Raw genomic sequence first — 115,343 nt, 5'->3', positions numbered from 1 at the left:
GTGCCGACGTGCCCATGCTCGACTCGTGCCGCGACCCCGCGATGATCACCGAGATCACCATGCAGCCGGTGCGCCGCTTCCGGCCGGATGCGGCGATCTTCTTCTCCGACATCGTCGTGCCGCTGGTGGCGATCGGTCTGGACATCGACATCGTCGCCGGGGTGGGGCCGGTCGTCGCGGAGCCGGTGCGCGACGCCGCCGGGCTCGCGGCGCTGCGGGCGCTGGAAGCGGACGACGTCCCCTACGTCACGCAGGCGGTCCGCGGCCTGCTCGGCGAGCTCGGCGGCACCCCGCTGATCGGGTTCGCGGGCGCGCCGTTCACTCTGGCCAGCTACCTCGTCGAGGGCGGCCCGAGTCGCAACCACCTGCGCACCAAGGCGATGATGTACGGCGAGCCGAAGCTCTGGCACGACCTGCTCGACCGGCTGGCCACCATCACCACGGCCTTCCTGCGGGTCCAGATCGACGCCGGCGTCGACGCGGTGCAGCTTTTCGACTCCTGGGCCGGTGCGCTCAGCGAGGACGACTACCGGCGCTACGTCGCGCCGCACAGCGCGCGGGTGCTGGACGCCTTCGCCGGCGAGGTGCCGCGCATCCACTTCGGCGTCAACACCGGCGAACTGCTCGCCGCCATGGGCCAGGCGGGCGCGGACGTCGTCGGGGTCGACTGGCGGGTTCCCCTCGACGAGGCCGTGGGCAGGGTCGGGCCGGGCCGGGCCGTGCAGGGCAACCTCGACCCGGCGGCGGTGTTCGCGCCCGAGCCCGTGCTCGCCGCCAAGGTCGGCGACGTCCTCGCCCGCGGCGCGAAGGCGGAGGGACACGTGTTCAACCTCGGCCACGGCGTCCTGCCGGAGACCGACCCGGGAGTGCTCGCGCACATCGTCGACCTCGTCCACGCCGGTTGAACCGGCCGGCGACCGGCGGCCGGTTACCGATCCACCATCATCGGGGCCCGGTCCACCACCACAGCGTGATCCGCCGCCGGGGCGCGGCCCACCTCCGGGCGGGCGCGACGCGATGGTGAATCCTGGTTGGACGGCACCACTCATCGTGAAGGGCGGCAGGAACGTGCGGGTTGTCATCGTCGGTGGGGGAGTCGCGGGGCTCGCCGCGGCCCATGCCCTGTCCGGCCACGCCGAGGTGACCGTCCTGGACGCGGGGGAGCGCGTCGGCGGCAAGCTGCGCACCACCCCGATCGAGGGGATGGACGTCGAGGAGGGCGCCGAGTCGTTCCTCGCCCGCGTCCCCGACGGTCTGCGTCTGGCCAGGCAGATCGGCCTCGGCCACGACATCGTGCATCCGGCGACGACCTCGGCGTCGCTGTGGATCCGGGGTCGGCTTCGGCCGATCCCGCCGAACACCATGCTCGGGGTGCCGACCGACGCGTTCGGCCTGGTCCGCTCCGGGGTGCTGTCCCCCTGGGGGCTGCTGCGGGCCGCCGCCGATCTGGCCCTGCCGCGCACCCGCTTCCCCGACGACCCGACCGTGGGTGGCTTCGTCGGCGCCCGGGTCGGGCGCGAGGTCGTCGACCTGCTGGTCGACCCGCTGCTCGGCGGGGTGTACGCCGGACGGGCCGACGCGCTGTCCCTGCGGGCCACCGTGCCGCAGCTCGTCCCGATCCTGACCGAGGACCGGTCGCTGCTGCTCGGCGCCCACCGGGTGCGGGCCCGCACCGCCCCGGCCGCCTCCGCGTCGACGACGCCGCTGTTCGCCAGCCTGCGCGGCGGCCTGGGGTCGTTCGCGACGCGGCTGGCCGAGCGGTCCGGCGCGACCGTGCGCACCGGCGTGCTGGTGCGCGCCGTGGAACGCGCCGCCGGCGGCTGGCGGATCGTCTGCGACCGGGTCGGCGGGGGGGAGACGCCCGAGCCGCTGACGGCCGACGCAGTGATTCTCGCCGTGCCCGCCGGGGCGGCGCGGACGCTGCTGAGCCCGCTGGCCCCGCACGCGGCGGCACCGCTCGCCGGCGTCCCCTATGCCTCGGTCGGCCTGGTCACACTGATCTACCAGGACGTCACCCCGCCGCCGGGCAGTGGCTTCCTGGTGCCGGCGCGGGCGGGTACGTCGGTGAAGGCGGCCACCTTCCTGACCACGAAATGGCCGCACGTCCGCGCCGGCCGGTTCACGGTGGTCCGGGCCAGCATCGGCCGCGCCGGCGCCGAGCACGACCTGCAGCGCGGCGACACCGAGCTCGCCGGCGTGGCTGCCGCGGAGATCGCCCAGATCACGGGGCTGACGGCGCGCCCCATCGCGACCAGGGTGAGTCGGTGGGGCGGCGGACTGCCGCAGTACCTCCCGGGCCATCTGAACCGGATTGCCAGCGTTCGCCGGGCGCTGCCCGCGGGCCTCGCGCTCGCCGGCGCCGGCTACGACGGCGTCGGCATCCCGGCCTGCATCCGCTCCGGGGAGGCCGCCGCCGCCGCGGTGCTGCGCGCCGCCCGGACGGCCCAGGGCAGTCCGGCCGATCCGGTGGGGCCGGCCGATCCGGTAGGGCCGGTGGGTCCGCTGGGTCCGGGAGTCTGAGGAACGACCCGGCCGGCCGGTCCGGTCGGCCGGGGTGATGGAGGAGACGGGTATGCCGGAGTCCACGAAGTCCGTTCAGGAGCTCAACGCCGAGCTTCTCTACACCGGGTGGTCGGTCTTCGCCGCCGACCGCCCGCTGCCCGCCGATCGGACACCCCTGATCGACGAGGCCGACGCCCTGCTCGAGGGCGCCCTGGCGAAGGACGTCTACACCCGCGGAACGTACGAGATCTCGGGCTACCGGGCCGACGCGGACCTGATGGTCTGGTGGACCAGCCCGGATCCCGACCTGTTGCAGGAGACCTACCAGCGGTTCCGCCAGACGGCGCTGGGCGGCCACCTGCGGCCCGTGTGGTCGGCGGTCGGGCTGCACCGCCCCGCGGAGTTCAACCGCAACCACATCCCGGCGTTCGTCCGCCGGGAGGACCCACGCGGGTACATCTGCGTCTATCCGTTCAACCGGTCCCTGGAGTGGTACCTGCTGCCGGACTACGAGCGGCGCGGACTGCTCGCCGAGCACGGGATCATGGGCCGCGAGTTCGAGGACGTCCGGGCCAACACGGTCGCCGCGTTCGGCCTGGGCGACTACGAGTGGCTGCTCGCGTTCGAGGCCGACGAGCTGCACCGCATCGTCGACTGCATCCGCCATCTGCGGGGGAGCGCCACCCGTCGGCACACCCGGCTGGAGACCCCGTTCTACAGCGGCGCCCGCAAGTCACTCGCCGACATCGTCGCCGCCCTGCCCTGACCGGTGGCGGGCGCGCTGTGCCGCTCGCACGGCCCCGCTCGCACGGCCCCGCCGCACGGGCCCCGGCACAGTGGGCTCGCCGCCGAGCCGCGCCGCATGGCCCCGCCGGGTATGCCCCGCCGCCCGGCCATGCGGCTGGTCGCGCCGCATGGTCCCGTCACTGGGCCCGGTCGCGCGGCCCCGCCGCGCATCCGGCCCGCGGCGCGCCCCGCCGCCTGCCCGGCCCGCGGCGCCGCCTATCCGGCCCGCGGCGCCGGCCGGCCGACACCCGCAGCCGGCGCCTGCCTGGGCGCCCCCACCCGTCCGGCAGGCGCCGACCGTCCCGTTTCCGTGCCCTCCGGCGCCGCGCAGGCGCGAGCCGGATCGCACAGTTCCCACCCCGACGGCGCCCGTACGGGCCGGGCAGCCGACGGCTCCCCGGCCGCAGCCGAAGAGCCATAACGCACAGTAGCAGCGCAGCCGCCTCCTGTATACGCAGCGTGCGGCCGGCGTGTGCTGTCCGGAATATCGGTATCCACCATTGAACGCGGGAATTTCGCTACGGCGGGTTACCGGCGATCGACGTCATCTCTGCTACCTTGAGTCGCCACAAACGGACGGATGACGCCGCCGCAACAGTCGGCGGTGATGGCGCTGCCCCGCACCTGCTCCGCGGGCCCCTGGTAGATCGGCTGGGGAGAGCCGGTAACGTTGCTCGTGACCAGGAGCGCCGGCCGCGTCGGTGGGCGGCGGTCCGGTTCGCGCCGGTGTGCACCCCGGCGCAACGCCGGGCAGTGCGCGAACAGCCGGCCCGCCGTCCGCGGTGGCCCACAGTCAGTGGCGGGGGAAGATCGCTGGAGGTCCGGTCGATGCATCACCGATGGTTGAGCTCACGGCCGTCCAAGCGAGGCATACCGCGAACCGCGGCAGGATGGGGTCGACCCGGGCCACACCCGAGATCCGACGCGCTGTGGCGACCGCGGAACGGTCGACGATCGGCGCAGTGCGGGGCATCGTCATGACCGCCACAATCAGACCAGAACGGACGATCCGTACAGTTCGGATGATCCGTACATTTCGGCCAGTTGTCGCGGTGCAGGCGGCGGCGCGGCGCTCCCTCGGGCCACGTCCCCGCGGCGGACCGGCCGGGCGGCGTCGTCCCGCGGGTCACGCTTCTGGGGAGGGCCACGCGTGACGGAGACGATGTCGGGGGACGCCCGTGCCTCCGCCGGGTCGAACTTCGTCTCGCGACCCCGGCCCGGCCCGGCGCCCTACCCGCCGCAGACCAGGCCCGGGGCCGCCGGCCCGGCGGGCCCCGCCGGGCCGGCCTCGGGCGGACAGCCCGGCTGGACCGGGACCGGCGGCCGTCACAGCGTCGCTCGCGCGCACTCGGTCGCGGCGCTCGAGAACGTGGCCTATCGGGCGCAGGTCACCTGGGAGCGCCGCTACGTACGGCTGCTGATCCTGTTCGACGCGGCGGCCTGCGTGGTCGCCGCCGGGCTGGCGTTCTTCGTGCGGTTCGGCGACCTCGTCGACTTCGAGACCAAGCCGGTGTCGGTCAAGCCGTACATCCTGATGACGGTGCTGCTGCCGGTGGCGTGGGTGCTCGCCATGTCGCTGAACCGGGCCTACGAGAGCCGGTTCCTCGGCGGCGGGTCGGAGGAGTTCCGCCGGGTGGTCAACGCCGCGGCCAGGTTCACGGCCGCGCTCGCCATCATCTCGTATGCGACCAAGGCCGAGATCGCCCGCAGCTACGTCCTCATCGCGTTCCCCGCGGCGACCCTGCTGTCGGTGGCCGGCCGGGTCATCGGGCGCGGCATCCTGCATCGGATGCGCCGTGCGGGGCGCTGCCTGCACCGGGTCCTCGTGGTCGGTGCCGGCGAGTCCGCCGCCACCCTGGTCCGCCTCGCCCAGCGCGACCCGACCTCCGGCTGGTCCGTGGTCGGCGTCGTGCTCGACCGCTCGCCGGGCCGACACAGCCACGATCGGCCGGAGCGCAGCGGGTTCGACCTGCTGGGGGTGCCGATCGTGGGCACTTCGGAGACCCTGCACACCGCCATCACCGCCACCCACGCCACCACCGTCGCGATCTGCCCACAGATGGACGGCGAGACCCTGCGCCGGGTGCTGTGGACGCTCGAGGGCAGCGACGTCGACGTGCTGGTCTCCTCGGCGCTGACCGACGTGACCGGCCCGCGGATCTCGATCCGCCCGGTGGCCGGACTGCCCCTGCTGCACATCGAGGAGCCGGAGCTCACCGGGACCCGCCGGGTCATGAAGGGCGTGTTCGACCGCTGCGTCGCCGGCACGGTGATCCTGCTGTTCCTGCCGGTCCTGCTCGGTCTCGGGATCGCGGTCCGGCTGACCAGCCGCGGCCCGGCGCTGTTCAAGCAGACCCGGGTCGGCCGGGGCGGCGAGCACTTCACGATGTTCAAGTTCCGGTCCATGTACGTGGACGCGGAGGCGCGCAAGGCCGAACTGGAGTCGCGCAACGAGCGGGCCGAGGGCCTGCTGTTCAAGATGCGCGACGACCCCCGGGTCACCCGCGTCGGGAAGTTCCTGCGCAAGTGGTCGCTCGACGAGCTGCCGCAGTTGATCAACGTGCTCAACGGCAGCATGTCGCTGGTCGGACCGCGCCCGCCGCTGCCCTCGGAGGTCGCCCGCTACGAGGACGACGTGCACCGCCGGCTGATGGTGAAGCCCGGCCTGACCGGCCTGTGGCAGATCAGCGGCCGCTCGGACCTGGAGTGGGACGAGTCGGTCCGCCTCGACCTGCGCTACGTGGAGAACTGGTCGCTGGCGATGGACTTCGTCATCCTCTGGCGGACCGTCTTCGCCGTCCTGCGCCGCGAAGGCGCCTACTGACCCTGGTGTGACCCGCTACCCGGCCTGACCGGCTACCCCGGCCTGACCGGCTACGCGGCTAGATGGACTACGCGGTGGCGAGCCAGCCGGCGACACGCAGGTGATCGAGGATGCGGTCGACGGCCTCGTCCCCGGACAACTGCGCGGTGTTCACCGTGACGTCGGCGTCGGTCGGTTCCTCGTACGGGTCCGACACCCCGGTGAACGCGGGGATGACGCCGGCCCGGGCCTTGGCGTACAGGCCCTTGCGGTCGCGCGCCTCGCAGACCTCGAGCGGCGTCGAGACGTGGACCAGGACGAAGCCGCCGGCGGCCGCGTGGACCATCTCGCGGACCTGCGTGCGAACCTCCGCGTAGGGGGCGATCGGCGCACAGACCGCGGTGCCGCCCGCCCCGGCCACCTGCGCGGCGACGAACCCGATGCGGCGCACGTTGATGTCCCGGTCGGCGCGGGAGAAGCCCAGGCCCTGGGACAGGTGGGTGCGCACGACGTCCCCGTCGAGCAGGGTGATGCGCCGCCCGCCCTGCTCGAGCAGCCGGCAGACCAGCAGCCCGGCCAGGGTCGACTTGCCGGAACCGGACAGCCCCGTGAAGAAGATGGTCAGCCCGCGCTGGGACCGTGGGGGGATCGCCCGGGCGAGCTCCGCGGCCACCGCGGGCGGGGTTAGTTCGGCGGGGATCGGCCCCCCGGCGTCGAGCAGTGAGGCCAGCTCCTGGCGGCCGGGCGCGCCGATGGCCGGGCCGATCAGGCTGCCGGACAGGCCGTAACTGCTGGCGAGGTGCGCGCGCTGGGCGGTGAGCCGGGCCAGCCCCTCGGCGTCCCCGTTCGCCGGCGGCGCCCCGCCCGCGGCGCCGCCGTCCGGCTCGGTGGGAATGCCCGCCGGTGACAGGCTCGCCGGTTCGAAGCCGGCCGGTTCGAAGCCGGCCGGGCCGGGGGCCAGCGGATGGCGCGTGCCGCCGGCGGGTGGCAGGACCGTCGCGCTCATCCCGGGCTCCCGGGGGGTGGCCAGCAGCGGCGAGGGGACGACCGGGACGAGGACCAGCAGGCTGCGGTGGCGCGGCCGGTGGTCGTCGGCGCCCGGGCGGAGGTAGGGGTCGGGCGCCGGCTCGTGCCGGCGGCCGGCGGCGCCCGCCGCGATGGCGTCGGAGGCCACCGCCTCGGAGGCCAGGGTCGCCTCGCTCGGGCGCAGTGGCGCGTCCACGGCGTCCAGCGCGGCCTGCAGGCAGCGGACCCGCAGGTGATGCCCGGCGTCCGCCGGGTCGGCGCCGCCCACCGGGGCGAGCACCACGCACCGCTTCCCCTGCCGGGTCAGGGCCCGGATGCGCCCCACGTCCGCGGTGTGCAGCAGGCCGTCGGCCCAGACCGCCCACGCCGCCCCGGCTCCCACCTGCGGACCGGTCCAGCCTCGGGCGCGCAGCTCGGCGTGGAGCTGGTCCGGGGTCAGCCGCAGCGCGGGGTGGTCCGGGTGGTGCGGCAGGCGCACCCCGTCCAGCGTGCCGACCAGGCGCACGGCGGACCCGGCCGGGGCCGGGAGCAGCGTGCGCAGGTGCAGGGCGGCGATCATCACCCCCTCCGGGTCGCGCAGGGCGACGGTGGCCCCCGCCGCCAGCGGCTCGGCGTCGGCGGCCGGGACGGCGAGGATCGGCACCGGCACGCCGGCCAGCTCCTCCTCCGCCGGGTAGCCGGGGTTCGGGCCGAAGGCGCCGACGAGCAGCAGCTCGAGTTCGGCGAGCTGCAGCGGCGTCAGGGTAAGCGACGGCCAGCCGAGCGAGGCCGTCGTCAGCTCCGCGGCGCGGTCCGAGGTCACCAGGCAGAGCAGGGGATCGTCGGCGGCGGGCCCGTGCGCCGGGCCGGCGGCGCCCACGGCGCCCGGCTTCGGGAGGTGGTCGGGATCGGGATCCGGATGAGAGGTGGCACTCACACCCGCGACCGTAACGGGTGACAGACTCCGTCCCGATGAACACCGACGACACCCGCCGGCCGGCCACCGTCCCCGTCGACATCGCGACCGACGAACTCGACGACGACGTCCTGGCCCGGCGACTGGCCACGGATGCCGGCAAACTGCTGCTCAGAATCCGGGAGGAGGTCGGGTTCGCGGAGCCCGCCACCCTGCGCGACGCCGGCGACGCGCGTTCCCATCAGCTCCTGACCCGGGCGCTGACCCGCCACCGTCCGCAGGACGCCGTGCTGTCCGAGGAGGGTGCCGACGACCCGGCCCGGCTGTCCGCCGAGCGGGTCTGGATCGTCGACCCGCTCGACGGCACCCGCGAGTTCGCCGAGCCCGGTCGGTCGGACTGGGCGGTGCACGTCGCGTTGTGGCGCGCCGGCGAGCTCATCGCCGGGGCGGTCGCCCTGCCTGCGCTGAACGTGACGCTGTCGGCCGGCGGCGATCCCCCGGCCGCGGCCCGGCCCGCGGCGGCGCGCCCGCCGCGGATCGTCGCCAGCCGCACCCGGGCGCCCCGCATCGTCGGGGAGGTCGCCGAGGCCCTGGGTGCCAGCATCGTCCCGATGGGGTCGGCCGGTGCGAAGGCCGCCGCGGTCATCCGCGGCCAGGCGGAGATCTACCTCCATGCCGGCGGGCAGTACGAGTGGGATTCCGCGGCCCCGGTGGCGGTCGCGCGGGCGGCGGGCCTGCACACCAGCCGCCTCGACGGCAGCCCGCTGCGGTACAACCAGCCCGACCTGTTGCTGCCCGACCTGGTCATCTGCGAGGCGGCCCTGGCCCCGGCGGTGCTCGCGGCGATTCAGGCGGCTGATCCGCAGCGGTAGGACCACAGCCGGTGATCGCCCGACGTCGCAGGCGGCGCGGCCGGACGCCGACCGCGGCCGTCGGGTGCCCGTCGTGTGACACGTGTGCCGCGATGGGGGAATTGGGCTACGGGTGAGCCGGTTAACGTCGACGAAACCGCCGGTGGGAGGGGCGGGTCGGCTACTTTGGACTGATACATCGGCGAGACGAGGGGTTTTCGCGTGCCTGTCACGGGTTACGAGCTCACCCACCTGCAGATGCTCGAGGCCGAGGCCATCCACATCTTCCGTGAGGTGGTGGCCGAGTTCGAACGTCCCGCGCTGCTGTTCAGCGGCGGGAAGGACTCGATCGTCATGCTGCGGGTGGCCGAGAAGGCGTTCTGGCCCGCGAAGGTGCCCTTCCCGCTGCTGCACATCGACACCGGCCACAACTTCGACGAGGTCCTGGAGTTCCGGGACCGCCGCGCGGCCGAGCTCGGCGCCCGCCTCGTGGTCGGCTCCGTGCAGACGGCGATCGACGCCGGTGAGCTCACCGAGGACACCCGGCCCGGGGCCTCCCGCAACCAGCTCCAGACGCCGGTGCTGCTCGACTCGATCACCGACAACCGGTTCGACGCGGTGTTCGGCGGCGCCCGCCGCGACGAGGAGAAGGCCCGCGCCAAGGAGCGGGTGTACTCCTTCCGGGACGAGTTCGGCCAGTGGGATCCCAAGAACCAGCGCCCCGAGCTGTGGTCGCTGTACAACGGCCGGCACCGCCCCGGCGAGCACATCCGGGTCTTCCCGCTGTCGAACTGGACCGAGCTGGACATCTGGCGCTACATCGCCCAGGAGCGCCTGGACATCCCCTCGATCTACTATGCGCACAGCCGCGAGACCTTTGAGCGTGACGGCATGCTGCTCGCGGTCACCCCACTGACCCAGCCGCGCGCCGGTGAGGCCGTGGTTCCCCGCCAGGTCCGGTACCGCACGGTCGGTGACATCACCTGCACCGGCGCGGTCGAGTCGACCGCCGCGACCGTCGACGAGGTCATCGCCGAGGTCGCGGCGACGCGGATCACCGAGCGGGGCGCGACCCGAGCCGACGACCGGGTCAGCGAGGCGGCGATGGAGGACCGGAAGCGGGAGGGGTACTTCTGATGGCCGAGCTGCTGCGCGTCGCGACCGCCGGGTCGGTCGACGACGGGAAGTCGACGTTGATCGGCCGGCTCCTCTACGACACGAAGTCGCTGTTCACCGACCAGCTCGCCGCCGTCGAGCGGACCAGCCGGGAACGCGGCGACGGCTACGTCGACCTCGCGCTGCTCACCGACGGCCTGCGGGCCGAGCGGGAGCAGGGCATCACCATCGACGTCGCCTACCGGTACTTCGCCACCCCGCGGCGATCGTTCATCCTCGCGGACACCCCGGGGCACGTGCAGTACACCCGCAACATGGTCACCGGTGCCTCGACCGCCGACCTCGCGTTGCTGCTCGTGGACGCGCGCAAGGGCGTCGTCGAGCAGACCCGCCGGCACGCGTTCCTGGCCTCCCTGCTGCGCGTGCCCCATCTCGTGCTCTGCGTGAACAAGATGGACCTCGTCGACTTCGACCGGGAGGTCTTCGAGAAAATCAAGGAGGAGTTCCGGCACTTCGCCGCGAAGCTGGAGATCGTCGACGTCACGGCGATCCCGGTGTCCGCGCTGACCGGGGACAACGTGGTGTCCCGCTCGCCGAGCACGCCCTGGTACGACGGCAGCTCGCTGCTGCACCACCTGGAGGAGTTGCACATCGCCTCCGACCGCAACCTGATCGACGTGCGGTTCCCGGTGCAGTGGGTGGTCCGGCCGCGCAGCGAGGAGCTGCACGACTACCGTGGCTACGCCGGGCAGGTCGCCGGCGGCGTGCTCAAGCCCGGCGACGACGTCATCGTGCTGCCGTCCGGGCTGACCTCGCGGGTCGCCGGGATCGACACCTACGACGGGCCGGTCGAGGAGGCGTTTCCCCCGATGTCGGTCATCGTCCGGTTGGAGGACGACCTTGACGTCTCCCGCGGGGACCTGATCGCGCGGCCCAACAACCAGCCGACGGTCGGGCAGGACCTCAACCTGATGGTGTCCTGGATGGTCGACGCGCCGCTGCGCCGCCGGGCCCGGGTCGGGATCAAGCACACCACCCGATCGGTGCGGGCGATGGTCACCGACGTCTGCTACCGGGTCGACATCGACACGCTGCACCGTGACGAGAGCGTCGAGACGCTGGCCCTCAACGACATCGGCCGGATCGCGCTGCGGACAACCACGCCGCTGTGCTACGACCCGTACCGCCGCAACCGCAACACGGGCAGCGTGCTGCTCATCGACGAGGCGACCGGAACCACCCTCGGCGCCGGAATGATCCTCTAGCGGTACCCGGCCCGCCGCGGCGACCCGGCGGACCACATGGGGCAGTATCGAGCGGTGGACCTGCCCGTTCTCCCGCCGGTGAAGCCGATGCTGGCGCGTGCCGTCGCCGAGATCCCGCCGGGCCTGGTCTACGAGCCGAAGTGGGACGGCTTCCGGGCCCTGGTGTTCCGCGACGGCGACGACGTGGAGATCACCTCGCGGACGACGAAGTCGATGACGCGCTACTTCCCGGAGCTCGTCGCCGTCCTGCGTGCCGCGCTGCCGGCGCGCTGCGTCCTCGACGGCGAGATCGTCGTCGCCGGGGAGCACGGGCTCGACTTCGAGGCGTTGCAGCAGCGGGTGCATCCCGCCGCGAGCCGGGTCGCCCGCCTGGCGGCGCAGACCCCGGTGTCCTTCGTCGCCTTCGACCTGCTCGCCGTCGGGGACCGGGCGCTGCTCGACGAGCCGTTCGCCCGGCGCCGCGCGGAGCTCGCCGGGCTGCTGCGCCCGGGGGACGCCGCCGGCGCCCGCGTGCACCTCACCCCGGCCACCGACGATCTCGAACGTGCCCGGCGCTGGTTCGACCAGTTCGAGGGTGCCGGCCTCGACGGCATCATCGCCAAGCCGCCGACCGGTGGCTACGAACCCGACCGGCGCGCGATGTTCAAGATCAAGCATGAGCGGACGGCGGACTGCGTCGTCGCCGGCTACCGCCCGCACAAGACCGGCGCCGACGCGGTCGGCTCCCTGCTGCTCGGCCTGTACCCGGACCCGGACCCGGACCTGGACGGCCCCGACGCCGGGGCCGGGCGCGCCGCCGGGGATCCGGCCGGGGGCGCGGCGGTCGGCGGGGCGGGCCTCGCCGCGGTCGGGGTGACGTCGGCGTTTCCGATGGCCCGGCGGCGTGAGCTGGTGAGCGAGCTCGCCGTGCTCGTCATCCCGCTCGAGGAGCATCCCTGGGCTCCCGCCGGGGCGGGCGGCACGCGCACGCCCTGGGACGCGGGGGAGAGCAGATGGGCGGCGGGCCGGGACCTGTCGTTTGTGCCGCTGCGCCCGGTGCTCGTCGCCGAGGTGCGCTACGACCACATGGAGGGCCCGCGGTTCCGCCACACCACCCAGTTCGTGCGGTTCCGGCCGGACCGCGACCCGCATAGCTGCACCTTCGCCCAGCTCGAGCGGCCGGTACGCGTCGACCTGGCCGACGTGCTGGGCTGAGGCGTGCAGCGCCCACGGGAGCGTCTTCCACTTGATCGTCATCCGCTCGGCCGCAGCGCCTCGTCCGGTGGGACCCGCGTCTCGCCGAGCGCGGCCGCCCCGGCCAGGACGGGTAGCCGGTCGTTGTTGGCGACCAGCGCCGGACTCTCCAGCCAGGCGACGTAGGCGCCCCGTTGCGCCGGCGTCATCGCCGCGTTCGGTCGGGGATCGCCGGCGGCGTCGAGGAAATCGGTCGTCGGACCGGTGATGTATCCGTCGGCGCGCGGATCTCCGGTGTAGACCCGCCGCCGCCCGTCGCTGCCGGTCACCGTGATCGGCCGCAGCGGGTCCCCGCCACGGCGCGCCCAGAGCTGGCGGGCGCTCGCCTCGTAGGCCGCGGCCCACCCCGGACCGACCCGCGATGCCTCCCGCAGTCGGGCGAGGATCCACGCCGGCCGGGTGACGGGCACGTCGCGGTAGCGCTGCCGGACGAAGGCCTCGACCAGGTCCACCGTGATCCCGACGCCGAGATGGGTGAACGTGGCGACCGGATCCGTCGGGTCGATGGACGTGGCCACCGTGCCGAGCAGGTCGAGGATCACCGCCTGCCGTCGGCGGTGGGCGGACCCGGCGGCGGCGTGTTCGCGCAGCACCGCGTCGGCGGCGTCGCCGAGGGCGCCGGTGAAGAACGCCTGCGCCCGGGCACCCCGAAGGTAGCCCAGTGCCCGCGGGCTCGACGGGTAGCCGCCGGCCCCGGCGTTCCAGCCCCGGGTGCGTCCCGCCACCCGCTCGTCGATCCCGATCGCGTAGGCCGCGGCGTCCCGCCCGAGCAGCCCGGCGAGCGCACCGCCGCGCAGGCTTTCCCGCAGCAGCGCCCGCCACGCCGCGACCGGGATCTCGCGGCTGGCCGCCGCCGGCGGCGGGGAGACCTGCCCGGGGACGACCGTCGTCACCGCGTCGTACATCTCCTCCAGGTAGGTGTGCAGCGCGGGGACGAAGGCGGCGCGCAGGTGCGGCGGCAGGGCCGGGCCGTCGGCGGCATGCACGGCCCCGGCGAGGCGGGCGACGAAGGCCGCCGAGCCGCGCGGATCCGCCCGCCGCGCCGCCGGGCCGCCGGCCGTGGCGACCAGCCCGGACCACGCTCGCGCGGTCGCGTCGTCGAGGCCGACCGCCACCGGCAGATCCAGGTCCGCGACCGCGGCGCCAGCCAGGACCGCCTGGACGTACCGGGTGGCGAACCGGGCCGCAAGCCCCGGTTCGCCGGCGATCGCCGCCAGCAACGCGACCCGGTAGCCTCGGTCCGCCGCCGCGCTGCCCAGCACACCTACCACCTGGCCGTCCGCCGGCGCCCGCCGAACCGCCGGCCCGCGAGTGGACGCGGCACCGGTCGGCGGTGACCCGGGGGCGACCGGCTCTGGTACCACAGGCCCTGGTACCACAGGCTCTGGTGCGACAGGCTCCGGTACGGCCGGCCCGGATCCCGGGCCGAAGGCCAGCCGGCCCAGCCGGTCGAGCAGCGCGCCGTCGATGCGGCCGGCCGCCAGCAGCGGTGTCAGCAGCACGGTCTCGGCGCGGTCGTGGCGTCCCCGGGTGTTGAACCGGCCCAGCCAGGAGTCGTCGAGCGTCCGGCCCCGGCTGTAGGCGGCGAAGGTCCGGCCGAGGATCGCCTCGGCGTCGCGCCGGTTCACCCCGGACGGTGGTGCCGGCCGGTTGACCATCGGCCCACGGGAGCGTCCCGCCACCCCGGCGAGCAGGTGCGCGAGCCCGGCCGGCCCGAGCGCGTCGTAGAAGCCGGCGATGAAGGCGGGGTCGCCGCCTCGCGTGCGCAGCGCGCTCAACGCCTCCCGCAGGCTGACCGCGGGTGCGTCCTCGCCTCCCGGTGTGTCGCCGCCTCCCGGCGCGTGGCCGCCCGGTGCTCCCAGCCGCCGCCCGGCGCTGGCACCGGTGGCGCGGGCCGGATGCCCTGCCGGCCCGGTGGGACGGCCGGCCGCGCCGTCCGCTCCCGCCGGGCCGCCGCCGGACAGCAGCGAGCAGGCCGCGGCCCGACCAGCGGCGCGGGCCGCCGGTCCTCCGCCCGCGACGGGATCGGCTCCGGAACCGGCAGGGGTGTCCGCCCCGGGACCAGCCCCACTGCCGGGACGGGCCGCGTCGGCGGCGTCGGAATCGGGACGGATGACGGCCCCGCGGATGGCTCCCGTGGCTATGACGGTTTGGGTGGCAGGACCGGGTTGGTTGTCCAGGAGCGACCGGGAGTGCTGCACGGCCGGCGCGATGACGGCCGCCGCCGGCAGGAACGACCGCCCCGCGTCGTCGGCGCCCTCGGCGAGCGCGAGCCGGCGGCGCAGCATCGCGGCGTCGGCGTCGAGCTCGTCGCCGAGCCGGGCCAGCCGCGCCGCCCAGCCACCCGGGACGCCGACCTGCGCCAGGGCGTGGGCGACGATCCGCGCGCCGGTGTGCAGGGCCTCCCCGGCGGACCGTACCGCGGCCGCGAGCGTGCGCAACCGGGCGGGATCGAAGGCAACCCGGTTGCCGCCCGTACCGTGCCCGGCGGGATGGCCCGCGGCGAGGTGGACGGAATCTCCGAAGCTCGGCACGGCGTCAGCCGATCGCCCGCGGCGGGGCGCCGGGCGCCGTCGACGGCCCAGCCGGGCCCGAGCCGGCCTGCTCGCAGACCAGCAGGCAGCGGTCGAGCAGGGCGATCGCCTCGGCGGCGAGATGCCTGATCCGGCCGGCCCACTGCTGCGCCGCCCGACCGTCCCACGCGCCGGCACCGGCGGCCGCGACCCGGTCCAGGGCGGTCGTCACGTCCCGCCGGGTGCGCGCCACCGCACCGGCCGCCGTCGTCCGGGCTCCATCGAAGATCGTCATCCGCACACCACCGCCGTCGGGGTCAGGTTCGGTGCGGCGACGCTAACAACTCGTCGACGGGTCGTGCTGATCGTCCGTAGATCCTGTGGATGACGGCTGTGGGAATCGTCGACCTGTGGATAAAGCGGGTGCCGCCCCGGCTCCGCCACCCCGGCCCCGCCACCCCGGTCCCGCTATCCCGGTCCCGCTATCCCGGTCCCGCTATCCCGGTCCCGCTATCCCGGTCCCGCTATCCCGACCGGGCGCGGACGGGCCCGGCGCGGGACGGCCTCAGCGCTGGTAGCGCAGGAAGAGGTTGCCGTCCTCGGCGAGCACCTGGACGAGCCGCATCATGGCCGGCTCGGGCCATGGCGGGCCCTCCACGATGCCCATGCGGCCGGGGCCGGCGAGCATCGGCGCCACGGTCAGGCACAGCTCGTCGAGCAGACCGGCGCCGGCGAGCTGGGCGTGCAGCAGCGGCCCGCCCTCCGTGAGCACCCGGGTCATCCCCCGTTCGGCCAGGGCCGCGAGGGCCGCCGCCGGGTCGACGGTCGTGTCCCCGCAGAGGACGACCTCGGCGACCGCCGCGAGCGCCTCCCGCTTGGCCGGGGGGGCAGCGTCGCAGGTGAGGACGATGGGACGGACCTCGGCGTCGAACAGCCGGGCGCCGGGATCGAGGCCCGCGGTCGCGGTGACCACGGCGATCGGGGGGACGGCGGCGAGCCCCGCGGCCTGCCGCCGGTCCCGCCGTTCGGGCGGGACGATCACCGGCCCGTAGTTCTCGTGGCGTACGGTGCCGGCGCCGACGAGCACCACGTCGCTGAGCCAGCGCAGCAGCCGGAAGACCCGCCAGTCCGCCTCGCCGCCCAACGGGCCGGACCGTCCGCCCACCTCCGCGGCGCCGTCGACGGAGCTGACGAAGTTCGCCCGGACGTAGCTGGTCTGCCCGGCCGCGGGCGGGTAGGCGTAGGCCTCATCAAGATCGACCTCGGCCGCCTTCGCCGCGACCTCGACGCCGATGGCGGCCGGGTCGACCGCCCCGGCGCCGGCACCGGCGGCATCCGCCGTCGTCGACGCCGCGACCGGCGCGGGCGTGCCTGGGCTGTCGGCAGGGCCGGGAACCGGGAGGATGCGTCGCACCGAGCCGACTGTAGCCGGTCGGCGAGGGCTCATCCGGTTCGTCTCGTCCCGTGACGTGCGGCCGACCAGCCTGTTCGCACTGCCCCGATCGGCGGCTCCCCGGCCCTTGAGCACTGCCCCGATGGGCGGCTCCGAGAGCCGGGTGCCTTGCCTCGTCGGGTCGTTCTGCGACCCTTGTGCCGGCCCGAACGGCCAGGGCACTGTGAGTTCGGTCCCGGCGGCGCACGGCGGGCGGCCCGCCCCGGCCTGCTCCGTAGGCTGGCCTGGTGGTGCAGCGCCTCGTCGACCGCCGGCCGCAGCTGCGGCCCGACGATCTGGTCGCCGCGCTCGTCCCGCCGCCGCGCTTCGACGCTGTCCGCTTTGCCGGCTACCTGCCCGACCCCGCGGAACCGAGCCAGAGCGCCGCGGTCACCGCCCTGTCCGCGTTCGCCGGCCGGGTGAACGCGGCCCCCGGCGGGGGTGGCGGTTCCGCCGGCGGGGGCCGAAGCGGCTGGTCGGGGCTGTTCGGCCGCGGCGCCCGCGGGGCCCGCTCGGGTGGTGCGGCCCGCGGGCCGGGAACGGCCCGGCCGGGGGTGTACCTCGACGGCGGGTTCGGCGTCGGCAAGACGCACCTGCTCGCCTCGCTGTGGCACGCGGTTTCGGGCCCGAAGGTCTATGGCACGTTCGTCGAACTCACCTCGTTGGTGGGAGCGCTCGGCTTCGCGGCGACCGTGCGCGCCCTCGGCGGGATGCGGCTGCTCGCCATCGACGAGTTCGAGCTCGACGATCCGGGCGACACGGTGCTCGTGTCGACCCTGCTGACCCGCCTCGCCGACGCCGGCGTCGCGCTGGCCGCGACGAGCAACACCCAGCCGGAGGATCTCGGCGCCGGCCGGTTCGCCGCGGCCGACTTCCTGCGGGAGATCCAGGGCCTGGCCGCCCGCTTCGACGTGCTGCGCGTCGACGGCACCGACTACCGGCACCGGGGGCTGGCGCCGCCGCCCCCGCCGTGTGCCGACGGCGAGGTCGCGGCGCTCGCCGCCGCCCACGAGGGGGCCAGCGAGGACGAATTCGCGGCGCTGTGCGCGCATCTCGCCGGCCTGCACCCGTCGCGCTACGGGGCGCTCGTCGACGGGGTGCGGCTGGTCGCGTTGCACGGCGTGGCGCCGGTCGCCGACCAGGCCGTGGCGTTGCGGGTCGTGGTGCTCGCCGATCGGCTCTACGACCGGTCGATTCCGGTCGTCGCCTCGGGCTTCCCGCTGGGGGAGCTATTCGGCGCGGAGCTGCTCGCCGGGCCGCATCGCAAGAAGTACCAGCGGGCGGTGTCGCGCCTTGCCGCGCTCGCCCGCGACGGCGCCCGCCTCACCGCCGCCTGAGCCCCACCGGACGCGCCGACCGCACGCCCGCGGCCGGCGTGTCCGGCATGCTCCCCTGGACTGCCGGCGGGTCGATGACGGTCCGCCGGCCCTGGAACCGTCCTCAACATCCGGTGACTGGTCGGATCCACCTCAGCTTCGGCCCGAACCGGCTGCCCGCCGGACGGACGGACATCGGGGACCGGACCGCCGCGATCGTCGGTGGATCCTGCGACGATGGAGGCATGGGAACCTACGTCGTGCTGCTCGTCATGGTGTTGTTGGTGGGGTTGGCGGTGCTCGGCGGGCTGTACTTCCTGCTGTCCCGCGACCGCCTCCGACGATGATTTATAGGCAGGCGATGACCGGTAGGCAGACGATGACCGGTAGGCAGGCGATGACCGGCGGGCGGACGGCGGCGCTGTTCAGCCGGCGGCCGGCTCGGCGGGCGGCAGCAGGCGGGTGATGACCACGGACTCGCCGTCGAGCTCGACCCGGCCGGGCATGTAGGTGAAGCCGGGGGCCGAGGCCGCCGGCGCGTCGAACGGGACGCCGTCGAGCGGCACCGCCTGCCGCTGCGACGCCAGGTTGACGACGATCGCCACGTCCCCGCGCCGCACCACCAGCCAGCGGGCCTCCTCGTCGAAGGTGCACTCCACCGACGCCCAGGCCGGATCCGTCAGCGCCGGCAGCTTGCGGCGCAGCCCGATGAGCCGGCGGTGCCAGTCCAGCAGGCTGCCGTGGCCCGGGCGGGTCGGCTCGGACCAGTCCAGCTTCGACCGTTCGAACGTCGCCGGATCCTGCGGGTCGGGAACGTCGTCGGGCCCCCAGCCGTGCGCGGCGAACTCGGCGCGCCGCCCCTCCCGCACCGCGTCGCCGAGCCCGGGGGCGATGTGGTCGGTGAAGTACTGCCAGGGGGTGTGCGCCCCCCACTCCTCGCCCATGAACAGCATCGGGGTCAGCGCCGAGGTGAGCAGCAGGGCCGCGCCGATCCGCAGCAGCCCGTCGCTGAGCTGCGCCGACGACCGGTCACCGACCGCCCGGTTGCCGATCTGGTCATGGTTCTGCAGGAAGGTGACGAACCGGTAGGCCGGCGTCGTCGGCGGCATCGGCCGGCCGTGGGAACGGCCGCGGAACGCCGAGTAGCCGCCCTCGTGCACGAAGCCCTTCGTCAGGGCGTGGGCGAGCGTCGAGATCGACCCGAAGTCGACGTAGTAGCCCTGCCGTTCGCCGGACAGCGTCGCCCACAGCGCGTGGTGGGCGTCGTCGCACCACTGGCCGTCCAGGCCGTACCCGCCGGCCTCGGGCGCCACCACCAGTTTGGGGTCGTTGAGGTCGGACTCGGCGACGGCGAACAGCGGCCGGCGCATCTGTGCCCCGAGCCGGTGCACCGACTCGGCGATCTCCTCGAGCAGGTGCATCGCCCGACTGTCCTGGAAGGCGTGCACGGCGTCCAGGCGCAGCCCGTCGCAGTGGAAGTCCCGCAGCCAGGACAGCGCGCTGTCCAGGATGAACGCGCGGACCTCGTCGGAGCCTGGCGCGTCGAGGTTGACCGCCGGCCCCCACGGGGTGAGGTACCGGTCGGTGAAGTAGGGCCCGAACTGCCCCAGGTAGTTCCCGTCCGGGCCGAGGTGGTTGTAGACGACGTCCATGATCACGCCGATGCCGCGGGCGTGCGCCGCGTCGACGAACCGCTTCAGCCCCTCCGGCCCGCCGTAGGGCTCGTGCACGGCGAACAGGCCGACTCCGTCGTAGCCCCAGCCGTGATGCCCCGGGAAGGCGTTGACCGGCAGCAGCTCGACGGCGTCGATGCCGAGCTCGGCGAGGTGGTCGAGCCTGCCGATCGCGGCGTCGAACGTGCCCTCCGGGGTGAACGTCCCGACGTGCAGCTCGTAGAGCACGCTGCCGGCCAGCGCGATGCCCCGCCAGCTCGCGTCCGACCAGCGGAACGTCGCATGGTCGACCAGCCGGGACCGGCCGTGCACCCCCGCCGGCTGCCAGGCCGAGCGGGGATCGGGCAGCTCCTGGGTGCCCCCGTCGAGCAGGAACGCGTAGTCCGTGCCGTGCTTCGCGGAGGGGACGTTCACCCACCACCAGCCCCGCCGCCCGGCGGACATCTCATGGGTGGCGTCGCCGGCGGAATCCGCCACGACCAGGCTGACCGTCTTCGCGTCCGGGGCCCACAGCCGGAAGGTGCTCATAGCTCCTGTCTACCTTCCGCCGCCGGCCGACATGCCGTGTCCGTGACAACGGCCCCCACCGAAGGTGCCCGCAGGACCCGGTTTCACCGGGCGGGACGGCCCCCTGTGACCGGTCTCATGACCGCGGACACGCCAGGTGAGATCCGTGATCAGCGTCCAGGGGCACGCGCCCTCCCCGCCCCGTGCAGACGGCCGGCGGCCGCGAAGGTCGATCGGAAGGAGGGGCCCGTTCGCGCCGGATCAGGAGCGGACGAGGAGGCTGACGGGGAAGTCGCGCAGCAGGCGCAGGACGTAGGCGGTGCCGCCGTCGTGCTTGCGGCCGGTCAGCACGTCGGTCCAGCGGCCCTCGGGCAGGGGGATGGTCGTGTCGCGCCAGCCGCCGCCGCGGCGCAGGCCGAGGACCAGGCGCGGCACGACGGTGACCACCGACTCGGAGCGGGCGAAGGCGACCACGTTCTCCGCGGCCGAGCCGGACGCCCACAGCGGCCGGTAGGTGGCCCGGTCGCCGAACCACTCGGGGTGCTCACGGCGGGTCCGCAGCGTCCGGGCGACGACGAGCAGCTTCGCGGCGCCGGAGTCGTCGAGCAGCGGCGGGCGGCGTGGGCCGCCGGTGTCCGCGCCCGGCTCGGCGCCGAGCTCGGCGAGCAGCTTCGTCCGGTCGCCGTAGTTCACCGGTCGGCGGTTGTCCGGATCGACCAGGGACAGATCCCACAGCTCCTGACCCTGGTACACGTCCGGGACGCCGGGGACGGTGAGCTGGAGCAGCTTCTGGGCCAGCGAGTTCTGCCGGCCGAGCTCGACGAGGGTGCCGACGTAGCCGGTGAGCACGGCGAGGAACTCCTCGTCCTCCAGCACCGACTCGATGTAGTTCGTCAGCGCCGCCTCGTAGGCGGGGTCCTGGTCGGTCCAGCTCGTGTAGACCTTCGCCTCGCGGACGGCCTTGAGCATGTACTGGGTCGCCCGCTCGGTGGGCAGCGGCCAGGCGCCGACGAGGGTCTGCAGCAGGAAGTAGGCGGTGGACCGGTCCGGCCAGCCCTGCTCGGTGTCGCGGTGGCGCTCGCCGAGGCGGACCAGGCGGCCGGCCACCTCCGCCCAGCCGCGGGGGTCCTCCGACAGGACGGCGAGGCGGGCGCGGACGTCCTCGGAGCGCTTCGTGTCGTGCGTGGACAGGGTGGTCATCGTCAGCGGCCAGCTCCGCTGCACGGTCAGGTTCGCCTCGTGGAACTCGGTGACGGCGCTGCGCGGATGGCCGGTGGTGAACGCCGGGAAGCGCGCCGGGTCGCCGCCGACCTCGTTGAGGGCGATGAGCCGGGAGTAGCGGTAGAACGCCGTGTCCTCGATGCCCTTGGCCATCACCGGGCCGCAGGTCTGCTGGAAGCGCATGACGAACTCGGGCGGACCGCTCAGGGCCAGGTCCTCGATCAGGTCGACCTCGGTGGAGCGGCCGGGCAGGTAGGACCGGGCCTGCTCGCAGGCCCGCACCACGTGGCCGCGCGCCTCCAGGCTCGGGGTGCCGTCCGGGCGGATGTAGGCCCGGTAGACGTCGAAGGCGGCCAGCACCTCGCACAGCGCCTCGCGCAGGCCGGTGCGGGTGAGGTCCGCGCGGGCCTCCCGGGCCTCGCCGAGGGCGAGCGCGGTCAGCCGGTCGACCTCGGGCTGCAGCACGCCGGCGAGCACGTCGAGCTTCGCGGCCCGGGCCTCGGCCTCGTAGTCGGGATCAGCGCGGGTGATCTCCTGGTAGAGCACGGCGAGGGGATGCCCGGCGACGGGGTCGAGGAACAGCCGGGTCAGCCGGGCGATCCCCTCGTAGCCGGTGGTGCCGTCGCAGGCCCAGGTGTCCGGCAGATCCTCGTCGTTCTCCAGGATCTTCTCGACGACGGTCCACACCCCGCCGGAGGCGTCGGCCAGCCGCCGCAGGTAGCCCTCCGGGTCGGCCAGGCCGTCCGGGTGGTCGATGCGCAGCCCCTCGAACGTGCCCGCCCGGACCTGTTCGATGAGCAGCCGGTGGGTGGCGGCGAAGACGTCGGGTTCCTCCTGGCGCAGCCCGGCGAGGGTGGTGATGTCGAAGAAGCGCCGGTAGTTCAGTTCGCTCGCGGCGACCCGCCACCAGCACAGCCGGTAGTACTGGGCGTCCAGGGTCGCGGCGACGTCGTCGGGGTCGGCGGTGCCGGGCGCGGTCGGCAGCACGTGGTCGTAGTAGACGACGACCCACGCACCATCGGTGTCCTGCTCGACGGAGATCTCCCCGGCGGCCAGGCAGTCCGCGAGGCCGGAACCGAGGATCGGCACCAGCACCCGGCCCGGGTTGTCGGGCGCGGCCCAGTCGATGTCGAACCAGGTGGCGTAGGGGGATTCGGGGCCCTCCCGCAGCACCGACCACCAGGCCGCGTTCGCCGCCTCCGGGGTGACGGACATGTGGTTCGGGACGACGTCGACGACGATCCCGAGGCCGGCCTTGCGGCACGCGGCGGTCAGCCGGCGCAGGCCGCCCGTCCCGCCGAGCTCGGGGTTGATCTGGCCGTGCTCGACGACGTCGTAGCCGTGCGTCGAGCCGGGGGCGGCCTCCAGCACCGGCGACAGGTACAGGTGCGACACGCCGAGCGCGGCCAGGTAGGGGACGATCACGGCCGCGTCGGTGAGCGAGAAGTCCAGGTTGAGCTGGAGGCGGTAGGTCGAGGTCGGGACCACCCGCTCGCCTCGCGGGCCGCCCGGCGGCGGGGCGGTCGGCTCAGTCGACACGGCGCAGCACGACCGTCGAACGGGCGTCGATCTCGACCGGGTCGCCGGCCTTGACCACCTTGCCCACGTCGGTGGGATCCAGGGCGGAGTGGGCCAGGGGGATGGCCTCCAGGGTGGCGTCGATCTCCGCGGTGGACTTGCGGGTGTCGACGACCGTCTCCCAGGACGCACCGAAGCTCGGTGCCGGCACCCGGAAGGCGACCGGCTCGAAGTGGGCGTTGAAATACAGCAGGAAGGAGTCGTCGGAGATCGGCTGGCCGAGGGCGTCCGGGTCGGGGATGCCCTCCCCGTTGAGGTAGACGCCCAGGGAGCGGGCCGTGCCGGACTCCCAGTCGACGTCGGACATCTCGGAGCCGTCCGGCCGCAGCCAGACGATGTCCTTCTTGGCCGGGTCGTCGCCTGCGGCCGGGTCGTCGCTCGCGGCGCCGCGGGCCGCGGTGCCCTGCCCGCGCAGGGAGATTCCCTGGAAGAACCGGCGGCGGCGGAAGATCGGGTGGTCCTTGCGGAGCCTGGACAGCTGGCCGACGAACTCGACCAGGTCCGCGTTGCGCTCGGCATCCGCCCAGTCCAGCCAGGAGATCGGGTTGTCCTGGCAGTAGGCGTTGTTGTTGCCGTGTTGGGTGCGCCCCATCTCGTCTCCGGCGACCAGCATCGGCACCCCCTGGGACAGCAGTAGCGTCGTGAGCAGGTTACGGGTTTGCGCGGTCCGCAGGGACAATACGTCCGGGTCGTCGGTCGGCCCCTCGACTCCGCAGTTCCAGGACCGGTTGTCGTCGGATCCGTCCCGGTTGTCCTCGCCGTTGGCCTCGTTGTGCTTCTCGTTGTACGAGACGAGGTCGCGCAGCGTGAACCCGTCGTGGGCGGTGATGAAGTTGATCGACGCCCAGGGGCGCCGCCCGCTGTTCTCGTACAGGTCGCTGGACCCGGTGAGTCGGGAGGCGAACTCCGCGATGCCGTGGTCCTGGCCGCGCCAGAAGTCACGGACGGTGTCGCGGTACTTGCCGTTCCACTCCGTCCACAGCGGGGGGAAGTTCCCGACCTGGTAGCCGCCCTCGCCGAGGTCCCACGGCTCGGCGATCAGCTTGACCTGCGAGACGACCGGGTCCTGCTGGACCAGATCGAAGAACGACGACAGCCGGTCGACGTCGTAGAACTCCCGCGCCAGCGTCGCGGCCAGGTCGAAGCGGAAGCCGTCGACGTGCATGTCGGTCACCCAGTACCGCAGCGAGTCCATGATCAACTGCAGGACGTGGGGGTGGCGCACCCGCAGGCTGTTGCCGGTGCCCGTGTAGTCCATGTAGTAGTGGGGGTCGTCGTCCACGAGGCGGTAGTAGGCGGCGTTGTCGATGCCGCGGAAGCACAGCATCGGCCCCATGTGGTTGCCCTCGGCGGTGTGGTTGTAGACAACGTCGAGGATCACCTCGATCCCGGCCTCGTGCAGGTTCTTGACCATGCCCTTGAACTCCTGCACCTGCCGGCCGTGGCCGCCGGAGGCGGAGTAGCCGTTGTGCGGGGCGAGGAAGGCGATCGAGTTGTAGCCCCAGTAGTTGCGCAGGTTCTTGCTGACCAGGTGCTCGTCGTGGACGAACTGGTGCACGGGCAGCAGCTCGATCGCCGTGACGCCGAGCTTGCGGTAGTGGTCGATCATCAGTGGATGGGCGACGCCGGCGTACGTGCCGCGGTACTCCTCGGGCAGCCCGGGATGGTTCTTGGTCAGCCCGCGGACGTGCGCCTCGTAGAACACCGACTCGTTGTAGGGCGTGCGCGGCGGACGGTCGCCGTTCCAGTCGAAGAACGGGCTGATCACGACCGACTTCATCATGTGCGGGCCGGAGTCGGCGTCGTTGACGCTGTCCGAGTCGCCGAAGGTGTACGGGAACACCGCCTGGTCCCAGGCGACCTCGCCGTCGACGGCCTTCGCGTACGGGTCGAGCAGCAGCTTGTGCGGGTTGCACCGGGTGCCGTGGGCGGGGTCGTAGGGACCGTGGACCCGGTAGCCGTAGCGCTGCCCCGGCCCGACCGTGGGCAGGTAGGCGTGCCAGACGAAGGCGTCGACCTCCTTGAGATCGACCTGGTCCTCCTTGCCCGCGTCGTCGAACAGGCAGAGCTGGACCCGGTCGGCGATCTCCGAGAAGAGCGCGAAATTGGTCCCCGACCCATCATATGTGGCGCCCAGGGGATAAGGGCTGCCCGGCCATACCTGCGACATACGAACGAAGCCTACGGCCAGGACGGATGCTCTGATCCGGCGGCGCACGAAATGTGAGGTCAGAGCTTCGGCGATCATTGAGGTTTCATTGATCGGTTGCTGACGGCCGGGCCTAGCATGGAGACATGGCCGACTGGGCGATCTGGGTCGTCGTCGCCGGCGCCCTGCTCGTCGGCGAGCTGCTCACGCTGGACCTGACGCTGGTGATGTTCTCGCTGGCGGCGTTGGTGGGCGCCGCCGTCGCGGTGCTGGGCGCCGATGCGGCCTGGCAGATCGTCGGGTTCGTCGTGGCGGCCGGTGGCTTCGGCCTCGGGCTGCGCCCGGTGGCCCGCCGGCACCTGCAACGCACCCCCGAACTGCGCACCGGCGCGGAGGCGCTCGTGGGGGAGCGGGCGCTGGTGGTGGAGCAGGTGGACGGCGAGGGCGGCCGGGTGAAGATCAAGGGGGAGATCTGGACGGCCCGGTCGTACCCGACCACGACCGTGCTCGAGGTCGGCAGCCAGGCGCACGTCCTGCGCATCGACGGAGCGACAGCCATCGTGCACCGATTCGAGATCTGACCCCACGGCCCGGCGTTCCCGGCGTCGGCGGGGTCACGGAAAGGCCCGCGGGTCCGACTGGGAGGGGTACGTCATGGCAGGTGTCATCGTCGCCGTGGTGGTCGCGGCGGTAGTGCTGATCTTTCTGGCGCGGGCGGTGCGGATCGTGCCGCAGGCGCGCGCGATGGTGGTGGAACGCCTCGGCCGGTACCACCGCACCCTCACCCCGGGCCTCGCGATCGTGGTCCCGTTCGTCGACCGGGTGCGCGACCGCATCGACCTGCGCGAGCAGGTGGTCAGCTTTCCGCCGCAGCCGGTGATCACCGAGGACAACCTCGTCGTCGGGATCGACACCGTGATCTACTTCCAGGTCACCGATCCGCGGGCGGCCACCTACGAGATCGCCAACGTCATCCGCGCCATCGAGCAGCTCACCGTCACCACGCTGCGCAACGTCATCGGCGGGATGAACCTGGAGGCCACCCTCACCTCCCGCGACCAGATCAACGGTCAGCTGCGCGGCGTGCTCGACGAGGCCACCGGCAAGTGGGGCATCCGGGTCAACCGGGTGGAGCTGAAGGCCATCGACCCACCGCGTTCCATCCAGGACTCGATGGAGAAGCAGATGCGGGCCGAGCGGGATCGCCGCGCGGCGATCCTGACCGCCGAGGGCGTGAAGCAGAGCGAGATCCTGCGGGCCGAAGGGGAGAAGCAGGCGGCGATCCTGCGGGCCGAGGGCGAACGCGAGGCGCAGATCCTCACCGCCGAGGGCGAGGCGAAGGCCATCGGCACGGTGTTCCGGGCGATTCACGAGGGCGACGCCGACCAGAAGCTGCTGGCCTACCAGTATCTGCAGACGCTGCCGCAGATCGCCCAGGGCCAGGCGAGCAAGCTGTGGATCGTGCCGAGCGAGCTGACCGGCGCGCTCGGCGGTCTCGGCGGTCTGCTGAGCGCCGGCGGGCCGGCCACCGCCCAGGACGGCGCGCCCCCCCGCGGCGGGCCCAACGGCGCCGTGCCGCAGCGGCCGCATCCCGCGTCGGATTGACCCGCCCGGACGAACCATCCCCGGGACGGGGAGGGTGGTTGCCCCGAACCGGCGTTCCGCCCAATTAGTCATACTTCCGGAGGGGGGTAGGGCTAGTCCGCCGAGCCGGACCATGGGACGATTTCGGCAAGCCATACGGGGGCGGGTCGACAGGCGCAGGGGAAGGCGTCCCTCGTCGACGGAGGTCCCGCGTGGTCGCAATGTCCTCGACAGCTCGTGAGCTGTCATCCGGCTCGTCGTCCTTCGCCGTGCCGGGCAAGCTGGCGGTGCTCGCCTGTCCGCCGGCCCTGTGCCCGCATCTGGAGTTCGGCGCGTCCGGCGTGTTGTCGGCGCCGGTGTCGCTGACCTGGACGGCGCAGCCCGGCATGCCCGGATTCCTCTTCGCCGGGCTGGAGTGGCGCGCGTCCCCGGGCACGGCGGGCCGGGTTGCCGGGGCCCTGCGCCGGCTCGGTCACGTCACCTTCGAGACCGTCGAGGGGCCCTCACCCGGGTGTGATGCCGAGCGCTACTCCTATACCCCCGATCTCGGCCTGCACCGGGCCGCGATCGCCGCGAACGGTGACGTGGTGGTCGGCGAGGCCGCCCTGCGGGCGCTGCTGGAACGGGGCGAGGCTCGTGAGACCCTCGCCCGCGGCCTGCACCGCCTGCTCGGGACGGCGTGGGACGACGTCCTCGAGCCGCTGCGCCGGGGCGCGCACGGGGCCCCGATCACCTGGCTGCGGCGCACCGGCTGAGACCCGCGCCGACCGCCCCGCGGGCGTCCGGACCTGCACAGGTCAGGCGCCTGACGCGGATGGTCAGAGCCATGCGACGCATCGGCGCGGAGATGGTTGCGAGGGTGTGGTGAAGCCCACACCAGGGTAGCGCGGGTCTGACGGGCACATACCCCGGCGGTCGTGCGTTGTGGCTTGCGCACGACCACGCACAACCATTCTGGGAGTTATTCAGTGGCCACCGATTACGACACACCTCGTACGGCTGACATAGAGGACGCCTCCGAGCAGAGTCTCGAGGCCCTCAAGGCACGGCGGGCGGACGCGGCGGCTGATCTCGGTGACGATGTCGACCCGTTCGAGACCGAGCTCGGCCTGCCGGGTGCCGACCTGGCCGGAGAGGAACTGAACGTCCGGGTGCTTCCGCGGCAGGCTGACGAGTTCACCTGCACGCAGTGCTACCTCGTCCACCACCGTAGCCAGCTCGTGGACGAGCGCCGGATGGTCTGCCGGGACTGCGCGGTCTGAGGAACCGCGTTCGGATGTTCCACCGCATGGCCTCTGGCGTGGGCTCACGACACGCCACGGCCGTGGCGGCGTCGCCCGCTGACAAGCACGCCTTGACCTACCTGCCACGTCGACCCTGTCAACGGCCGGCCAGGCGCTGACCGGCCGGTCAGCCACGCCCCGACCGGGCTGGCCGACGATGCCGCCTCAGCTGACCAGCACGCCCGCGTCCCGCATCGCCGCCACGGCCCGCTCCTCGTCGCCCGGGTGCAGGTTGACGAATCTGGTTCGGGCCAGCGGCAGCACCACCGTCAGACCCAGCAGCCGCGCGTCCAGCGCGCTCTCCCGGACGCAGTGGTCGCCGGCCAGACCGACGACGACGAGCGTCGACACCGCGAGTCGAGCAAGCCGCTCCCCGAGCACCGTCGGCGACCGGTGCCCCGAGCCGGGGTCGCGCACGGAGAAGGCGGAGTAGCCGTCAGCCCCGTCCACCCCCTTGCGGATCACCTCACCCGACACGACCAGGTCGGGATGGAAGCCGGCGCCGTCGGTTCCCGCCACGCAGTGCGGCGGCCAGACACCGCCGTCGGTGACGAAGTGCGGGGTGCGCGTGGGATGCCAGTCCTGGCTGTAGAACACCGGGGACCCGGCGGCCCCCGCGGCCGCGATCTCGGCGTTCACCCCCTCGACGATCTCCTCGCCGCCGGCCACGTAGAGGCTGCCCGCCGGGTCGGCGAAGTCGTTCTGGACATCCACGACCAGCAGGGCGATCCCCGGTCCGTAGCGTGCGGTCACCACCGGGCCTCCCGTTGCTCCATGTCTCGATGCGATATGCCCCTACTGTCGCATCCCGACACGCCCGCGTCGATATCCCTGATCATGGCGTTCTGGCGGCCTAGGTTCGGGGGATGCGCAGCCGCGATTATGGCCGGGACGTCCTGGCGCCCGCCGCCCGGACCCGCCCGGCCCCGCCGCCGGAGGTCGAGCTCGAAGCCGATCTGGTGGTCGAGGAGGTCGCGACCGGCTTCTGCGGCGCCGTGGTCGGCACCGAGCACGGCGGGGTCACGCTGGAGGACCGGCACGGCGCCCGCCGGGTCTTCCCGCTGGAACCCGGAGCGTTCCTGCTGGAGGGACGCCGGGTCACGCTCGTGCGGCCCCGCCGGGCGGTGCCCGCCGCCCCGGTGCGCACCGCGTCCGGCTCGCGCGCCGTCGCCGGCCACCGTGCCCGCGTCGCCCGTGCCAGCCGCATCTACGTGGAGGGCGTGCACGACGCCGCTCTCGTCGAGCGGGTGTGGGGCGACGACCTGCGCGTCGAGGGCGTGGTGGTGGAGAGCCTCGACGGGGTCGACGAGCTGCCGGGGGTGGTCGAGGCGTTCCGGCCGGGGCCCGGCCGGCGGTTGGGCGTCCTCGTCGACCATCTTGTCTCCGGCTCGAAGGAGAGCCGCATCGCGGCCGCCGTCGCCGGCGAGCACGTGCTGATCACCGGGCATCCCTACATCGACATCTGGCAGGCGGTGAAGCCGGCGTCGATCGGCATCGCGGCCTGGCCGACGGTACCCCGCGGCGAGCCCTGGAAGGAGGGGGTGTGCCGGGCGCTGGGCGTCGCCGAACCCGGCGACCTGTGGCGACGGGTGCTGGCCTCGGTCGACAGCTACACCGACCTCGAGGTGGGCCTGCTGGGCGCCGTGGAGCGGTTGATCGACTTCGTGACGGCCTGACGACACCCCCGTGCCGCAGCCGTGACGCCGCCCCGTTCGGGCGGGTTTCGGGCATTCGCATACGGTGAGTGCGGACGGGGCAGCTCGACTCCTCCGTAGGTGGGAGACACGATGCCGGTATGGGTCAGGCCGTCGATGCTCGCCCAGATCGTCGGCGTGGTCGCCGTCGCCCTGGTGGCCGGGTTCGGCCTGCGGTTCGCGCTGACCGGCTCGGACCAGCATGGCGCCCCGGTCCCCAGACCCGCCGTCTCGCCCGTCGGCGGCGGCCCGTCGGCCCTCGTCGGCCGCACCGTCGTGCTCGACCCGGGGCACAACGGCGGGAACAGCCGGGCGGGCGCGGCCATCGACCGACCGGTGCCCGCCGGGGGCTTCGACAAGGAGTGCGACACCGTCGGTGCACAGACCGACGGCGGCTACCCGGAGCACGCCTTCACGTTCGATCTCGCCCAGCGGGCCGCCGCGATCCTGCGCTCCCGCGGCGCCAGGGTCGTGCTGACCCGGCCGGACGACGACGGGGTGGGCCCGTGTGTCGACGAGCGGGCGAAGATCGGCAACAGCGCCGGCGCGGCCGCGGTCGTGTCCATTCACGCTGACGGCGGGCCCGCCGAGGGGCGCGGCTTCCATGTGATCGCGCCGGCGCTGAGCCCCGACCGGGCCAACGCGGCGATCCTCGCCCCCTCCGGCCGGCTCGCCGGGACCCTGCGGTCGGCGTTCGGCCGGGCCACCGGGCAGCCGCTGGCCGACTACCTCGGAAAGGAGGGGATGACGATCCGGTCCGATCTTGGGGGGCTGAACCTCTCCCGCGTTCCGAAGGTGTTCCTCGAATGCGGGAACATGCGCAACCGAACCGACGCCGCGGAAATCGTCGATCCGGCCTGGCGGGCCCGGGCGGCGAGCGGCCTCGCCGACGGCGTGACTGCATTCCTTCTGGTTACGGGTTCACCGTCGGTGGCGCCGACCCCCTGACCCGGCCGGTCACGGTCGTGCCGTAGCGGGGCGCCTGTGCCGCAGCGGATCCGCGTGTGGGTGGTGATTCCGGAGCCGGCCCGCGAGAACGCGCCCGGATATGAAAACGGCCACTCCGAGGAGTGGCCGGTCAAAGCAGATGAAACACCGTTCTGCGGGGTGGGCGATACTGGGATTGAACCAGTGACCTCTACCGTGTCAAGGTAGCGCTCTCCCACTGAGCTAATCGCCCGCAATGGATCCAGAGGCGGAGGCGGGAATCGAACCCGCGTACAGGGCTTTGCAGGCCCTTGCCTAAACCACTCGGCCACTCCGCCGCGGGAGGCCGCTGGTACGGACCTCAAGCCCCTCTGTTCCCGAGCGGACGACGGGATTCGAACCCGCGACCCTCACCTTGGCAAGGTGATGCTCTACCAACTGAGCCACGTCCGCGCTGCACCAGGCGTTCTTGGCGGTGCAGGTAGCACTCTAGCGGACGAACGGCCCTCGCGTCGAATGGCCCGCCAGACGTCGCGGAGATGTTGCGTTGGGTCAAGGCGTCCCACGTGAACATCGGGTTTCGCCCACGGCACGTCCACCGACCCGGTCGACGCTCGGGTGTCGACGCTCGGGTTCGGCGCCCGTCCGCGGCCCGCGGGTCACTCGTTCGCCCGTGGCAGCCGTCGCGGCGTGTCGCTGGGGCGTGGACGAGTGCCTGCGGGGCAGGGGATCTGCGGCCGGGCGGTCGATCGGGAAGGCGCTGTCGGTCCGGGAAGGGCGGTAACGTGATCGGAATGAGCCGGACGAACGCGGGCGCTCCGGAGTCGATCGTCTGCGGGTCCGTGGCGGTCCCGCGGTCCAGGCCACCGTCCTACCTGCTCGCGGGCGACCGGCTCGCCACGGGCGTGGTGGAGATCAGCGACGATCCCGCGGTGCTGGAGCGCGGCGGCTTCTGGGCCGTGGTCGTCGATTTCGAGGGGGCGCTGCGGTGCGTTCGGTTCGCCGACGTGCGTCCGGCGCCCGCCGCCGGCGCCGCGGACCTGCGCCGCGGCCCGTGGCGCGGCCCGGACTCGCGGTCCTGGAGCACCAGCCTCGACCGCGCCGCCTACGTGGCCGGCGCGACCACCATCCGGGAGCACATCGCCGCCGGTGACGTCTACGAGGTCAACCTCTGCCGGCTGCTGTCCGCGCCGCTGCCTCCGGCCGGCTCCGGCGGCGAGCCGGTCGAATCCGACCCCGCCGCGCTTGCTGCGGTCCTCGCGGCCGGCAACCCGGCGCCGTACGCGCTCACGCTGGACGTTCCTGAGGCCGGCCTGCGGATCGCGGGGGCCTCGCCGGAGCTGTTCCTCGCCCGGGACGGCGACGTCGTCCATTCCGGCCCCATCAAGGGCACCGGTCGGACCGTGCACGACCTGCGGGACAAGGACGTCGCCGAGAACATCATGATCGTCGACCTGGTTCGCAACGATCTTGGGCGGGTGGCCCGGCCCGGCAGCGTCGCCGTGCCGGCCCTGTGCGCTGTCGAACACCATCCCGGCCTGGTGCACCTGGTCTCGACGGTGCGCGCCCGGCTGCGGCCCGGGGTGGGCTGGCCGGAGCTGCTGGCAGCCGCCTGCCCGCCCGGCTCGGTCTCCGGCGCGCCCAAGTCGAGCGCGCTGCGGATCATCCGTGAGCTGGAGCCGGGGCCACGCGGTCCCTACTGCGGCGGCATCGGCTGGGTGGACGCCGACAGCGGCCGGGGATGGCTGTCGGTCGGCATCCGCACCTTCTGGTTCGGCGCGGACCGGCTGTGGTTCGGCACCGGCGCCGCCGTGACCTGGGGCAGCGACCCACAGGGGGAGTGGCGCGAGACCGAGCTCAAGGCCCACCGACTGGTGGGCCTGGCGAGCGGCTGAATCGAGCTCGGCGCACAGACGACGACCCGCCTGGCCGGAGTGGGCCCGGCCAGGCGGGTGGGTGCTCGTCAGGCAGGTGGATGCTCGGCATGCGATGGATGACAACTGCCTCGGATGCAGGAGGCGATGGGGGAGGCGGTCCCCCTGTCGAACAGTGCCCGCACCGGCTAGCCGGGGTCGGGCAGCGATCCCGACCCCGGTGAGATCACCGCTCGGGACCGCCCCAGATCAGCAACGCGAGCTCCGCATCAAGGTCGATGATGTCGCTCTCGCCACCGAGGGGCACGGCGGAGTACGTCCGCCGCAGGAAGGCCAGCACCTCGGAGCGCGGCATCTCGAACAGCGCGTGCCCCGACGGACTGGACAGGGACAGGCAGACGATCCGCCCACCGGACTGGGCGGCCGGCCACACCTGCACATCGCCGTCCCCGGCGGGACGACGCACGCCGTCGCTCAGTAGCTGGCGTGCAAAGGTCCACTCCACGACCTCGTCCGCTCCCGTACGGAAGCCGATGCTGATCGCGTAGGGGTCGGCCGGCTCGTACCGGACCGTCGCGGCGACCGGCACAGGAGCGCCGCCGGGCACGACGAGACGAAGGGCGAGTTCGGCGGTGATCGAATCGTGACGAATAGTCATCGGGCGGCCTCTCATGGTGCGTGGTGCGGGCGAGCACCCGTGTAACGGGATAGTTCCCTCTCCGAGTCCCGTTGGAAACAAGATTATGCCAAGACAACATCCGTTACGGCAGTTCGGGCGAGTTGCCCGGCCCGGAAGGGTGAACCTTTCCCGGGTAGATCGTAGATCGGACGGCCGCGAGATGTACCCCCACCGCAGGCGGGCGGATGGTTACCATCCGTAGCGTCCGAACGTCCCCCGAGCGTCAGGCCAACCTGCCAAGGCCGTTCCACTTTGAGCCTTCCCCGTCCGGGTGGTTCTCAACCTCGGCCAGTCGCGGCGAACCTGACCCAGTCCACCCACCGGACGGGACGGCGGACATCGGTGTATCCGTCCGCCGGGACCCCCCTGCATCGGCCCGGATCGGTGCCGTGTAAGGTGGTCCCACCACCCGCAAGGGCGTATAGCTCAGTGGTAGAGCGCTGCCTTCACACGGCAGAGGTCCGTGGTTCGAAACCACGTACGCCCACGCGATCTGGCTTGTCATGCTGCGCCCCCTTTGGGGGGCTTGCCTGGGTCCCGCGAGATGTCTGCCCGGGGGGCGACCCCCCGGACCCCCCGCGTTTGGCGTGGTGTGGGGTTGGGGCGGATGGGTTGGGTTGGGTTGGTGTGGGGTGGGGCTTGGTTCTGCGCGCATGGGATCCCTTGGTGGTTGGGTCTTTGCGCTGGTTGCGGGTGGGGGGCTGGGGCTGGAGGTCGATCTCGCAGCCACCTTGAGGGCGGGCGGCGAGTGCTCGCCGGATGGTCTCGGGACGCCGGGTGGCGGCCGGTGGGCACGGTTTGGACCGGGGGCTGAGGCGGCGGGGTTCGGGGCCGTTGGCTGAGGGGTTGGTCCCGCGGGCTGGGTGGAAACGGTCCGGGGGCGCGGGAAGCGTCCAGTGCGGGTGGGTCGTGCTCATGCTCGCGCCTTTGAGTCTTGGCCGTCGGTGATCCGCGGCGGTTTCCCCTTTGGTGTCGGTTCCCGGGGCTGTTAGGCGCCGTCGCGCCGACGAGTTCGCTGGGAGCGGACCGGCGGCGGGCCGCGAGATGAAGATCGTCTTTCTGGTCGATGGGGCGCTTCCTACCAGCGCAAATGCCACTTTCTTCGCGATACGTTCGCCTACTTCGAGCGCCGGCCGGATCGGAATAATCTCCGCGCGACCCCACTTTGGTGCCATGTCAGTGGGGGTGCTCAACGTCGGGCCCGCGTACGGGGCGCCCGCACCGCGCCGAGCGCCTCCCGGCGGACGGTGACGAAGGGTGAGCATCGCCGAGAGCGGGCCGCCGTGGTCCGACGGTCCGGCCGGCCGACCGGCAGCCGCTTTTCCGGTTCCGTCGGCGGAGAAGAGTGGCCCAGATTGCGAAAAGCCGTCCGGGTTCGGACGATCGGTTTCACCTGGGTGGGCTACCCCGGGTGGTCCGGGGTGGACGGTGCGCCTCGCCGGTCGATCGGCAGAGGTGCCCAGGCGCCGCCGTCCGCCGGAGTAGGCGGTGACGGGGCGGGGCGAGCCGATTGCGGTGGCCGATGACGTAGCCGTTGGCCCATCGTGGATCGGCATCGTTGTGCGTCCCGCCCCTTCGGTGAGATCGTTGGTGTGCCAACGCGTTCAGGTCAGGCGCCGGCGATGTTCGCCCGGTTATTTCCGGCCGGCATGAGACCCGCCCTGTACAGATCGGCTTAACACCCGCTAAGCTGATCGGGCAGGGCGTAGCGGGTCCCTTTTGTCGATGTGGCGTCTCGCAGGGGTGCGTCGGGAGATCTCTCCCGGGTCGTGGTTCCCTTCGGGTACGCCGCCTCGGGCAGCCGGGACGCCGTGGTTCGAAACCGAATACGCCACTCGAGGGAGACTGGCGGCGACCCCCCCACGCCGTCAGTCTCCCTCTTCATCTGCGGGTACGCACCTGCGCGTGGGCGTCATCGCTCACGCGGGAGCCTCCTCATCGGCCCAGGTCCTGATAAATTGGCGGGATGATGGCCACCCTTCGAGGGGGATCGTCCGATGCAGGTGGCGGGACAGGGGGCGGGATCGGCGCTGGTGGGCGGGCTCGGTCGGCCACGCCCCGTCCAGCGGCTCCCACCTGCGGGCTCCCCCGGCCAGGCCGAGACGACGAGCCCGTGGTGACCACCCGGTGACCGCCGAGGTCTCGCCTGACGGGGTTCCGCTGGAGGAGCAGGCCGGGGTCGGCGGCCCGGACGCTTTCCAGCGGCTTTACACGCCGCACCGGATGGCCTACATCAAGGGCGAAGGCCGCGGCCGTGACGACGAATGCCCCTTCTGCTCCATCGTCGGCATGTCCGACGAGGACGGGCTCGTCGTCGCCCGCGGGAAATCCGTCTACGCCGTCCTCAACCTCTATCCCTACAATGCCGGGCATCTACTCGTCGTGCCTTACCGGCATGTGGCCGACTATGCCGACATGGAATCCGAAGAAATCGTCGAGATGGCCTTTTTCGTGCAGCGGGCCCTGCGCGCGCTGCGCACCGCCAGCGGAGCCCACGGTTTCAACACGGGGATGAACCTCGGGCACGTCGCCGGCGCCGGAATCGCCTCCCACGTGCACCAGCACGTGGTGCCGCGGTGGGGCGGCGACACGAACTTCATGCCTGTGGTGGGGGCGACCCGGGTACTGCCCGCCCTGCTCGGGCAGACCCGGGAGATGCTCGCCGACGCCTGGGCGGCCGCGTCCGAGTAGGCCGCGGTAGGCCGCTCAGCCGACGCTCAGCCGAGCAACGAGTCGGCGAGCTGCGGTGGCATCGGCTCGTAGCCGTGTGGCCGGCGATGGAAGCTCCCCGTTCCGTGGCTCAGCGCGCGCAGTTCTATCGCGTATCGGGACATCTCGCTCTCCGGCACCTCGGCGTGCACGATGGTGCGCGTCGCGGCGAACGAGCTCGCGCTGCCCGGCGCCGGCGGCACCGGGTCCATGCCGACGACCCGTCCCCGCCGGGTCGACAGGTCGCTGACCACCGTCCCGACGAACTCGTCGGGCACCGACACGTCGACGGCCAGCACCGGCTCCAGCACGACGACACCGCCGCTGCGGAAGGCGTCGCGCAGCGCCAGCCCGCCGGCGATCTGGAAGGCCATGTCCGAGGAGTCGACGCTGTGCGACTTGCCGTCGACCAGGCGCACCCGCAGGTCGGTCAGCGGGTGACCGGCCCGTACTCCCTGGGCCATCTGCGCCCGGACCCCCTTCTCGACCGAGGGGATGAACGAGCGCGGGATGGCGCCGCCGACGACCTCGTCGACGAACTCGAAGCCGCTGCCCGGCGGGAGCGGCTCGACCTCGATCTGGCAGACGGCGTACTGGCCGTGCCCGCCGGACTGTTTGACCTGCCGGCCCAGCCCCCGCGCCGGGGCCCGCAGCGTCTCCCGCAGCGGGATGACGGTCGGCACCCGGTCGACGGTGGCGCCGTAGCGTTGGGCGAGGCGCTCCAGCACGGACTCCGCGTGGGCCTCGCCCATGCTCCACAGGACGAGTTGCGCGGTCTCCGGATCCTGGACCACCCGCAGGGTCGGATCCTCGACCGCCAGCCGGGACAGCGCCGTGGCCAGCCGGTCCTCGTCGGCGCGGCCGCGGGCCCTGATCGCGATCGGCAGCAGCGGCTCGGGCATCGTCCAGGCGGGCAGGTGGCGTGGATCATCGAGGCTCGACAGGGTGTCGCCGGTCTCGGCGGTGGCGAGCTTCGTCACCACGCAGATGCCGCCCGCCGGGCAGTCCGGCACGCTGTGCAGCACCGAGCCGTACGGCCGGGACAGCGCGCCGACCCGCTCGTCGTCGTCGTGGTCGGCATGGCCGGCCGCCGCCCGGCCGTGCCCACTGACGTGGACGGGATCGTCCGGGCGCAGCGTTCCGCTGAAGACCCGCACGACGGACATCCGGCCCACGTACGGATCGGTGGTCGTCTTGACGACCTCGGCGACCAGCGGCCCGGCGGGATCGCCGGTGCCCGGGTCGCAGGCCGTGCCGTCGGGCCGGGTCAGCGCCGGGAGGGGATGCTCCGCCGGCGCGGGGAAGCCCTGGACGAACAGGTCGAGCAGCTCCGCCGAGCCGAACCCGCCGGCCCTCGCCGGGCCCCGTTCGTCCCTGGCGTGCTGGCTTCTGTCCCGTTCGTCCCGATCGTGGTCCGCGCCCTGCTCGGCGAGCAGACCGATCGGCAGCACCGGGAAGAACGTGCCGCGGGCGACCGCCTTCTCCAGGTCGGCCAGCAGCAGGTCCGGATCGGGGTCGGCCCCGGACAGGTAGCGGTCGAGCAGCGTCTCGTCCTCGCTCTCGGCGATGATTCCCTCGACGAGGGCCGCCCGGGCGGCGGCGTGGCGCACGTCGGGCCGGCCCGACTCGGCCGCGGCCGCGCGCCGCCCGCCGGGGCCGTACTCGACGATCCGGCCGGTCAGCAGCCCCGTCATGCGCACGCCGCCGCCCGCCGCGCGGCTGGGTAGCCAGGCCGGCAGCACACCGGTGCCGAAGGCGCGCTGGCACTCCTCGACTGCCGCGGTGAAGTCGGCCCGGGCCTGGTCCAGGTGGGTGACCGCGATGGCGCGCGGCATGCCGACCTCGGCGCACTCGGTCCACAGCAGCCCGGTCGCGCCGTCCACCCCGTCGACGGCACTGACGACGAACAGGGCGGCGTCGGCGGCGCGCAGGCCCGCGCGCAGCTCGCCGACGAAGTCGGGGTACCCCGGGGTGTCGAGCAGGTTGACGGTGAGCCCGCGGTGGCTGACCGAGCACAGGGAGAGACTGACCGAGCGGGAGGGCCGGTGATCGGGGTCGGCGTGCCCCACGTAGCTGGTGTGGGCAAGCTGACGGTCGCCGTTCTGGCGTTCGGGCGGCCCGGCGGTGGCGAGCAGCCGGTCCACCAGGGCCGTCTTGCCCGCGCCGGTATGCCCCACCAGGACGACGTTGCGTACATCGCACGAGGCTGTTGACATCCTCGCCTCCTTGATCGGCAGGTGGGATCCTGTCCGTAACGGCAGAGTCCTCCCAGGTGACGTGGGGCACAAGCCCGAGGGGGGCCGTGGTCGGGAATGCACGGATCGTGGCGGCGGTACTGTGAAGACCGCCCGAAGCCGGGTGCACGCGGGACGACGGGACGGACATGCTCGCTAGCAAGGCACGACCGCAGATCCAGAAGGTGCTCGACCCGGTGAGCCAGTGGGCCGCCCGGTCGTCGGTGTCGCCCGACGTCGTGACGATCATCGGCACCATCGGGGTGGCGGGCGCCGCGCTGGGGTTCTTCACCCGCGGGGTGTTCTTCCTCGGCACGATCGTGATCACCCTCTTCGTCTTCTCGGACCTGATCGACGGGGTGATCGCCCGAGCCCGCGGCATCTCCTCCAAGTGGGGGGCCTTCCTCGACTCCACCTCCGACCGCGTCGGCGACAGTGCGATCTTCGGCTCGCTGGTCGTCTGGTACGCCGGTGACGGCGACTCGCTGCCGCTCGTCGTGGCCGCGCTGGTCTGCCTGGTGGCGGGCTCGATCACCTCCTACGTCAAGGCGCGCGCGGAGGGGCTCGGCTTCACCTGCAACGTCGGCTTCGCCGAGCGCGGCGAACGGCTGCTGATCCTGCTGGTCGCCGCCGGCCTGTACGGACTCGGTGTGCCCTACCTGCTGCCGGCCGCGCTGTGGTTCCTCGTCGGCGCGACCTCGCTCACCGTCGTGCAGCGCGTGGTGCACGTGTACCGGCAGTGGTACCGCGCGGGTGACCCGCCGGACCCGTCCGCGTCGACCGCGGCCCCCACCGTCCCGTCCGGGGCCGCGCCGGCCGGTCCCGCGCGGCGGCCGTGACCGAGGTGCGGCCGTGACCGTGGGGCGGCCGTGACCGTGGGGCGGCCGTGACCGAGGGGCGGCTCACCGACCTCGGCTACGCACTGGGCTGGCGCGGCGTGCGGCTGCTGCCGGAGCCGGTCGCCGCCGCGGCGTTCCGGCTGGGCGCCGACGCGGCGTACCGGCGCGGCGGGCGCGGGGTGCGCCGGCTGCGGGCCAACCTGGGCCGGGTGGCGCCGGCCGGTACCGACCTCGACCGGCTCACCCGGGCGGCGATGCGTTCCTACGCGCGTTACTGGCTCGAGGTCTTCCGCCTGCGCGAGCTCGGCACCGAGCGGATCGTCGGCCGGATGCGGGTCCTCGACGAGCACCTCCTGCGCGACTCGCACGCCCGCGGCGCCGGCACGATCCTGGCGCTGCCGCATATGGGTAACTGGGAGCAGGCCGGCGCCTGGCTCGCGGCGACCGGCGTCCCGTTCACGACGGTCGCCGAGCGGCTGCGGCCCGAGTCGCTGTTCGAGCGGTTCGTCGCGTTCCGCTCCGAACTCGGGATGGAGGTCATCCCGCTGACGGGCGGCGAGAGCCCGCCGTTCGGCCTGCTGGCCGACCGGCTGCGGGCCGGCGGGATGCTGTGCCTGCTCGCCGACCGTGACCTGTCCCGCGCGGGCATCCCCGTGCGGTTCTTCGGCGCCGCGGCGACGATGCCCGGCGGACCCGCCGCGCTCACGCTGGCCACCGGGGCGACGCTGCTGCCGGTCACGCTCTGGTTCGACCGGGACGGGTGGAGCGCGCGGATCCACCCCGCGGTGCCGCCGAGCGACGTCGCGACGATGACCCAGGACCTCGCCGACGCCTTCGCCGCCGGCATCGCCGCCCATCCCGCCGACTGGCACATGCTCCAGCGCGTCTGGCGCGACGAGGCGTGACCCCGCCCGGTCGCGCCGCGGCGGCGCCGTGAAGATCGGTCTGGCCTGCCCTTACACCTGGGACGTCCCCGGCGGGGTCCAGGTCCACGTGCGGGACCTCGCCGAGGCCCTGCTCGCGGCGGGACACGAGGTCTCGGTCATCACTCCGGTCGACGACGAGCAGACCCTGCCGTCCTACGCCGTCGACGCCGGCCGGGCGCTGCCGGTGCCCTACAACGGCTCGGTCGCCCGGCTGCTGATGGGCCCGGTCTCCGCCGCCCGGGTCCGCCGCTGGCTGCGCGAGCACGACTTCGACGTCCTGCACGTGCACGAGCCCAGCGCGCCGAGCGTCAGCCTGCTGGCCTGCATGCTCGCCGACGGGCCGATCGTGGCGACCTTCCACACCGCCAACCCCCGCTCGCGGTTCCTGACCGCCGCACAGGGTGCGTTGCAGCCGGCCTTCGAGAAGCTGCGCGCCCGCATCGCCGTGTCCGAGGCGGCGCGGCGCACGCTCGTGGAGCATCTCGGCGCCGACGCCATCCTGATCCCCAACGGGGTCGCGGTGCAGCACTTCGCCGACGCCCGGCCGCTGCCCGGCTACGACGACGGGCGGCCCACCGTCGCCTTCCTCGGCCGCATCGACGAGCCGCGCAAGGGCCTCGACGTGCTGCTGGCCGCGATGCCGGCGCTCGCCGCCCGGATCGACGACGCGCGCCTGCTCGTCGCCGGGCCCGGGGACGCCGCGGCGGTGCGCGCACGCCTGGAACCGGAGCTGCGGTCCCGGGTCGACCTGCTGGGCCTCGTCTCCGATGCCGACAAGCCGCGGGTGTTCGCCTCCGGCCAGGTGTACTGCGCCCCGAACACCGGCCAGGAGAGCTTCGGGATCGTGCTGCTGGAGGCGATGGCGGCCGGGACCGCCGTGGTGGCCAGCGACATCGACGCGTTCCGCCGGGTGCTCGACGACGGCCGCGCCGGGCGGCTGTTCGACGTCGGCGATCCCGCGCAGCTCGCCGTCACCCTCGCCGACGTGCTGACCGATCCCGCCGGTGCCGCGGGGCTGGTCCGGCGGGGCCGGGAGGTCGTCGAGACATACGACTGGCGGACCATCGCCGAACGCATCGTCGGCGTCTACGAGATGGTCTCCGGGGACCGGCGGGTGTCGCTCGCGTCGACGTAGCCAGGCGGGCGGCGGCGAACCCGGTGGCCGGTACCGGCGCCAGGTCACATCCGCCCGTTGGCTACGCTGCGCGAGATGACCGTCCTCGTGGTGGTGGTCGCCCTGGTGGTGGCGATTGCGACCTATCTGACCTGGCTGGCCCGCCGGCTCGACCGGCTCGCCGCTCGGGTGTCGGACGCCGGCGGCGGTCTGGTCACCCAGCTCGTCGCGCGCGCCGACGCCGCGGCGCAGCTCGCCGAGCGCTGCGGTCTCGACGAGCTGGCGGCCACCGCCGCCCGCGCGCGTGTGTGCTACCCGGCCCTGCTCGCCGGCGCCCCCCTGGACGCCGCGGTCGAGCTGGCCGAGAACGCGCTGAGCCGGGCGCTGCGCTCCGCGGAGGTCGCGGCGGCAGGGCAGCGTTTTCCCGTCGAGTTGCACGCGGTCGACTCCGGGGCGGCCCGGGTGGCGCTGGCCCGCCAGTTCCACAACGACGCTGTCCGGGACCAGCGGGCGCTCGCGGGCCGCCGGGTGGTCCGGGTGCTCCACCTGTCCGGCCGCCGCCCGCCGCCCGGCTACTTCGAGATCGACGACGCCCTGCCGGTCCGCGAGGAACCCTGGCCGCGCCTCGTCGAGGGTCCGGCGTACGGCGCCGACACCCACGGCCGCGACAGCCCCGCCCGCGAGAACCCCGCCCGCGCCAACGCCGTCCGCGAGGACCGGCCGGGGCGCGACGGGCCGCTCGGGCACGGCGACCGGCCGGGCCTGGCCTCCTGAGTCGCCCGATCGGTGCGGGCTGCGCCGTACGATGGGGAACCGACCCACCCGCACGGGATTCACCTGGCTGGGTATCCGACATGCAGGTGTTCCTGACATGGCGGAGCCGGCCGTGGCGCCCGACTGGAGCGAAAAGAGACGGCACATCATGTCCCAGGGCCAGACTGCCGCCACCGCCGGCCCGGCGACCGAATCCGCCCGGCACGCCGGTACCGCCCGCGTCAAGCGCGGCATGGCGGAGATGCTCAAGGGCGGTGTGATCATGGATGTGGTCACGGCCGAGCAGGCGCGTATCGCCGAGGACGCCGGCGCCGTGGCGGTGATGGCCCTGGAGCGGGTGCCCGCCGACATCCGCGCCCAGGGCGGCGTCGCCCGGATGAGCGACCCGGACATGATCTCGGAGATCATCGAGGCGGTGTCCATCCCGGTCATGGCCAAGGCGCGGATCGGGCACTTCGTCGAGGCCCAGGTGCTCCAGGCCCTCGGGGTGGACTACGTCGACGAGTCCGAGGTGCTCACCCCGGCCGACCCGCACCACCACATCGACAAGTGGTCGTTCACGGTGCCGTTCGTCTGCGGGGCGACCAACCTCGGCGAGGCGCTGCGCCGGCTCGCCGAAGGGGCGGCGATGATCCGCTCCAAGGGTGAGGCGGGCACCGGCGAGGTGTCCAACGCGGTGGTGCACATGCGCACCATCCGCGCCGAGATCGGCCGGCTCGCCGCGCTGCCCGCGGAGGAGCTCTATGCCGCGGCCAAGGAGCTGCGCGCCCCCGTCGAGCTGGTCGCCGAGGTGGCCCGTCTCGGCCGGCTGCCGGTCGTGCTGTTCACCGCCGGCGGCATCGCCACCCCGGCGGACGCGGCGCTGATGATGCAGCTCGGCGCGGACGGGGTGTTCGTCGGCTCCGGGATCTTCAAGTCCGGCGATCCGGCGCGGCGCGCCCGCGCGATCGTCGAGGCCACCACGATGTTCAACGACCCCGACGTGCTGGTGAAGGTGTCGCGGGGCCTGGGCGAGGCGATGGTCGGCATCAACGTCGCCGAGCTCCCGTCGGCGGCCCGCTACGCCGACCGCGGCTGGTGAGCGGCCCGCGGATCGGCATCCTCGCGCTGCAGGGGGACGTGCGCGAACACGCTCGGGCGCTCAGCGCCGTCGGTGCGCGGCCGGTGGAGGTCCGCCGGGCGGCGGAGCTCGCCGAGGTGGACGGTCTGGTCCTGCCCGGCGGCGAGTCCACGACGATCGGCCGGCTGCTGCGGGTGTTCGAGCTGCTGGAGCCGCTGCGGGCCGCGGTCGTGGCGGGCCTGCCCGTGTTCGGCTCGTGTGCTGGCATGATCCTGCTTGCGCGGGACGTCGTGGACGGCCGGCCGGACCAGCCGCTGATCGGTGGGTTGGACATGGTCGTCCGGCGCAACGCCTTCGGCCGGCAGGTCGACTCGTTCGAGGTCGACCTCGACGTCGACGGCGTGGAGGGACCGCCTGTGCACGCGGTCTTCATCCGGGCACCATGGGTAGAAAAGGCGGGCGATGCGGTCGAGGTCCTGGCTCGTGTCGCCGAGGCGCCGGTGGCGGTCCGTCAGGGCCCGCTGCTGGCCACCGCGTTCCATCCGGAGCTGACCGGTGACTCCAGGATGCACCGGCTATTCGTCGACATTGTGCGATCTTCCGGATCCGGTCGGTGATCGCGAGTAAGAGGGGCAGGACATGAGCGGTCACTCCAAGTGGGCGACCACGAAGCACAAGAAGGCGGTCATCGACGCCCGGCGGGGCAAGCTGTTCGCCAAGCTGGTCAAGACGGTGGAGGTCGCCGCCAAGACGGGCGGCGGCGACCCGGCGGGAAACCCCACGCTGGCCGACGCCATCGCCAAGGCCAAGTCGCAGTCCGTCCCGAACGACAACATCGAGCGGGCGGTCAAGCGGGGCTCCGGCGAGCTCGCCGGCGGGGTGAACTACGAGAACATCACCTACGAGGCGTACGGGCCGAACGGCGTCGCGATCCTCGTCGAGTGCCTGACCGACAACCGCAACCGCGCCGCCTCCGACGTCCGGGTGGCGATCACCCGTAACGGCGGCACGGTGGCCGATCCCGGCTCGGTGTCGTACCTGTTCAACCGCAAGGGCGTCGTGCTGCTCACGAAGGCCGCCGGGCTCACCGAGGACGACGTGCTGCTCGCCGTGCTCGACGTGGGCGCCGAGGAGGTCAACGATCTCGGCGACGTCTTCGAGGTCATCTCCGAGGCCACCGACCTGCATGCGGTGCGGGTGGCGGCCACCGACGCCGGCCTGGAGATCACCTCGGCGGACATCTCCTGGCTGCCGAGCGTGAGCGTGCCGCTGGACGCCGAGCCCGCGGCCAAGGTGCTCAAGCTCGTCGAGGCGGTCGAGGACCTCGACGACGTCCAGAACGTGTGGTTCAACGGCGACATCTCCGACGACGTCATGGAGCTCGTCAGCAGCTAGCCGCGCGCCACCGCGCCCGGGACGATCTGTTGGGCGTGTCGTGGATGTCCGGTTGCGCCGACCGATCTACCATCGAACGAGTGTTCTTGCGGGCGTGTGGTCGGGAGGGTGGATGCGGGTGCTGGGCGTCGATCCGGGGCTGACCCGGTGCGGCCTGGGGGTCGTCGACGGCGCCCTGGGTTCCCGTGCCCGCCTGGTCGAGGCGGGGGTGGTGCGCACGCCCGCCGGTGCCGAGGTGGCCGACCGCCTGCGGGCCGTCGCCGACGGCATCGACGCCTGGCTGGACCGCACCCGCCCGGACGCGGTCGCGGTCGAGAAGGTCTTCAGCCAGGCCAACGTGCGTACGGTGATGGGCACGGCCCAGGCCGGCGCAGTAGCGATCATGCTTGCCGCGCGGCGCGACCTGCCGGTGGGCCTTTACACGCCCAGCGAGGTCAAGGCTGCGGTCACCGGCAGTGGCCGGGCCGACAAGGCCCAGGTCGGGTTCATGGTCACCCGGCTGCTGGGGCTGACCGAGGTGCCGCGGCCGGCCGACGCCGCCGACGCGCTGGCGCTGGCGCTGTGCCACCTGTGGCGGGGCCCGGCGCTGGCTCGGCTGCGCTCGGCTGCGCCCGCCGCGCCCGCCCGCCGCCCGCCGCCGCCTGCCGCGCCCGCCCGCCGTCCGGCGGGGGCGTCGTGATCGCCTCGCTGGCCGGCACCGTCAGGGCGCTGGGGCCGCTGTCCGCCGTCGTCGAGGTGGGTGGCGTCGGCCTGCTCGTCCAGTGCACCCCAGCGACGCTGGCCCGGCTGCGGGTCGGCGAGCCGGCCAGCCTCGCCACCACCCTCGTCGTGCGCGAGACGGAGCTGACCCTCTACGGGTTCACCGACGCCGACGCCCGCGACGTCTTCGAGATCCTGCAGTCCGCCGCCGGGGTGGGGCCGAAGCTCGCCCAGGCCGTCCTCGGCGTGCACGATCCGGACGCGGTCCGCCGGGCGGTCGCCGAGGAGGATCTCGCGGCGCTCACCAAGGTGCCCGGGATCGGGCGCAAGGGCGCCCAGCGAATCGTCCTGGACCTGCGCGACCGACTCGGCCCGCCGCGCGGCGCCGCGGTGCCCGGGCCCCGGGCGGCGCCCGCCGACCTCGGCGCCGGGGCGGGCGGGGCCGGCGGGGTCGCGGACACCGTGCGCGAGGCGCTCGCCGGGCTGGGCTATTCGGCGCGGGAGGCCGACGACGCGGTGTCCCGCGCGCTGGCGGTGCTGGCCGCGCCCCCGGACGACCTCGACGGCCCGGACCGGTCAGGCGGCACCGCGCCGGCCGGTGCTCCGTCTGCTGGTGCTGCGTCCGCCGGTGCTGCGTCCGCCGAGGGCGCGGCCGACGCGGCGACGTTGCTGCGGGCGAGCCTGGCAGTGCTGCGCCGATGACCGCGCCGGCGGAGGCTGGGCTGGCGGCCGGCGGGACGCAAGCGGGCGGCGCATGAGCGCCGACGGGCTCGTCTCGGCCGCCGCGAGCGCCGAGGAGCAGGCGTTCGAGGCCGGGTTGCGCCCGCGCACGCTCACCGAGTTCGTCGGTCAGCGCAAGGTCCGGGAACAGCTCTCGATCATGCTGGAGGGGGCGCGGGCCCGCGGGCGGCCGCCGGACCACGTCCTGCTGTCCGGCCCACCGGGCCTGGGCAAGACCAGCCTCGCGATGATCATCGCGGAGGAGCTGGCGGTGCCGCTGCGGATGACCAGCGGCCCGGCGATCGAACGGGCCGGCGACCTCGTCGCGATCCTCACCGCGCTGTCCCCTGGGGAGGTGCTGTTCCTCGACGAGATCCACCGGATCGCGCGTCCCGCCGAGGAGCTCCTCTACGCCGCGATGGAGGACTTCCGGGTCGACGTGATCCTCGGCAAGGGACCCGGCGCGACCGCCATCCCCCTCGACGTCGCCCCGTTCACACTGGTGGGCGCCACGACCCGGTCGGGGCTGCTGACGGGGCCGCTGCGCGACCGCTTCGGGTTCACCGCCCACCTGGACTTCTACGCCCCCGACGAGCTCGCCCGGGTGCTGACCCGCTCGGCGGGCCTGCTCGGCGTCAGCCTCACCGAGGACGGCGCGGCCGAGGTCGCCGGGCGCTCGCGGGGCACCCCGCGCATCGCCAACCGGCTGCTGCGCCGGGTGCGTGACTACGCCGAGGTGCGCGCCGACGGCGTGGTCACCCGGGACGTCGCCCGAGCCGCGCTGCGGATCTACGACGTGGACGGGCTGGGGCTCGACCGCCTCGACCGAGCCGTGCTGGAGGCGCTCGTGGGTCGCTTCGGCGGCGGCCCGGTCGGGCTCACCACGCTGGCCGTCTCGGTGGGGGAGGAGCCGGAGACGGTCGAGGACGTGGCCGAGCCGTTCCTGCTCCGGGCCGGCCTGCTGATCCGCACCTCCCGGGGCCGGGTCGCCACCCCCGCCGCCTTCGAGCACCTCGGGCTCGAACCGATCGCCGAGCCGCTCGGCCGCAGCCAGGCTCCGCTCTTCCCGGACACCGGCCTGCTCCCCGAGGGCGGCCTGCTCCCGGACACCGGACTGCTCTCCGACGGCGGCCGGCTCTCCGACGACGGCTGAGCGGCGGCCCACCGGGCGGCCCACCGCCGCCCACCGTGCGGCGCCACGGCGCCGGTATAAAGCGGACACCACGGCCCTGCCCACCGACGGCATCCGCTCGATACGTACGATCGCCGCAACACATCAGGAGGGCAGGACGTGCGCGGACTTGTGACGGCGGCGACGGCAGCCGACGGTAACGGCGGCAGTTCCATCGGCGGTTTCCTGATTCCGCTTCTTCTCGTCCTGGCGGTCGTCTACATCTTCTCGATGCAGCGTCGCCGCGCCAAGGCTCAACAGCAGCAGGTGTCCCAGATCCTGCCCGGCACCCTCGTGATCACCACCGCCGGGCTCTACGCGACCGTCGTGGAGCTGGAGGACGGCGATGTCCTGCTCGAGATCGCCCCCGACGTGGTCTGCCGGTTCACCCGCAGCGCCATCGCCCGGGTGATCAGCTCGCCGGACACCGACGAGGCGCACGACGACGGGCCGGCGGACGGCGACGCGCACGACGGTCCGGCCGACCACGCGACCTCGGCCGGCGAGACGCCTGCGCCCGGCACGGGCACCGCCGTCGGCGAGGAGGGCGCCGGGGGGCCGTCCGCGACCGACGGCTCCGACGGTGAGGGCAACGGCGTGCCCCGCCCGCCACGCAAGGAGCTGTAGCAGGTCGACGGACCGCCGGAGCGTCACCAGCGGGGGTTTGGAACGTACCCTCGGTGACATTCGTTCGGGTACGTTGGGCACCGCCGGTCCGGGCAACGGCGAGACGAACGAGCGCCGGCATCCGGCGCGTGAGGAAGGGACTCGCACGTGGCACGCGGCTCGGCACGGGCATCCACGGGAAGCTCCGTCTGGACCCGGCTGGGGGTACTCGGCGGTCTGCTCGTCGTCCTCTACAGCCTGATGGCCGCCACCGGGAACTGGACCCCACGACTGGGGCTGGACCTGCAGGGCGGCACGAGTGTGATCCTCACGCCTCGGGCAACCACCGGCAGCGCCGTCGACTCCGGCGCGGTCGACCAGGCGGTGGACATCATCCGCCAGCGCGTCGACGGGCTGGGCGTCGCCGAGTCCGAGGTTCACCGCACCGGCAACCAGATCGAGATCTCGGTCCCCGGCCGTGGTCGCGGCGACGTGGTCGATCTGGTGGGGCAGACCGCGGAGCTGCGCTTCCGTGAGGTCTACGAGGCCGCCGCGGCGACCCCGGCGAAGACGGTCCCCTCGCCCACCCCCGGCAGCAGGGCCGTGCCGACCCCCGCGCCCGGCGCGACGCCGTCGCCGGCGGCCGGGAGCGTGCCGTCCGCGGCGCCGTCGGCGGCCCCCTCCGCGGCGCCGACCCCGTCGGCGTCGAATCGGCCGGCCGCCCTCGGCGACGGCTCGCGGCCGGCCGCGAAGCCGGTGGCGCTCGGGGACGGCTCCGGGCTGGTCGCGCAGCCGGTGGCACTTGCCGCGAGCACGGGTAAGGCGGTCACCGCCGCCGGTGCCGTCACCGCCGCCTCGGCCTCTCCCGCCGCCTCGGCCTCTCCCGCCGCGGCGGCCTCCGCGGCTCCGGCCGCGTCGGCGTCCCCGTCGCCGACGGCGCCCGCGGCCGGGGCCGCCTCCTCCGCGGACACGCCGCCTGCCGCCGCGGTCGCCCAGTACGACGCGCTGACCTGCGCGGCCACCGACGTGCGCAAGGCGGCGGTCAGCACCGACCGGCCCCAGGACTGGACCGCCGCCTGCGACCGGGACGGGGCGACCAAGTACCTGCTCAAGCCGGCGTCCGTCGTCGGCACCGACGTGAAGACGGCCTCCGCCGGCCTACAGGGCGGCGGTGGCACCACCGGCGTCACCACCGGCCAGTGGGTGGTCAACGTCGACTTCACCGGCTCCGGCCAGAACAAGTTCACCAAGCTCACCGAGAAGACGATCGGCAAGCAGGTCGCGATCGTGCTCGACGGCGTGGTGCAGTCGGCGCCGCAGACCAACGAGCGCATCGCCGGGACCGCGCAGATCTCCGGGTCCTTCGGCCAGTCCGAGGCGGAGGACCTCGCCAACGTTCTGCGTTACGGTGCGCTGCCGCTGGCGTTCGAGCGTTCCCAGGCCGAGTCGATCTCGCCGACCCTGGGTCGCGACTCGCTGCACGGCGGGCTGCTCGCCGGGGCCATCGGGCTGGTGCTGGTAGTCGCCTACTCGTTCCTGTACTACCGAGCGCTGGGCATCGTGGTGGTCGCCTCGCTGGCGGTCAGCGGGGCGATCATCTACGCCTCGGTGGTGCTGCTGGGCGCCGCGATCGGCTTCACGCTGACCCTCGCCGGCATCGCCGGTCTGATCGTGTCGATCGGCGTCACCGCGGACTCGTTCGTCGTCTACTTCGAACGGATCAAGGACGAGGTGCAGGCCGGCCGGACGGTGCGTGCCGCCGCCGACCGGGCCTGGCCGGCCGCGCGGCGCACGATGCTCTCGGCGGACACGGTCTCGTTCCTCGCCGCCGCCGTGCTTTACATCCTCTCGATCGGCTCGGTGCGCGGGTTCGCGTTCACCCTCGGGTTGTCGACGTTGAGCGACGTGCTGATCATGTTCATCTTCACCCGCCCCATGGTGGCCCTGCTGGTGCGGCGCAGACTGTTCTCCGTCAGCCGGTTCTCCGGTCTGAGTCCGAAGACGATCGGTGGCCGGGCCGCGGCCGGGCCATCGGCCACGGCCCCCAGCAGGCCGCGGCTGGCCAAGCGGCCGGCGCCGGCCGGGCAGAAGCGGGAGAGCTGACAGATGGCACTGCTCGGGCGGATCTACCGCAGTGACTTCCACGTCGACTTCGTCGGCCGCCGCCGGGTCTGGTACGCGATCTCCGGCGTCATCATCGCGATCTGCGCGGTGAGCATGATCTTCCGCGGCTTCACCCTGGGCATCGAGTTCTCCGGTGGCGCGGTCTTCCAGCTACCCAGCCATGGCGGCACCGTCCAGCAGGTCGAGGAGACCCTCTCCAGCGTCGGCATCGACCCGGCGGACGGCGTGGTCCAGCAGCTCGAGACCTCCAAGCAGTTCCGGGTGCAGACCCCCACCCTGTCCGACGCCCAGACCGACAAGCTGACGGACGCGCTGGCCAAGCGGTTCTCCGTGGCCGACCCGGACCGTGACATCGCGGTGTCCACGGTCGGCTCCTCGTGGGGCACGACGATCACCAACAAGGCCATCCAGGGGCTGGTCGTCTTCCTGGTGCTCGTGATGATCTACCTGTCGGTGCGCTTCGAGTGGAAGATGGCGGTGGCCGCGATGGCCGCGCTCGTTCACGACCTCGTCGTCACCATGGGCGTCTACTCCCTCGTCGGGTTCGAGGTGACGCCGTCGACGGTGATCGCCGTGCTGACCATCCTCGGCTTCTCGCTCTATGACACGGTGGTGGTGTTCGACCGGGTGCGGGAGAACACCGCGGGGATGGCGACCTCCAACCGCCGCACCTATGCCGAGGCGACGAACGACGCGCTGAACGAGACGCTGGTCCGTTCGCTCAACACGTCGCTCATCGCCCTCATCCCGGTGGCGTCGCTGCTGTTCGTCGGCGCCGGGCTGCTGGGCGCGGGCACGCTGAAGGACCTCGCGCTCGCCCAGTTCGTCGGGATCGCCTCCGGCACCTATTCGTCGCTGTTCTTCGCCACGCCCCTGCTGGTCGACCTCAAGCGGGGTGAGCCGGCGGTGCAGGCCCTCGACGCCCGGGTCGCCCGGGAGCGGGGCAAGCGCGCACGCGCCGCCGCGTCGGCCTCGGCCGGCCCGGGGGCGCCGGTGGGCTCGCCGGCGCCGGGGGAGACGCTATCGGCGGAGGTGGCGGCCCTTGCCTCGGGAGCGGCTGACCGACCGGACGACCCGGTCGGTCGGCCGGGCGGGCCCGGTGCCCGCGAGCCGGTCCCCGCCGGGGCGGGCCTCGGTGGGCCCGGTCGGCGACCCCCCACGGCGGGTGCCGCGCGACGCGCCGGAGGCCGCAAACCGGGCCGGCGGGGGCGGCCGAGCGGTAAGAAGCGTCGGTGAGCCGGGCGTCAGGCGCACACCTGCGTACCCGTGCCCTGCGGCGCCCGGACACGGATCTGGCGGACTAGCCCCGAAAGTGGGATGAGCAGGACGATGACGAGCATCGACGAGGCGGCACCCGGACGGCCCGCCACGAGCGACGCGGCCGCCGACGTGTTGCGTGGCCACATCCGGGACATCCAGGACTGGCCGCAGCCCGGGGTCGTGTTCAAGGACATCACCCCGCTGCTCGCCACGCCCGCCGCGTTCGGCGTGGTGATCGGGGCCCTGGTGGACGTCGCGCGCCTGCGCGGCGCGACCACGATCGCGGGGATCGAGGCCCGCGGCTTCCTGCTGGCCGCGCCGGTCGCCGACCGGCTCGGCGCCGGCCTGGTGCCCATTCGCAAGCAGGGCAAGCTGCCGGGCCCGACCCGCAGCGCGACCTACGACCTGGAGTACGGCACCGCCACCATCGAGATCCACGCCGACGCGGTGCGCCCGGACGAGCGGGTGCTGCTGGTCGACGACGTGCTGGCGACCGGCGGCACGGCGGCCGCCGCGCACGGCCTGCTGGCCGGCGTCGGGGCCGAGGTGGTGGGCCTCGCGGTCCTCATGGAGCTGTCGTTCCTGCCCGGCCGGGAACGGGTCGCTCCGTTGGACGTCGTCCCAATTCTGACGATTTGACCTACCCTCGGCCGAGGCTGCGGAAGGCTTCCGCGCGGCGCGGCGTTAGGCTCGGTGTCTAGTCCTCACGCAGGAGCGGCCCGTGCCAGAGGCAGCGCCGGTTACCACCGGAGCGTCGTCGCCCGCCGTGGCTCCCTTGAGGGAGTCACGGTCGGCGGGCGATGGTGCGCGTCCTGCCCCGTCCGGCCCGGATCGCGGACCCACCCCCCGTGACCAGGCCGTCCGCGAGCCGGCCGGCCTGCAGCCCGTGAGCCGGGAGCCGCGGGGAGCCGCCGAGGCCCCGGCCCGGGAACCGGCCGGGCAGACCGGGCCGCCGGCGGCCGCGCCGCCGGACGACGGCTCGCCGGTCGTTCCCCGGCTCGGCCACGAGTCCCCACCCCTGCCGCGCCGGGTGCGCGGGCGCCTGTCGCGCCTTTCGACGCACCGGGCCACCCCCTCCTCGGCCCTCGATCCGGTGCTGCGCGGCCTGCTCGCGAACCATCCGCGGGCCGACATCGACCAGGTCCAGCAGGCCTTCGAGGTCGCCGACGCCGCGCACGCCGGCCAGGTGCGCTTCTCCGGGCACCCCTACATCACCCACCCGATCGCCGTGGCGAGCATCCTCGCCGATCTCGGGATGGACACCCCGACGCTGTCCGCGGCCCTGCTGCACGACACGCTGGAGGAGACCTCCCTGTCCGCCGAGGCGATCCGGGAGACCTTCGGCGACCAGATCGCCCTCATCGTCGACGCCGTCAGCAAGCTCAACCGGGTCAAGGTCGGCGAGGCGGCGCAGGCGGAGACGATTCGCCGGATGGTCGTCGCGATGGCCCGCGACCCGCGGGCGCTGGTCGTCAAGCTCGCCGACCGGCTGCACAACATGCGCACCCTGCGCTTCCTGCCCGAGCACAAGCAGGAGCGCAAGGCGCGCGAGACGCTGGAGGTCTACGCCCCGCTCGCCCACCGACTCGGGATGAACTCGCTGAAGTGGGAGCTGGAGGACCTCGCGTTCGCCGCGCTGTACCCGAAGCGCTACGACGAGATCGTCCGCCTCGTCGCCGACCGGGCGCCCAGCCGCGACGTGTATCTCACCGAGGTGATCGGCCAGGTGCAGGCCGGCCTGCGTGACGCCCGGATCCGGGCGGTCGTCTCCGGCCGACCCAAGCACTACTACTCGATCTACCAGAAGATGGTCGTGCGCGGCCGATCGTTCGACGACATCTACGACCTCGTCGGCATCCGCGTCCTCGTCGACTCGGTCCGCGACTGCTACGCCACCCTGGGCACCGTCCACGCGAACTGGAAGCCGATCCCGGGCCGGTTCAAGGACTACATCGCAATGCCCAAGTTCAACATGTACCAGTCGTTGCACACGACGGTCATCGGGCCCGAGGGCAAGCCGATCGAGCTGCAGATCCGTACGCACGCGATGCACAACCGCGCCGAGTACGGCATCGCCGCGCACTGGAAGTACAAGGAGGACGGCGTCGCGGCCCGCCCGTCGGCGGGCGTCGTCGAGGGCGGCCGCTCCGGGCGGCGCCGCGGCGGCCCCGAGCCGGACCTCATGAGCTGGCTTCGCCAGGTCCTGGACTGGCAGCGGGAGACCGCCGACCCGGGCGAGTTCCTCGACAGCCTGCGCTTCGCCGCGGAGACCGACGAGGTCTTCGTGTTCACCCCGAAGGGCGACGTCATCCCGCTGCCCGCCGGGTCGACGTCGGTGGACTTCGCCTACGCGGTGCACACCGACGTCGGTCATCACTGCGTCGGCGCCCGGATCAACGGCCGGCTGGCGGCGTTGGACACCGAGCTGGACAACGGGGACACCGTCGAGGTCTTCACCTCGCGGGCGCACTCGGCGGGGCCCAGCGAGGACTGGCTGATGTTCGTCCGCTCCTCGCGGGCCCGGACGAAGATCCGCCAGTGGCACGCCCGTGAGCGTCGCGAGGACGCGATCGTCGCCGGCCGCGACGCGATCGGCCGGGCCATGCGCCGCCACGGGCTGCCGCTGTCCCGGCTGATGAGCGGCGACGCGTTGCTGAACCTGGCCAAGGACCTGCGCTATGCCGACGTCGCCGCGCTGTACGCGGCGGTGGGGGAGAACCACGTCAGCGCGCCGGCGGTCGTGTCGAAGCTGCTCGTGGCGCTCGGTGGCCCCGAGGGCGCCGAGGAGGACGCCGGCGAGACCGAGCTGCCGATCCGCACGCTGCGCCGCTCCACCGGGGAGCCGGGCGTGCTGGTCACCGGGGCGCCGGACGTGTGGACGAAGCTCGCGCGCTGCTGCACCCCGATGCCCGGCGACGACATCGCCGGCTTCGTCACCAGGGGTAAGGGCGTGTCCGTCCACCGGACCGACTGCTCCAACCTCACCGGGCTGCGCGGCGGACCGCACGACCGGCTCGTCGAGGTCGAGTGGGCGCCGTCGTCGGGCTCGGTGTTCCTCGTCGTGATCCAGGTCGAGGCGCAGGATCGGACCAAGCTGCTCTCGGACGTCACCCGGGTGCTCTCCGACCGGCACGTGAACATCCTGTCCGCGTCGGTGGCCACCACCAGGGACTCCGTCGCGGTCAGCCGCTTCACCTTCGAGATGGGGGATGCCAAGCATCTCGGGCACATCCTGAGTGCCGTGCGGTCCATCGACGGGGTCTACGACTGTTTTCGCGTCACCTCAGGCGTACAGGTCTAGCGGGACAAAGGGGGGGCGCCGTGGATGCTGAGACCGTAGGTGCGGGTCTGCCGGCGGGCGGCGGACTGACCCCGGCGCTGTCCCGGGCCGACGCGCGGGCCGACTCCTCCGACGACGCCTCCCGGGCCCTGTCGGCGGCGCGCCAGGCGAGCGTGCGCCTGGCGCACCTGGCCCGCCGGATGGCCACGCCGCGCATGTCGCAGGTGCCCCCCGAGCTGCGGGACATCGTGGAGGCCCACCGCGACTACCACCCGCGGGCCGACATCGGCGCGCTCGTGCATGCTTACGGAGTCGCCGAGCGGTTGCACGCCGGCCAGATGCGCCGCAGCGGCGACCCGTACATCAGCCACCCGCTCGCCGTCACCGAGGCGCTCGCCGAACTCGGCGTGGACACGACCACGCTGATCGCGGCCCTGCTCCACGACACCGTCGAGGACACCGGCTACACCCTCGACTCGGTCGTCGAGGAGTTCGGCGGCGAGGTCGCCAACCTCGTCGACGGGGTCACCAAGCTGGACAAGATGCGCTTCGGTGAGGCGGCCGAGGCCGAGACGCTGCGCAAGCTGATCGTCGCGCTCGCCCGGGACTACCGGGTGCTCGTCATCAAGATCGCCGACCGGCTGCACAACATGCGCACGCTCGACTTCATGTCCCCGCCCAAGCGGGTGAAGATCTCCCGGGTCACGCTGGAGATCCTGGCGCCGCTGGCCCACCGGCTGGGCGTCAGCGTGATCAAGCGTGAACTGGAGGACCGGGCGTTCGCCGTGCTCCATCCGGCCGAGCACGCGCGCACCGCCCGGATCGTGGACGAGTTCACCGCCGCGGAGCAGGCGTCGGGCTCGCTTGCGGGCCTGGTCGCGCGGCTGCGGGCGGGACTCGTGGGCGCCCGCATCGACAGCGAGGTCTCCGTCCGCGCCAGCCACCTGTTCTCGATCTACAAGCGGGGACAGGAACGGGCCCGGGCCCCGCAGGACTACACCGACATCGTCCGCGTCCTCGTCCTCGTCGACGAGGTGACCGACTGCTACGCCGCCCTCGGGGTGATCCACGCGCTGTGGCGCCCGGTGCCGGGCCGGCTGCGGGACTTCGTGGCGACGCCGAAGTTCAACATGTACCAGTCGCTGCACACCACCGTCGTCGACGACTTCGGGCGCAGCGTCGACATCCAGATCCGGACCCTGGCGATGCACCGGCTGGCGGAGACCGGCATCGTGGCGCGCCCGGTCGGCCCCGGCGCCGACGGCGCCCGGCTGGAGGGCCTGTCCTGGCTGCACAGCCTGCTGGACTGGCAGGAGGACACGATCGACTCCGACGAGTTCCTGGAGTCGCTGTCCTCCGACCTGGACTCCGACGAGGTGCTCGCCTTCACCCCCAAGGGGCGGATGATCGCCCTGCCACCCCGGTCGTCGCCCGTTGACGTCGCCTACGCCGTGCACACCGACATCGGTCACCGGGCGATCGGCGCCCGGGTCAACGGCCGGCTCGTCCCGTTGCACACCCGGCTGCGCAACGGTGACGTCGTCGAGATCCTGACCTCCAACCTGCCCGGCGCCGGGCCGTCGGAGGACTGGCTGCGGTTCGTGAAGACGTCGCGGGCCCGCGTGCGCATCCGCCGCCGGCTCGCCCGGCAGCGCCGTGACGCCGCTGCCGGCCCGGGCCTGCCCGAGGGACCGGAGCAGTCGGGGCGGCGGGCCGGGACGGGCGTCGGCGCCCACGGCGGCTCGGCCGGAGACGCCGTGGGCGCTTCGGGCGGCAGCTCCGCGGCACCGGCGCGGCCCCTGGCCCGGCGCGGCGTACCCAGCCTCGCCGCCGTGGCCGACGACGGGTCGGGCGCGAGCATGCCCGTCCGGCTGGCCCGATGTTGCCTGCCGCTGCCCGGTGACGCCGTCGTCGGCTTCACGACCCACGGCAGCGCGGTCTCGCTGCACCGCCGCGAGTGCGGCAACGCCACCGAGGCGCACGCCGACCGGGAACGGGTCGTGGTGGCGGCCTGGTCCGCGCCCGATGTCAAGATTTTCCCCGCCGAGATCGCGGTCGAGGCGTTCGACCGCTACGGGCTGCTGGCCGACATCACCGAGGTCCTGTCCGAGACGTCGGTGTCGGTCCGGGCCGCGTCGACGACCACCTCCGAGGACCGCGTCGCCCACGCCCGCTTCACCATCGAGGTCACCGGACCCGAGCAGCTCGACGGCGTGCTCTCGGTGGTCCGCCGGGTGGGCGGCGTGTACGACTGCTATCGCGTGTGTCAGACCCAGGCGTCGCCGACCGCCGACCCGCCCGCCCGCGCCGCCACCTGACCCATAGTCGCCACCTGACCCGAGTCGCCACCTGACCCGAGTCGCCGCCCGACCCGAGCCGCCCGCCGGGTCGGGCGACCCCGTACGGGCCCGACCCGCCGGCCCGAGCGCCGAAAGGGGCCGGTCGGCAAGAACCGTCATCGGCACCGCCGCGCAGCGTGGCGATTCCACCCCGGAAAGTGCCCTCCGCATCCACCGGTGGTAAACGGAAGGTGCCTAAAACTGCCCCATCCGGGTCGATAAGGGTGGATTGTCGCCGCGGGAATAGCCGCCACACTTCCGGGCGCCGTAAATTCAACGGCGACCGCCACTGATCGATGTAGAGTATCTCGCGTATCCCTCGTTTCCAGATGGGAGTGCGCGTGGGTCACCTTCAGGTCATCGTGAGTATCGACTCCCGGGAAGGCGCCGAGCGTATCGGCCGTGCGCTCGTGGGGGCACGCCTGGTCGCCTGTTTCCAGGTGATCGGCCCGATGAGCAGCATCTACCGCTGGAAGGGCGAGATCGAACAGGCCGAGGAATGGCTCTGTCTCGCGAAAACCACCACCGAGCGATTCGACGAGCTACGCGAGCGGCTGGTCGTCTTGCACCCGTACGAGAATCCCGAGATCATTGCCACGCCGATAGTCGCGGGCCACGCCGACTATCTGCAGTGGATCAGTGCGGAGACCGCGCCCGCCGTGCGGAGCTGACGTCCGGTCGCCGCCCCGACTCTGGCGGGGCCGGGGCGGCGACCGGACGTCATGCCGGCGGCGTCGTGCCCGGGGAGATCCCGCTCAGACCAGCGCCCGTAGCTGGTCGTCGAGGTCCCGCACGGCCTGGGTGTGCTGCCAGGGCCGCAGGTGCTCGCGGGTCCGCCGGACGCGGGCCAGGCCCAGGGAGAAGTCCGTCTGGGCCACGATCGACAGCGCCTCGGCCGCGAAGTGGCAGGCCGCCTCGATCTCCCGACGCTGGATGTGGACCTCGGCGATGTCGCTCATCAGCAGCGACCGCTTCTTCGTGGCACCCGGCGCCGTGGCCCGCAGGGCCTCGGTGGCCGCCGCGTAGGCCGCCGCCGGACGGCGCAGCCGGGTGTAGGTGGTGACCTTGAGTCCGTCCAGCCGGCCCCGGTCGAAGAACTGGGTCCAGACCCGGTCGCCGTCGCTTTCGCCTCGCTCGAAGGCCTCCTGCGCGCGGTCGAGTGCGGCCAGCGCCGCCCGGCCCTCGCCCCGCGCCGCCTGCTCCTCGGCCTCGCGGGCGGCCAGCCACGCCCGGGTCATGACGGTGCTGCCCGTCGCCGCCCGTCGCTGGGCCTCGCCGAGCAGCACGCACGCCTGGTCGTGGCGGCCCTGGCTGGCGGTCTGATAGCTCTCGTAGCCGAGCACGCACGCCCACAGCGCGTTGTCGTCGGCCTCGCGGGCGGCCTCGATGGCCACCCGGTAGTACGCCACCGCGGCGGGCAGGTCGTTCATGTCGAAGGCCAGCCAGCCGGCCAGCGCCGCGGTCTCGCCGGCGGTGGAGGTGAGGTCGCGGCGCACCGGCGTGCGGGGCGTCGACTCCAGAAGCTGGGTGAGCCGTCCCAGGTGCTCGGTGACACGTTGCATGAGGACCCGGGCGGGAACGCGCTCCTCCAGGCCGTACAGGCCCGCGGTGCGCTGCCCCAGCTCCTCGGCGAGCTCCGGGGTGACGCTCGCCCGGCGCCGCAGCGCCGCCGACAGCCGCTCCCAGGGCGGGGTGTCCGAGGCCGCGGCGATCGGCACCACCGCGACGCCGCCCGCCGCGGCGAAGAGCCGCAGAAAGTCCCGCCGTTCCACGGGAATGCCATTCGGGTCGATCACTTCGGCGTCCGCCTGCAGGACCAACGTGCCGCCGGGTACCACCTCGCGGCCAGCCTGCTGCGGACCGCCGGGCGCGGCCGGGGCGATACCCCGACCCATTCCGGATCGCATTGCTCCGACAGCGGAGGGAAGCGTCTCGTCGTCGACGAAACCCAGTTCCACCGAGGACCGGCCGAATAGAGCCCGCAGCAGCCGCTGATAACGCAGGCTCGGTTTCTTGTCGCCCTTCTCCCACTTACAGATCATGTTTCCGGTCACCCCGGCCTCGCGGCCCTCGTGGATGACGGAGAAGCGCCGGATCTCGGTGGCGAGGCGTTCCTGCGACCAGCCCCGCTCCTCCCGGCTCAGCCGTAGCCTGGCGTTCGGGGTGCGGGTCGCGGGGACACGGTTGGACTTCGACACGTCAGGTGATGGTCCGGAGGCTGCAGGTGCCCGGGAAGCTGCCGAGGGACCGGTCGTGAGCTGCATCGGGGCCTCCGAAGTCAATCGGTTGACTCCTGGAGCTTAACCCTCTGTGAGATAAGACGGTCATAGTCACTGTGGTCCCTTGGAGACCAGCTAGGGCAAAAATGTGGTCTTCCCGGCGCGCGGGTGGCCTGCGTGCCGCTGACGGGCGCCGCCTTCTAGAGTGAGGGCGTGAGAGCCGGACCCCTCGACCGACGTCCTCGACCGCCCGGATCCGGTGCCCCGACCCGTCCGCTGCGCGCGTGGCAGCGGGCGGCCCTCGACATCTACCGGTCCCGCTCGTCGTCCGGGGGCCGGGACTTCCTTGCGGTGGCGACGCCGGGCGCCGGCAAGACCACCTTCGCCCTGCAGGTCGCAGGCGACCTGCTGGACAGCGGCGAGATCAGCCGGATCACGGTCGTCGCGCCCACCGAGCATCTCAAGCGGCAGTGGGCGGTCGCCGCCGCCGAGGTCGGGGTGGACCTCGACCCGGACTTCCGCAACTCCGCCGGTGCGACGTCGTCCGACTACACCGGCGTCGCGGTGACCTACGCCCAGGTCGCGGCCCACCCGGCGCTGCACCGGGCGCGGACCGCCGCCCGGCGCACCCTGGTCATCCTCGACGAGATCCACCACGCGGGCGACGCGCTGTCCTGGGGCGAGGCGACCCGGGAGGCGTTCACCCCCGCGGCGCGGCGCCTCGCCCTGACCGGGACGCCGTTCCGCTCCGACGTCAACCCGATCCCGTTCGTCACCTACCTGCCGGGACCGGACGGCGTGCTGCGCAGCATCGCCGACTCCTCCTACGGTTACGCCGAGGCCCTGCGCGACGGCGTCGTGCGCCCGGTGCTCTTCCTCGCCTACTCCGGCGAGATGTCCTGGCGGACCAGCGCCGGCGCCGAGCTGTCGGCCCGCCTCGGCGAACCGCTGACCGGCGAGCAGACCGCCGCCGCCTGGCGCACCGCCCTGGACCCGGGCGGGGACTGGATGCCGGCCGTGCTCGCCTCGGCGGACACCAGGCTGTCGCAGGTGCGCGCCGGCGGCATGCCCGACGCGGCCGGGCTGGTCATCGCCACCGACCACGCCGCCGCGAGGGCGTACGCCGGGCTGCTCGCCCGGATCACCGGCACGTCGCCGGTGCTCATCCTGTCCGACGACCCGACCGCGTCGGCGAAGATCGCCAACTTCCGGCAGTCCGCGGACCGGTGGATGGTGGCCGTGCGGATGGTGAGCGAGGGCGTCGACGTGCCCCGCCTCGCCGTCGGGGTCTACGCGACCTCGGCCTCGACGCCGCTGTTCTTCGCCCAGGCCGTCGGCCGCTTCGTCCGGGGTCGGGGTCGGGGCGAGACCGCCTCGGTGTTCCTGCCGAGTGTGCCCACCCTGCTCGCCCTCGCCGGGGAGATGGAGGTCCAGCGCGACCACGCGCTGGAGAAGCAGCCGCGCGACCCGGACGCCTTCGACGACGAGGCGCTGCGCGACGCGAACCGGCGCAAGGACGCCCCCGACCAGCCGGACACGCTGTTCACGGCGCTGGGCTCCTCGGCCCATCTCGATCGGGTGATCTTCGATGGCGGCGAGTTCGGCACCCCCGCGGCGCCCGGCTCGGTGGAGGAGGAGGACTTCCTCGGCCTGCCGGGTCTGCTGGAGCCGGACCAGGTCGCGACTCTGCTGCGCCAGCGGGAGGCCGCGCAACAGGCCGCCCAGCAGGCGGCCGCGCGGCGCGGCGCCGCCGCCCGCGTGGGCGAGCAGCCCGAGGTGCCCGCGGCCCGCGACGGCGCGCAGTCGACGACCCGCCCGGTCCACGAGGTCATCGCCGAGCTACGCAAGGAGCTCAACCGGCTGGTCGGGGCGCACTTCCACCGCACCGGCAAGCCGCACGGGATGATCCACGCCGAGCTGCGCCGGGCCTGTGGCGGCCCGCCGAGCGGGCAGGCCAGCGCCGCGCAGTTGCAGGCCCGCATCGACACGATCCGCCGCTGGGCCGGCTGACGGCTGCCGGCCGGCCCAGCCGTTGCGTCAGCCGCCCTGCGAGATGGTGATCGAGAGGATCTTCGCCTTGCTGGCCGGGGCGCCGTCGGAGCCGCCCCCCTGCACGCCGGGCTTGGTGAGCTTGTCGAGGACGTCCAGTCCCGTAGTGATCTTTCCGAAGACGGTGTAGCCGCCGGCCAACGCCGCCGCCCCCTCCTGCGTCGGGTTGGCGTAGTTGATGAAGAACTGGCTGCCGTTGCTGTTCGGCGCGGAGCTGTGCGCCATCGCGAGCACCCCGCGGTCGTAGGCGACGCCCTCGGTGTTCTCGTTGGCGTATCCGTAGCCGGGGCTGCCGCTGCCGGTGCCCGTCGGGTCGCCGCACTGCAGCACGGAGATGCCCGCCTCGGCGCCGCCGGTCTGCCGGTGGCAGAGCGTGTTGTCGTAGTACTTGGAGTCGGCGAGGGTGCGCAGGGCGTGGACGGTGCACGGCGCCTTCTGCGCGTCCAGGCTCGCCGTCATCGTCCCGGCGTCGGTGGTGATGGTCATGGTGGCCGGGGAGGCGTCGACGGTGGCGGCCGGCTTCGGCAGGGTGGCGCCGCGGGCGGGGGTCTCCCCGTTGGCGGTGTACGTGCAGGCGCCGACCTTGCTGGTGGCCGCCGCGGCGGCGCTGGGGGTCGCGGTGCTGGCCGCGTCGGCGGCGGTGACGTCGGACTTGTCATCCTTGCCGGTGAGCAGGATCGCGGCGATCGCCGACGCCGCGACCACGATCGTCACGAAGCCGGCCACGATCGCGAGCCGCTGTTGGCGGCGGCGGTGGGCGACCCGCCGCCGCTGCGTCTGCCGGGCCGCGCGGGCCTCGGCGAGCTCGCGCTGCCGTCGCTCCTTGGAACTGGCCACCGTCGCCGGCCTCCTCACATCCCGAACCTGGCAGGTTCTTCGCTGATGCGTCCCGTCCGTCCCGCGGCGGCGGACACATGTGGTCTGTGCACCGTAACCGCTCGGCGGCGCCCGGCTGGGCAGCGTACCTGTGGCGAGCATGCCGAAGCCGCCTGTGCGCCCGCTGTGCGCCGGAAGCGTCGGCGGTGGCTGGTAGCGTTGCCGCAAGGTGAGGTGCGGTACCGATCAGGGGCTGACGCGATTTCATGCTCGATAAGCGTTTTATCCGGGATAATCCGCAGGCCGTGAAGGACGCGGTCGCGGTCAAGGGTATCGACCTGGACGTCGACGAACTGCTCCAGCTCGACCAGGACAATCGCAAGCTGCAGTTCGAGGTGGACGAGGCGCAGGCCCGGCGCAAGAGCTTCGCCAAGCAGTTCGCCAAGGCCGACGAGGCCCGCCGGGCCGAGCTGAGGCTCGAGCACGAGGCGTTCGACCGCCAGCTCAGGGACCTGCGCGAGCAGCTCGCCCGCACGGGCGCGCGGCTGTCCGAGCTGATGCTGCTGACGCCGAACATCCCCTGGTCGGGGGCGCCGGTAGGCCCGGACGAGGCGGCCAACGTGGTGCTGCGCACCGTCGGCACGCCCCCGGAGTTCGACTTCACCCCGCTCGACCACACCGAGCTCGCCGAGAAGCGCGGCTGGGCCGAGTTCGCCCGCGCCCGCAAGGTCGCCGGCGAGCGGGCGTACGCCCTCGTCGGCGACATGGTGATGCTGGAGCGGGCGGTGCACTCCTACGCGCTGGACCTGCTGCGCGGCCGGGAGTTCACCCCGGTGGCGGTCCCCGCGCTCGTCCGCGAGGAGCCGCTGATCGGCACGGGGATGCTGCCGAAGGCCCGGGAGGAGATCTACGCGATCCCCGAGGATGATCTGTACCTGGCCGGAACGGCCGAGGTGGCCCTCGTGGGCCTGCATGCGGGGGAGATCCTCGACGCCGCCCGGCTGCCGATCCGCTACGCCGGGATCTCGCCGTGCTTCCGCCGGGAGATCGGCAGCGCCAGCCGGGACGTCCGCGGCCTGCTGCGGGTGCACCAGTTCGAGAAGGTCGAGCAGTTCGTGCTCTGCGCCGCCGACGAGGCCGAGTCGGCGCGCTGGCACGCCGAGCTGCTCGCCACCGCCGAGCGCATCCTGTCCGACCTCGGGCTGTGCTACGAGGTCGTCGAGTGCGCCACCGGGGACATGGGCGTCGGCAAGTTCCGGATGAACGACATCAACACCTGGTTCCCGTCCCTGGGCCGCTTCCGGGAGACGCACAGCTGCTCCACGCTGCACGACTGGCAGGCCCGCCGGGCGAACCTGCGCTACCGCGACGCCGACGGCACGATCCGTTTCGCCCACACGCTGAACAACACCGCGGTGGCCACCCCCCGACTGCTGGCGGCACTGCTGGAGAACTTCCAGACCGCGGACGGCGCGGTGCGCGTCCCCGAGGTGCTGCGGCCCTACCTGGGCGGCCGCGAGCTGATCTGAGCGCCGCCGCGGCGGCGCGCCCGCGCGGCCCGGACCAGGGCCGGCCCGGCCACCGCGAGGCGTCGCGGCAGCCCGACGGCCACCCGGCGTTCCAGCACCCGGTAGTCGGCCCGCTCCACCTCGTCGAGGATCTCCCGGTAGAGCACGAACGCGGTGCGCATACAGTCCCGCGAGGTGGGGTGCAGCAGCCGGATGCCGGGCTGGGCCGCGCGGAACAACTCCCGGGCCCGGCTGATCTCGAACGCCAGTAGCCGGCGAACCGGCCCGTCGACGACCCCGGCGGCCAGGTGCTCCCGGGTGACGCCGAACAGCGCCAGCGACGTCTGCGGCAGATACACCCGCCCGCGGCGCAGGTCCTCCCCGACGTCACGGATGAAGTTGGCGTGCTGGAAGGCGAGGCCGAGGTCGCGCGCGTAGGGCAGCGCGCTGTCGTCGATCGGTTCGAGCAGCGGCACCATCTGCAGGCCGATGACCGCGGCCGAGCCGTGCATGTAGACCAGCAGGTCCTCCCACGTCGCGTACCCGGTGACGGTCAGGTCCATCGCCATCGAGGACAGGAACGCGGCGAAGTGGCCGGGGTCGAGCGCGAAGCGACGGATCGTGTCGACGACCGCCGGCAGCACCGACACCTCACCCGCCGCCCCACCCCGGCCACCGAGCCCACCCGCGATCTGGGCGTCGACGGCATGGGCGGGCACGCCGTCGCGCAGCGCGGCGAGGAACCGGCCACCCCAGGCCTGCAGCCGGACGGCCCGCTCGTCGCCGCTCAGCGCCGAGTCGAGGTCGTCGACGATGTCGTCGGCATGACGGGCGAAGCCGTACAGGGCGTGCACGTGCGCCCGTTTCCACGGCGGCAGCAGCAGGGTCGCCAGATAGTACGTGCGCCCGTGGGCGGCGTTGAGGGTGCGGGCCCGCGCGTAGGACGCGCGCAACCGGGGATCGGTGATCCCGGCCGCGTCGAGCTCCCCCACGTCGCTCAGCCTAGCGGTACTGAGGAAGGCCCTGTCGGCGTCGCATCCAGGATCGGGTTGGGCCCCTGGTCCTGGATCTCCGAACATCACGATCGACTGTCGGAGTCGGGTCGCGGCTGTTCCGCGGAACACCTGCGGGTGCGGGTCCGGGCCAGGGCTTGGGTCCGCACGGTGGCGCGTGGCACTGTTCCGCGGAACACCATGATCATCTTCTGGGTTCGGGTTCGGGTTCGGGTGGGGTTCCGGCTGCGCCGCCGGGTGGGGCTTCCGGTTCCGGGAGGATGATCGGACCTGCCCTGCCCCGCCCCGCCCCACCTGGTTGATCTTGTGTTGGGTTTTTGTCGGTGGTGGGTGGGACGATCGTCGTGTCCGTTGGTCGACGACCATCTCTGGCCCGGTGATCCTGATGAGTACAGCGTCCACGTCTCCTCTCCCTTCGCCTGTTCCCTCTGCCTCGTCGGCGTCGTCGGATGCGTCCGCGCTGATCGGGGTGGATGTGGAGGCCGTGTCGTTGGGGGAGGTGGAGGAGGCGATCTGCCGGTGGGCGGGGCGGCTTGCCGCGGCGAGCTGTGGCTGGCTGTTGGCGGTGGCGGCGTTCGACCGTCGGGGTGGCTGGTCGGGGATGGGGATGGGGTCGTGTGCGCACTGGCTGGCCTGGCGGTGCGGTGTCGGCCTGCGCACGGCGCGGGAGCAGGTGGCGACGGCGCGGGCGTTGGAGGGTCTTCCGGTCCTGCGGGCGGCGTTCGCGGCGGGCACGGTGTCGTATGCGAAGGTGCGGGCGGTGACCCGGGTTGCCGAGCCCGCGACCGAGGAGCTGTGGCTGGCCCGTGCCCGACGCTGCTCGGCCGGTCAGGTGGAACGGCTCGTCCGTTCCTACCGGCAGGCCAACGGTGATCCGAAGGTTCGGCGGGCCGTCCGGCGGGTGGGGTGGACGTTCGACGGCGACGGCATGCTGTGTCTGCGCGCGGTCCTGTCCCCGGACGAGGGCGCCCGGCTGATCGCGGCGTTGGACGCCGCCCGTGCCAGTCTTGAGGACACCACCCCTCTGGCCGGCGACCATCCCCCGGCAGACGGCGGCCCGGGGGGCGAGGTGGGTGGGCTGCCCGCGGATGGGGAGAGGGTCGTGGCGGCGCGGGATCGCCGGCGTGACGCCGACGCACTGGTCGCGTTGGCCGACGGGTTCCTCGACCGGCCCGCCCCGGGGCTGCTCTGTTCGACCCATCATCGGGCGGTGCACGACGACGACATCAGCCTCGGTCGCGATGCGGACGGGACCGTCACCGCGCGGACCGTCGACGGCCGCGTCCTCGTCACAGCACCACCGGTCCTGCCCGGACCGCAACCGGCAGGGGCCCTCGCCCGCGCGACTCGCCACATCGACCCCACCGCGATCCACACCCGCGACGGAGGACGCCTCCGCCGACGAGGAAGAAGGAAGTAGCCGGTGTAGATGGTTTATGGCAGGCGGGAGGCGAAGGCGAGCGAGCTCGCCGCGGCGACGAAGCCCAGCGCGAGGGACAGGCCCAGGAACCAGGTGGTGATCTCGCGGTATTCGGTGCGGTAGCCGATGGAGCTGCCCAGGCCCTTGTAGACCGAGCGCAGCTCGTCGCCGGTGGCGGCCCGGTGGTAGGAGCCCTCGGTCTGGTCGGCGATCTCGTTGAGGGCCTGCTCGTTGACCGGGACGGGCACCTCCTGACCGCCGACGTCGAGCGTGCCGTCGCTGGTGCCGTAGGCGATGGTGTCGACGGGGATGTGCGCCTGCCGGGCGGCGTCGGTGGCCTGCGTGTTCGGCCGGCCGCGGGTGGTCTCGCCGTCGGAGAGCAGGACGATGGCCGCGGGTGGCGGGCTCTGCCCGGCGTCGGAGAACCGCTTGCCGGCGGTGCTGATGGCCTGCAGCGAGGCGAAGATCCCCTCGCCGATGGCCGTCGCCGGGCCGAGCTGCAGGCCGCGGATGCCGGCGCGGACCGACTCGCGGTCCGTGGAGGCGGGCACGAGCACCGTCGCGCTGCCGGCGAAGGAGACCAGGCCCAGGTTGATGCGCGGCGGGAGTTGGTCGACGAACGCCTCGGCGCCCTGCTTGGCCGCCTCCAACCGGTTCGGGGCGATGTCGGTGGCGGCCATCGAGTTCGACACGTCGATGGCCAGGATGATCGTCGCGCGTTCCCGCGGAACCCGCTCGGCGCGGGCCGGCCGGGCCAGCGAGAACACCAGGCCGGCGAGGGTGAGCAGCAGCAGCGCGGCCGGGACGTGGCGGCGCCACCACTGCGGGCGCCGCGGCAGCACCGAGGCCAGCACCGAGGTGGACGACAGGCGGGCCGCGTACACCCGCCGCCGCGCGGAGACGACGATGTAGGCGACGAGCAGCGCGGCGACGAGCAGGTACAGCCACAGCCAGTGGCCGGCGAGGAAGCTCACCGGGTACCCGCCCGGGCGGGTCGGGCCGCCGGGCCGCCGCCCGCCGCCGGGCCGGCGCGACCGACCGGCGCGCGCCGCCCGGCGCCGCGGCCGCGCCGGTTCGCGGAGGCGAAGCGGACGATGTCGACGAGCCAGTCCGAGTCGGTGCGCAGGACGAGGTGGTCGGCGCCGACGCGGCGCAGGACGAGTGACACCTCTCGGCGGTGCGCGGCGGCGGCCGCGGCATACCGTTCCCGGAACTTCCGCGACGAGGTGGGCACCTCCAGCATCGCCCCGGTCTCGGCGTCGACGACGGGCAGCAGGCCGACGGCGGGCAGGGCGAGCTCCAGCGGGTCGACGATCTCGATCGCGAGCACCTGGTGGCGGGCGGCGACCACGCGCAGCGGGCGTTCCCAGCCGAGGTCGGTGGACTGGAAGTCGGAGATGACGACGGCGAGGCCGCGCCGGCGTGGCGGGCGCAGCAGGCCCTGCACGGCGGCGGCGAGGTCGGTGGCGGCGGCCGGGTCGGGCCGGCGGCGCGGCCGGTCGTGCGCGGTGCGGGGCAGCGTGAGCAGGCTGCGCAGCAGCGCCCGCAGGCCGTCGCGACCCGGCCGGGCCGGGATGAGCCGCGTGCCGGCCTGGGTGAGCGCCACCGCGCCCATCCGGTTGCCGGTGCGGGCGGTGAGGAAACCGACCGCGGCGGTGGCGGCGACCGCGAGATCCCGCTTCTCCCACGCGCCGGTGCCGAACTCGCTGCTGGCGCTGAGGTCGACCAGGGCCCAGGTCTCCAGCTCCCGGTCGGCGATGAGGTCGTGGACGTGGGGGACGGTGGTGCGGGCGGTGACCGCCCAGTCCATCCGGCGCACGTCGTCGCCGACGGAGTACTCGCGGCTCTCCGCCTTCTCGCTGCCCTGGCCGGGCAGCAGCCCCAGATGGTCGCCGAGCAGCATCCCGTCGAGGCGGCGCAGCACGGTGAGCTCCAGGCGCCGCAGCGTCCGCTCCACCGCCGGGTCGGTGCCCGGGCCGGGTCGGCCCGCGTCCGGCGTCATGACAGCGGGCCCCGGTCGAGGTATTCCGGGAAGCCCGAGCGCGGGTTGGTGCCCCAGCCGCCGGTGTTCGGCCCGACGGGCCCGGTGGCGTAGGGGGGCTGCTGGCGCGGCGCCACCTGCGGCGGCTGGACGGTCTCCAGGATGCGGGCGGCGATCGCGTCCGCGGTCAGCCCCTCGGCCAGCGCCTCGTAGGACAGCACCAGCCGGTGCGGCAGCACGTCCAGGGCGACGGCGACCACGTCGTCCGGCACCACGTAGTCGCGCCCGCGCAGCAGGCCGAGCGCCCTGGCGGCGGCGACCAGGCCGAGGGAGGCGCGCGGCGAGGCGCCGTAGGCGAGGTGGCCGGCCAGTTCGGGCAGCCCGGCCTCGGCCGGCGCCCGGGTGGCGAGCACCAGCCGCACCGCGAACTCGATGATGGCGTGGTGGACGAACACGTTGTCGGCCCGCGCCTGCAGCCGCTCCAGCACCGTCGGGCCGAGGACGCGCTCGGCGACCGGCGGCGACACGCCCATCCGCCGGACGATCTCCAGCTCCTCGGCGGGGCTGGGGTAGGGCACGTTGACCTTCATGAGGAACCGGTCGCGCTGGGCCTCGGGCAGCGGGTAGACGCCCTCGGACTCGATCGGGTTCTGGGTGGCCAGCACCAGGAACGGCCGGGGTAGTCGATGGGTGGCCCCGCCGAGGGAGACCTGCTTCTCCGACATGACCTCCAGCAGCGCCGACTGCACCTTCGCGGGCGCGCGGTTGATCTCGTCGGCCAGCACGAAGTTGGCGAAGACCGGCCCGAGCTCGACGTCGAACGTCTCCTGGCTGGCCCGGTAGATGCGGGCGCCCACGATGTCCGAGGGCACGAGGTCGTTGGTGAACTGGATGCGGACGAACGAGCCGCCGACCACGGTGGCCAGGGTCTGCACCGCCAGCGTCTTGGCCACCCCGGGCACGCCCTCGAGCAGGCAGTGCCCACGGGCGAGCAGCGCGACGAGCATGCGCTCGACCATCCGGTCCTGCCCGACGATCACTTTTTTGATCTCGAACAGGGCGCGCTCGAGCAGCGCCGCGTCCGAGGTGGTGTCCGGGGCGGCGAGGCCGGCCGGGCTCTGCCCATCGTCCATGCCGGTATTCTCCCAGCCCCGGCGCGGAATCGGGCGCCAACGGACTCGGCACGGCTGCGTTGCAAGCGTCTTCTAAGCCCCTGTTCAGGAACTTTCGGTTCAGGCCGGGGCCTCGGAGCGCAGCGCACGCGAGCGGTAACCACGATCGGCGCCGAGGATCCGCTCCGCCGCCAGCCGTCCCGAGATGAGCACCATCGGCACGCCGACGCCGGGCCGGGTGCCGCTGCCGGCGAACACCACGTTCGCCAGCCCCGGCGCCATGTTCGCCGGGCGGAACGGGCCGGTCTGGCGGAAGGTGTGGGCGGCGGCGAACGGCGCGCCCGCCGCCATCCCGCGGGCCCGCCAGTCGGCCGGGGTGGTCACCCGCTCCACCTCGATGGCGGCGCCGAATCCGGCGTAGCCGCGCCGCTCGCAGGTGGCGACGACCTCGTCGCGGTAGCGGGAGCGCAGCACCGACCAGTCCAGCGGCGCGGTGAGGTTCGGCGTCGGGAACAGCACGTAGTAGGCGTGCCCGCCGGCCGGCGCCATCGCCGGTTCGCTGCGTGACGGTGTGGTGACGAGGAACGACGGGTCGCTCATCAGCTCGCCGCGGTCGATGATCTCCGTGAAGGTCCGCCGCCAGGCCTGGCCGAAATGGATGGTGTGGTGCGCCGCGTGCGGGTACTCCACCCGCGCGCCGGCCAGCAGCAGGAAGCACGACGGGGAGTAGCGCAGCCGGCGCAGCCGGGCCGGCGCCGCCGCCGGCGGCAGCAGCTCGGCGTAGGCGATCGGCAGGTCCGGGTTGAGGACCACCACGTCCGCGCCGATGCGCTCGCCGTCGGTGGTGTGCACCGCCACCGCCCGACCGCCGCGCACCTCCACCCGGCTCACCGTCGTCTCGTAGCGCACGGTCACTCCGTGCTTGACCGCCGCGGCGGTCATCGCCTCGGCGACGGCGTGCATGCCGCCCGTCGGGTGGTACACCCCGGCGACGGAGTCCATGTACGAGATGACGGCGTAGAGGGCGAGCGCGTCGTGCGGGGCGAGCCCGGCGTACATCGCCTGGAAGGAGAACATCCGCCGGGTCCGCGGGTCGCGCAGGTGGCGGCCGACGACCGCGTCGAGCCGGCGGAAGCCGCCCAGCGCCGCGAGCCGGGCGAGCTGCGGGCGCAGCAGCGACAGCGGCGAGTCCACCTGGGCGTCGATGAAGTGCCGCACCTGGGCCCGGAACATCGCTGTGACGAGGGCGACGAACCGCTCGAAGCCGGCGGCCTCCGCCGGCCCGCACAGCGCCCGGATCTCCGCCGCGGTATCGGCCGGGTCGGCGCGTACGTCCAGCGACGAGCCGTCGGCGAAGAACCCCCGGTACATCGGGTCGAGCCGGGTCAGCGTCAGCCAGCGGTCGAGATCCTCGCCGACGCAGTCCAACGCGTCGGCGATCAGCTCGGGCATGGTCAGCACGGTCGGGCCGGTGTCGAACCGGTAGCCGCCGAGGGTGAGCAGCCCCGCCCGCCCGCCCGGCACCGCCTCGCGCTCCAGCACCGTCACCCGCCGCCCGGCTCCCGCCAGGCGCAGCGCGGCCGACAACCCCGCAAATCCCGCACCGACGATGACGACGTGATCCGTCGGGCCCTCCACCGTGCGCATCCGGCGCCCGCCCCCTCTCCCCGCTCTCGCCGATCTCCCCGGTCGTACACGTCACTCTCGTCGTACGCGCGTCATTCCCCGTCGACGCGTTACTCCCCGTGGTACGGGTCACTGTGCCCGCGCCGTGGCGGCGGTCGCGAGCTCCACCAGTGCGCCGCGGGTGGTGTCATCGAGGTCGGAGCGATCCAGGACGGCCAGGGCCTGCGCGGTACGCGCGGCGATCAGCTCCTCGGCCGCGGCCGGCGCGCCGCTGGCGGCGATCAGCTCGCGCGCCTCCTCGACCGCGCCGGGCCGTGCCGACCGACCGACGAGGTCGCGCAGCCGGGCCGCCGCCGCGGGCCGTGCCTGGCGCAGGGCCAGCGCCAGCAGCCCGTTGGGCCGGCCGTCGCGCAGATCCTCCCCGGCGGGCTTGCCGGTCACCGCCGGGTCGCCGAACACCCCGAGGATGTCGTCGCGGAGCTGGAACGCCTCACCGAGCGGGTGGCCGAACGCCGCGTAGGTCTCCAGCAGGCCGGGGCGGGTCCCGGCGAGCAGGGCGCCGAGCTGCAACGGCCGGACCACCGTGTAGCCGGCGGTCTTGTACCGGGCGATCCGCGCGACCCGCGCCGGGTCGAGGCCGCGCCGCGGCCCGGCGCTCGGCCGCTCGGCCGCTGCCTGGCTGGTCTCGGCGCTCTCGGCGCCCACCTGGCTGGTCTCGGCGCCCACCTGGCTGGCGAGGTCGAGGTACTGGCCGGCGACGAGCTCGCCGCGCATCCGCGCGTACGTCGGCCAGGCCCGCGCCAGCGCGCCGGGAGTCAGCCCGCTGGCCATCAGCAGATCGTCCGCCCAGGTCAGGAACAGGTCGCCGAGCAGGATCGCCGCCGAGCGGCCGAAGGTGTCCGGATCGCCGCCGAGCCGGGCCCGGCGGTGCACCCCGGTCAGGCGGCGCTGTGCGCTCGGCTCACCGCGACGCAGCTGCGAGCCGTCCATCACGTCGTCGTGCACCAGCGCGCAGGCGTGTAACACCTCCAGGGATGCGGCGGCCGTCACGATCTCGTCGCAGTCCGGCCCGCCGGCGCCCCGCCAGCCCCAGTAGCAGAACGCGGGCCGCACCCGCTTGCCCCCGCTGAGCAGCACGTCCTCGGCGATCCGGACGAACGGGTCGAGATCGGCGTCGATGTCGCGCAACGCCGCCCCCCGGGCGTCGGCGAATCGGCGCAGCACGGCGGAGACCCGCGGCCGGACATCGGTCATCGGTGACCGGGGTACCGTGCGGTGTGCCCGTGTTCGACACCGCCATCCTGGTGATCGCCGTCGTGCTGCTGGCCGCCGCGGTGGGCGGTCTGTCCCTGTTGCGGATGCCACCCGCCGAGCTGGTTCACACCGTCGACGGTATAGACGCCGTCGAGGTCATGGTGGCCGCGGGCCGGGTCGAGATCGCCGAACGTGATCGCTCTGACGTGCGCGTCGACCTCACGGTGCGGCGCCGGCCCGGCCGGTCGAGGCCCGCGGTGACCACCGCCGGGTCGGTGTTGCGGGTCGACGGGCGGCGCAGCGACGTGCGGGTCAGGCTGGCCGTGCCACCCGGCACCCGGGTGCGGGCCGAGGTGCTCGCCGGCGAGATCACCCTGTGGGGCGTGCGCGGGGAGCTGTCGCTGGTCACCCGTGACGGCACGATCGCCGGGCGCGAGCTCGGCGCCGGCCCGGTCGCCGCCCGCAGCCGGGGCGGGGACGTCAACCTGCACTTCAACCAGCCGCCGGACGCCGTCCATGCGCACACCGAGTCGGGTCTACTGACGGTCATGCTCCCCGACGGCGGGTACGCCGTGGAGGTCGAGACGGGCGATCCCAGCGCGGTCGACGTGGCGCTGCCGCCGATGCCGGGGGCCTCGCGGCGGGTGGTGGCCCGCACCGTCGCGGGCCGGGTTCGCATCGGCCTGACCGCCCCGCTGGGGCCGCTGCCGATCTGATGCTGCCCGTCGGTTCCTGATGCTGCCCGTCGATGTCGCGTGGCGGTCACGCGTGTTTCCGGCCCGGGGGTACGTCCCCGGCCGTGGTCCGCGCCGGTCTACTCTCGTCGCATGACGGCGGTTCGGAGTGTGAGCGCGAAACCGGCGACGATGGGGGAGTTCCTCGCCTCCGGGCGTCCCTCGTTCTCGTTCGAGTTCTTCCCTCCCCGCACGCCAGAGGGCGAGCGTCACCTGTGGACCGCCCTACGCCGGATCGAGGCGCTGCGCCCCTCCTTCGTGTCGGTGACCTACGGCGCGGGCGGCTCGACCCGCGAGGGCACGATCCGGGTGACCGAGCGGATCGCCACCGACACCACCCTCACGCCGATCGCCCATCTCACCGCGGTCAACCACTCCGTCGCCGAGCTGCGTCAGGTGATCGGCAACTATGCGGGCGCGGGCGTGCGCAACGTGATCGCGCTGCGCGGTGACCCGCCCGGCGACCCGCAGGGCACCTGGACCGCCCACCCGCAGGGCCTGGCGCACGCCGACGAGCTCGTGCGGCTGGTGAAGTCGGTGGGGGACTTCTGCGTCGGGGTGGCGGCCTTCCCGGACAAGCACCCCCGCTCGCCCGACTTCGACACAGACGCCCGGTACCTGGTGGGCAAGTTCGACGCCGGGGCCGACTACGCCATCACCCAGTTCTTCTTCGGCGCCGACGACTACTTCCGGCTGGTCGAGCGGGTCCGCGCGCTGGGCTGCGACAAGCCGATCATTCCCGGGATCATGCCGGTGACGAACGTGGCGCAGATCGTCCGAATGGCGCAGTTGTCCGGCGCCGCCTTCCCGCCCGCGCTGGCCGCCCGGCTGCAGGCGGTCGCGGACGACCCGGCGGCGGTGCGGGCGGTCGGCCTCGAGGTGGCGACGGACCTGTCCCGCCGTCTGCTCGACGGCGGGGCGCCCGGCCTACACTTCATCACCCTCAACCGGTCCAGTGCCACGCGGGAGATCTTCGAGGCGGTCCGGTAGGCGGGCGGCCTGGCCGCCCTAGTCGAGGTCGTCGTAGGCGTCGAAGACGCACAGCAGCCATTCGTCGCGGAAGGTCTGCTCGCGTACCAGCGCGAACCCCGCCTGGTTGGCGGTGTCGATCACCGCCGCCACGAGGCCGAGGTCGAGGGTGTTGAAGACCGGGGTGATCCGCACCGCGAGGATCACCTGATGGCGGTGGGGGGCGAAGACCACCCGCGGGTCGAGGTCGTCGAGGCTTTCCACCACGCCGTTTACCTGCTCAGTCACGTCACTCCCGCCCGGCGGGGCCGGCCTGGCCTCGCCCGTCCGCTCCCACCGGCCGACCTGGCCGTGGCCCGCGGTGGAAGTCCACGCGACTCTACGTCCCGGGCACGATGGACGGCGTGCGCACCCCGGTACCCGACCGCGACACCTATCTCGCGCGCTGGTCGGCCCTGCACGGCGGCTACGACCCGCTGGGTGGGCTGTGGCTGGTGCGCGCCTGGCTGACGTTGGTCCACCGGGTCGCGAGCCCGCTGGCCGCCCGCCGGGTGCCGCCGTCGGCGGTGACCGCGGCGGGGGTGGCGGTCACGGTGCTCGCGCTGCCGGCCGCCGCTGCCGGGGGCCGCTGGCCGTTGCTGGCGGTGGTGGCGATGCTTCTCGGGGGCGTGGCCGACAGCCTCGACGGAGCCGTGGCCGTGCTGACCGATCGTGCGAGTGCCTGGGGCTACGTGCTGGATTCGGTCGCCGACCGCTGCGGCGACGCGCTGTACCTGGTCGCTCTGTGGTACGTCGGGGCGCCGGGCGGTCTGCTCGTCGCCGCCGGGTGCGCGCTGGGGCTGCTGGAGTACACCCGGGCGCGAGCCGGCAACGCCGGCTTCGGAGAGATCGGCGTCGTGACGCTCGGCGAGCGGCCGACCCGGCTCATCATCGCCGCGTTCGGGCTGGCGGGGGCCGGTATCGTCCCTGACCTGGCCCGTTTCGCCGGGACGGTGGCGGCGGGCGCGACGCTCGCGGTGTGCGCGGTCGGCCTCGGCCAGCTCCTGGTGACGCTGCGTGCCGCGCTGCTGGGCGCGCCACCGCCCCGGGACTAGCCGAGTGATTCCAACCCAGGAGCGGTCCCGACTCTGACGATCAATGGTGATCCGGGGAACTGGGCCTCGCGTGCGGGCGAGTCCTCGGCCCGTGCTGATCCCCGCCCATTCCTTCTTGCTTGGGACCTTGCTTGGGACGGCGCCTGAGTCCGCGGTCGTGTGGGTGCGGACCGTATGCGGGAGATCTGTTCAGTATGCGGACAGGTTTGGTTGTCGTCCGGCCGGCGGGGTTCGGAAGATCTGGGCGGTCGCGGTTGACCACGGGTTGCTCCTTCGTCTCTTCCGGTGGTGGTCGCCGTCCCACGTGCGGCCGACCAGGGCCGGGCCGCCACAGGCGGACGCGTGGAGAAAGCGGCAAGATGATCCGTATTCGCGGATGATTCTCCGTTTTCTGCCAAGATCTGCGGATTCATCGCTACGATCTGGCCATCCGCACAGTCGCCGATCGGCCGCGGGCCGCGGCCGCGTGACCGGCGAACTCCGTACCCACGAAAGATTCGGGGAAATGGTGTCGTACCTCGCCCGCAGAATGTCCCGTCCGCGTGTCGTCGCGATCGTTCTGGCCCTGGCCGCGATCCTCGTCGTCAGCCTGCTGCCGACCTGGCGGGCCGAGGCCGCCACCCCGGCCGTTACTCCGGCCGCCGCTCCGGCCGCGACGCCGGCCAAGGCGATCCCGCATCCCGTTCCCACGCTGCCGCCGGGCCAGGTGCTGTTCCTCGGTCGGATCGCGCACCCGCAACTGCTGACCGTCGCCGACCTCGCCGCGAAGTACCCGCAGCACACCCAGACGGTGACCTTCCAGAGCGGGGCGGGCCCGCAGACCCACACCTACACCGGCCCCCTGCTCTATGACGTCCTGCAGGCGGCGAAGCCGGCGTTCCGCAGCGACGTGAAGAACGACGCGCTGCGCTACGCCGCGGTCGTCCACGCCAGCGACGGCTATGAGTCGGTCGTCTCGTGGGGCGAGATCGACCCCGGCTTCGCCGGCACCGAGGCACTGCTCGCCGTCACCCAGGACGGCGTGTCGCTGGCGAAGGAGGGGCCCCGCCTGACCGCCCCCGGCGACGCCAAGGGCGGCCGGTACGTCTCCGGCGTCACCGCGGTGACGCTGGTGCGCGCCGGGCTGTAGGCCGCGGGCGCCGAGCTCGTCGGGGCGGTCAGGCCGGCCCGACGAGCCCGGCGACGATGCCGGCGGACAGCACGACCAGCGGCAGGCCGCCGCCCGGGTGGGTGGACCCGCCGACGAGGAACAGCCCCGGCACCCGGGCGGCGTTCGGCGGGCGCAGGAACGCCGCCCGGGCTCCGTTCGACGACCCGCCGTAGATCGAGCCGCCCACCGAGCCGGTGCGCCGCTCCAGGTCCGCCGGGGTGATCGTCTCGTACCACCGCAGCCGGGACCGCACGTCGAACCCGCGGGCGGCGAGGATGTCCAGGATGTGCCGGGCATACCCGTCCGCCAGGCCGGGCTCGTCCCAGTCCAGCCCGCGCGTGCCGGGCCGCCCCGCCGCCGGGGCGTGTGCTGCGGCGTGCGGCGCGGCGTTGACGAGGACGAACCATGCCTCGCAGCCCGGCGGCGCGCAGGCCGGGTCCGCCGGGGCGGCGATGTAGACCGCCGGGTCGTCGGCGAGGCGCCCGGCGAACACCGCGTCGAACTCGCCGTCGTAGTCCGCCGGGAAGGTGACCGTGTGGTGGCCCAGCCCCGGCGTGCCGCTGGACAGGGCCAACAGCAGCACGAACCCGGACATCGACGGGGTGGCCCGCCGGACGTGGCGCCGCCCGGCCCGGTCGTCCACCAGCCCCCGGTCCACCTGCCGGCCGCCCACCTGCCGGCCGCCCACCTGCCGGCCGCCCACCTGCCGGCCGCCCACCTGCCGGCCGTGCGCCTGTCGGCCGTAGAGCGATGCCGCGTCGACGTTCGCGACGACGACGTCGGCGGGCAGCAGGAGGCCGTCGGCGAGTCGCACCCCGTCGACCCGGCCGCCGGGCGTGCGGGTCACCTTCAGCACCCGGGTGTCGAGCAGGATCCGGGCCCCGCGGTCCTCGGCGCGCCGCGCGATCGCCTCGCCCAGCCGGCGCAGCCCGCCCGGCACATACCAGCCGCCGAAGCGGCGTTCGGCGTGCACCACCGAGACCAGGGCGGCCGGGGCGCGCCGGGGATCCGATCCGGAGTAGGTCGCGTAGCGGTCCAGCACCATCCGCAGGCGCGGGTCGCGCAGGTAGCCGTGGCCCAGGCCGCGCAGGCTGCGGCCGGGGGCGACCGCCGCGACGTCCCCGGGCGAGGCCCAGGCCAGCCGGGCGAGCCCGGCGGCGCGCACCGGGCTGCACAGGAACGGCTCCTCGGCGGCGTCGAAGACCCGTGCGGCCCGGTCGGCCAGGTGCCGCCAGTCGTCGCCGGCGCCCCCGCCGAGGCGTTCGTCGAGCTCGGCGGCGAAGGCGTCGTCGTCCGCGTGCGCGGCCAGCGTCGTGCCGTCGGCGAACCGGTAGGAGGCGATCGGGTCGAGGCGGCGAAGGTCCAGCTCGGCGCGCAGCGGCCCACCGGTCGCGGCGAACAGGTCCTCGAACACGGCGGGCATGGTCAGCAGGGACGGCCCGGTGTCGAAGCCGTAGCCGTCCCGCTCGTACCAGCCGAGCTTTCCGCCAATCCGCGACGACTGCTCGCAGACGGTGACATCATGCCCGGCGGCGGCCAGGCGGGCCGCGGCGGCCAGCCCGCCCGCCCCGGCGCCGATCACCACCACCCGGGCCACGGCGTCGACTCTACGAGCCGGCCCGCGGGCCGCGCCGCGGCGGGGGCGCCGTGACCGGTCGGCCCTTCCAGGCCGCGGTGCCGCGCCGCCGCCGCCACCACGACAGCGCCGTCAGGTATCCCAGCAGACCGACCGAGACCGGGTGGGCGGCGGCGTCCGGCCAGCTCCGCCCCCCGGTGCGCCGGGCGGCGACCACCCGGCCGGCGACCCCGGCGAGGTAGCCGGCCAGTCCGGCGCGGGAGCCGCACGCCGCCGCGGCGGCCGGCAGGACGAACAGCCACCACAGCAGGCCGACCTGCGCGGCGCTGGCCGCCGGGTTACCGCCGGCGGCGGCCAGCGACTTGGCGTAGCCGTCGCGCAGCTCGGCCCAGCCGGCGTACATCCGGTTGGTCGCCAGAGGGGTGCCGTCGACGACCACCCCGCGCCCCCCGGCGCGCTTCACGGCCCGCAGCAGGGCGATGTCCTCGAGGATCTGGTCGCGGACCCCGGCGTGCCCCCCGGCCCGGCGGTACGCCACCGCGTCCACGCACAGGAACTGGCCGCCGGCCGCGGTCAGCGACGGCCGCGGGGACCGCTCGGCCGCGCGCAGCGGCAGCAGGGCCAGCCATGACCAGGTCAGCAGCGGCTGGACGAGCCGCTCGGCCGGGCTCGCCGCGACCTGACGCGGATACGGCGAGACCAGGTCCAGCCCGCTGTCGCGCAGCAGCAGAACGGCCCTGGCCAGCCCGTCGGCGGCGAGGATCACGTCGGCGTCGACGAAGACCAGCACGGTGCCGGTCGCGGCGGCCGCAGCCCCGGCGCAGGCGTGCGGCTTGCCCAGCCAGCCGGGCGGCGGGCCGGCGCCGCGCAGCGCGACGATCCGCCCGTCGCGCCGCGCCCAGCCGGCGAGGATCCGCCCGGTCGCGTCGGTGGAGGCGTCGTCGTAGACGACGATCTCCAGGTCGGGCACGTCCCGCGCGGCCAGCAGGGCCGCCAGGCAGCCGTCCAGGTGGGCGGCCTCGTCCCGGACCGGCAGGATCACGGACACCCGCTCCGGCACCGGCCGGGCCGGCGGCGCCACGCGCAGCAGCCGGGCGTTCACCACCGCATGCACCGCGATGCCCATGGATGCCACCGCCGCTGTCCGCACCGCCGCTGCCCGCACCGCCCGGGCCCGCACCGCCACCCCGGCCCGGACCGCCGTCACCGCCACCCCCACCGCCCGGGATCGTCCGCTCTGCGATCGGCGCGCCAGGGCCGGAGGGCCACGGCCAGCACCGCTCCCATCGCGACGCCGCCGGTGACCGCGACGCCGGGCTCGCCGAAGAAGACGAGGTTCGCCAGCACCGACGACAGGTAGGTCCAGGCCAGCAGGGCCAGCGGGATGCGCTCCTCGCGGCGGTCGCGGCGGGCACGGTGCGTCGGGTCGGGCAGCGCGAGCAGGGCCGCGGTCATGACGGTGCCGACCAGCAGCCAGCCGAGGAAGTTCGTCAGCGGGATCCCGTTGAGCGCCGGACCGCCGCCGAGCCAGCGCCAGTGCCCGGCGGTGACCATCTGCGGGTCGAGGAACAGGTCCCAGGTGGCCAGCGCCAGGCCGCCGAGCACGGCGGCGCGGACCGGGGCGCACCGGTGCCGCCGTACCAGGACGTAGGTGGGATACGCCATCATCGCCCAGGCCAGCGGCACCACGACGGCGACGCCGCACAGACGGGGGCCGAGCGAGCCGGCGTAGTCATAGCGGCCGAACGGGACACCGGTGTGGACCCCGACCGTCTCCACGGCGAGCCCCCCACCCACGGCCACGGCGAGGAAGCCGGCGGTCCAGAGCGGGCCGCGGCTGGCCAGGGCGTGCGCCGTCGACGCGGCGAAGAAGAGCAGGACCGACGCGACGGCCAACGCGCTGCGCCCGGTGCTACCGACGAGCGGATAGGGGATCTGCACCGCCACCGTGGCCAGCGCGGGGATCCATCCCCAGACCGACGCTCGGCGCACGGGCGGTTCGCCCGGGATGCTCCGGCCGACGGGCCGGGTCGACCCGAGCGCCGTGGACGCCGGGCCGTGGAGGGTCACCGCACGGGTGCCGGCTGGTCGGTGTTGCCGGCGAGCTCGCCGTCGGGGCTCGCGGCCGACGGACCCCGCAGCTCCTTGCCGAGCACCGCGTAGGGGGTGAGCGTCCCGGGGAACTGGAAGTCCGACAGCAGCGGGACGAATCCCTCGCTGGCGTACAACCGGCGCGCCCGGCTGCCGGCGGGTTCGAGCGCGGACAGCGCCGCGGTCCGCTGCGGGACGTCCCGCAGCAGCTCCCGCAGAAGCTGACGGCCGATCGACCGGCCCTGGTAGGAGGGCAGCACGTGCAGCTCGACGATCTCGAGGCAGTCGTCGAGCCAGTGCGCCGCCGTGGCCGCCGAGGCCGCCGCGAGCGCGTCCACGACGACGTCGTGCCACCACTGGCCGGGCTGGCCGGGCAGCGCGTAGGTGATGCCGACGAGGGTGTCGTCGGGGGTGACGGCGGCGACGGCGAGCAGGTCGCGGCGGTCGAAGTGGCGACGCGCGTGCAGGGTCCGGTCCCGGGCGGCCCGGACGGGGTCGGCCTCGTGGTGATCGAGGAACGCGGCTTTGTAGACGGCGATCACATCGTCGAGCCGGGCCCGCATGCGGCTGGGCGACCAGCGGACCACGCTCACGTCCCCGTCCGTCACCGGCGTCGCCTCCTGTCCGTCCCTCGGCGCGTCGACCCGGTCCCGCGAACGGGTCTGGCGAACCAGGAGGTCGGGGTACACCAACACGTTGCTCGACGATAACGCGCCAGTTGCGGGGCGCGCCGGGCGACTGGAGTGCCTGCCACGTAACGTCATTACTCTGATGCGCAGGGCACTTTCTCCGGGATGTGCGGGAGGCCGATCCGGTCGCCCGCCATCGCGAGGCCCGCGCAGCGGGAGGCGTCGTCGAGCAGGTCCGCGACCAGGAGGGCGACGGCCGGAGCCTGCACCGCGCCGCCCGCGTTCGTCCCTGCGGCCACCAGGACCCGGCCGGCGTGGCCCGGTAGCGCGGTGACGAGGGGGAGTCCGTCGGGAGTGGTCGGACGTTCGCAGACGCGCACGTCGCGCACGTCAGGGCTGCCGTCGGCCCGCCGCAGCGCCGGAAACAGGCCGGCGATGGCCCGTTCGGCGACGTCCCGCAGCCCCGCGATCCCCGCCGCGGCGGCATGGCGCTCGGCCAGGCCCAGGTAGCCGAAGCCGCCACTGACGTGGATGAGTGTGCCGTCGGGGGACAGGGAGACGTTGATCACGCCGAGGGGGTCGCCGGCGTGGATCTTCGCTGGGCGGCGCAGCCCGGGGTTCGGCAGGGTCAGCGACAGGCCGAGCAGATGCGCCACCGCGCCGGCCCCGGGCCAGGCGGCGCCGAGCAGGCGGTCCAGGTCGCGGCCCCCGGTGGTGATCACGACGTGATCCGCCGGCAGCACCGAGCCGTCGTCGAGACGCAGCCGCACCGCCGGTTCTGGCTGCACCGCCGGTGCTGGCTGCCCAGCCGGGCCGATCTCGGCCCAGGTGGCGCTGTTCGTGCTGGGGCCGCAGCCCGGGTCGAGCCCACGCACCCGGACGCCGGCGCACACCTCGACGCCGAGGTCGGTGAGCCGCCTGGCCAGCGCCGTCGCCAGATCGTGGATGTTGACGGCGTAGCCGTCCACCTCGACCGCGCCCGCGATCTCCCGCACGCCGCCGGGCAGCGGCACCGAGTCGCCCAGGCCCGGCCAGTCCCGGGCCAGCGTCCCACCGGGCAGGTGGACGGCGCCGGTGCCGGCCGCGCGCTGGAGCCGTTCGCCCGCGGCGAGGTCGGCGGCACCGAGGTAGATCCGGGCCAGCCGGGCGTCCCGGCGCAGGCCGGCCAGCCAGCCCGCGCCGTCGACGGCGAACAGGCGCTCCCAGCCGCGCAGCCCCAGCCGGTTGAGAGCGATTACCAGCTCCTGGGTCGTCGCGTGCAGGCCCGGCCGGTCGGTGCCCCGGTCGAACGCCTCTGACCAGGCGAGCTCGGCCGCGCTCAGGGAGGCGGGGTCGCGCAGCCGCCAGCCGCCGTCCGCCGGATCGCGGTCGAGGATGCCGGCCCGGCCCGCGTCCGCCGGCGGCAGGGTCTCGGTCGCCGACAGGTGCCGCGCGTTGGCCCCCCCGAACGTCGTGCCCTGCCGGTCCGGATCCGCGCGATCCGCCGGCGCGGCATCGAGCACCCGGATCCGGCGGTACCCCCGCAGCCGCAGCAGCAGTGCGACGGTGAGTCCGACGATCCCGCCGCCGACGACCACCACGCCGTGGCCGCCCGCGGCGGGATCGTCAGGTGCCGGGTCCTCGTCGACCCGGCGGTCAGTGTCCCGGCCCGCGCCGGGATGATCGGGTTGTGGTCCGAGCAGGTCTGCGCCGGTCAGCTCGTCCAGGTCCGCTCGGCCGACCACGGCGAGCATGGCCTGATCCAGGTCGTCGTCGCAGGCGTCGGAGCGCATCGCCGCGGAGCACAGGGTGAACCCGGGGCGCGGGGCGCCGCCGTCACCGTCGATCCGCGCGGCCAGCAGCTCCCGCACCGGGGCGAGCAGCCGGGGGGCGTTGTCCAGGACGACCGTGAGATCACGCCGGTCGTAGGCGTCGAGCAGGGCGCGCTCGGTGAACACCTCGGGCTCGCTGACCGAGACGATCCGCTCGCCCGTGAACGCCTTGAGCTCCTGCTCATCGATCATGTCGACGGTCGCCCACGGCCCGGCGTGGACGAGCGGCACGGCGACGGCGACCGCGTCGGCGGCCTCGAGGACCTCCTCCACGGTGCGGGCGATCCGCACCCGGTCGGCGGGCAGCCGGTGGTGGCGCGCCCAGGCGTCCACCGACGCGGGATCGGCGACGAGGGAGGGGGAGTGCACGACCAGGCGCCAGCCCCGCGCGGCGCCGTCCCGGGCCACCCGTCCGTTGATGTTGCCGGCGCCGAGCAGCCCGAGGACGCCCGGCCGCCGTGGCTCCTGCTCTCGGGCGGGGGTCTGCTCGAGAACGGGGGTCTGCTCGAGAACGGGGGGCTGCTCCCGAGCGGGCGCCGCCGCCCTGCCGCCGGCGGGGCCGAACAGCCGGTCGGTCACGAACCGGGCGACGTGGCGGGCGTTGACCTCCGGGGTGTTGCGCACCTCGATCCGTAGCCGGGCGGCGGCGGCCGTGTCGACGGCGGCCAGCGAGGTGCCGCGGCGGACGAGCAGGAGCTCGCGGTCGGCGTCGGACCGCGCTGACCCCACCTGGCCCGGGCCACCCACCTGGCCCGGGCCACCCCCGCGGACGGGGCCGCCCGCGGGGGCCGGGCTGCCCGTGTAAGCCGGGCCCCCTGCGCGGACCGCCGCGGCCCATCGCCGCAGGGTGGTGGCGTCGACCGCGTTGGCGCCGACGACCAGGGTGTGCGGTCGCAGCTCGACCAGCGCGTCGGCGAGTTCGGCCGGGCGGGCCGCCAGCTCCGGGCGCAGGACCGCGCTGCCGGCCCGGGTGACCAGGTCCGCCACGCGGGTGCCCACCGCCGTGGCGATCAGTACCCGGCGATGGGGGATGGACCTGTGCGTAACCGGGGGGCGCGGCGCTGGACCGCGGGGCGTCGCTTCGGGGGGTGCCTGGCCTGCGGACACCTGGGCACCTGCGGACACCTGGGCACGTGCCTGGTCACGGGGCATCGGCATGCGGTTCGCTTCATCCGGTTCGTCGGGCTGCCTCATCCGGTTCGCCGCCGGACCTCCCCACCGTGGCGGACGTCCGTCAACGGGTTGTCAAACCGCCGAACCCGGTGCCGGCCCGGGGCGGCCGGGCGGGCACGGCACCTTCAACGGGCCGTCAACGTCGGAGGTCCTGGCATGGTCGGGAGGGCCTGGCATGGTCGGGAGGGCCTGGCATCGTCGGGAGGGCCTGGCGACGCCGGAAGGGCCTGGCAACGTCACGGGACCGTCAACGTCATCAAGGTCGGGGGACCGTCAAGGTCGGGGGGCCGTCAACGTCGGGTCGGGGAGCAGGGCCAGCAGCGGATCGCGTCCGCCGAGCGTGCCGCGGGAGCCGAGCACCGCGAACCGCGCGAACAGCTCCTCGCTGTACCAGCCGACCTCGGGGGTGCGGCGGACGACCTCGCTGTGCGCCGGCCGGCCGTAGGCGAACCGGCGCAGCGACGCCGCGTCCTGCCAGAGACTGAACGTCCCCTTCAGCCCGATCGGTGCCTCGCCGATCCCGGCCGCGAACAGCAGGCCCTCGGCCTGAGCAAGGTCCGCGACCACCGGCGGGACCGCGCGGCGGAACGTGAGCGTGTGCCGGGGGGCGACCCGGGCCCGAGTGATCACCGCGACCTTCGTGCCCGTGGCGGTGGCGGTCGGCGCGGCCGCGGCCGTGAAGTCGCCGAACGGCTCCCGCCGCGACCACCGCCCGCGCGAGGACAGCGGGTGCAGATCGATGCGCCACCGCTCCTCGGCCAGCACCGACCAGGCCCGCACCTGCGCGGACCGCTCGAACGACCGCGCCGCCGACGGCGTCTCCCAGACCGAGACCATCGCCCACTGGCAGGGGTCGGCGCCGCGCAGGCCGAGGCTGCTCGCCGAGCCGGTGCCGAGCAGCTTGGCGAACGTCAGCCCGGTGACGTGCCGCAGCGCGGAGCGGTCGGCGGCGACCCGGGCCAGGGCGTGGCCGATCCGGCGGCGGGGGACCCGCCAGAAGTCGACGGTCACCAGCAGGGCGGCGGGGTTGGCCGGGTTCATCGGGACCGCCGTTCTCATCGCGTTCAACTCCGCACCGAGGACAGTCGCAGCAGGCCGTCGCGCGCGGCCCCGTACTTCTGCGTGAAGGCCGTCGCCACCACCCCGGCGCCGGCGTCGTCACGCAGCGGTACCACCCGGGCGCGGCCGATGCCGGACAGCGCGTGCCGGCCGTTGCCCGCCACCGCCGCGACCAGGCCGTCCGGTCCGGCGTGGCGCAGCAGGGCGGCCAGCTCCGGGGAGGCGATGTACACCGCCCCGTCGAGCCGGACGAACTCGGCGCGCACGTCGACCGGGTCGGCGTCCGACCGAAGGACCTGCAACGGCACGCGCAGGTGGTCGTCCAGGGCGGCGCTGCCCGCCGGGCTCCACAGCCGCTCGAAGTGCTGCTCGACGAACTGGACGAGGGTCGAGGAGATCGTCGCCTCGTGCTGGGTCGCGGCGGCCGAGGAGTAGCCGACCGGGAAGCTCGACACGAGCGCGCCGGAGTCCCAGCGGTGATAGGTCGTCAGTGGCTGCTCGGCGTAGAGCCGCACGGCGAGGCGGGGACGCAGGACCGGGGTGAGCCGTTCCCGCAGCCCGTCCAGGACCAGCAGGTTCGCCCGGATCTCGGCGGGTACGTCGATGCGGTGCGACAGGTCGGCCGTCCGCGCCGCCGCGGCCGGCGAGTCCGGGTCGAGCAGCAGGATCTGGACGATCGCCCCGGCGTCGATCGCCGCCAGCACCGCGTCGGTGAAGGCGTCCCGGTGCGGCGCGGAGACCAGGTCCGTCCAGGTGTTCAGTAACCGCACGCTGCGCCGGGAGGCGGCGACCCGGGCGATGAAGTAGGCCGGCTCGAAGGCGCCGAGCAGCCGGCCGCCGGTGAACTGGGTCGGCTCGGTGGTGACCGGCGCGGTCAGCCGCTCCTCGGCGGCGGCCAGCTCCGGGGAGCCCTGCTGGCGTAGCAGCGTGATGCCCTGCTGCCAGGAACGCCGGGCCGCGGGATGGTCGTCGAGCTGGGCGAGGATGTCACCGCGGCGGACCAGTACACGCGGTTCCCACAGCGGATCGGGCAGCTCGGCCAGCAGCGGCAGGCTCTCGTTGTAGGCCGCAAGCGCCTGTTCGGGGCGCTCCCGGTAGCGGTAGAGATCGCCCAGCCGCCGCTGGGCCTGCGCCTCCAGCGGCAGGTTGGCGAGCTCCCGGGCGATCGACAGGCTCATCGTCAGGCAGGTGATGCCGTCGGCGAGCTCACTGCGGTCGCCGTGGGTCATGGCGAGGGCGACCAGCGTCTCCGCCTCGAGGCGGCGGGCCCCGGTCCGCCGCATCGTCCCCAGGCAGGTCTCGAAGTGGGCCAGCGCCGCGGCGAACTCGCCGCGGCCGCGGCAGGCGTCGGCGAGCCCGCGCACGGCCCGCGCCTCGCCCAGCTCCGCGCCGTACTCGGCGAAGATCTCCCGTGCCCGGGCGAATCGCTCCGTGGCCAGCGCCAGGCGCTCGAGCGCGTCCTGGGTGACCGCGGTGACCGCCACCGCGGGCTCGCCGTCGGGGTCGGCCCCGGCGGCGTCCAACCGCCAGAACGCCTCCTCGAACGTCAGGACGATCTCTCGCTCCCCGAGGCTGGTCAGCAGCTCGGCCTCGGCGAGGCGGTGCCCCGTGCGGCGGGCGGCGGCCAGGCCCAGCGCATGGGTGCGCGCCCAGTCGCCCCAGTGCGCCGCGAACGCGTAGAACTCCGCGGCCTCGACGGCGAGCAGCCAGGTCGGCTGGTCGAGCCCGGCCGCCTGCGCCTGCTCGACCAGGGCCAGCAGGTTCGAGCGTTCCCCGCCGAACCAGACCAGCGGCTGACGGACGACCTCGGCGAGGTCCGCGCGGGCGAACCGGGCGGCGGCCTGCGCGACGAAACCGGCGTCCGGCCCGTCGGCGGACAGGGTCCGGACGCGCCCGGGGCTGAAGGTGTCGACCGCCTCACGCAGCATCACCTGATAGGCGTACAGCAGTCGGCTCAGCGCCGCTCGGTGTTCACCGGACAACGTCGGCGGATCGTCGGGTTTCGCAGCGTCGGAGGCCCCGTGCCCGCCGTCGCCGTCGGCGTCGACGCCACCTTCGGGCGCGGCCGCCGGGGACCGCACGCCGTGGCCGTCCCCCGCCCGCTCCGCGTCCGCGGACCCCGGGTGGGCGCTCGGCGCCGTCGGCACGAGCTGGCCGATCGCCGTCCCGACCCCGGTCTCCCGCTCCCGGGCGAACACGCGCAGCAGGTCGTGGAACCGGTAGCGCTCCGTGCCGGTCGCGTCGACGCCACGCCGCTCCAGCAGTTGCGCGTCGGCGAGGCGGTCGACGACGTCCTCGGCCTCGTCCAGATCGACGTCGAGCACGGCCGCCGCGGCCCACGGCGCGAAGTCGTTGACCGCGGGCAGCGACAGCAGCCGGAAGGCACGCTGCTCGTCGGCCGGCCGACCCTCGTAGCTCAGCGAGAAGCTGGCCCGGATCTCCAGGTCGCCGACCTCCAGCCAGGACAACCGGTCCCGCTCGTTGGCGAGCCGGCCAGCCAGCCGCGCCAGCCGCCAGTGCGGGTGCGCGGCCAGCTTGCGCCCGGCGATCTGGATCGCCAGCGGAAGGTACCCGCACAGGCCGACGATGTCGCGCGCCGCCTCGGGCTCGGCCTCGACCCGCGCCGCCCCGACCACCTTGGCCAGCAGTTCCACCGCGTCGCTGGGGATGAGGACGTCGACCATCCAGTACGGCACGGTGAGCCCGTGCAGCCGCGACCGGCTGGTGATGAGCACGGCGCAGCCCGGGCTCGTCGGCATCAGCGGACGTAGCTGTGCCTCACCCGCCGCGTTGTCCAGAATGATCAGCACCTTGCGGGTGGCGAGCAGCTCCCGGTACATCTCCGCCAGGTCGTCCGGGTCGGTGGGGACCGCGGCCCGGCTGACCCCGAGCGCCTGGACGAACCGGGCGAGCACCCGCGTCGGTTCCAGCGGCTCGCTGGTGCCGCGCAGGTCCACGTACAGCGCGTCGGTGAACCTGGCGCGGATGCGGTGCGCGATGTGCACGGCCAGTGCCGTCTTGCCGGCGCCCGCCTTGCCGGCGAAGGCCGCCGTGACGGTGCCCCGGGCCAGGGCCACCTGATCGGTGAGCACGGCGTGCGCCCGGGCCTGGATGGTGTCCCGCCCGGTGTACTCCGGGGTGTCCGGCGGGAGCTGGTAGCCGCCGGAGCCGGTGGGCGCGACCTGGGCGGGGCGGCCCAGCGAGCGCGGCGGCGCCCAGGCGAGATCCGGCGCTCCGCGCAGCACGTCCTCCTGCAGCCGGCGCAGCATCGGGGAGTCCAGCCCGAGCTCGTGCAGGGCCTCCAGGCCGTCCCGGCAGGCCCGGGCGGCGTCCTCGGTCCGGCCGTCCCGGTAGAAGGCGACGACCAGCTCCCGGCGCAGGCCGTCGTCGTGCGGATGGCGGGTGACCAGCATCCGCAGGTCGCCGATGACCTCTCGGTGCCGGCCCAGGGACAGGTCGGCGGCGATCCGCGTCTTGGCCACGTCGAGCTGGAGCTCGGTGAGCGCCTCCGTGTAGCCGTGCGCGAACGGATGGTCCGCGACGTCGACCAGCGGCGGCCCCCGCCACAGCGACTGGGCCTCCTGCAGCGGGGCGATCGCGCTCACCGGGTCGCCGTCGTCCACCGCCCGCCGGCCCTGCGCCAGCAGCCGCCGCACCCGCTCGACGTCGATCTGCTCCGCCCGCACGTCGAGCTGGTAGCCCGCGCCCCTGCGCACCAGCATCCGCGGCGGCTTGTCGTCCGCCATCACCCGCCGCAGCTCGCTGACGTGAGTGCGCAGCGTGCGCAGCGCCCCCTCCGGCGGCGAGTCGCCCCAGATCACCTCCATCAGCCGGGGGATCGGCACGGCCTTGCCGGCCTCGAGCAGCAGGACGGTCATCAGGACCTTGCGCTGGGCGCCGCCCAGCGAGACGGGTTTCCCGGCCGCGGTGACCTCCAGCGGACCCAGGATGGCGAACTGCAGGCTGTCGCGGTCGGGCATCTGGTCCTCTCGTCACGGCCCCGGGGTGATGTCTGTTTATCGCAGCGTGCGCCCGCGGGGGAGCCCGCGGCAACCATCGAACCCCCGCGGGCGCTGTCGGTTCCGCGTCAGGACCGCCCCCGCGGTGATCCCGGCGCGGCGCACGGGACCTGTCAACGTTCGCTCAACGTCGGCGGTGACCGTGCGTGCACCGGTCGTTGACGTCTCTGTTGTGCACTCCGGAGCGACGAGAACCGAGGACGACGGACCGCCGGCAGTCGGCCGGCGCGGTAGGAGGTGTCGGGATCATGGCGATCGCGGTGACGAGGATCCTGTCGCGACGGCCCGGGGCGCCGGGGCGGGCGCCCTCGCCGGCGGGGGCGTCGGGGACGCGCGCCGGGGCGGTCGCGGGACGGCCCATGACCTGCACGCTGCCGTTGCCGGGGGTCGGCGCCGAGGCGGACGTCCTCCCCCGGCGCGCCGGCGGCCTGCCGCACGAGGTGGTCTTCCGGGTCACCGCGGCGAGCCGGTGCAGCGCGGTCCGGCAGGTGTGGGTCGAGACCGACGAGCAGGCGGTGCTCGCGGACTGGGCGTCGCGGGGGCGGGTCGAGCTGATGGCCGCCCGGCGCCCGTTCGTCCTGGAGCTGGATCTCGACGGCCAGGGTGTGCGGCTGGTCGAGCCGATGGGGCGGGTGCCGGTCGCGGCCTTCGCGGCCGACCGGGCCGGCGGCCGGGTGCGCCTGGCGGACGGCTGCGTGCTGCGGTGGCTCACGCCGACCCGCGGCGAGTTCGCCAGCGGCCTGGTGGGGCACCGCGAGGTCAACATCATCCGGTTCGCACTGGACGGGACGGCGCTCGTCGTGGCCGACCCCGACCTGCTCGCCCCGGAGGTCACCCGGGTGGTCCGGGCGTCGGACGCGGGTCCGGGGGATACCCATCGGGGGGATGTCCCGGACCCGCGCCTGGGCTGGGTGCCCGACGTGGTGGCTCTGCTCGTGCTGGCCTGGTTCCTGCGCCTGCTCGAGACCAGCACCGCCGTGCCGGCTCGCTCGCGTGTTCGAGAGCTGGGTGTTTGACGGGCCGGCCGGGAGGAGGTTACCTTCCAGGTGTTCGAACTTGTGTTCGACACCGGGAGGGTGTCATGGCCGTCGTGAGTCGACCTGTCAGCGGCGCGGGCCCCGCGGGCGGAGCCGTCGGGGTGGAGGGTACGTCCGCCGGGCGCGCAGCATCCAGCGGGCCGCCCGGACGGGCCCTCCTGCCCGCGGCGGGGCTGCCCCACCGCTCCCGGGACGAGCTGCTCGCCGCCGCCCGGCGCGGTCTCGGGGAGGCGGAGTACGCCCCCCGGGCCGGGGAGCGGTACGCCCTGGCCCATCTCGCCGCCCTGCGGGCCGCCGCCGCCGTGCTGGCGGACCGGGCGCGGCCCCGGCCGGGCCGGCGGGGCCGGCCGGTCAGCGCCTGGTGCCTGCTCGTGCGGGTGGCTCCCGAGCTCGTCGAATGGGCGGACTTCTTCGCGGCGGGCGCCGGTCGGCGGGCAGCCGCCGAGGCCGGCCTGAACGTGGTGGGCCGGCGGGAGGCCGACGATCTGATCCGTCTGGTCGACCAGTTCATCGGCGTCGTCGAGGGCGCGCTGGGGCTGCCGTCCCAGCCGGTGCTCGCCGGCACCGGTCCCGCCGATGCCGCGGCAGCCGCGGCCGTCCCGCCGCGGCGGGGTTAGCCGGCCGTGGCCGGTCCGGCGGCGCTGGCCGCCCTGCAGGAGGTCGCCCGCGGTGCGGCGCCGCGGGTGGGGGACACCGGCGAGCGCCTGCTGCCCGTGGTCCCCACCCTCGCCGCGATTCTTCCCGAGGCGGGGCTGCGCCGGGGGACGACCATCGCCGTCACCGGGTCCGCCTCGCTGCTGCTGACCCTGCTGCGTGGGCCCTCCCAGGCGGGCGCGTGGTGCGCGGTGGTGGGTTTCGCCCAGCTCGGAGTGCTCGCCGCCGCCGAGGCGGGCATCGTGCTGGAACGCCTCGCCCTGGTCCCGGTGCCGGGCCAGCGCTGGCCGGTGGTCGTGGCCGCGCTGCTGGACGCCATGGACGTGGTGGTGGTCCGTCCGCCGGCCCGGTCCCGCCCGGCGGACGGTCGGCGGCTGACCGCGCGGGCGCGCGAGCGCGGCGCCGTCCTGGTCGCCGTGGACGGCTGGGAGGGTGCCGATCTGCGGGTGGCCGCCGTCGAGCGGCGATGGGACGGCCTGGGCGCCGGCCATGGCCAGGTGTGCGCACCCAACCTGCTGGTGGAGGTGTCCGGGCGCGGGGCGGCGCGCCGCCCCCGCCGGGCGTGGCTGACCGGGGCCGGTGCGCCGCCTGCCTCGGTCCCGCCGGCCGTCGAGGCGGGTGGGACGGTGCCCGCGGTGGTGCGCGCCCTTCCGGTCGAGGTGGCCTGACATGCCTGTCCGCATGCTCGCCGTGCACTACCCGGACTGGCCGGTCGTGGCGGCCGGGATCGCGGCGGACCAGCCCGGCGCGGTGCTGGCCGCCGGGCGGGTCGTCGCCGCGACCCCGGCCGCCCGGCGCGCCGGGATTCGCCCGGGGCTGCGCCGCCGGGAGGCGCAGGCCCGTTGCCCCGAGATCACCCTCGTGCCCGACGACCCGGGCCGTGCCGCCCGGGTCTTCGAGCCGTTGGTCGCCGCGGTGGAGTCGGTGGCCTCCGGCGTCGAGGTGCGCGGCCCGGGCGCATGCGTCGTCCCGGTGCGCGGCGTCGCCCGGTACTTCGGCGGGGTCGAGGCCGCCCGCGCCGAGGTCCGCCGGGCGCTGACGGCGGCCTGGCCCGCCGCGGTCCGGTTGGCCGGGTCGGGCGGGGTGGTTGGGTCGAGCGGGGTGGTTGGGGCGGGCGGAGTGGCCGAGGCGGTCGGGCCGGCGCCGCGCTGCGGCCTCGGGGTGGCCGACGGGCCGTTCGCGGCCGGGATCGCGGCCCGCGGTGAGGCGGTCGTTCCCCCCGGGGGGACCGCGGCCTTCCTCGCCCCGCAACCCGTCGACCTGCTCGGCGACGCCGAGCTCGTCGATCTGCTCCGCCGGCTGGGGCTGGTCACGCTCGGGAGCTTCGCCGCTCTCCCGGCGGCCGACGTCGCCGCCCGGTTCGGGCCGCCCGGAGACTGGGCGCACCGCCTCGCCCGCGGCGAGGATCCCCGTCCGGTGACCCCGCGTGAGCATCCTGTCGACCTTGGCGTCGCCGCGGCGTTCGACCCGCCGGCCGAACGGGTCGAACAGGCGGCCTTCGCCGCCCGCCGGCTGGCCGAGCAGGCCCATGACCGGCTCCGCGAGCATGGGCTGGCCTGCACCGGAATCCGGATGGAGGCGGAGACCGGCCACGGGGAACACCATGTGCGGACGTGGCGCCACGACGGCCCGCTCGCGGCCGCGGCCATCACGGACCGCGTCCGCTGGCAGCTCGACGGCTGGCTGGCCGGCTCGGCCTCGGCCGGCGACGAGGTCGCCCACGCCGCCGTGCCGCCCCGGCCGCGGGGCGCGGCCGAGGCGGGGTCGGCGGGGCCCACGGCCGGGGTGGTCCGGCTCCGGATCGAACCGGTGGGGCTGGTGCCCGCGGACGGCCGCCAGCTCGGGCTGTGGGGGGAGCCGGGGGCCGCCGCCGCGCGGGTCGGCCGCGCCCTCACCCGGGTGCAGGGGCTGCTCGGTCCGGACGCCGTCCTCACCGCGGTGGTCGGCGGTGGCCGCGATCCCGGGGACCGGATCCGCCTGGTGCCCTGGGGGGAGCCTCGGGTGGCCACCGGGCTGGACCGGCCGTGGCCCGGGATCCTGCCGGCCCCGGCCCCGACCCTCGTGCACCGACCCCCGCTGGTGGCCAGCGTCCTCGACGACGCCGGGGAGCCGGTGGGGGTCAGCGCCCGGTGCACGGTGACCGCGCCGCCCGCGCGGCTGGCGATCGGCGCGGGCCCGCCGATGCCGGTGACCGGCTGGGCGGGGCCGTGGCCGGTGGACGAGCGCTGGTGGGACGCCGACGCCCGCCGGCGGGCCCGTTTCCAGATCAGCGTCGCCGAGGGGTGCGCGTACCTGCTCGCCGTCGCGGGCGGGCGGTGGTGGGTGGAGGCGTCCTATGACTGAACCGGCAGCGGCCGGCCTGGCGGGCGGCGGCCGGGGACGGGACGCGTCGGCCCGCACCGGTCAACCCGGCGACGGCGGGGATAGCCCGGCCTGGTCGCGCAAGCGGGCCCCCTACCGGCCGCGAGCGGGGCTGCGGGCCGCCCCGGCCGCGACGGTTCCCTACGCCGAGCTGCACTGTCATTCCGCGTTCAGCTTCCTCGACGGCGCGAGCCAGCCGGAGGAGCTCGTGGAGGAGGCGGTGCGGCTGGGGCTGTCGGCGCTCGCGCTCACCGACCACGACGGGCTCTACGGCGTTGTCCGCTTCGCGGAGGCGGCCCGGGAGGTGGGACTGCGGACCGTCTTCGGGGCGGAGATCTCGCTGGGGGCACGGGCGGCCCGCGCGGGGGAGACCGATCCCGACGGTGACCACCTGCTCGTCCTCGCCCGCGACCCGGAGGGCTACCGGCGGCTGGCCCGGCTGCTGTCCGACGCCCACCTGGCCGGCGGGGAGAAGGGCCGACTGGTGGCCGAGCCCGAGGACTGTGCCCGGGCGGCCGGCGGGCACTGGCAGGTGCTCACCGGATGCCGCAAGGGCACGGTTCCCCGGGCCCTGGCCCGCTCCGGTCCCGCCGGCGCCGGGGCCGCCCTCGCGGAGCTGGCGGAGCTGTTCGGCCGGGAGAACGTGGCTGTGGAGCTTGCCGATCATGCCCATCCGCTGGACTCGGCCCGCAACGACGCCCTGGCCGAGCTGGCCCGCGCCGCGCGACTGCCCCTGGTGGCGACCGGTAACGTCCACTACGCCGCGCCCGGTGCGGCCCGGTTGGCGGCGGCGATGGCCGCCGTGCGGGCGCGGCGCAGCCTGGCGGAGATGGACGGCTGGCTGCCGGCTGCGGGCACCGCGCACCTGCGGTCCGGCGCGGAGATGGCGCAGCGGTTCGCCCGGTTTCCCGCCGCGGTGGAGCAGGCGGCCCGCATCGGCGCCGAGTGCGCCTTCGATCTGCACCTGGTCGCGCCGCGGCTGCCCGACTTCCCGGTTCCCCCGGGGCACACCGAGGCGAGCTGGCTGCGGCTGCTCACCATGCAGGGCGCCGCGCGCCGGTACGGCCCGGCGGGACAGGAACGGATCGCCGGTGCCTATGACCAGCTTGCCCACGAGCTGAGGCTGATCGAGCAGCTCGGTTTTCCCGGCTACTTCCTGATCGTCCATGACATCGTCGAGTTCTGCCGCCGGCACCGGATCATCTGCCAGGGACGGGGCTCGGCGGCGAACTCGGCCGTCTGCTACGCCCTGGGCATCACCGGGGTGGACGCCGTCTCCTTCGGCCTGCTGTTCGAGCGTTTCCTCGCCCCGGAGCGTGACGGGCCGCCCGACATCGACCTGGACATCGAATCCGGGCGGCGGGAGGAGGTGATCCAGTACGTCTACCGGCGCTACGGGCGGGACCGGGCCGCCCAGGTGGCAAATGTGATCACCTACCGGCCGCGGTCGGCGGTGCGGGACGTGGCACGCGCCCTGGGCTTCTCCGCCGGGCAGCAGGATGCCTGGTCCCGCCAGCTCGACCGGTGGTCCATCCCCGCGGCCGGGTCGCCGTCGGGCGACGGCGGCCCGGAACACGACATCCCGCCCGAGGTGACCCACCTGGCCGACCGGCTGCTCGGGTTCCCCCGGCATCTCGGCATCCACTCCGGCGGCATGGTGATCTGTGACCGCCCGGTCGGGGAGGTCGTCCCGGTGGAGTGGGCCCGGATGCCCGGGCGGACGGTGATCCAGTGGGACAAGGACGACTGCGCGGCCGCCGGCCTGGTCAAGTTCGACCTGCTCGGGCTCGGCATGCTCTCGATGCTGCACAAGGCGTTCGACCTCATCCGCAGCCACCACGGCCGCGACCTCGACCTGTCCCTGATCCCGCCGGAGGATCCGGCGGTCTATGACATGCTGTGCGCGGCCGACTCCATCGGGGTGTTCCAGGTGGAGAGCCGCGCCCAGATGGCGACGCTGCCTCGGCTGCGGCCCCGGCGCTTCTACGACCTGGTGATCGAGGTGGCGCTGATCCGGCCCGGGCCGATCCAGGGCGGGTCGGTCCACCCCTACATCCGTCGCCGCAACGGGGCGGAGGAGGTCACCTATCCGCACCCGCTGCTGCGTCGGTCCCTGGCGAAGACCCTGGGCATTCCGTTGTTCCAGGAACAGCTCATGCAGATGGCGATCGACATCGCCGGGTTCTCCGCGGCGGAGGCCGACGAGCTGCGCCGGGCGATGGGCTCCAAGCGGTCCGCCGAACGCATCGAACGGCTCCGTGAGCGGCTCTACGCCGGGATGGCGGCCAGTGGCATCACCGGCGCGCTGGCCGACGACCTGTTCACCAAGCTGTCCGCCTTCGCGAACTTCGGGTTCCCCGAGAGCCACTCGGTGAGCTTCGCGTTCCTGGTGTACGCCAGCTCCTGGATCAAGCTCTACTACCCGGCCGCGTTCTGCGCCGCGCTGCTGAACGCGCAGCCGATGGGCTTCTACTCGCCGCAGAGCCTGGTCGCCGACGCCCGCCGCCACGGCGTCGAGGTGCTGCGGCCGGACGTCAACGCCTCCGCGGTCGGGGCCAGCCTGGTCGGCGCGCAACCGCGGGTCCGGCTCGGCCTGTCCGGGGTCCGGCGGGTGGGGGAGAGCCTGGCCCGCCGCATCGTCGAGACGCGAGCGGCGGGCGGCCCCTACGCCGACATGGCCGATCTCGTCCGCCGGGTCGGCCTGTCCGTCGATCAGGTCGAGGCACTGGCCACCGCGGGGGCGTTCGCCTGCTTCGGGGCGACGAGGCGCGAGGCGCTGTGGGCGGCCGGTGCCGTGGCGCAGGCCCGCCCGGACCGGCTCGACGGGATGGTCTTCGGCGCCGACGTCACCGCCGTCGCGCCGTACCTGCCGGGGATGACCGAGGTCGAGGAGTCCGTGGCCGACCTCTGGGCGACGGGGATCACGACCGAGGGCTACCCCACCCGGTTCCTCCGGGAGCGGCTCACCGCCCAGGGGGTGACGGCGGCGTCGGGTCTGCGCGACGCCGAGGCGGGCCGGCGGGTCCTGGTCGCCGGGATCGTCACCCATCGTCAACGGCCTGCGACGGCAGGCGGCACGACCTTCGTCAACCTGGAGGACGAGACGGGCCTGGTGAACGTGATCTGCTCGCCCGGCGTCTGGACGCGCCATCGGGTGGTGGCTCGCACGGCGGTGGCCCTCGTCGTCCGCGGTCGCCTCGAACGGGCCGAAGGGGTGACCAACGTGATCGCCGAGCGGATGTGGCCGCTGCCGGTCGCCGTCACCTCCCGCTCCCGGGACTTTCGATGATCCACTCGTCCGCTGTTGCGCGCAGCGTAGCCGTCGTTCACTATCGGTTATCTCTTGGGGTGCTGCGCGTGACGAAGCGGGTGATCATCGATGGCTCTCACCGGTTCTGGGCTCCGGCATCACGGCGCGCATCGGAGGGCGTACCGTGCCGCGCCGTCCGCCGTGGCCCGCCGCAACGCCTGGGTGCTACAGATCCTGGGAATGTCGGTCGGCGGGCTCGCGGTCGGCGTCGCCATCGGCCTCGTCGTGGGCCGCTGACCCGCCGTGGGCCGCTGACCCGCCCGCGCCCGACCGGGCCGACCGGGGTGGGCGGCTGGGGGGAGGAGGCGGTGTCGATGGCCGACCATGTCACCGGCGGCGATCTGCGGCAGGCCGCGATCTGGCACGGTCTGTGGGCAGTCCTGCCCCGCCCGGCCCCGCTGGCCCCGGTCGACCAGGCCACGGAGGCCGGGACGGGGGTACCGGGTGAGCCGGTGGTGGGGGCGCGCCGGCCGCTCGTCGTCGACGCCGGTGGAGGCAGCGGCGGCTTCGCCGTGCCGATCGCGGCCGCCGGCTACCGGGTCGTCGTGGTGGATCCCTCGCCCGACGCGCTGGCCGCCCTGCGCCGGCGCGTAGCCGAGCGGGGGCTCGGCGGACGGGTCACCTCGATGCAGGGGGACCTGCGTGACCTGACCGGCATCGTCGGCGCCGGGCAGGCCGACCTGCTGCTGTGCCATTCGGTGCTGGACGTCGTGGACGACCCGCAGACCGCGCTCGCGCAGGCGCTGGGGGTGCTGCGGCCGGGTGGTGCGCTCAGCGTCGTCGTGGCCGGTCTCGCCGCCGCGGTCCTCGCCCGCGCGCTGGCCGGGCAGTTCGAGGCCGCCCTCGCGGCGCTCGTCGAGGACGCGCCCCCCGAGCATCGGCCGTCCGGCACGGATCACGGCTCGTCGGCGGGCAGGGAGCCGGCAGCCGGTCGGGCGCCCCGGCGGTTCACCACCGCCGAAGTCGTCGCGCTGGTCCGGGCCGCGGGGGCGGAGGTGCTCGACGTCCACGGGGTGCGGATCTTCGCGGATCTGGTGCCGGGGGAGCGCCTGCCCGACGCCCTGGCGACGCGGCGGCTGCTGCGTCTGGAGCTTGCGGCCGCCGGGCGCGAGCCGTTCCGGGCGTTGGCAGCGCAGCTACACGTCCTTGCCCGCAGCCCGGGCGGCACGGGTTCCCATGGGCGCTGAGAGCACGATCCTGCACGTCGACATGGACGCCTTCTTCGCCTCGGTGGAGCTGCGCCGCCGGCCCGAGCTCCGTGGCCGGCCCATGATCGTTGCGGGGGGTGAGCGTGGGGTGGTGCTGTCGGCGACCTACGAGGCCCGGGCGTACGGGGTCCGCAGTGCGATGCCGATGGCGCGGGCGCTGCGCCGATGTCCCACCGCGGCGGTGGTCGCGCCCGACCACGCCGCGTACCGGGCGGCCTCGGTCGAGATCATGAAGATCTTCCGGGACGTCACCCCGCTGGTCGCCCCCCTGTCGGTCGACGAGGCGTTCCTCGACGTCGCCGGCGCGCGGGCGCTGTTCGGGTCGGCGCCGCGGATCGCCGCGGACATCCGCCGGCGGGTGGCGGCCGAGCAGGACCTCACCTGCTCCGTCGGCGTCGCGCCGTCGATGTTCGTCGCCAAGATCGCCTCGACTCGGTGCAAGCCGGACGGGCTGGCGGTCATCGCCCCCGACGAGGTGCTCGCCTTCCTGCATCCGCTGCCGACCGGGGCGCTGTGGGGCGTCGGCCCGCGGGCGGAGGCCACCCTGACCCGGCTGGGGCTGCGCACGATCGGGGACATCGCGGACACCCCGGTGGACACGCTGCGCCGGGCGCTCGGGGACGCCGCCGGAACCCACCTGCACCGGCTGTCGTGGGGGATCGACGAGCGGCGGGTGGATCCCGCCACCACGGAGGTCACCGTCGGCGCCGAACGCACCTTCGCCACCGACCTCACCGAGCCGGCCGCGCTCGCTCGGGAGCTGCTGCGCCTGTCCGGACGGGTGGCCGGCCAGCTCCGGCACCGGCACCGGCGCGCCCGGACCATCTCGGTCAAGGTGCGCTACGGCGACTTCCGGACCGTGACCCGCGCCCGTACGCTGCGTGATGGCACCGACGTGTCCCAGGCGATCTACTCCACCGCGACGGACCTGGTGACGGATCTGGGCCTGCTCGGGGGCGGCCGGGTCGCCGGCGCCGAGGTCATGGCCGTGCGCCTGCTGGGGGTGCGGGCCGGCAACCTCGTCGACGCGGGGGGCGGCAGCAGGCAGCTACTGCTCGGGGAGCGGCCCGACGGCTGGGCGGAGCTGGACCGGGCCGCCGACCGGGCGCGTGACCGGTTCGGCGCGGGCGCGGTCGGTCCGGCGGCCCTGCTCGACCGGCCCGAGGGGCCCCCGCCGGGCCCACCGTGACGACGGCGTGTCCGGGCATGAACGCCGCTGCTTCGGGCACGGGACACGTGAGGTGATTGGCTCGGTTCCAACCGGCATGACGGGTTGCCTACCGCACCCGCCCGCGCATGCCTATTCTTGGTTGTCAGGTTCCGTCTGCCGGACCTGTAGGTCGTGGGAGGAGCGTCGATGCCGCTCTCGGAGAACGAGCAGCGCCTTCTGGAGCAGATCGAGCGCGCTCTCGTTGAGGATGACCCGAAGTTCGCCAGCACCGTGCGGTCGACGGACCCCCGCACGTACCTGCTGCGCCGGGTGCGCCGCAGTGCGGTGGTCTTCCTGCTGGGGCTCGCCGTCCTGGTGGTCGGCGTGGTGCTCAACCGGGTGCCGCTCACCGTCATCCTCGGCATCCTCGGGTTCCTGATGATGCTGTTCGCCGCGCTGCGCGGGGCCGCCGACCTGCGTCGCATCAGCGGGCGCGACACAGGCGGCCGCCGGCCCGGCGGCCGGGGCCGGTCGAAGGGACGATCCCGGGCGAAGGCGCCCTTCATGGAACGGGTCGAGGAGCGCTGGCGGCGCCGCTGGGAAGACCGGCCCTAGCCGGCGCGGAATCTCCCCGTCGTCCGGGCGGTCTCAGGGGCCGTCCGGCGGCGCTGATCCACCGCTGCGCGCCGGCTCGGGGACACGGGCCTCGGCATCGTTCACCGTCGCGGGCCGCGGACCGTCACCGGGGCGGCCCGGTCCGGTGTCCGTGCGGTGCCGCCGCAGGTACCGGCGGATCCGGCCGGCGCGATCGCGGCCCGGTTCGTCCGGCTCACGGCGGCGGAACACCGACGGCGGCGCAAGGCGGGCCATGATCCGGCGGGTTCGCGGGGCGACCGCCCAGAGTGTCCCGGAGGCGGTGGCGACGTCCCGCCTCACCTCGGCCTGCGGCGGCGGGGCAGCAAGTTCCGGCGGCGCGTACCGGGCCCGCTCCTCCGCGGCCGCCAGCCGGGCCAGCGCCTCGCGGGCTTGGGGGTACGACCGTGCGGCCGGCATCGGGTCGCCCTGGGAACCGGCCTGCGTCGCCGCGGTGGCATCGGCCTGGTGGTCGACCGCCGGGTCGGACCGCTGCGCGGGCTCGGGTTCGGCGTCGAGGTAGGCGGTCAGCCGGGCCACCCCGGCCCGCGGCGAGTCGCTGACCCGGATCGTGATGCCGAGGTCGGAGGCGACGTCGAGCAGCTCCGCCCAGGCGTCGTGCACCTGGTCGACGCCCTGCGCGCCGGTCCGGCCGGGCGGGCCGCCGACGGCGGCCCCTGCCCCGCCGTCGGGTTGACCGTGTCGCAGTCGGGCCCGCCGCCGCCGGAACCGGATGATCGCAGGGGTGGCCAGCAGGGCCGCCACGGGCGGAACGGTCGCGCACAGCCAGATCACCCAGGCGGGGACGCCGGGGGAGGTGTCGGTGTCCTCGCCCGCGGTCGGGGGGTGCGTCGCGGTCGGGTCGTCGGGGTTCGCCCCGGCGCTGGGCATCGGGACCGGCACCGGCTCGGGCAGCACCTGGGCGCCGGACGCGCTCTGCTCGCCGGGGGGCGCGGCCGCCCCGTCCGGATCGTCGATGCCGGCGGGCGCGTACGAGGGCGCCGCCGTCGCCCCGTCCGAACGCCGGGTCGGCTCGAAGCTCACCCAGCCGACCGAGGGGAACCACACCTCGGGCCAGGCGTGCGCCTGCCGGTTCGTGATCAGGTAGCTGCCGTCCGCCTGCTGCTCGCCGGGCACGAAACCGATGGCGACCCGGGCGGGGAGGCCGAGCATCCGCACCATGACGGTCATCGCGGAGGCGAACTGCTCGCAGTACCCGCGGTGCGACTCGAAGAGGAACTCGGCGAGGGCACCTTCCTGGGTGGTCGGCGCGCCCGTCAGGTCGTAGGTGAACAGCGGCCCGCGCAGGTGCTGCTGGATCGCGTACACCTTCTCGTAGGGGGTACGCGCGTTGCGGGTGATCGATTCGACGAGCTGACGCAGGCGGGGGTCGAGGTTGTCCGGCAGCGCGGTGTCCACGGTCAGATCGGCGGGGGTCGGCCCGGTCGCGGCCTCCAGCTCGGCCCGGGTCGGGTTCGGCGCGGTCGCGTCGACCTGGTAACGCACGCCCGCGGTCGAGGTCCGGGTGGAGAAGATCGTGCCGGTCGGGGCGGCCAGCCGCCAGTCGCCGGCAAGTCCCTTGATCTTGGTGGGGATGCCCGGGACCGGCAGGTAGAGCTCGTTGAACCGGGTGGTGACGGCGATGTCCGCGCTGACCTGCGCCGTGGTGCCGCCGAGGCGCGGCTTCGGCAGGCCCTCGCTGACCCGGTTGTCCCGGGTGGCGTTGAGCGCCCGCAGGGTGAACAGCTGCCCGTCGAAGTTCTCCAACGCCGTCAGGCGCAGATACCGCGGGGTCTGCGAGCGCACGCTGAGCAGCGGCACCTGCTTGCTGGCGTGCAACTGCTGGCTCACCGAGACGATCGGCTGCACGACGCTGGCCGAGCTCGGCCCGTCTCCGGCGCCGTAGCCGCCCTTGCGCGACACCAGCCCCTCGCCGTCCAGCGACGGCAGGCCGAGCGGCACCGCGACGGCGACGAGCAGCGCGGCGAGCGCCACCCCGAGCGCGTTCACGGTGAGCCGGCCGCCGAACGCCTCGCGCTCGCCTCGCCCGCGCCCGGCGTCGGACACCGTCCGGCCCCACCGGCCGAACGCCAACCGACCGTCCAGCAGCAACAGCGCGACGAAGCTCGCCGCCCCCAGCAGGAACGGGACGGTGCCGACCCCGCCGGGCAGGATCGCCGCGGACACCGCGTACAGGGCCAGCAGCGGCAGCCCGCCGAGGGCTGGGCGGTCCAACGTCACGACGATCAGATCGACGACCATGACGACGAGGTAGATGCCGACGACGGTCAGGACCACCAGCCCCGGCCGGTGCGGCACCGGCGCCGCCAGCCGGGAGATGTCCGAACTGCCGCCGGCGATGAGCGCGCGCAGCGTCCGCACCGTCCCGGCGGTCGGCACCACCCCGAGCAGCGCCGTCCCCCGGGCGCACAGCACGGTCACGGTGCCGACGAGCCCGACGAGGCTGAGCAGGACGGCGGCCGCGACCGGCAGCCGCAGCAACCGGCCGAGCATCGCGGTCGCCACCGCGACGACGACGGCGATCACGACGGGCCGCATCCACCACAGCGTCCCGTCGAACAGCCGGGACAGCGCGCTGGTGGACAGCAGACAGGCGGCCGCGGCGACGACGGTGGGAACCGGGCGGACGTTCACCGGGCCGACCGGCGCGAGGGCTGTCCCGCGGCCCGGGCCGCCGAGGCCGGCCCGCCGCCACGATCGCCCCCACGATCGTCCGCGCGGTGGGCGCCGGCGAATCCCGACTGGCCCGCCAGCGTCGTCACCCGCGGCCACACCGAGGCGAGGCTCATACCCTGCCGTGCGACGAGGACGGCCCAGCCGGCGCGGGTCAGCGCCGTCCGCGCCGCCGCGAGGTCGGTGGCGGCCGCCGGGTGGGGGTGCCAGCTCGTCACGTCGACGAGGACGGCGATCGCGGGGGCACGGTGCGAGCGCGCTGCGGCCAGCGTCGTGATCTGGGCAGGCTCCGCGTGGCCGAGTACGGCGACGAGCAGGCCGCCCCGGTCGCCGCCGGGGCGGCGCAGCGCGGCGAGCGCCGGGTGCAGCGACTCGGCGTCGACCGGGGCGAGCGTGGACAGTTCGTCGAGCAGCCCGGAGACGGTCGCGCCGGCTGCGGTCGTGACCTGCCCGCGGTCGGTGAGCAGGCGGACCCGGTAGCCGCCGCGGACCAGGTGGAGCCCGATCCCGCCGACGGCGCTGACCGCCCATTCGAACGCAGATGAGGGGCCGGAGTCCGGCCAGGCCCGCACCCGGGTGTCGAGCAGGATCGCCGCGGCGCCGGTCTGCGGGTGCTCCTCGCGCCGGACCATCAGCTCGCCGCTGCGGGCCGTCGTCTTCCAGTGGACCTTGCGCAGGTCGTCGCCGGACCGGTACGGCCGGGTGGTCGTCTCGTCCTCGCCGACGAGGCCGGTGGCCCGGCGCAGCTCGGCGCTCACGCTGGCCGAGGCGCCCGGCCGGGCCGGCGGGAGCCGCTCGACGGCGGGCGCGACGATCAGTTCGTCGAGGCTGCGGAAGCTGCGGGACAGCTCGCAGAGCCCGAACGGATCGCCGAGCCGGATCGCCATCGGCCCGATCTGGTAGCGGCCGCGGACCGATGCACGCAGGGCATAGGAGAGGTCACGGCTGCCGCCGGGCTCGATCCGGTCGAGCACGAAGCGGGCGCCGCCGCCCAGACCGGAGCCCGTCGTGTCCTCCACCAGCAGCACCGACGACGACGAGCGGCTGACGTTCTCCAACTGGATGCGCACGCTGACCCGGTCGCCCGCGGTGACCCGGCGCGGTTCGAGCCGGCGCGTGCAGGACAGCCGGTAGCGGGTGCGGCAGACGACCGCCGCCGCGAGCACCGGCAGGCTCGCGACGAGCAGCCCGATGCGCAGCAGGTCCTGCTCGCCGAGAATGATCGCGGACACGGCGCAGGCCGCCCCCGCGGCGAGGAACGACCGGCCGCGGACCGTCAGGCCGCGCAGCGCCGCGACAAAGTCCCGCACACGGATCTCTAACGGCCGTGCCGGGCCGGGCGTGCCGTGCCGGGCCGGGGAATGGGGATCCGGTGCAGGACCTCGGTCAGAATCCGGGCGGCGACCTCGGTGCCGGGCTCGCCGGAGAGCATGATCTCCGGGTGCAGCAGCAGGCGGTGCGCCATCACCGGGATGGCCATCTCCTGCACGTCGTCGGGCAGGACGAAGGCGCGCTGGTCCAGTGCGGCGCGGGCGCGGGCGGCCCGGATGAGGTGCAACGCCGCCCGGGGGGACGCCCCGAGCGCGATCTCGGGATGCACCCGGGTCCCGCCGACAAGGTCGACGATGTAGTGCCGCACCTCGGGGGACACGTGCACGGTGCGCACCAGGGAGATCAGCCGGGCGATCTCGGCGGCGTCGGTGACCGGGGTGATGCCGGTCAGGGGGTTGGCGTTGCCGTGGTTGTCGAGCATCGCCATCTCGGCGGCGGGGGAGGGGTAGCCCATGGAGATGCGCGCGGTGAAGCGGTCCCGCTGCGCCTCGGGCAGCGCCCGGGTGCCCTCCATCTCCACCGGGTTCTGGGTCGCGATGACCATGAACGGCGACTCCAGCCGATAGGTGACCCCGTCGACGGTGACCTGGTGCTCCTCCATGCATTCCAGCAGGGCGGACTGCGCCTTGGGCTCGGCCCGGTTGATCTCGTCGCCGACGACGATGTTGGCGAACACCGGGCCGGGGCGGAACTCGAAGTCCCGCGTGCCCTGGTTGTAGACGCTGACGCCGGTGACGTCGCTGGGCAGCAGGTCGGGGGTGAACTGGATGCGCCGCACCCGGGCGTCGATGGAGCGGGCGAGGGCCTTGGCGAGCATGGTCTTGCCGACCCCGGGGACGTCCTCGATGAGCAGGTGGCCCTCGGAGAGGAGGACCACCAGGGCCGTGGTGATCGCCTCGGACTTGCCGTCGATGACCGTCTCGACGCGCGCCCGGACCCGGTCGGCGATCTCGGCAAGGTGGCCGATGTCGGCCACCGGGTCACGCCAGTGGAGCAGACCTGGGTCGGTCACCACTAGTTGGCCCCCCTCCGGGTGTCGGGCTTTCGGGCTGCGCGGAGCCGGCCCCGACGAAACCCGTCCCCCTCCCGAGTGTGACATCCACAGCGGCCGTGCAGGCCACCGTGGTCAAGGAAACATGCCCGAGACCGGGCCGGCGGTGGGGGGCGCCAGGTGGCGGGCCCCCCACCCGCCGAGCCCCGGTCGACGCGCGGGTGGGGCCGCTCGATCCTCCGTAGATAAGAGACTTTCCTACCAATTTCAGGGGGTTTATACCAGTCCTTGTGCGGGCATCACGCGCGCCTGATGTCGGAGTGGTTTCGGTGGGGTGGCGCGGGGTGTTGAGGGGGTGTCGGGTGGGGGGCAGTGGAGTAGAGTGGCGCGCAGTGGGGGACAGGAGCTAACGGTTGACCGTCGCGGGGTGACCTGGCGCTGTCTTCCCGGCAGCGGCAGGGAGGTTGCCGGTGTTTCTCGGCAGCCACACGCCACGACTGGATGACAAAGGGCGGCTGACCCTGCCCGCGAAGTTCCGGGACGAGTTGGAGGGGGGGCTTGTGATCACGAAAGGGCAGGAACGATGCCTGTACGTCTTCCCGATGGCGGAGTTCACCCGGATCAGCGAGTCCCTGCGCACCGCCCCGGTCACGGCGAAGGCGCTGCGCGACTACAGCCGGGTGTTCTTCTCCTCGGCTGCTGACGACGCGCCGGACCGGCAGGGGCGGATCACCATTCCCACCCCGCTGCGCACCTACGCGGGGCTGACGCGCGACTGCGTCGTCAACGGGGCGAACACCCGGGTCGAGATCTGGGACGCCCAGCGCTGGCAGGCCTACCTGGAAAGCCAGGAGGAGAGCTTTGCCGAGCTGTCCGAGGAGGTCCTGCCCGGAGTTATCTGAGCTGCCCTGGGATCTCGCGATCCGGACGCCCGAAACACGTGTTCCGGCCTACGCCCGCCCCCGCCCCTCCGGCCGCCCCTTCCCCGGTGGCCGGCACGGTGGGGAGCGTGCCGGGTTGGCCACGCACGGCGGTCCAGCGTGCGGATTCCGCCGCACCGGCGGTGCTCGCGCGTCCCGCTCGGGATGCCGCCGCACCGGACGAGCCCGTCAGCACATCTGAAGACGAGGTCCACGAGCGGTCGAGGGAGGCTCAGCGCTGAACGCCATGCACACGCCTGTGCTGACCGACCGCGTGCTGGAACTGTTGGCCCCGGCCCTGAGCAGGCCGGGTGCCGTGGTGGTGGACGCCACGGTGGGGCTCGGCGGGCACGCCGCGGCCCTGCTCGCCGCCTTCCCCGAGGTCCGGGTCGTCGGTCTCGACCGCGATCTCGACGCCCTGGCGCACAGCGGCGAGCGGCTGCGCGCACTCGCACCCGAGCGGGTGCGGCTCGTCCACGCCGTCTACGACGAGATCGGCACGGTCCTCGCCGGGCTCGGATCCGCGCGGGTACAGGGCGTCCTGTTCGACCTCGGAGTCTCGTCCCTGCAGCTCGACACCGACGCGCGCGGGTTCGCCTACTCGCGGGACTCGCCGCTGGACATGCGGATGGACGCCGCCCGCGGCCGGACGGCCGCCGAGGTCCTCAACACCTATGACGCCGCCGCGCTGGCGCGGATCCTGCGGGACTACGGCGAGGAGCGGTTCGCCCGCCGCATCGCGGAGTCGGTCGTCCGGGCCCGCGCCGTCGAGCCGTTCACCACCTCCGCGCGGCTGGTCGACCTCGTCCGCGACGCCATCCCGGCGCCGGCGCGGCGCACCGGCGGGAATCCGGCCAAGCGCACCTTCCAGGCACTGCGCATCGAGGTCAACTCCGAGCTGGACGTGCTCGCCCGGGCCCTGCCCGCCGCCTTCGACGCGCTGGCCGTCGGCGGCCGGCTCGTCGTGCTGTCCTACCACTCCCTCGAGGACCGGCTGGTCAAGCGGGAGCTGCGCGGCTACGCGGAGACGCTGGTGCCGCCGGACATGCCCGTGGTGCCGGCCGGCGCCGAGCCGCGGTTGCGCTGGCTCACCCGTGGCGCGGAGCCGGCGAGCGAGGTCGAGAAGGCCGACAACCCGCGGGCCGCGTCCGTGCGGTTGCGGGCCGCCGAACGCACGGCTCCGAACCCGGACCGTGCCCAGCCCACCACCGGAGGTGCATCGTGACCGCTCCCGCGCAGCCGCTTTCCCGGGCGGGGCGGGGCGGCGCCGGCCGCGCCGGTGGCCCGCCCGCCGGCGCCCGGGCGGGCCGGGTGCCGGGTGGCGCGGCGGTGCGCACCGCCGCGGCGACGGCTCCGGTCCTCGACCCCCCGGTGCGGCGGGCCCCCGTCCGGACGCGGCTCACGGTGGTTCGCCCGGCGCCGACGGGGGCTCGCAAGGGGCCGTTCGTCGTCCTGCTGCTGGTCCTGCTCGGTGCCGGCCTGCTGGGTCTGCTGGGGCTCAACCTCGCGCTGATGGAGAACTCGTTTCAGGAGAACACTCTGCGTAACCGGGCTTCCGCCCTGGCGGACGAAGAACAGTCGCTCGCGGTGCGGGCCGACCAGCTCTCCGACCCGGCGGCGCTGGCGGCCCAGGCCAGCCGCTTCGGCATGGTGCCCGGCGGGGTGCCCGAGTACCTCGCGCCGGGCACCCCGCTGCCGCCGGGCGCCCGGGTGCTGTCCCGGGAGCCGGGCAGCGGTTCGGTTCTGGTGATCGTGCCCGCACCGGCGGGCCAGCAGCCTCCGGCCGGCGCGGGCACTGCCGGGTCCGGGACGGGCACGACGGCGGTTGCCGGCATGGGCGCCGCGGCGGCAACCGGCGCGAACACCGGCGCCGGCCCAAACACCGGCGCCGGCACGGCGGCGGCCGCCGGCACGGCCACCGCCACCGGTACCGCGGCCGCCGCCACCGGTACCGCGGGCGCTGCCATCGGCGCGGAGACGACCGTGGGCGCGACCGGCACGGGCGGCGCGGCGACCGGCCCCGCGGCGGCCGGCGCGGCCGTGGGATCGCAGCAGCCGGCTTCGGGGACCGCGCCGGTCCCGGGCGCGGGCGGCAGCGGGCTGGGCGCCGGGGCGCCGTCGGGCACGGCGACCTCGACCGGCACGGCGACCTCGACCGGCACGGCCGGCGCTGACCGGGGTGGGCCCGCGCGGTGAGCTCCGCCCTCTCCGGCTCACCCCGGCGCGGGCGCGGACGGCTACGGTTGGTGACTCCACCGCCGGCCTCCGTGCACGGCGGCCGGTTGCGCCGCGACGACGACCCGGATCGGGGCCCGGCGGACGACCGGGATCACGACGATCCGGGCCGCCCGCCCAGCAGGTCGGGCCAGCGGGCCGCTCGGCCCCGCGGCGCGCAGGAGCACCCGCGGGCGCGCCGGGGCGGAAGCGGAACGGCCCGGGGCGGCACCCGGGGACGAGGTCGGGCGGGTGGCCCCGGCGGGAACGACGGCCGCTACCGCGACCACGATGCCGTCGGCTACGACGACGCCTTTGACCACGACCACGCCTATGACCCTGCCGACGCCCTCGACTACGACGCCCTCGACGACGACAGCCTCGACGACGGCTACGGCGTCGCTGACGTCGAGGGCTTCGGCGGCCTCGGCGACGGGGGGGCGGTCCGCCGTGGCCGCCGGGCGGGACGCCCGGCCCAGGGCGACGGCGCGTACCGGCGCGTCCTGGCGCGGACCGGTGCCGGGGCGGAGGGTCGCCGCGTGTATCGGCCGGGGGCGGTGCCCCGCGGGGCCGGCGCCGGCCGAGGCCGGGGCGGCGGGCGGGCCGGCGGTGGCCGCCGGCCACCGCGTCCCCCGATCCGGCGCAACTACCGGCTGAGCAGCCCGCGCCGGCGGCTGCGGGTGACGATCGTGTTCATGTGCGCGCTGCTCGGCATCCTCGCGCTGCGACTGACCCAGCTCCAGGGCTTCTCCGCGTCGACCTACGCGGCCCAGGCGGAGAAGGAGCGGCTGCGCACGATCGTGCTGCCCGCGGTGCGCGGCGCCATCACCGACCGGTCCGGCCACACCCTCGCCCAGCACGTCGAGCTGCGCGCGGTCTACGCGAACCCGACGAACGTCAGGGACATCGGCGCGACCGCCGCGAAGCTCGCCCCCGTGCTCGACGACAGTGTGACAAGGCTGACGAAGCTGCTGACGGACCCGACCAGGCACATCAAGTTCGTCTACCTCGCCCGCGGCCTGAACCCCGACGTCGCGAAGAAGGTCAGCGCCCTGGAGCTGCACGGCATCGGCATCACCGAGGAACGCGGCCGCACCTACCCGGCCGGTCCGCTGGCGGCCAACGTCGTCGGGTTCATGCGGCGCGGCGACGGGGACGTGCTGGAGGGCGCCGGCGGCCTGGAGCTCGAGTACGACAAGGTGCTGCGGGGCACCGACGGCCTGCGCGTGCTGGAGGCCAACCCGGAGGGCATCGAGATTCCCTCGGGACACGGTCGGCAGCGCGATCCCGTCCCCGGCTCGGCGCTGCGGCTCACCCTCGACCGCGACATCCAGTGGAACGCCCAGCAGGCCATCGCCAACGCGGTGCGGTCCTCCGAGGCCGACGGCGGCACGGTCGTGGTGATGGACCCCCGTACCGGGGACGTCCTCGCGATGGCCGACGCGCCCGAGTTCGACCCGCGCAACATCACCCCGCGCGACCAGCCGGCGCTGGGCAACCGGTCGACCCGGGACGCCTACGAGCCTGGCAGCGTCAACAAGGTGATCACGATGGCCGCCGCGCTCGACCGCGGGCTCATCACCGCGCAGACGCCGCTGACCATCCCGCCGTCCATCATCCGCGGCGGGGTGCGCATCGTGGACTCCGAGGAGCACGGCGTGGAGCACCTGACCACCGCCGGGGTGCTGGCCCGCTCCAGCAACATCGGCACCGTGGAGGTCTCCGAACAGGTCGGCCGGCCGGCGCTGGAGCAGGCGCTACGCGCCTTCGGTCTCGGCGCGAAGACGGGACTTAACTTCCCCGGCGAGGGCACCGGCCTGCTGCCGCCGGCGAAGGACTGGTCGGGCAGCCAGGCCGCGACGATCTCCTACGGGCAGGGCATGTCGGCGACGGCACTGCAGATGGCGTCGGTCTATGCCACCGTCGCCAACGGCGGCGTGCGGGTCACCCCCCGGCTCGTCGACGCCGTCACCGGCCCGGACGGGACCGTCCAGGTCACCCCCCATCCCCCCGGCCAGCGGGTGATCAGCGCGCAGACCGCGGCGACGCTGAGCCGGATGCTGGAGACGGTCGCGACGAACGAGGGCACCGCGCCGCTCGCCGAGGTCCCCGGCTACCGGGTGGCCGGCAAGACCGGCACGGCGTACCGGCCGGACCCGGTGCACGGCGGCTACCAGGGGTACGTCTCGTCGTTCATCGGCTTCGCTCCGGCCGACGACCCGAAGGTCGTCGTCGAGGTCGTCCTGGACAACCCGAAGAAGGGGTATTTCGGCGGGCAGGTCGCCGCGCCGGTGTTCCAGGGCGTGATGAGCTTCGCCCTGACCACGCTCGGCGTGCCGCAGCCGACGACGAAGCCGTCGCCGCTCATCCTCGATCTGGACAAGTAGCACTGGGACCTGAACAAGCAGTACGGGACCGGTCCGCGTGCGGCATTCGGTGGACCACCGCCATGCCCGGGCGCCCCTGCCGATGGCCGAGCCTGCTCCCACTAAGGTCGTCAGCGTGACCCCACCGGCACCCCGACCGGCCGCCCCGACGGCGTGCGGCCTGGCTGATCTGCGCGCGGTGCTCACGGCCGCGCAACTCCCGCCGGCGCCGGCCCCGCTGCCCGCCGGCCCTGGTCCGGACGCCGCCGTGCCCGCCGCGCCCGCCGCGTCCGCCGGACCCGGATCGGACGCGGTGGTGCGCGGCGTCACCCACGACTCCCGCCGGGTGGCGCCCGGCGACGTCTATGCGGCGCTGCCGGGCGCGCACGTGCACGGGGCCGACTTCGCCGCCGCCGCGATCGCCCGCGGCGCGGTGGCGGTGCTCACCGACGCCGAGGGCGCGCGGCGGATCGCCGCCGCGGGCGGGCCGGCGGCCGCACTGCCGGTGCTCGTCAGCGCCGACCCGCGGCGCGACCTCGCCCCGGTGGCGGCCCGCATCCACGGCGACCCGTCGGCGGCGCTGCGCCTGCTCGGCGTCACCGGGACCAACGGCAAGACGACAACCGCGTTCCTCCTCGACGCGGGGCTGCGCGCGGCGGGCCACATCACCGGGCTGATCGGCACGGTGGAGACCCGCATCGCCGGGGACCGCCTGGCCAGCGCCCACACCACCCCGGAGGCCAGCGACCTGCAGGCGCTGCTGGCGACCATGGTCGAGCGGGGCGTGGACGCCGCCACCATGGAAGTCTCCAGCCACGCGCTGGCCCAGCACCGGGCGGACGCGCTGCACTTCGCCGGGGCGCTGTTCACCAACCTCAGCCAGGACCATCTCGACTTCCATCCCACGATGGCGGACTACTTCGAGGCGAAGGCGTCGCTGTTCGCGCCCGGCCGGGCGGCGGCAGCGGTGATCGGCGTGGGCGACGAGTGGGGCCGGCGGCTGGCGGCCCGCCGCCCGGACGCGGTCACCTTCGCCGTCGACGGCCCCGCCGACTGGACGGCCCGCGACGTCACCGCCGGCCCCACCGGCAGCGAGCTGCTGGCCGCCGGCCCGGGCGGCGAGCGGGTGGAGCTGTTCGTCCCCCTGCCCGGGGTGTTCAACATCGCCAACGCGCTGGGCGCGCTGGCGCTGCTCGTGGCGGTCGGGGTCGACCCGGCCGCCGCGGCCGCCGGGATCGGTTCGCTGCCCGGCGTGCCGGGACGGATGGAGCGGGTCGACGCCGGCCAGCCGTTCCTGGCCCTGGTCGACTTCGCGCACACCCCGGACGCGGTCACGACGCTGCTGGCGACCGTCCGTCCCCTGGTGAAGGGCAGGATCATCGTCGTGCTCGGCTGCGGCGGGGACCGTGACCGCGGCAAGCGCCCGCTCATGGGCGCCGCCGCCGCCACGCTCGCCGACCTCGCGATCCTCACCAACGACAACCCGCGCTCGGAGGACCCGGCGGAGATCCTCGCCGCGATGCTCGCCGGGGCGCCGGCCGCCGCGCGCGCGGCGGGCCGGGTGCTGGTCGAACCGGACCGGGCCGCCGCGATCGCCGCGGCCGTCGCCGCCGCCGGCCCGCAGGACGCCGTCGTCGTCGCCGGCAAGGGGCACGAGTCCGGGCAGGAGCAGGCCGGGGTGGTGACCCAGTTCGACGACCGGGTGGTGCTGCGGGCGGCGCTGGACGCGGCGGCCCGCGGATGATCCCGCTGACCCTCGCCGAGGTCGCCGCGGTGACCGGCGGACGCCTCGACGCGGTCGCCGACCCGGCCGCCGTGGTCGACGCGGTGAGCGTGGACTCCCGCCAGGTCGGCCCCGGCACGCTGTTCGTCGCCCTGGTCGGCGCCCGCTCCGACGGGCACGACTTCGCCGCCGCGGCGGTGGCCGCGGGGGCTCCGGCGGTGCTCGCCGCCCGGCCGCTCGGCGTGCCGGCGGTCGTCGTGGCCGACCCGTCCGCCGCGCTCGCCGCCCTCGCCGCGCACGTGCGCGACACCGCCCGCGCCACCGTCGTCGCCGTCACCGGCTCGGCGGGCAAGACCACCACCAAGGATCTGCTCGCGGACCTGCTCGCCGAGCTCGGCCCGACGGTGGCCGCGCCCGGGTCGTTCAACAACGAGATCGGCCTGCCGTTGACCCTGCTGCGCACCGAGGTGGACACCGCGTTCGTCGTGCTGGAGATGGGTGCGCGCGGCCTCGGGCACATCGCCACGCTGTGCGCGGTGGCCCGCCCGTCCGTCGGAGCGGTGCTCAACGTCGGCAGCGCGCACGTCGGCGAGTACGCCGACGGCCGGCGCGGGATTGCCGCGGCCAAGGGGGAGCTCGCCGAGGCCGCCCGCGACGCCGTCGTCCTCAACGCCGACGACCCGCTGGTCGCGGCGATGGCGCCGCGGGCGCGCGCCGAGGTGATCACCTTCGGCGAGGGCGCCGGGGCCGACGTGCGCGGCGCCGACGTCCGCGTCGACCCGCTGGGGCACGCCTCGTTCGACCTGCTCGCCGGCGGCGAGCGCCACCGGGTCACCCTCGGCCTCGTCGGCGCGCACCAGGTGCCCAACGCGCTCGCCGCGGCGGCCGTCGCCCTGCACCTCGGCCTGAGCCCCGCGCGGACCGCGGCGGCGCTCGGCGCGGCGCGGGCGCGCAGCCGCTGGCGGATGGAGGTCACCCGGACCGCCGCCGGGGTCGTCGTCGTCAACGACGCCTACAACGCCAACCCCGAGTCGATGCGCGCCGCCCTGGCGACCCTGGTCGACATGCGTGGGGCGGGCCGGGCGATCGCGGTGCTCGGCGGCATGGGGGAGCTCGGCGACGCCGCCGACGACGCGCACGACGCGCTCGGCCGGCTCGCCGTCCGGCTCGGGATCGACCAGGTGATCGCGGTGGGGCCGGCGGCCCGGCGCATCCACCTCGCGGCGTCGCTGGAGGGCTCCTGGGACGGCGAGTCGCTGTGGGTGGCGGACGCCGACGAGGCGGTGGCGACGGTGGTCGAGCTCGCCCGGCCGGGCGACGTCGTGCTGGTCAAGGCCAGCCGGTCCTACGGCCTGGAGCGCGTCGCCGAGGACGTGGTGACGAGGTTCGGCGTGGTCGGCGCCGGGATCGAGGGGGCATGAGGACGGACCGCAGGGTGCACCGGAGCGGACGCGCGCGGGTGACACACGCGTGAGAGGCGTTCTTATCGCGGCCATGGTCGCGTTGGTCGTGTCGTTGCTCGGTACTCCCTGGGTGATCCGGTTCTTCCGGCGGCAGGGGTACGGGCAGGAGATCCGCGAGGACGGCCCGTCGAGCCACCTGACCAAGCGCGGCACGCCCACCATGGGCGGCACGGTGATCATCGTGGCGACCCTGGTCGGCTACTTTTTCGCCCATCTGGTCACCGGGATCGGCTTCACCGCCTCGGGGCTGCTCGTCCTGCTGGTGATGACCGGACTCGGCGTCGTCGGCTTCCTCGACGACTACATCAAGATCCGCAAGCAGCGCAGCCTCGGGCTCACCGCCCGGATGAAGTTCGCCGGCCAGGCCGCGGTCGCGCTCGCGTTCGGGCTGCTCGCGGTCCGGTTCAAGAACGACGCCGGGCTGCTGCCGGGGTCGACGTACATCTCGATCGTGCGCGACACGTCCCTGTCGGTCGGCATCATCGCCTTCCCGCTGCTGGCCTGGATCATCATCGCCGCGACGTCGAACGCGGTGAACCTCACCGACGGCCTCGACGGCCTCGCCGCCGGCACGTCGGCGATGGTCTTCGGCGCGTACGTGGTCATCTCGTTCTGGCAGTTCGGCAACCTGTGCGAGCCGGGGGACTCGCCGGCCGGCTGCTACGCGGTGCGCGACCCGTTGGACGTGGCGCTGGTCGCGGCGGCGGCGATGGGGGCCTGCTTCGGCTTCCTGTGGTGGAACGCCAGCCCGGCGAAGATCTTCATGGGGGACACCGGCTCGCTCGCGCTCGGTGGCGCGTTCGCCAGCATCGCCATCGTCAGCCGGACCGAGCTGCTGCTCGTCGTCCTCGGTGGCCTGTTCGTCATCGAGACCCTGTCGGTGATGATCCAGGTGGCGTTCTTCAAGGCGACGAAGAAACGCGTGTTCAACATGGCGCCGATCCACCATCATTTCGAACTCGCCGAATGGCCCGAGACGACGGTGATCATCCGGTTCTGGATCGTCTCCGGCCTCGCGGTGGCCTTCGGGCTCGGCCTGTTCTACGCCGAGTTCCTCTCCCACGGAGGTGGTTAGGCCCGTGGAGGTAGCCGGCCCCATGGCCGCGGCGGAGCCGCGCACCTGGACGGGGCTGCCCGTGCTGGTCGTCGGGGTGGGGGTGTCCGGGCTCGCCGCGGCCCGGGCGCTGCTCGCCCGCGGTGCCCGGGTGCGGGTCGTCGACGCCGGGGACACCGAGCGGCACCGCGCGGCCGCCGCCGACCTGCGGGCGCTCGGGGCGACCGTGGAGCTCGGCGGCCTGCCGGCGGGTCCTGGCGGGGCGGGGCTCGTCGTGACGTCGCCCGGCGTCCCGCCGACCGCGCCGCTGATCACCGGGTCGGCTGCGGCGGGGGCGCCGGTGTGGGGGGAGGTCGAGCTCGCCTGGCGCTGGCGCGGCGCCACCCGCTGGCTCGCCGTGACCGGCACGAACGGCAAGACCACGACCACCGAGATGCTCGGGGCGATGCTCGCCGCGGGGGGTCGGCGCGCGACCACCGCCGGCAACATCGGCACGCCGATCGTGGAGGCGGTCGACGCCGAGCCGCCCTACGACACGCTCGCCGTCGAGCTGTCCAGCTTCCAGCTCCACTACACCCACACCGCGGCCCCGCTGGCCGCGGCCGTGCTCAACGTCGCCCCGGACCACCTCGACTGGCACGGCGGCGCGGACGCCTACGCCGAGGCCAAGGCGCGGATCTGGCGCGATCCCGCGACGATCGCGATCGGCAACGCCGACGACGCGGCGAGCACCCGGCTGCTCGCGCAGGCGCCGGGGCGCCGCGTGCTGTTCGGCCGGGACCCTGCGGCCCGCCCCGCCCCGGGGCTGACCGTCGAGGCCGGTCACCTCGTCGACCGCGCCTTCGGCGGCGGCCGGCTCGTCGCCGTGCGCGACCTGCGGGTCGCCGGCCCCCACCTGATCTCCAACGCGCTGGCCGCGGCGGCGCTCGCCCGCGCCGAGGGCGTCGACCCCGCGGCGATCGGCGCCGCGCTCGCCGAGTTCCGCGCCGGTGCCCACCGCAACGCCGAGGTCGCCGTGATCGACGGCGTCCGCTGGGTGGACGACAGCAAGGCGACCAATCCGCACGCCGCCGCCGCCTCGCTGGCCGGCTACCCGTCGGTCGTGTGGATCGCCGGCGGCCTGAACAAGGGCCTCGAGTTCGACGAGCTCGTCCGCGACGCCCGCGGCGTGCTGCGCGGCGCGGTGCTCATCGGCCGCTGCGCCGACGAGATAGGCGTCGCGCTCGCCCGACACGCCCCCGATGTCCCCGTCGAACGGGCCGCCGGCATGGACGATGCGGTGAGGGCCGCGGCGGCGCTCGCGCGCGCCGGTGACACGGTGCTGCTCGCGCCGGCCGCGGCCTCGATGGACATGTTCCGCGACTATGCGGCCCGCGGAGACCTGTTCGCAGAGGCGGTGCGCGCACGAGAGGGGTAGCCGTGGCTGGTTCGAGGCCGGTGTCGCCCTCTACCGGGCCGTCGGTGCGGCCGATTGCCGCCCGGTCCGGCCGATCCGGCCGGTCCGCCCGGTCCGCCCGGCCCGGCCGAGACGCTCGTGACGGCCGTGACAGCCGTGACGGGGGGCAGGGGCGGGGCGGCGCGGGCAGGGCGTCCGCCCGCGCCCCGGGCCGCGTCGGCGGCGAGGCGCCGGCCGGCGACGACGACGGCCCGGTGGACAGGGAGACCGCCGAGCTGCGGGTGCCGCTGCTCGACCGGCCGTTGGCCTCCTACTACCTGCTGTTGTCCTCGGCCGGCCTGCTGCTGTTGCTCGGGCTGGTCATGGTGCTCTCGGCGTCGAGCGTGCGCTCCTACGCCCTGTTCGGCTCGGCGTACACGCTGTTCATCCGGCAGGCGATCTGGGTGGGTATCGGCCTGCCGATCGTCGTCGCGGCCAGCCGGCTGCCGGTGCGGGCCTTCCGCGTCCTGGCCTACCCGCTGCTGGCCGGCACGGTGCTGCTGCTCATGGCCGTGCTCGTCCCCGGCATCGGCAGCGTGCGCGGGGGTGCCCGGCAGTGGATCGTCGTCGGCCCGATCACCATCCAGCCCAGCGAGCTGGCGAAGATCGCACTGGTGCTGTGGTGCTCGGACCTGCTGGTGCGCAAGCGGCGGCGGCTGTCCGACCCGAAGCACCTGTTCGTCCCGCTGGTGCCGGTGTTCCTGTTCATCGACCTGCTGATGCTGCTCGAGCCGGATCTCGGCGGCGCGATCTGCGTGACGGTCGTCCCGCTGACCATCCTGTGGGTGATCGGCACCCCGAAGCGCTTCTACGGCGCCGTGATGGGATCGATGATCGTCGCGGCGACGGTACTCGCCGTCGTCGAGCCCTACCGGATCCGGCGGCTGCTGTCGTTCACCGACCCCTTCGCCGACGCCAACGGTGACGGCTTCCAGGCCGTCCAGGGCATCTACGCGCTGTCCACGGGCGGCTGGTGGGGGGACGGGCTCGGCGCCTCCCGGGCGAAGTGGCCGGAGCTGCTGCCCGCGGTGCACACCGACTTCATCCTCGCGATCATCGGCGAGGAGCTGGGACTGGTCGGCAGCCTCGTGGTGGTCGGGCTGTTCGGCGTGCTCGGCTACGCGGGCCTGCGCATCGCCCACCGCTCCGACGACCTGTTCGTCCGGCTGGCCGCCGCCGGCGTCACGGCCTGGATCATCGTCCAGGCGGTGGTGAACATGGGGGCGGTCGTCGGCCTGCTGCCGATCACCGGCGTCACCCTGCCGCTGGTGTCCTTCGGTGGGTCCGCGCTGCTGCCCACCCTCGCCGCCCTGGGGATGCTGCTGTCCTTCGCCCGCT

Annotated in this window: 88 protein-coding genes and 4 tRNA genes (2 of these 92 cut by a window edge); 60 read left to right on the top strand and 32 right to left on the bottom strand. The window is 74.3% G+C overall.

The features are described from left to right. The 4 genes from hemE to AC5R91_RS10145 all read left to right on the top strand — a co-directional run. Positions 1-905: the 3' portion of a uroporphyrinogen decarboxylase gene (hemE, locus tag AC5R91_RS10160; RefSeq protein WP_495396893.1), read on the top strand. It extends 379 nt beyond the left edge of the window; the window shows 905 of its 1,284 coding nt (coding positions 380-1,284); its start codon lies beyond the left edge, outside the window; its stop codon occupies positions 903-905. 163 nt (positions 906-1,068) lie between these two features. Further along, on the top strand, positions 1,069-2,520 hold the full coding sequence (gene hemG, locus AC5R91_RS10155; protein ID WP_495397933.1) for a protoporphyrinogen oxidase: 1,452 nt from the start codon (positions 1,069-1,071) through the stop codon (positions 2,518-2,520). A 52-nt stretch (positions 2,521-2,572) separates the two neighbouring features. Beyond that, positions 2,573-3,268 (top strand): hydrogen peroxide-dependent heme synthase, encoded by a 696-nt coding sequence (hemQ, locus tag AC5R91_RS10150; RefSeq protein WP_044883666.1) that lies wholly within the window; start codon positions 2,573-2,575, stop codon positions 3,266-3,268. Positions 3,269-4,438: 1,170 nt separating this feature from the next. Then, entirely contained in the window at positions 4,439-6,112 is a 1,674-nt protein-coding gene (locus tag AC5R91_RS10145; RefSeq protein ID WP_495396892.1) for a sugar transferase, read from the top strand. A gap of 67 nt (positions 6,113-6,179) precedes the next feature. Here AC5R91_RS10145 and cysC read toward each other — a convergent pair whose 3' ends face one another. Next, complete coding sequence (gene cysC / locus AC5R91_RS10140) at positions 6,180-8,033, bottom strand: adenylyl-sulfate kinase (protein ID WP_495396891.1); 1,854 nt, start codon at positions 8,031-8,033, stop codon at positions 6,180-6,182. 35 nt (positions 8,034-8,068) lie between these two features. Between cysC and AC5R91_RS10135 the strand changes: the two genes are divergently transcribed. The 4 genes from AC5R91_RS10135 (at position 8,069) to AC5R91_RS10120 (ending at position 12,438) form a co-directional block, all read left to right on the top strand. Beyond that, positions 8,069-8,884, top strand: coding sequence for a 3'(2'),5'-bisphosphate nucleotidase CysQ (locus AC5R91_RS10135; RefSeq protein WP_495396890.1), 816 nt, complete (start codon positions 8,069-8,071; stop codon positions 8,882-8,884). A 201-nt stretch (positions 8,885-9,085) separates the two neighbouring features. Continuing rightward, on the top strand, positions 9,086-10,000 hold the full coding sequence (cysD, locus tag AC5R91_RS10130) for a sulfate adenylyltransferase subunit CysD (RefSeq protein WP_495396889.1): 915 nt from the start codon (positions 9,086-9,088) through the stop codon (positions 9,998-10,000). Beyond that, positions 10,000-11,244 (top strand): sulfate adenylyltransferase subunit 1, encoded by a 1,245-nt coding sequence (locus tag AC5R91_RS10125; protein ID WP_495396888.1) that lies wholly within the window; start codon positions 10,000-10,002, stop codon positions 11,242-11,244. Before cysD ends, AC5R91_RS10125 begins: the two co-directional genes overlap by 1 nt. 36 nt (positions 11,245-11,280) lie before the next feature. Continuing rightward, positions 11,281-12,438, top strand: coding sequence for an ATP-dependent DNA ligase (locus AC5R91_RS10120; RefSeq protein ID WP_495396887.1), 1,158 nt, complete (start codon positions 11,281-11,283; stop codon positions 12,436-12,438). Between the two features lie 38 nt (positions 12,439-12,476). Here AC5R91_RS10120 and AC5R91_RS10115 read toward each other — a convergent pair whose 3' ends face one another. The 3 genes from AC5R91_RS10115 to AC5R91_RS10105 all read right to left on the bottom strand — a co-directional run bounded on the left by AC5R91_RS10115 (position 12,477) and on the right by AC5R91_RS10105 (position 16,437). Then, entirely contained in the window at positions 12,477-15,011 is a 2,535-nt protein-coding gene (locus AC5R91_RS10115) for a hypothetical protein (RefSeq protein WP_495396886.1), read from the bottom strand. Between the two features lie 4 nt (positions 15,012-15,015). Next, on the bottom strand, positions 15,016-15,285 hold the full coding sequence (locus AC5R91_RS10110; RefSeq protein ID WP_495396885.1) for a hypothetical protein: 270 nt from the start codon (positions 15,283-15,285) through the stop codon (positions 15,016-15,018). A gap of 270 nt (positions 15,286-15,555) precedes the next feature. Then, a complete protein-coding gene (locus AC5R91_RS10105; protein WP_495396884.1) occupies positions 15,556-16,437 on the bottom strand; it encodes a pyrimidine reductase family protein in 882 nt (293 codons plus the stop codon). Positions 16,438-16,670: 233 nt separating this feature from the next. Between AC5R91_RS10105 and zapE the strand changes: the two genes are divergently transcribed. Further along, positions 16,671-17,759, top strand: a complete 1,089-nt coding sequence (gene zapE, locus AC5R91_RS10100; RefSeq protein ID WP_495396883.1) for a cell division protein ZapE — start codon at positions 16,671-16,673, stop codon at positions 17,757-17,759. Positions 17,760-18,163: 404 nt separating this feature from the next. Here zapE and treZ read toward each other — a convergent pair whose 3' ends face one another. The 3 genes from treZ to glgX form a co-directional block, all read right to left on the bottom strand. Next, a complete protein-coding gene (gene treZ / locus AC5R91_RS10095; protein WP_495396882.1) occupies positions 18,164-19,939 on the bottom strand; it encodes a malto-oligosyltrehalose trehalohydrolase in 1,776 nt (591 codons plus the stop codon). 240 nt (positions 19,940-20,179) lie between these two features. Beyond that, positions 20,180-22,627: a malto-oligosyltrehalose synthase gene (treY, locus tag AC5R91_RS10090; RefSeq protein ID WP_495397932.1), complete on the bottom strand. Its 2,448-nt coding sequence runs from the start codon at positions 22,625-22,627 to the stop codon at positions 20,180-20,182. Between the two features lie 40 nt (positions 22,628-22,667). Beyond that, positions 22,668-24,887: a glycogen debranching protein GlgX gene (gene glgX / locus AC5R91_RS10085; RefSeq protein ID WP_495396881.1), complete on the bottom strand. Its 2,220-nt coding sequence runs from the start codon at positions 24,885-24,887 to the stop codon at positions 22,668-22,670. A 125-nt stretch (positions 24,888-25,012) separates the two neighbouring features. Here glgX and AC5R91_RS10080 point away from each other — a divergent pair, with 125 nt between their 5' ends. From AC5R91_RS10080 to AC5R91_RS10065, 4 genes are all read left to right on the top strand, one after another. Next, positions 25,013-25,447, top strand: coding sequence for an NfeD family protein (locus tag AC5R91_RS10080; RefSeq protein WP_495396880.1), 435 nt, complete (start codon positions 25,013-25,015; stop codon positions 25,445-25,447). A 73-nt stretch (positions 25,448-25,520) separates the two neighbouring features. After that, on the top strand, positions 25,521-26,471 hold the full coding sequence (locus tag AC5R91_RS10075) for an SPFH domain-containing protein (RefSeq protein WP_495396879.1): 951 nt from the start codon (positions 25,521-25,523) through the stop codon (positions 26,469-26,471). 200 nt (positions 26,472-26,671) lie between these two features. After that, the gene (locus AC5R91_RS10070) at positions 26,672-27,205 is read left to right on the top strand and encodes a DUF3145 domain-containing protein (protein ID WP_495396878.1); all 534 of its coding nucleotides are present in this window, start codon (positions 26,672-26,674) and stop codon (positions 27,203-27,205) included. A 213-nt stretch (positions 27,206-27,418) separates the two neighbouring features. Further along, entirely contained in the window at positions 27,419-27,712 is a 294-nt protein-coding gene (locus tag AC5R91_RS10065; protein WP_495396877.1) for a DUF4193 family protein, read from the top strand. Between the two features lie 186 nt (positions 27,713-27,898). Here the strand turns inward: AC5R91_RS10065 and AC5R91_RS10060 are convergent, their stop codons facing one another. Beyond that, positions 27,899-28,486 (bottom strand): isochorismatase family protein, encoded by a 588-nt coding sequence (locus AC5R91_RS10060; RefSeq protein WP_495396876.1) that lies wholly within the window; start codon positions 28,484-28,486, stop codon positions 27,899-27,901. A 113-nt stretch (positions 28,487-28,599) separates the two neighbouring features. Between AC5R91_RS10060 and AC5R91_RS10055 the strand changes: the two genes are divergently transcribed. Further along, positions 28,600-29,409: a DUF3097 domain-containing protein gene (locus AC5R91_RS10055; protein ID WP_495396875.1), complete on the top strand. Its 810-nt coding sequence runs from the start codon at positions 28,600-28,602 to the stop codon at positions 29,407-29,409. A 111-nt stretch (positions 29,410-29,520) separates the two neighbouring features. Then, positions 29,521-30,375, top strand: a complete 855-nt coding sequence (locus tag AC5R91_RS10050) for an N-acetylmuramoyl-L-alanine amidase (RefSeq protein ID WP_495396874.1) — start codon at positions 29,521-29,523, stop codon at positions 30,373-30,375. 160 nt (positions 30,376-30,535) lie between these two features. Here the strand turns inward: AC5R91_RS10050 and AC5R91_RS10045 are convergent. The 3 genes from AC5R91_RS10045 to AC5R91_RS10035 all read right to left on the bottom strand — a co-directional run bounded on the left by AC5R91_RS10045 (position 30,536) and on the right by AC5R91_RS10035 (position 30,807). Beyond that, positions 30,536-30,607, bottom strand: a tRNA-Val gene (locus AC5R91_RS10045). 13 nt (positions 30,608-30,620) lie between these two features. Beyond that, positions 30,621-30,692: transfer RNA gene (locus tag AC5R91_RS10040), tRNA-Cys, on the bottom strand. Between the two features lie 42 nt (positions 30,693-30,734). Beyond that, positions 30,735-30,807, bottom strand: a tRNA-Gly gene (locus AC5R91_RS10035). Positions 30,808-31,148: 341 nt separating this feature from the next. Here AC5R91_RS10035 and AC5R91_RS10030 point away from each other — a divergent pair. Further along, positions 31,149-32,249 carry a chorismate-binding protein gene (locus tag AC5R91_RS10030; RefSeq protein ID WP_495396873.1) on the top strand — a complete coding sequence of 367 codons (1,101 nt, stop codon included), beginning with the start codon at positions 31,149-31,151 and terminating at the stop codon, positions 32,247-32,249. A gap of 205 nt (positions 32,250-32,454) precedes the next feature. On the opposite strand, the gene AC5R91_RS10025 is transcribed toward AC5R91_RS10030, so the two are convergent. After that, positions 32,455-32,886, bottom strand: coding sequence for an SsgA family sporulation/cell division regulator (locus tag AC5R91_RS10025; RefSeq protein WP_009739629.1), 432 nt, complete (start codon positions 32,884-32,886; stop codon positions 32,455-32,457). 436 nt (positions 32,887-33,322) lie between these two features. On the opposite strand from AC5R91_RS10025, the gene AC5R91_RS10020 reads away from it, so the two are divergent. Together AC5R91_RS10020 and AC5R91_RS10015 are read left to right on the top strand one after the other, a co-directional pair. After that, a tRNA-Val gene (locus AC5R91_RS10020) sits at positions 33,323-33,394 on the top strand. A gap of 1,640 nt (positions 33,395-35,034) precedes the next feature. Next, complete coding sequence (locus tag AC5R91_RS10015; RefSeq protein WP_495396872.1) at positions 35,035-35,598, top strand: HIT family protein; 564 nt, start codon at positions 35,035-35,037, stop codon at positions 35,596-35,598. A gap of 26 nt (positions 35,599-35,624) precedes the next feature. Here AC5R91_RS10015 and AC5R91_RS10010 read toward each other — a convergent pair whose 3' ends face one another. Beyond that, positions 35,625-37,832, bottom strand: coding sequence for an elongation factor G-like protein EF-G2 (locus AC5R91_RS10010; protein WP_495396871.1), 2,208 nt, complete (start codon positions 37,830-37,832; stop codon positions 35,625-35,627). Positions 37,833-37,999: 167 nt separating this feature from the next. On the opposite strand from AC5R91_RS10010, the gene pgsA reads away from it, so the two are divergent. The 17 genes from pgsA (at position 38,000) to cutA (ending at position 56,828) form a co-directional block, all read left to right on the top strand. After that, positions 38,000-38,689 carry a phosphatidylinositol phosphate synthase gene (gene pgsA, locus AC5R91_RS10005; RefSeq protein WP_495396870.1) on the top strand — a complete coding sequence of 230 codons (690 nt, stop codon included), beginning with the start codon at positions 38,000-38,002 and terminating at the stop codon, positions 38,687-38,689. Positions 38,690-38,736: 47 nt separating this feature from the next. Continuing rightward, on the top strand, positions 38,737-39,594 hold the full coding sequence (locus AC5R91_RS10000) for a phosphatidylinositol mannoside acyltransferase (protein ID WP_495396869.1): 858 nt from the start codon (positions 38,737-38,739) through the stop codon (positions 39,592-39,594). Positions 39,595-39,622: 28 nt separating this feature from the next. Further along, positions 39,623-40,750 (top strand): glycosyltransferase family 4 protein, encoded by a 1,128-nt coding sequence (locus AC5R91_RS09995; protein WP_495396868.1) that lies wholly within the window; start codon positions 39,623-39,625, stop codon positions 40,748-40,750. A 75-nt stretch (positions 40,751-40,825) separates the two neighbouring features. Continuing rightward, positions 40,826-41,503, top strand: coding sequence for a LemA family protein (locus AC5R91_RS09990; RefSeq protein ID WP_495396867.1), 678 nt, complete (start codon positions 40,826-40,828; stop codon positions 41,501-41,503). 148 nt (positions 41,504-41,651) lie between these two features. After that, positions 41,652-42,584, top strand: coding sequence for a pyridoxal 5'-phosphate synthase lyase subunit PdxS (gene pdxS, locus AC5R91_RS09985; RefSeq protein WP_495396866.1), 933 nt, complete (start codon positions 41,652-41,654; stop codon positions 42,582-42,584). After that, a complete protein-coding gene (pdxT, locus tag AC5R91_RS09980; RefSeq protein ID WP_495396865.1) occupies positions 42,581-43,180 on the top strand; it encodes a pyridoxal 5'-phosphate synthase glutaminase subunit PdxT in 600 nt (199 codons plus the stop codon). Before pdxS ends, pdxT begins: the two co-directional genes overlap by 4 nt. A 22-nt stretch (positions 43,181-43,202) precedes the next feature. Beyond that, positions 43,203-43,958 carry a YebC/PmpR family DNA-binding transcriptional regulator gene (locus AC5R91_RS09975; protein ID WP_495396864.1) on the top strand — a complete coding sequence of 252 codons (756 nt, stop codon included), beginning with the start codon at positions 43,203-43,205 and terminating at the stop codon, positions 43,956-43,958. A 112-nt stretch (positions 43,959-44,070) separates the two neighbouring features. After that, entirely contained in the window at positions 44,071-44,637 is a 567-nt protein-coding gene (ruvC, locus tag AC5R91_RS09970; RefSeq protein WP_495396863.1) for a crossover junction endodeoxyribonuclease RuvC, read from the top strand. Continuing rightward, positions 44,634-45,359, top strand: a complete 726-nt coding sequence (gene ruvA, locus AC5R91_RS09965; protein ID WP_495396862.1) for a Holliday junction branch migration protein RuvA — start codon at positions 44,634-44,636, stop codon at positions 45,357-45,359. Before ruvC ends, ruvA begins: the two co-directional genes overlap by 4 nt. A gap of 52 nt (positions 45,360-45,411) precedes the next feature. Further along, positions 45,412-46,530 carry a Holliday junction branch migration DNA helicase RuvB gene (gene ruvB, locus AC5R91_RS09960; protein WP_495396861.1) on the top strand — a complete coding sequence of 373 codons (1,119 nt, stop codon included), beginning with the start codon at positions 45,412-45,414 and terminating at the stop codon, positions 46,528-46,530. A 138-nt stretch (positions 46,531-46,668) separates the two neighbouring features. After that, on the top strand, positions 46,669-47,175 hold the full coding sequence (gene yajC, locus AC5R91_RS09955) for a preprotein translocase subunit YajC (protein WP_495396860.1): 507 nt from the start codon (positions 46,669-46,671) through the stop codon (positions 47,173-47,175). Positions 47,176-47,322: 147 nt separating this feature from the next. Next, positions 47,323-49,257 carry a protein translocase subunit SecD gene (gene secD / locus AC5R91_RS09950; protein ID WP_495396859.1) on the top strand — a complete coding sequence of 645 codons (1,935 nt, stop codon included), beginning with the start codon at positions 47,323-47,325 and terminating at the stop codon, positions 49,255-49,257. 3 nt (positions 49,258-49,260) lie between these two features. Then, positions 49,261-50,514, top strand: coding sequence for a protein translocase subunit SecF (gene secF / locus AC5R91_RS09945; protein ID WP_495396858.1), 1,254 nt, complete (start codon positions 49,261-49,263; stop codon positions 50,512-50,514). A 93-nt stretch (positions 50,515-50,607) separates the two neighbouring features. Then, positions 50,608-51,177, top strand: a complete 570-nt coding sequence (locus AC5R91_RS09940) for an adenine phosphoribosyltransferase (RefSeq protein ID WP_495396857.1) — start codon at positions 50,608-50,610, stop codon at positions 51,175-51,177. 82 nt (positions 51,178-51,259) lie between these two features. Then, on the top strand, positions 51,260-53,839 hold the full coding sequence (locus AC5R91_RS09935; protein WP_495396856.1) for a RelA/SpoT family protein: 2,580 nt from the start codon (positions 51,260-51,262) through the stop codon (positions 53,837-53,839). Positions 53,840-53,859: 20 nt separating this feature from the next. After that, a complete protein-coding gene (locus AC5R91_RS09930; RefSeq protein ID WP_495396855.1) occupies positions 53,860-56,136 on the top strand; it encodes a RelA/SpoT family protein in 2,277 nt (758 codons plus the stop codon). A gap of 362 nt (positions 56,137-56,498) precedes the next feature. Beyond that, positions 56,499-56,828 carry a divalent-cation tolerance protein CutA gene (cutA, locus tag AC5R91_RS09925; protein WP_495396854.1) on the top strand — a complete coding sequence of 110 codons (330 nt, stop codon included), beginning with the start codon at positions 56,499-56,501 and terminating at the stop codon, positions 56,826-56,828. Positions 56,829-56,912: 84 nt separating this feature from the next. Here the strand turns inward: cutA and AC5R91_RS09920 are convergent, their stop codons facing one another. Continuing rightward, a complete protein-coding gene (locus AC5R91_RS09920; protein ID WP_495396853.1) occupies positions 56,913-58,421 on the bottom strand; it encodes a helix-turn-helix domain-containing protein in 1,509 nt (502 codons plus the stop codon). Positions 58,422-58,589: 168 nt separating this feature from the next. Here AC5R91_RS09920 and AC5R91_RS09915 point away from each other — a divergent pair, with 168 nt between their 5' ends. Beyond that, positions 58,590-60,386: a DEAD/DEAH box helicase gene (locus tag AC5R91_RS09915; protein ID WP_495396852.1), complete on the top strand. Its 1,797-nt coding sequence runs from the start codon at positions 58,590-58,592 to the stop codon at positions 60,384-60,386. Positions 60,387-60,413: 27 nt separating this feature from the next. Here AC5R91_RS09915 and AC5R91_RS09910 read toward each other — a convergent pair whose 3' ends face one another. Next, entirely contained in the window at positions 60,414-61,262 is an 849-nt protein-coding gene (locus AC5R91_RS09910) for a peptidylprolyl isomerase (RefSeq protein WP_495396851.1), read from the bottom strand. A gap of 245 nt (positions 61,263-61,507) precedes the next feature. Between AC5R91_RS09910 and serS the strand changes: the two genes are divergently transcribed. After that, on the top strand, positions 61,508-62,770 hold the full coding sequence (serS, locus tag AC5R91_RS09905; protein ID WP_495396850.1) for a serine--tRNA ligase: 1,263 nt from the start codon (positions 61,508-61,510) through the stop codon (positions 62,768-62,770). Here the strand turns inward: serS and AC5R91_RS09900 are convergent. Then, positions 62,743-63,741, bottom strand: coding sequence for a phytoene/squalene synthase family protein (locus AC5R91_RS09900; protein ID WP_495396849.1), 999 nt, complete (start codon positions 63,739-63,741; stop codon positions 62,743-62,745). The two genes, serS and AC5R91_RS09900, sit on opposite strands and share 28 nt — an antisense overlap. Positions 63,742-64,147: 406 nt before the next feature. Between AC5R91_RS09900 and AC5R91_RS09895 the strand changes: the two genes are divergently transcribed. Beyond that, on the top strand, positions 64,148-65,182 hold the full coding sequence (locus AC5R91_RS09895) for a 13E12 repeat family protein (protein WP_495396848.1): 1,035 nt from the start codon (positions 64,148-64,150) through the stop codon (positions 65,180-65,182). 14 nt (positions 65,183-65,196) lie between these two features. On the opposite strand, the gene AC5R91_RS09890 is transcribed toward AC5R91_RS09895, so the two are convergent. The 5 genes from AC5R91_RS09890 to AC5R91_RS09870 form a co-directional block, all read right to left on the bottom strand. Beyond that, positions 65,197-66,156, bottom strand: a complete 960-nt coding sequence (locus AC5R91_RS09890) for a VWA domain-containing protein (protein ID WP_495396847.1) — start codon at positions 66,154-66,156, stop codon at positions 65,197-65,199. Then, positions 66,153-67,184: a DUF58 domain-containing protein gene (locus AC5R91_RS09885; RefSeq protein WP_495396846.1), complete on the bottom strand. Its 1,032-nt coding sequence runs from the start codon at positions 67,182-67,184 to the stop codon at positions 66,153-66,155. The genes AC5R91_RS09890 and AC5R91_RS09885 overlap by 4 nt, the downstream gene beginning before the upstream one ends. After that, positions 67,181-68,296, bottom strand: a complete 1,116-nt coding sequence (locus AC5R91_RS09880; RefSeq protein ID WP_495396845.1) for an AAA family ATPase — start codon at positions 68,294-68,296, stop codon at positions 67,181-67,183. Before AC5R91_RS09880 ends, AC5R91_RS09885 begins: the two co-directional genes overlap by 4 nt. 99 nt (positions 68,297-68,395) lie before the next feature. Then, positions 68,396-69,922, bottom strand: coding sequence for a phytoene desaturase family protein (gene crtI, locus AC5R91_RS09875; RefSeq protein ID WP_495396844.1), 1,527 nt, complete (start codon positions 69,920-69,922; stop codon positions 68,396-68,398). 108 nt (positions 69,923-70,030) lie between these two features. Further along, positions 70,031-71,155, bottom strand: a complete 1,125-nt coding sequence (locus AC5R91_RS09870) for a polyprenyl synthetase family protein (RefSeq protein WP_495396843.1) — start codon at positions 71,153-71,155, stop codon at positions 70,031-70,033. Between the two features lie 2 nt (positions 71,156-71,157). Between AC5R91_RS09870 and AC5R91_RS09865 the strand changes: the two genes are divergently transcribed. Together AC5R91_RS09865 and metF are read left to right on the top strand one after the other, a co-directional pair. Beyond that, on the top strand, positions 71,158-71,871 hold the full coding sequence (locus AC5R91_RS09865) for a DUF4097 family beta strand repeat-containing protein (protein ID WP_495396842.1): 714 nt from the start codon (positions 71,158-71,160) through the stop codon (positions 71,869-71,871). 111 nt (positions 71,872-71,982) lie between these two features. After that, positions 71,983-72,879 (top strand): methylenetetrahydrofolate reductase [NAD(P)H], encoded by an 897-nt coding sequence (gene metF / locus AC5R91_RS09860; protein ID WP_495396841.1) that lies wholly within the window; start codon positions 71,983-71,985, stop codon positions 72,877-72,879. Positions 72,880-72,897: 18 nt separating this feature from the next. Here metF and AC5R91_RS09855 read toward each other — a convergent pair whose 3' ends face one another. Beyond that, entirely contained in the window at positions 72,898-73,146 is a 249-nt protein-coding gene (locus tag AC5R91_RS09855) for a hypothetical protein (protein WP_495396840.1), read from the bottom strand. A gap of 107 nt (positions 73,147-73,253) precedes the next feature. Here AC5R91_RS09855 and AC5R91_RS09850 point away from each other — a divergent pair, with 107 nt between their 5' ends. Further along, entirely contained in the window at positions 73,254-73,952 is a 699-nt protein-coding gene (locus AC5R91_RS09850; RefSeq protein ID WP_495396839.1) for a CDP-alcohol phosphatidyltransferase family protein, read from the top strand. Between the two features lie 505 nt (positions 73,953-74,457). Next, the gene (locus tag AC5R91_RS09845) at positions 74,458-75,081 is read left to right on the top strand and encodes a hypothetical protein (RefSeq protein WP_495396838.1); all 624 of its coding nucleotides are present in this window, start codon (positions 74,458-74,460) and stop codon (positions 75,079-75,081) included. 28 nt (positions 75,082-75,109) lie between these two features. Here AC5R91_RS09845 and AC5R91_RS09840 read toward each other — a convergent pair whose 3' ends face one another. The 7 genes from AC5R91_RS09840 to AC5R91_RS09810 form a co-directional block, all read right to left on the bottom strand. After that, a complete protein-coding gene (locus tag AC5R91_RS09840; RefSeq protein WP_495396837.1) occupies positions 75,110-76,699 on the bottom strand; it encodes a phytoene desaturase family protein in 1,590 nt (529 codons plus the stop codon). Between the two features lie 10 nt (positions 76,700-76,709). Beyond that, entirely contained in the window at positions 76,710-77,885 is a 1,176-nt protein-coding gene (locus AC5R91_RS09835) for a glycosyltransferase family 2 protein (protein WP_495396836.1), read from the bottom strand. Then, on the bottom strand, positions 77,882-78,670 hold the full coding sequence (gene cruF, locus AC5R91_RS09830; protein ID WP_495396835.1) for a bisanhydrobacterioruberin hydratase CruF: 789 nt from the start codon (positions 78,668-78,670) through the stop codon (positions 77,882-77,884). The genes AC5R91_RS09835 and cruF overlap by 4 nt, the downstream gene beginning before the upstream one ends. A 74-nt stretch (positions 78,671-78,744) precedes the next feature. Further along, positions 78,745-79,332 carry a GNAT family N-acetyltransferase gene (locus tag AC5R91_RS09825; protein ID WP_495397931.1) on the bottom strand — a complete coding sequence of 196 codons (588 nt, stop codon included), beginning with the start codon at positions 79,330-79,332 and terminating at the stop codon, positions 78,745-78,747. A 200-nt stretch (positions 79,333-79,532) separates the two neighbouring features. After that, positions 79,533-82,208 (bottom strand): NAD(P)/FAD-dependent oxidoreductase, encoded by a 2,676-nt coding sequence (locus AC5R91_RS09820; RefSeq protein ID WP_495396834.1) that lies wholly within the window; start codon positions 82,206-82,208, stop codon positions 79,533-79,535. A gap of 447 nt (positions 82,209-82,655) precedes the next feature. Then, positions 82,656-83,441 (bottom strand): spheroidene monooxygenase, encoded by a 786-nt coding sequence (locus AC5R91_RS09815; RefSeq protein ID WP_495396833.1) that lies wholly within the window; start codon positions 83,439-83,441, stop codon positions 82,656-82,658. A 5-nt stretch (positions 83,442-83,446) separates the two neighbouring features. Then, complete coding sequence (locus tag AC5R91_RS09810) at positions 83,447-87,421, bottom strand: BTAD domain-containing putative transcriptional regulator (RefSeq protein ID WP_495396832.1); 3,975 nt, start codon at positions 87,419-87,421, stop codon at positions 83,447-83,449. A 398-nt stretch (positions 87,422-87,819) separates the two neighbouring features. Here AC5R91_RS09810 and AC5R91_RS09805 point away from each other — a divergent pair, with 398 nt between their 5' ends. The 9 genes from AC5R91_RS09805 to AC5R91_RS09765 all read left to right on the top strand — a co-directional run bounded on the left by AC5R91_RS09805 (position 87,820) and on the right by AC5R91_RS09765 (position 97,795). After that, positions 87,820-88,476 (top strand): hypothetical protein, encoded by a 657-nt coding sequence (locus tag AC5R91_RS09805; RefSeq protein ID WP_495396831.1) that lies wholly within the window; start codon positions 87,820-87,822, stop codon positions 88,474-88,476. Positions 88,477-88,541: 65 nt separating this feature from the next. Continuing rightward, a complete protein-coding gene (locus AC5R91_RS09800) occupies positions 88,542-89,114 on the top strand; it encodes an SAV_6107 family HEPN domain-containing protein (protein WP_495396830.1) in 573 nt (190 codons plus the stop codon). A 6-nt stretch (positions 89,115-89,120) separates the two neighbouring features. After that, positions 89,121-89,819, top strand: coding sequence for a DnaE2-dependent mutagenesis accessory factor ImuA' (gene imuA' / locus AC5R91_RS09795; protein WP_495396829.1), 699 nt, complete (start codon positions 89,121-89,123; stop codon positions 89,817-89,819). A 1-nt stretch (position 89,820) separates the two neighbouring features. After that, complete coding sequence (locus tag AC5R91_RS09790; protein ID WP_495396828.1) at positions 89,821-91,494, top strand: DNA polymerase Y family protein; 1,674 nt, start codon at positions 89,821-89,823, stop codon at positions 91,492-91,494. Continuing rightward, positions 91,487-94,801 carry an error-prone DNA polymerase gene (locus AC5R91_RS09785; protein WP_495396827.1) on the top strand — a complete coding sequence of 1,105 codons (3,315 nt, stop codon included), beginning with the start codon at positions 91,487-91,489 and terminating at the stop codon, positions 94,799-94,801. The genes AC5R91_RS09790 and AC5R91_RS09785 overlap by 8 nt, the downstream gene beginning before the upstream one ends. 90 nt (positions 94,802-94,891) lie before the next feature. Then, positions 94,892-95,059: a hypothetical protein gene (locus tag AC5R91_RS09780; RefSeq protein ID WP_495396826.1), complete on the top strand. Its 168-nt coding sequence runs from the start codon at positions 94,892-94,894 to the stop codon at positions 95,057-95,059. 77 nt (positions 95,060-95,136) lie between these two features. Further along, complete coding sequence (locus AC5R91_RS09775) at positions 95,137-96,009, top strand: methyltransferase domain-containing protein (protein ID WP_495396825.1); 873 nt, start codon at positions 95,137-95,139, stop codon at positions 96,007-96,009. Further along, complete coding sequence (dinB, locus tag AC5R91_RS09770) at positions 95,999-97,219, top strand: DNA polymerase IV (RefSeq protein ID WP_495396824.1); 1,221 nt, start codon at positions 95,999-96,001, stop codon at positions 97,217-97,219. Before AC5R91_RS09775 ends, dinB begins: the two co-directional genes overlap by 11 nt. 168 nt (positions 97,220-97,387) lie before the next feature. Then, positions 97,388-97,795 (top strand): SCO2097 family morphological protein, encoded by a 408-nt coding sequence (locus tag AC5R91_RS09765; protein WP_495396823.1) that lies wholly within the window; start codon positions 97,388-97,390, stop codon positions 97,793-97,795. Positions 97,796-97,828: 33 nt separating this feature from the next. Here AC5R91_RS09765 and AC5R91_RS09760 read toward each other — a convergent pair whose 3' ends face one another. The 3 genes from AC5R91_RS09760 to AC5R91_RS09750 are packed head-to-tail and all read right to left on the bottom strand — an operon-like array spanning position 97,829 to position 102,854. Continuing rightward, complete coding sequence (locus AC5R91_RS09760; RefSeq protein ID WP_495396822.1) at positions 97,829-100,468, bottom strand: transglutaminase TgpA family protein; 2,640 nt, start codon at positions 100,466-100,468, stop codon at positions 97,829-97,831. Then, positions 100,465-101,817, bottom strand: coding sequence for a DUF58 domain-containing protein (locus AC5R91_RS09755; RefSeq protein ID WP_495396821.1), 1,353 nt, complete (start codon positions 101,815-101,817; stop codon positions 100,465-100,467). Before AC5R91_RS09755 ends, AC5R91_RS09760 begins: the two co-directional genes overlap by 4 nt. Before the next feature lie 8 nt (positions 101,818-101,825). Further along, complete coding sequence (locus tag AC5R91_RS09750; RefSeq protein ID WP_055406569.1) at positions 101,826-102,854, bottom strand: AAA family ATPase; 1,029 nt, start codon at positions 102,852-102,854, stop codon at positions 101,826-101,828. Positions 102,855-103,300: 446 nt separating this feature from the next. Here AC5R91_RS09750 and mraZ point away from each other — a divergent pair, with 446 nt between their 5' ends. The 9 genes from mraZ to ftsW form a co-directional block, all read left to right on the top strand. Further along, positions 103,301-103,732, top strand: a complete 432-nt coding sequence (gene mraZ, locus AC5R91_RS09745) for a division/cell wall cluster transcriptional repressor MraZ (RefSeq protein WP_044883597.1) — start codon at positions 103,301-103,303, stop codon at positions 103,730-103,732. 265 nt (positions 103,733-103,997) lie between these two features. Then, positions 103,998-104,975: a 16S rRNA (cytosine(1402)-N(4))-methyltransferase RsmH gene (rsmH, locus tag AC5R91_RS09740; protein WP_495396820.1), complete on the top strand. Its 978-nt coding sequence runs from the start codon at positions 103,998-104,000 to the stop codon at positions 104,973-104,975. Next, positions 104,972-105,946 (top strand): cell division protein FtsL, encoded by a 975-nt coding sequence (ftsL, locus tag AC5R91_RS09735; protein ID WP_495396819.1) that lies wholly within the window; start codon positions 104,972-104,974, stop codon positions 105,944-105,946. Before rsmH ends, ftsL begins: the two co-directional genes overlap by 4 nt. 50 nt (positions 105,947-105,996) lie before the next feature. Further along, complete coding sequence (locus AC5R91_RS09730) at positions 105,997-108,351, top strand: peptidoglycan D,D-transpeptidase FtsI family protein (RefSeq protein ID WP_495396818.1); 2,355 nt, start codon at positions 105,997-105,999, stop codon at positions 108,349-108,351. Positions 108,352-108,466: 115 nt separating this feature from the next. Next, positions 108,467-110,074 (top strand): UDP-N-acetylmuramoyl-L-alanyl-D-glutamate--2,6-diaminopimelate ligase, encoded by a 1,608-nt coding sequence (locus tag AC5R91_RS09725; RefSeq protein WP_495396817.1) that lies wholly within the window; start codon positions 108,467-108,469, stop codon positions 110,072-110,074. Next, entirely contained in the window at positions 110,071-111,474 is a 1,404-nt protein-coding gene (locus AC5R91_RS09720) for a UDP-N-acetylmuramoyl-tripeptide--D-alanyl-D-alanine ligase (protein ID WP_495396816.1), read from the top strand. Before AC5R91_RS09725 ends, AC5R91_RS09720 begins: the two co-directional genes overlap by 4 nt. Positions 111,475-111,523: 49 nt before the next feature. Next, positions 111,524-112,591, top strand: coding sequence for a phospho-N-acetylmuramoyl-pentapeptide-transferase (mraY, locus tag AC5R91_RS09715; RefSeq protein ID WP_495396815.1), 1,068 nt, complete (start codon positions 111,524-111,526; stop codon positions 112,589-112,591). Between the two features lie 22 nt (positions 112,592-112,613). Then, positions 112,614-113,987, top strand: a complete 1,374-nt coding sequence (murD, locus tag AC5R91_RS09710) for a UDP-N-acetylmuramoyl-L-alanine--D-glutamate ligase (protein WP_495397930.1) — start codon at positions 112,614-112,616, stop codon at positions 113,985-113,987. Between the two features lie 2 nt (positions 113,988-113,989). Further along, positions 113,990-115,343: the 5' portion of a putative lipid II flippase FtsW gene (gene ftsW / locus AC5R91_RS09705; protein WP_495396814.1), read on the top strand. The gene runs 227 nt beyond the window's last position; 1,354 of the gene's 1,581 nt are visible here — the first part of the coding sequence; its start codon is at positions 113,990-113,992; its stop codon lies off the right edge, out of view.

It is taken from the genome of Frankia sp. BMG5.60 (assembly GCF_059428125.1).
Note: the sequence above shows the minus strand (reverse complement) of the source record. Positions and strands in the feature narration are given on the sequence as shown.

What these genes read in the sequence shown, in the direction of transcription:
- AC5R91_RS09990 (WP_495396867.1), top strand. Translation starts at nt 40,826, where the DNA reads ATGACCGTCCTCGTGGTGGTGGTCGCCCTGGTGGTGGCGATTGCGACC.
- AC5R91_RS10075 (WP_495396879.1), top strand. Translation starts at nt 25,521, where the DNA reads ATGGCAGGTGTCATCGTCGCCGTGGTGGTCGCGGCGGTAGTGCTGATC.
- secF (WP_495396858.1), top strand. Translation starts at nt 49,261, where the DNA reads ATGGCACTGCTCGGGCGGATCTACCGCAGTGACTTCCACGTCGACTTC.
- AC5R91_RS10125 (WP_495396888.1), top strand. Translation starts at nt 10,000, where the DNA reads ATGGCCGAGCTGCTGCGCGTCGCGACCGCCGGGTCGGTCGACGACGGG.
- AC5R91_RS10010 (WP_495396871.1), bottom strand. Translation starts at nt 37,832, where the DNA reads ATGTCAACAGCCTCGTGCGATGTACGCAACGTCGTCCTGGTGGGGCAT.
- pgsA (WP_495396870.1), top strand. Translation starts at nt 38,000, where the DNA reads ATGCTCGCTAGCAAGGCACGACCGCAGATCCAGAAGGTGCTCGACCCG.
- treZ (WP_495396882.1), bottom strand. Translation starts at nt 19,939, where the DNA reads ATGAGCACCTTCCGGCTGTGGGCCCCGGACGCGAAGACGGTCAGCCTG.
- serS (WP_495396850.1), top strand. Translation starts at nt 61,508, where the DNA reads ATGCTCGATAAGCGTTTTATCCGGGATAATCCGCAGGCCGTGAAGGAC.
- AC5R91_RS09800 (WP_495396830.1), top strand. Translation starts at nt 88,542, where the DNA reads ATGGCCGTCGTGAGTCGACCTGTCAGCGGCGCGGGCCCCGCGGGCGGA.
- AC5R91_RS10055 (WP_495396875.1), top strand. Translation starts at nt 28,600, where the DNA reads ATGCGCAGCCGCGATTATGGCCGGGACGTCCTGGCGCCCGCCGCCCGG.
- crtI (WP_495396844.1), bottom strand. Translation starts at nt 69,922, where the DNA reads ATGCGCACGGTGGAGGGCCCGACGGATCACGTCGTCATCGTCGGTGCG.
- AC5R91_RS10110 (WP_495396885.1), bottom strand. Translation starts at nt 15,285, where the DNA reads ATGACGATCTTCGATGGAGCCCGGACGACGGCGGCCGGTGCGGTGGCG.
- AC5R91_RS10080 (WP_495396880.1), top strand. Translation starts at nt 25,013, where the DNA reads ATGGCCGACTGGGCGATCTGGGTCGTCGTCGCCGGCGCCCTGCTCGTC.
- AC5R91_RS09825 (WP_495397931.1), bottom strand. Translation starts at nt 79,332, where the DNA reads ATGCGGGCCCGGCTCGACGATGTGATCGCCGTCTACAAAGCCGCGTTC.
- AC5R91_RS09880 (WP_495396845.1), bottom strand. Translation starts at nt 68,296, where the DNA reads ATGGACGATGGGCAGAGCCCGGCCGGCCTCGCCGCCCCGGACACCACC.
- AC5R91_RS09920 (WP_495396853.1), bottom strand. Translation starts at nt 58,421, where the DNA reads ATGCAGCTCACGACCGGTCCCTCGGCAGCTTCCCGGGCACCTGCAGCC.
- AC5R91_RS10070 (WP_495396878.1), top strand. Translation starts at nt 26,672, where the DNA reads ATGTCCTCGACAGCTCGTGAGCTGTCATCCGGCTCGTCGTCCTTCGCC.
- AC5R91_RS09895 (WP_495396848.1), top strand. Translation starts at nt 64,148, where the DNA reads ATGAGTACAGCGTCCACGTCTCCTCTCCCTTCGCCTGTTCCCTCTGCC.
- AC5R91_RS09975 (WP_495396864.1), top strand. Translation starts at nt 43,203, where the DNA reads ATGAGCGGTCACTCCAAGTGGGCGACCACGAAGCACAAGAAGGCGGTC.
- ruvB (WP_495396861.1), top strand. Translation starts at nt 45,412, where the DNA reads ATGAGCGCCGACGGGCTCGTCTCGGCCGCCGCGAGCGCCGAGGAGCAG.
- AC5R91_RS10135 (WP_495396890.1), top strand. Translation starts at nt 8,069, where the DNA reads ATGAACACCGACGACACCCGCCGGCCGGCCACCGTCCCCGTCGACATC.
- dinB (WP_495396824.1), top strand. Translation starts at nt 95,999, where the DNA reads ATGGGCGCTGAGAGCACGATCCTGCACGTCGACATGGACGCCTTCTTC.
- AC5R91_RS09815 (WP_495396833.1), bottom strand. Translation starts at nt 83,441, where the DNA reads ATGAGAACGGCGGTCCCGATGAACCCGGCCAACCCCGCCGCCCTGCTG.
- AC5R91_RS10120 (WP_495396887.1), top strand. Translation starts at nt 11,281, where the DNA reads ATGGGGCAGTATCGAGCGGTGGACCTGCCCGTTCTCCCGCCGGTGAAG.
- glgX (WP_495396881.1), bottom strand. Translation starts at nt 24,887, where the DNA reads ATGTCGCAGGTATGGCCGGGCAGCCCTTATCCCCTGGGCGCCACATAT.
- ruvC (WP_495396863.1), top strand. Translation starts at nt 44,071, where the DNA reads ATGCGGGTGCTGGGCGTCGATCCGGGGCTGACCCGGTGCGGCCTGGGG.
- rsmH (WP_495396820.1), top strand. Translation starts at nt 103,998, where the DNA reads ATGCACACGCCTGTGCTGACCGACCGCGTGCTGGAACTGTTGGCCCCG.
- AC5R91_RS09790 (WP_495396828.1), top strand. Translation starts at nt 89,821, where the DNA reads ATGCCTGTCCGCATGCTCGCCGTGCACTACCCGGACTGGCCGGTCGTG.
- AC5R91_RS09810 (WP_495396832.1), bottom strand. Translation starts at nt 87,421, where the DNA reads ATGCCCGACCGCGACAGCCTGCAGTTCGCCATCCTGGGTCCGCTGGAG.
- AC5R91_RS09845 (WP_495396838.1), top strand. Translation starts at nt 74,458, where the DNA reads ATGGTGTCGTACCTCGCCCGCAGAATGTCCCGTCCGCGTGTCGTCGCG.
- AC5R91_RS09775 (WP_495396825.1), top strand. Translation starts at nt 95,137, where the DNA reads ATGGCCGACCATGTCACCGGCGGCGATCTGCGGCAGGCCGCGATCTGG.
- murD (WP_495397930.1), top strand. Translation starts at nt 112,614, where the DNA reads ATGGCCGCGGCGGAGCCGCGCACCTGGACGGGGCTGCCCGTGCTGGTC.
- hemQ (WP_044883666.1), top strand. Translation starts at nt 2,573, where the DNA reads ATGCCGGAGTCCACGAAGTCCGTTCAGGAGCTCAACGCCGAGCTTCTC.
- AC5R91_RS09850 (WP_495396839.1), top strand. Translation starts at nt 73,254, where the DNA reads ATGGACGGCGTGCGCACCCCGGTACCCGACCGCGACACCTATCTCGCG.
- pdxS (WP_495396866.1), top strand. Translation starts at nt 41,652, where the DNA reads ATGTCCCAGGGCCAGACTGCCGCCACCGCCGGCCCGGCGACCGAATCC.
- AC5R91_RS10025 (WP_009739629.1), bottom strand. Translation starts at nt 32,886, where the DNA reads ATGACTATTCGTCACGATTCGATCACCGCCGAACTCGCCCTTCGTCTC.
- AC5R91_RS09805 (WP_495396831.1), top strand. Translation starts at nt 87,820, where the DNA reads ATGACCTGCACGCTGCCGTTGCCGGGGGTCGGCGCCGAGGCGGACGTC.
- AC5R91_RS09785 (WP_495396827.1), top strand. Translation starts at nt 91,487, where the DNA reads ATGACTGAACCGGCAGCGGCCGGCCTGGCGGGCGGCGGCCGGGGACGG.
- AC5R91_RS09720 (WP_495396816.1), top strand. Translation starts at nt 110,071, where the DNA reads ATGATCCCGCTGACCCTCGCCGAGGTCGCCGCGGTGACCGGCGGACGC.
- AC5R91_RS09870 (WP_495396843.1), bottom strand. Translation starts at nt 71,155, where the DNA reads ATGACCGATGTCCGGCCGCGGGTCTCCGCCGTGCTGCGCCGATTCGCC.
- AC5R91_RS09780 (WP_495396826.1), top strand. Translation starts at nt 94,892, where the DNA reads ATGGCTCTCACCGGTTCTGGGCTCCGGCATCACGGCGCGCATCGGAGG.
- AC5R91_RS09885 (WP_495396846.1), bottom strand. Translation starts at nt 67,184, where the DNA reads ATGACGCCGGACGCGGGCCGACCCGGCCCGGGCACCGACCCGGCGGTG.
- AC5R91_RS10105 (WP_495396884.1), bottom strand. Translation starts at nt 16,437, where the DNA reads ATGAGCCCTCGCCGACCGGCTACAGTCGGCTCGGTGCGACGCATCCTC.
- AC5R91_RS10030 (WP_495396873.1), top strand. Translation starts at nt 31,149, where the DNA reads ATGAGCCGGACGAACGCGGGCGCTCCGGAGTCGATCGTCTGCGGGTCC.
- AC5R91_RS09765 (WP_495396823.1), top strand. Translation starts at nt 97,388, where the DNA reads ATGCCGCTCTCGGAGAACGAGCAGCGCCTTCTGGAGCAGATCGAGCGC.
- metF (WP_495396841.1), top strand. Translation starts at nt 71,983, where the DNA reads ATGACGGCGGTTCGGAGTGTGAGCGCGAAACCGGCGACGATGGGGGAG.
- AC5R91_RS09940 (WP_495396857.1), top strand. Translation starts at nt 50,608, where the DNA reads ATGACGAGCATCGACGAGGCGGCACCCGGACGGCCCGCCACGAGCGAC.
- AC5R91_RS10050 (WP_495396874.1), top strand. Translation starts at nt 29,521, where the DNA reads ATGCCGGTATGGGTCAGGCCGTCGATGCTCGCCCAGATCGTCGGCGTG.